Below are 115343 nucleotides of genomic sequence, written 5' to 3'. Positions count from 1 at the left end.
AAAGAGCAATAACATTATTCATATCAACTTCACAATTTAATGTTAAATGTGGAACATATTTATTACTTAATATCAACGCTTCCACAGCACTATTTCTTGCTTTTGAAAGCATTTTTCTAGTTTCTAAATGACCACTCTTTTGTTCAGCAGAATGATTAATTTCAATATTAACACCATTATCATTAGTTAAATTTTCATTCCTTAAATTATTTTCTAATGGGGTAATTAAATTTTGTTTAGCAATCTTTTCTAACTGTTCTTGAGATAATGAATTAAAAGATTGTTGCATATCAGTATGATAAAAAACCATTAATTGTGGATTAACAATTGGAACATATTTTGGTGGAATAAATACTGGTTGCTGAAAATAACTAGGTAAATATTGATGACCTGAATTTTCCAACATATTATTTATTCCTTGATTACTTTGTTGATTACTTTGTTGAGTATTTATATTTTCATCAGTTACTTCATCAATTAATTCTTTTAAATTTACTTCTGACTGAGAAACAGCAACTTTGTCTTGCTCAGTATTCTTTTCTTGATACCCTAATGGTTGATATTGACTTTTAATAGTTTCTTTAATTTCATTAGTTTCTAGTTTATCATCTACTTCTTCAGAAATTATTTTATTAATTTCTTCAATATTACTATCGTTATTAATTTTACCTTTTTGAATTAAATCAATTTTTTTATAAATAGTATTTCGAGCATTATCAACAAAAGAAGCATTTGCATCACTTGATTGCGTTTTACTTTCTTTAACTGTAGCAACTTGTTCTTGCAAATTATTCATTCGCTTCATAATTATTTCCCGAAATGATAACGGTTTTTCATTTTTCTTTATTAACTCTTCTGAAGTTGTTTTTGAACTTAAATTATTTTCAGGCAATGGAGTTTTTTCTTGAATATCACTTAATTTATTTAAAATTCTTTGACGAAATTTAGAAATACCAGATTCATTTTTTTCTTGCATATCACTAATAACACTATTAGAATTAATAATACTTTGTTTTTTTTCAATTACTTGATTTAACGATTTAGGTTTTGGCGTTGGCGTTGGCGATAATTTTTCATTAATAACTTTTTTTTCAAATTCTGCTGTAAAACCATTTTCTAAATGTGATTGATTTTCTGATAAATTAAATTTTAATTCTTGCTCTCGTTCTTCTAGTTCTTCTAGTTCTTCTCAATTAGAAAACAGCTTTTTTGATGACGATTTTATTGGTTTTACTGATTTTTCAGAGACAATTTCTTTCAACATAATCTTCATTTTAACAACAACATCACCGCGTTTAACACTATCACCCTCAGCAACAAATAATTTTTCAATATCACCATCAAATAAAGTACTAACGGGAATCTCTTGACCCTCACAGTTAACAAGCAAAATATTTTGAAAGGCTTTAACATGACTCCCTTGTTCAACTAAAATTTGCTTAATAGTACCATATTTACTTGGTAAATCATTTAACTTAATTTTAATCATTAAAGCCACCTCTTAACTTTTATCTTATTTTAACATTTATTATTATTTATTATATCAAATAATTTTATTAAAACGAATTTTTTACTACTTTTAAATAATATATTACTTTATTTTGTTTAATAAATTTCTTCTCATACTCTGTTAAAAACATACTAGATAAACTATCTTGCTCTTGAACTAATAATTTTCAATGAGAATCACTCCTCAAACTATTAATAGTAAAGTCAAATAATATCGCATTATCAGTACGAATTAAAATTTTACCAGCATCAACAAGGATATTTTTATATGCTAATAAAAATTTAGGATGCGTTAACCTTCTTTTATAATGTTTTTTCTTTGGTCATGGATCAGAAAAATTAAGATATATTTCGGTAATTTCATTAATAGCAAATATATTTAAAATATTATTAGCATCAATTTGAACAAATTTTAAGTTATTAGGAATTTTTTCTAATGCTACCACTTTCTTTACTGCTACCATTAATACTACTTCCGATTTTTCAATGGCAATAAAATTTATCATTGGATATTTATGTGCCATAGCAATAATAAAGTCTCCTTTACCACATCCAATTTCTAAATGACAAGGTTGAGTATTATTAAAAATTTTTGATGCTCAATTACCTTGATAAGTTTGGGGCTCTTGAATAACAATTTGATAATTATTTTTTAAAAATATTTTTGCTTGCGGATTATTTCGTAATCTCATATTATTCTCCTATCTATTAAGTAACAAAAAATAGTAAAGCGATAGAAAAAAAGATTGTTGTTGATACACAGTCAATAATTGTTGTTACCAAAGGAGCAGCCATAACAGCTGGATCCATTCTTAATAATTTTGCAACAATTGGTAAAATTCCTCCCGCTACTTTAGAAATAATAATAACGATTCATAAAGATAATGAAATTGTAATCATTGAAGCTCACTGATCTCAATGTAAAACACCATCATATTTAATAAGATTAATAATAATCATTCTAATAAAGTTAAAGCAAATTAAAATTAAACCAACAAAAAAAGATATTCTTAATTCTTTCCAAACAACTTGCCCATAATCTTTAACTGTAACATCACCTAATGATAATGCACGCACAATAGTCGTTGATGCTTGACTTCCAGAATTTCCTCCCGTATCAGCAATAATTGGCAATAACGGTACTAATAAAGTTAAAAACTTATTAGATAAATCACTACTATTTTTATTAGCACCAAATAAAGGTAAAAAAGCATCAATAACTAATTCCGAAAAAGTAGCTGATACTAATAAAAATAACAATCAAAATATTCGCGAACGAACAATTCTTCAAACTGGAGTTTTTAAATATAACATCTCAGTTGGTTTAATCGCAGCTAACTTTTCAATATCTTCTGTTGCTTCTTCTTCCATAACATCTAAAATATCATCAACAGTAATAATTCCAATTAACACATTTTGCTTATTAACAACAGCAACTTCATTTAAATCATATTTTTGAACAATATTAGCAACTAATTCTTGATCACTATGAGCATCAACACTAACAACATTAGTTTCCATTACACTATTAACTTCTTCTTTGCTATTAGCAAAAACTAAATTTCTTAAACTAATAACTCCTAATAACTTATTCTTACTATCAGTAACATAATACTTATCACTATTTTCTGCTCTTTCACCCAGTTGTTTCACTTTTTCCAATGCTTGACCAACTTTCTCATGTTGAAGCAACTGCACAAAATCAACTGACATAATTGAACCAGCACTATTTTCTTCATAATTTAATAAAATATTAATTTCTTTTCTTTTATCACGCGATGCATTGATAATAAGCTTTTTCACAACTTCTTCAGGTATTTGTTCCAATAATTCAACAATATCATCAGCATATAATTGATTAACAATTTGCGTTATTTCCGTATTATTTAACTCATTTAATAACATTATTTTTATTTCCGTATCAAGATTAATAAAAACTTCACTAGCTATTTTTGAATCTAACAACCGTACTAAATATAAAACTTCACTAAGATTTTCCATTTTATTAATTACATCAGCTAAATCAGCACTATGCAAATTTTTTAAAATTTTTTCTAAGCTTTTCTTATCATTAATATTAACTAATTTTTGCAAATTGCTAATATTTATTTGCAATAACGACTTATTATTAATAGACACTAGCATTTTACCTCACAACAATGTTATTTTACTATTTATGTAATATTAATTATATCTTGTTTAACAATAAGGTCGCGTTTAGTTTTCTTAGGTATTGCTTTGAAGAAGTAAAACAATCAGCTAATTATACTATTTAATTACTAAACTAACCCTACCTTTCTTGTTATTGTCATTTTTATTCATTATCATTTTATCATATTATTGAATTTTTACACAATGAAAAATTATTAATTTTATTAAATTTTCACTAATTATCTAAATTTATGTTTTCTATATTTATTCGTATATACAATACTGCCCTTATTAATTCAACTATCATCATTTTTATTATTATATTTATTTCATAATGAATTTTTATATATTTCTTTTCTGATTTCTATTTCTAAATTAATATTTTCATTAATGAAATGTAATACATTTAATTTGTTTAAATTTGCCATTCTTAAATGTAATAAGTTATTTAAATTCTTATGATTATATATTTTTGCCCCATATCCTAATTGTTGTTTTACTAAATGCGATACATCACTTTCAATGCTACAACCGATATTTCATTCTAAATTTTGGTTATGAATACCATGCTTATTGTTTTTAAAATAATTACTATTTCTCCTTAAATTTGTTTTAATATCTTTATTTAATTCATTTTTAGCAACATTACGAATGTTTTTTATCAATTCTTGATGATTTCCATTTTTATATAATTCAATTCAACTATTTAGTGTTACTTTGCGATTTTTAAAAATAATATTAAACGCAGTTTGTTTTAATTTTTTAATAGCGTGATAACCATCTAAAATATATCTAACATTACCAAAACTATTGGCAATTTCTCTAATTCAAGTATCCCCATCACCACAAACAATTATTCTGTCATAATTAATATTCACATAATATTTTTGTAATTCTCTAATTAATAAATCACGATAATCCATCGTATTTATTCTTTTACCAACTTTTAACATTAGAAAATGACCCCGTTTATTTTCTAACGCTCTACGAGCATTTTTGTAATTTTTTTCTTTATGTCCGGTATGAAAAGTAACTAAACGAATTCTTTGGTCTTGTTTAACTTTATGATCTAATGTCGCTAAAAATGTCTCATCTAGTTGTATGTATAAATCCTGATTTTTGACATCAATTCTAGTTTTAGTTTCTTTTTCTGCTAATTGAAAATATTCGGCAATATCGTATTTATTTAAAATATTTGAAATACTAGCTTTTGAAATATAACAATGATTTAGAGCATCTAAAACATCGCGATACCGTTTACCATCACCCAAAAGACTTAAAACTTTAAATTGGACATCAAAATAAATGCGTTGTTTAGGTAATAAACCAATTTCTTTATCTAACAAACATACATATTCAAATTTACCTGATTTTTGATTTCAATATTTATATCGGCGTCGTTTAAAAGTAATATCACCAAAAATTGTAATAATTGTTCTTGATGCAAAATGAACTACTTTATAACCTTGTTTAAATCGAAAATGATATTTATATAAGTATTCATCTAATTTTTCATATTCGTTAGCTAATTGTTCGCATTTGTTGGTGTACATATTTTTGTGGGTTGCAAATAAACTGAATCAATGTTTATTTTCTGGGGTTTTTAAATTATTATTAATTTTTAACATAATAAATTACCTTTCTTGATAGTAATTTTAATAAAGTTTAATTTAATTGCTTCAGCTAATACAATTTTCAGTTACTATCATAGTGTTGTAAGAAGTCTATAATAAAAGTAGAATTTTTTGTTTGACGTATATGGGCGCATAAAGTTTTGTTAGGTGGGTAAAGATTTGAATAATTTTGAAAGAAAAGCAACTAAAAATTTATTACCTTTTTACTTGAAAAATAATTAATAAAACAAAATATTTAATATTAACAAACATATTCTTAATAAAAGGTTATAAAAACTAAGTAAAATGCTTATAAAAACAACATTAAAATAATTTTTTACAACAAAAATCATACATAAGAAATATATACTTAATTTGCATATTGAAATAATTTATAGTAAATGACTATTTTTTCTTTTTTAAAAAATACCTAAGAAAACTAAACGCGACCTGTTAAGTAAACTTACTTGACATATATATCGATTAACGATATTATTAATTATGGTTTAAAAAGATAACTAAACCAATAATAGTGAGAGGAGTACTTATATTTTATGGTTAAATTAAGACTGAAAAGGATGGGAAAAACTAAACAACCTTTTTATCGTATTGTTGCTATTGATTCTCGTATTAAAAGAGACGGTGAATATATTGAATTAATTGGAACATATGATTCTTTAAATGATTCGTTAAAAATTAATAAAGAATTAGCTTTAAAGTGATTAACCGTTGGTGCTCAACCAACTGAAACAGTTCGTAGTTTATTTGCAAAAGAAAAAATTATGCAGGCATTTCATGAATTACGACAAAAAAATAAAGCAAAGAAATCAACAGCAGAGAAAAAAGTGATTAAAAAAGAAGTTTTAGCTAAGGAAGTTAAAAACAAAGTAAATGATGATAAAAGTAGTAATTCTAAATCAACAGTTAAAGTTTCAAAAGAAGCAAAGGTTATTGATGAAAAAAATTCGAGAGAATAAATGGAGTTAGCTAATGATGAATTACATTAATACTGTTAAAATATTAATTAGTCCAATTGTTAAAGATATTAATAATATTCAAATTAGAATGTTAAATGAAAATGACAATGAATTAGAAATTCTTATTATGACTAGTGATAGTGATTTGGCAAGATTAATCGGTAAAAAAGGATTAATTATTGATTCGATTCGTCGTTTAGTTAATGTTAAGGCATCAAGAGAGCAAAAAAGAATTAAAGTATCTTTAGAGGCTTTTAACGAATAATGAAGTTTGTTAAAATTGGTAAGGTTATTAATACTCATGCTTTAAAGGGCGAAGTAAAGATTAGATGTTTAATGCCTAAATATGAGCGATTCTTTGATGCTAATCATGATATATATTTTTATGATTCTAATAATTATACTTATGAAATATTAACGGTTGTTAGTTCTAGAAGTCATAAAGGTGATCTTTTAGTTAAATTTAAAAATTATGATTATATTAATGACATTTTATTTTTAAAGACTCAAGATTTATTTCAACTTAGTAATAATCCTCATTTAGTAAATGATGATGAAGTTGAAAACTATATTGGATTACAAGTTATCAATGTTGATGATAATTCACTTATTGGTGAAGTGATTGATTACTTTATTACTAAAGCGCACGGTGTTTTTGTTATTCAAACAGTTATTGGTGAACAAAAAATGTTGGCCGATGTTTCACAGTTTATTATGAATATTCTTTGAGAACAAAATACTGTTTATGTTAAGTTAATTAATAATTGATAAATTATAAAGGAGGCAAGAAATTAATGACAACAATTCAAATTATCACTTTATTTCCCGAACTCTTTGTTAGTTTTATTAATACATCAATTATTAAGAATGCTGTTAAGAAAGAAAAAGTAAAGTTTAATATCATTAATCTTCGTGATTTTGCTATTGATAATCATCAACAAGTTGATGATTATCAATATGGTGGTGGTAATGGGATGGTATTAATGGCACCGATTGTAGTTGCAGCGATAAATTATGCTCGCGAGCAAATCCCTAATAGTCAAGTGATTTTATTATCGCCACAAGGAAAAACATTTAAACAGGATATTGCTAGTGCAATGGCTAGTAGTAATAATTCATTAATTTTAGTTTGTGGTCATTACGAAGGTTTTGATGAAAGAATTAGAGATTTTGTTGATATGGAAATATCTATTGGTGATTATGTTCTTAGTGCTGGTGAAATTGCCAGTATGGTTATAAGTGATGCTGTTATTCGCTTATTACCAGGTGTTATTCAAGAAGCATCACATCAAAATGATTCATTTACTAATAAGTATTTAGATTATCCTGTATTTACTAAACCATTAGTTTTTAATAATCAGCAAGTTCCTGATGTCTTATTATCAGGTCATCATAAAAATATTGATATTTGAAGAAAAGAACAAGCGTTTTATAATACATATAAAAAGCGACCAGATTTGATTGACTTAAATCAATTAACACCACAAGAGCAAATTTGAATTGCTGAATTAGAAAAAGATAAAAAATAAATAATAACGGAAGGAGCAATTGTTATGAATATGCAATTAGATCGACAAATTACTGAACAACAACTTCGTACTGATATTCCAAAATTTAAATCTGGCGATACAGTAAGTGTTGCTGTTGAAATTAATGAAGGTAACAAAAAACGAACACAAGTTTTTACTGGTTTAGTTTTAAAGCGTCAAGGGTCAGGTATTAGTTCTAGTTTTACTGTAAGAAAACTTACTGGTAGTACTAGTGTTGAAAGAACTTTCCCTTTACATTCACCGCTAATAAATAAAATTGAAGTTTTAAAAATTGGTCGTGTTAGAAGAGCGAAGTTATACTATATGCGTGATCTTATTGGTAAAGCTGCAAGAATTAAAGAAGTAGTTAGTTCTAATAAGAGAAATAAGGGATAATAATTAATAAAGGTAAAGGTAGAATTTGCCTTTATTTTTCAATTAAGGAGACATATTAATGGAAAAGTTAAATATTAATTGATTTCCAGGTCATATGGCAAAAGCTATTCGCTTGATGAAAGAAAAATTAGCATTAGTTGATTTAGTAATTGAACTTCGCGATGCGCGAGCCATTAACTCTAGTATTAATCCAATTATTCAAGAATTATTTAAAAATAAACCACGAATTATTATTTTGAATAAAAAAGATTTAAGTGATATGAAAGTAAATCAAGAATGAATGGCATTTTTAAAAAAAGACCCGTTAGTTAAAGTAGTATTAACTAATTTATTAGTTGATCAACCCAAAAATGAAATTATTTTATTAATTAATCAATTATTGAAAGATAAAATTAATCATCAAAAATCTCGTGGCATTCCAAATTGACAAATTAAGGTGATGATTATTGGGATTCCTAATGTCGGCAAATCACGGTTAATTAATAATTTAGTTAAAAGAAAAGTAAGTAATGTTGCTAATCAACCAGGAGTTACGAGAGGGATTCAATGAGTCAAGTTAGCGCAAAATATTCATTTACTAGACACGCCGGGAATTTTATGACCTAAACTTGATGATCCACTAGTGGCAATGCATTTGTCATTAATTGGAGCTATTAAAGAGCAATTATTACCATTTATTGATATTAGTTATTATGCGTTTAATTTTTTAGCAAAGCATTATCCTCATATTTTAAAGGAACATTATGCGCTTATTATTCAGTGAAAACAAGATATGCAAACTAAAGAAATGGATTATTATTTTTTGCAAATGGCGAAAGCAAATAATGTATTAGGTTCTTCTGAACAACAAATTATTCAAATGATGACAAATTTTTATTATGCTTTTACAAAAGGAACAATTAAAAATATTTCCTGAGAAAGACCGAAATAATAATGGGGGCGTATTAAATAAATATTGATATTATAATTTTGTTTTTGGATTTTTGCAAATATGTAAGTAAGAATGGTCGCGTTTAGTTTTCTTAGGTATTTTTTAAAAAAGAAAAAATAGTCATTTACTATAAATTATTTCAATATGCAAATTAAGTATATATTTCTTATGTATGATTTTTGTTGTAAAAAATTATTTTAATGTTGTTTTTATAAGCATTTTACTTAGTTTTTATAACCTTTTATTAAGAATATGTTTGTTAATATTAAATATTTTGTTTTATTAATTATTTTTCAAGTAAAAAGGTAATAAATTTTTAGTTGCTTTTCTTTCAAAATTATTCAAATCTTTACCCACCTAACAAAACTTTATGCGCCCGTAAGAATATTAAATATATAACACAGTATTGTGCCGCTAGTATTTTTTATTTAAATTATAGAAGTAGCTATTTTTGATATTTTAATTTTTAGAGATGAAACAGAAACTAAATGAAAAGAAAAATTTAATAGCGATGTTCATTTATTAATTAAAAATATGAAAAAATTCGTTGTAAATTTGAATTAAAAACAAAATTAAATAATAAAGTAATTTTAAAAATATTAATTTTTAATTTATAGTAATGATAAAATTAAAATAGAATAAATATTTAAAATAGTCCTTTAAAGTACTATTTTTTATTTGTCAAAATAGAAATAAATAATAAAAAAGGGGTTGCATTGTTTAGAAATATTTTTATTATTCAATTGCTGGAATTTAGTGTGGAAATTATAGTAAAAAAGGAGAGATATCATATTATATATGTTAATAAAAATAAATATTTTGTTAAAGGAAATTACTTATTTAATAACAAAATATAATAACAGGAGGTTCATAATAATTATGGAAAAAGTATTATTATATTTTGCTATCAAATACGATGGTAATTGAGATAAAGTATATGAAGCATTGGATAAAAAGGAAAAAATTGCGTTGGAAGAATTACAAAATATTGAAGATAAAATTACTTGCCAATATTTAACAATTTTAAGTTCACAATATCCGGCTGGTTTAAAAACAATTTACAAACCACCGTTTGTAATTTTTTATGAAGGAAATATTGATTTATTAAAATATTCTCAAAAAATTATTGCTATTACAGGTTCACATTATCCTAATGTTTATATTAAAAAAGTTGCTAACGATATGGTTCAGCAATTAGTTAATCATCAAAAAATTTTAATGACTTCATTTAATGCTGGGGTTGAAATATTAGTTCATCAATTAATTAAAGAAAATAGTATTTCTGGAAATAGTGTGGTTATTATTAATGATAGTAATAATTATGATGCAAACCAACAAGAATTGCTTTTGTATCTTAAAAGATATCATTTAGTAATTAGTGAATATCCGCTTCATATGACAAGAGAAAATATTAGTCCAATTGATAGTAATGTTCAAAGAATCTTATTAGGATTATCAAAAGCATTATTGGTATTACCGTTTGCTGATGAAAAAATTATTCATTCATTAGTAGATAGTGCTTTTAATGAAAATAAAGATGTTTTTGCAGTTCCTAATCAAATTTATGAGAACTTTGCTACTAATAATCTTATTAAAAATAGTGCTAAATTAGTGCAAACTATTGATTATTTGGGCGCATAAAGTTTTGTTAGGTGGGTAAAGATTTGAATAATTTTGAAAGAAAAGCAACTAAAAATTTATTACCTTTTTACTTGAAAAATAATTAATAAAACAAAATATTTAATATTAACAAACATATTCTTAATAAAAGGTTATAAAAACTAAGTAAAATGCTTATAAAAACAACATTAAAATAATTTTTTACAACAAAAATCATACATAAGAAATATATACTTAATTTGCATATTGAAATAATTTATAGTAAATGACTATTTTTTCTTTTTTAAAAAATACCTAAGAAAACTAAACGCGACCTGATATTTTATAAACTTGATAAAGTCTTTAAAATGTACTAAAATATTGCCGTATTTATAAAAATGTTGAGAATCAAAAGATTCTTTTAAGGAGTAAAGTGTTATGAGTAAAAATGTTGTTATTATGGAGTCGCCAACGAAAACTAAAGCGGTACAAAAGTATCTTGGAGATGATTATACTGTTGTTTCTTCCGAGGGACATATTACCAATTTAGCGAATAAAGGTGAATATTATTTAGGGATTGACTTAGAAACATTTACTCCATATTATCGAATTGAAACTAAGAAAAAGCCACTTGTTAAGAAATTACAAGGTTTAGTAAAAGATGCCGATAAAATTTTTCTGGCAACTGATCCCGATCGTGAAGGAGAAGCAATTTCATATCATTTAAATGAAGTTTTAAAAATTCAAAGTAAATCCGTTCGGGTGAGTTTTAATGAAATTACTAAAGATATTGTTATTGAAGCATTTAAAGTACCAAGAGAGTTAGATATGAATTTAGTTCATTCACAAGAAGCAAGAAGAATGATTGATCGGATGATTGGTTTTCGGTTAAGTAAGTTATTGCAAAAGAAAATTCGTTCAAAATCAGCAGGAAGAGTTCAGTCAGTAGCTTTAAAACTTCTTGTGTTGCGAGAAAAAGAACATCAAATTTTTATTCCCGAACAATATTGAACAATTGAAGCTTATTGAAAGCAACATATTTTAAAATTAACAAAATATTTAAATAAAAATATTGAGATTAAAACTGAAGCAGATTCTCAAAATATTATTAAAAATTTAAGTAGTAAATATAAAGTTATTGATATTCAAGAAAAACCTCGAATTAGACAAGCAAATAATCCTTATACTACTTCAACAATGTTACAGGATGGGTCATCACGATTAAATTTTGCTGCTAATAAAACATCTTTATTAGCACAACAATTATATGAAGGAATTGATATTGATGGATTGCTAACAGGATTTATTACTTATCCAAGAACTGATTCAATTCGTTTAAGTGATAAATTTGTTAGTGATACTTTTGCTTTCATTACGGAATCATTAGGTAAAGATTATTTAGGACAAGTAAAAATTACTAAAAAGAAAAACAATGTTCAAGATGCGCATGAAGCAATTCGGCCAACAGATATTTTAATGACTCCTGAGAAGGCAAAAAATTATTTAGGTAAAGATCAATTACGACTTTATAAACTAATTTATAATCGGGCGATGGCATCATTAATGGCTCCAGCAAAAATTACGGGGAAAACTATTATTTTGGATAATAATGATTATGAATTTCGGTTGACAGGACAAACAATTTTATTTTTAGGATTTTTAAAATATTATCAAAGTGATGAGGAAGATAATATTAGTATTAAATTACCAGCTTGAAAAATTGGCGATGTGGTAAATATTAAAGATATTAAGGCATTGCAACATTGAACTAAACCAAAACCACGATATAGTGAAGCACGATTAATTAAAACATTGGAAGAATTAGGAGTAGGGCGGCCTAGTACTTATGCTCCGATTATGAGAACTTTGCGCGAGCGAGGATATGTTTTATTTGAGAATAAGGCTTTAAAAGCTAGTGAAAAGGGAATTTTAACTAGTGATAAACTGCAAGAGTTTTTTCAAGATATTATTAGTGAATCATATACTTCACAAGTAGAATCGCAATTAGATTTAATTAGTCACGGTGAAAAAGATTATCAAGAGCTAGTTGGTTCTTTTTGAGAAAAATTTGAACCTCGTGTTGAAGAAGCTTTTGAAAAAATGACGGAAGTTGAAATTGAAAAGACGGGTACTAAATGTCCAAGATGTGATAGTGATTTAGTTTATCGATTTGGAAAGTATGGTAAATTTATTGGTTGTTCAACATTTCCAAAATGTCGTTATATTTCATCATTAAATCCAGTTAATTTAGGATTTTGTCCACAATGTATTGAAGGCGAAAAAGTTATTAAAGTTAATCGTCGTAATCAAAAATTTATTGCTTGTAGCAATTATCCTGAATGTGATTTTGTTGAATCTTATGAACAATCCAAAGATGAAACAGAAAAAGCAACATAGAATAATTAATTTTTCTGTTTTTAAAACTAAAAACGATATAATTATATTTAGAGGTGATAAAATGGAAAAAGGTCAAGCATTAATTAATGGTAAGTTGCTTTCTTCAACAAATGTTATTGAAATTACGAGTCCAAACACATTAGAAGTAATTGGTAGTGTTCCTGCTCTTTCGTTAGAAAATATTAATGATGCGTTTTTGGCAGCTAAGGATGTCCAAAAGCAATGAGAGGGATTATTAATTAATGAAAGAATTAAGTTTATTGAACAATGAAAGCAGTTAATAATTGAAAATACTGATGCGCTTGCTAATTTGATGGTCTTAGAAATTGCTAAAGGTAAAAAAGCAGCTATTTCTGAAATTAATCGCACAATTGAATATATTGATTTTACTGTTAATGAAGCATATCGTATTTATCCTGAATCATATACAGGTGATGCTTTTAATGTGAAAAATAAGTTGGCAATTTTTTCGCGAGTTGCTAAAGGAGTTGTTTTAGCAATTTCACCTTTTAATTATCCTGTTAATTTATCGTTAGCAAAAATAATTCCAGCATTAATTATGGGGAATACAGTGGTTTTTAAACCAGCTTCACAAAGTTCTTTAACAGGATTATTTTTAGCTAAGTTAGCATTTGATGCTAATTTTCCTGCTGGTGTCATTAATGCGGTTACTGGTAAGGGCAGTGTTATTGGTGATAGTTTAGTAACCCATCCAGCAATTAATGTTATTTCTTTTACTGGTTCTGATGTTACAGGAAAACATATTACAAAGATTACTAATAAAGTGGATATTATTTTGGAATTAGGTGGTAAAGATCCAGCCATTGTTCTTAAAGACTGTAATCTCGCAATGACGGCGAAAAAAATTGTTAAAGGAGCATTTAGTTATTCAGGTCAAAGATGTACTGCTATTAAAAGAGTTTTAGTTGATAATACGATTGCTGATGAATTGGTATCTTTAATTAAAGTTGAAACAGAAAAATTAACAGTTGGAAGTCCGAATGATAATGCTGATATTACGCCAATTATTGATATGAAAACCAGCGATATTCTTCAAAAATTAGTTGATGACGCGTTAGAAAAAAAGGCATTGTTAGTTTTAGGAAATACTAGAAAAAATAATTTGTGATATCCAACAATTATTGATAATGTTACTAAAGATATGGATATTGCTTGGATTGAACCATTTGGACCGGTGTTGCCAATTATCAGAGTAACATCAATTGGTGAAGCGATTACGCTTGCAAATAGTTCTAAATATGGTTTACAAGCATCAATTTTTACTAATGATATTGATACGGCGGTTAAAATTGCTAATCAATTAGATGTTGGTTCCATTAACATTAATGATGCTCCCCAACGCGGACCAGATTATTTACCTTTTTTAGGAATTAAAGATTCAGGGATGGGCGTACAAGGGATTCGCGAAGCATTATTATCAATGACCCGACATAAAGGTATTGTTTTTAATTGAAAGGCAGACAAATAATAACAAGAAATTTAATAATGATATTGTTTTTAAAGTTAAGTATTTACTTAACTTTTTTTTGGATTTTTAAATTATAAAAATTAGATAAAACTCTTGCTTATTGATAGTAAAATATTTCATAATTTAATAACAGATAGTTATATTGTATTTTATTAACAGTTAACATCAGAAAGGATACTTTAAAAATATGAAAAATATTTATCAATTATTAAAAGTTTTTACACCACTTTTGTTTTTAACCCTACCACTTTTAGTTATTGTTGGTTGTAATTCTGAATATAATATTGCCGAAGAAAAAAATAATAAAAAAATTGCTATGACCATTATTGAAGAAGATTTAAAAACAATGGAAAGTATTAATAGCACAGCTTATTATCAGTTAATGAATCATAAAGTCTTTGAATATGAAACCAAAAAAAATCAGAAAATTGAACAATTATTAGTTATGGGAACTCAATTAAATGGTAGTAAACTTATTACTAATGAAGAAGCCTCAGAGGCGCTTAATTTTATTGTTAGTGATTTTGAGAAAAAATTTAATAATATTAATGATAAAGTCGCTGTAACATATTCCAATTACTATCCTAATCCTGAGGATAAGCCCTTAGAACTTATTAAGGAGACAATAAAGTTTTCTTTAAATGAAATTAATTTAAGTGATTTAACAAGTTTAACTAAAAAAGATCCAAAATTAAAATTTCGGGCTACAAGATTAGATGTAACTTATCGTTATAATATTAACTTTAAAAATTATGATGCATCCAAAAAAAATCATTTTGCTCGTTATATTCTTTCTGATGATCTTCAAGCAATAAATGAAATCATTAATAGTTTAGAAACTGAAATTAGTAAACTTACATATGAATCGCTGAAAACGCGTTATGAAGTTATTAATATTGATGAAAATAATCAACAATATCCGAGAATTGATAAAGCATCATTTGCACTGTGAAATATTTGGAATTATTTTAGAAGTAAAATGTTTACTGAATTTAAAGATTTAATTAATAAATCAGCATTATTTAAAGATTTTTATATGGATAATAAAATTGAATATGAGAGTATTGATAGTTTTTGAAAAGAAAATCAGTGAATGCGTTATCCATTAAGCACTCATAGTGCTGAAAACAAATATAATCAACTTTATAACGAAACTGGTACGACATCAAAGATATTGTTTGATGATTTGTTAGAAAATGATACAACTATTAAATATCAAGATACTAGTAATCCTTTACATACTTTTAGTATTGATCAAGTAGCGTTAGTTCCAATGATTATTGCTGGTTTGCCTTTAAAAGGTTTAGTAAAAAAACCTGAAAATAATGCTATTTTAACAGTTACAATGACACTACCAAAATTAATTTTTAAACAGCATTTAGAACAAATGACAAAAATTATTGCGGGATTCTTTTTTGAATATCAAATTAAATGAGAAAAAGATAATATTACAGTTTATGTTAATGATGAGACTTTTCAAAAATTATTAAAAAATATGGGGAAAAATATCCAAGGAATTTATGATATTTTAATAAATGATTTCAAAAATACAGATTTTGTCACAAATGATAGTAATTTAAAAAATAAAAAGTTTACTCTTCAAAGTGCTGAATGTGAAAAATGTGCTTCTAATGTAAATAATGATGATATTATTTATGATTCTGAGAATAATATGATTTTTTTAGCAATTGATAAAGATAACAGATGAGATTTTAATTTTATGTATCCTGACAAATCTTATTTTTATGTTAAAGGTATTTTTAAAAATAAATCTTTAAAAATTATTAAAAAGGAAAAATAAGTTTATTTAATGACAACAATAAATAATAAAAATAGTTCATATTTATCAATTTGTTTATTTGCGATTTTTAAAGTTAGAAAAATGTTAGCAGTATGATTTTTATTAAGCGTTTCATTAATAATATTTACCGTATTAATAGCGTTTGTCTTTTTTAGTGCTAATAATGTTAATGCTGTTATTATTAATTTTCAATATGGCGTTTTAATTTTTACAAACATTATTTTATTACTATTTATTTTGCTAATAATAAAGATTTTTGGTCGCGAGTTTAGTGATGGGACATATTTATTATTAATTTCGCGTCCTTATTCACGATTACAAATATTTATTTTGAAAGTATTAACAATTTGATTTTTAATTTTAGTTTTTATCATTATTAATCTGGGATTTGTTTGAATTTTAATTCAGATTATGGCATTAATTGGTAATAAAAATGATTTTAAGTTATCTTTTGAAAAATTAATATTAGAACTTTTTCTTTTTTCAATCTTTGTATCTTTTTTGGCATCTAGTGGTATTATTTTTATTGCCACATTTTTGACTGTGCAAACGGTATTATTAATTGGTTTTATTTTCTGTAGTTTATTTTTATTAGGGGGAATGCCCTATTCTTTAATTTCTACTATTGCTAATAGCATTGAAATTAAATTTAAAGATAGTCAACAACGGTATTCAATTGCTAAAATTAAGGAAACATTATTATTTAAAGAAAAATTAGCACAGCAACAAATTGATTATTATCATATAACTAAGGCAATATATGACTTTTATAGTAAAGAAAACATTCGCGATTTAAATGCAATTATTTCTGGCAATGATAATAAGGAACTTAAAAAACAACGCTTAGAATTTTATCAAAATACTTTACATTTAACTAAAATGAAAGAAGTTAAGGTCGCGTTTAGTTTTCTTAGGTATTTTTTAAAAAAGAAAAAATAGTCATTTACTATAAATTATTTCAATATGCAAATTAAGTATATATTTCGGTCGCGTTTAGTTTTCTTAGGTATTTTTTAAAAAAGAAAAAATAGTCATTTACTATAAATTATTTCAATATGCAAATTAAGTATATATTTCTTATGTATGATTTTTGTTGTAAAAAATTATTTTAATGTTGTTTTTATAAGCATTTTACTTAGTTTTTATAACCTTTTATTAAGAATATGTTTGTTAATATTAAATATTTTGTTTTATTAATTATTTTTCAAGTAAAAAGGTAATAAATTTTTAGTTGCTTTTCTTTCAAAATTATTCAAATCTTTACCCACCTAACAAAACTTTATGCGCCCATATATTTCTTATGTATGATTTTTGTTGTAAAAAATTATTTTAATGTTGTTTTTATAAGCATTTTACTTAGTTTTTATAACCTTTTATTAAGAATATGTTTGTTAATATTAAATATTTTGTTTTATTAATTATTTTTCAAGTAAAAAGGTAATAAATTTTTAGTTGCTTTTCTTTCAAAATTATTCAAATCTTTACCCACCTAACAAAACTTTATGCGCCCTCATCCACTTTAGGTAATTTTAAAAGCAATTGATCAATTATTGCGATAAAATCATTATCAAGCTCATCACCATTCAAATTTTGATAAAAATTATTGAACTCTTTTTCACCAACAACACCTTGTAAAGCCATAAATATAGAATTAAATGGTAAACTTGAATCAGATATTAATTTTATTAAAAAATCGACTTTTTTCTTATTAACTCCAAAAATATTTTTAAAAGTATTCTTGATATTTTGTAAAGTAAACGGTTGGTCTTTATTATCTAATAAACCTTGATATGGTTTTGCTTTTAAATCATTAATTATTCCTTCATTAAAACCATTTTCTAATTTTTCAGCAAAATTAATCATAAAAGTTATTAATATTGGCACATAAGTAATTATTGTTTTTATTAAAATCGCAATATCTTTAATTTCTATTGATTTATTCTGAATTTTTAAAAATTTACTAATAATATTATCTTCTATAATTTTATTATGTTTTATATCCGCAAAAATTTCACCAAATGTTTTTTTATCAGTAATGAATTTTTTATTAGTATCAATACCACTCTTAATAGCAACAACGATATCTTGATATTGTGTTGTTAGAATTGCTTTAATATCTGGAATATGAATAGCAATTTGCTCACTATTTAATAAACCTAATAACTGTTCTAATAATTTTTCCATAAAATTCTTAATTTCAAAATCATTATTTTTAATAAACTCTTGTAAAACTGCTTTTATTTTTTCTAAAATATTAAAACCAGCAACTTCTAAAGTTTTAGGTACTTGATAGTCCGGTTTTGAAAAATTATGATGTTCTTTTGTTAATACTAAATTTTTAATTGTATCATCAACAAAGTAGTCATTTAAATCTTTAAAATTATTTTGTAACGCCCTTTTTAAAATCTCATTTGGATTTCATTGTTTAGTTCGTGCCAAAATTAGCGACTTAGCAATTAATTTTGATTTATTAACATCTAAAGTACTAACATTAATCCCATTTGTGGTAATAATGTAATCATTAGCATTATTACTACAAGCTATTGCTGGTAATAATGGCCCACTAATAATTGTTATTGTCGCCATTAACTTTAATAACTTTTGCATATTCATTAATTTCATATATTTCACCTCATCGAAATGTAAATTTAGTCAATATTTTTTAATTTACATTTTTTTCAGTATAGCACATATTATTTTTATTTACTAATATTTGACTAATTTTTAAAAATAAATTTTTTAGGAATAATTGCTGATTTTCGCTTATGTTCAGTATTTTTGTGCATCATCTTAATTTTATTAACAATATTATTATCTAACAATTTCTCTTGACCGTTTAAAAAGTTATCTAACTCAGCATAAGTTATTCCCATCTCTTTTTCATCAGTTTGCCCTGCTCATAAACCTGCTGATGGAGGCTGATTAATAATTTCTTGCGGAATATTTAATAACTTAGCAGCCGTATTTATTTGACTTTTTAATAAATGAATTAATGGTAAAATATCACAAGCACTATCACCATGTTTAGTAAAATAACCTGTATATCATTCATCAAAGTTACTAGTGCCGACAACTAAATATTCATTTGCTTGTGCTAAGGCATATAAAGAAGTCATTCGGAGACGAGGTTTACAATTAACTAATGCTTTTTGTTGCAATGATGATAAACCATCGTGTCAATTAAAGTTATTTTGTAATTCATTATAAGCTGACTCTAAATTAATAATTTGTAATTTTAAATCTAATGTCGCTACTAATTTTTTTACTAAAATTTCATCATTACTTGATGAATAGCAAGGCATAAAAACAGCTAAATGGTTATCTGGCATTGCTTTTTTAATCAAAGCAACAGTAACGGCTGAATCAATACCACCAGATACACCAACAATTAATCCTTTAGCATTAGCTAATTTTACTTGTTCTTGTAATCATTGAACTAAATAATCTAAATATTTCTGTAATTCCATTAATTAATATCCTTTCACTTAAAAATTTTCGTCAAGTCATTGCAACTCATAATCAAAAATTTTAATTGTATCCCCTTTTTGAATGCCTTTTTTAACGAGAATTTTAAAAACTCCTAAATCTCGTAACTTCTGATTAAATAATAATAAATTATCATGTGTTGTTAATGGAAATTTGTGATAAATGCGATGCACACTAGCACCAATTACTTTTCAATGACCATTTCCTAAATTTTCAACAATGACTTCTTCGTTTGTTGGTGTAAAACGATAGATTGTTGGTGCCATTTCTTGCTTTAATTCTGGTATTTTTTTAATAGTTTGCAATTGCCTATGAATAATATGAACTAATGATTCAATTCCTTCTCTAGTTCAAGCAGAAATTGAGTAAACTTTTTGTTTAATTTGCTTACTAAAAAGTTCTAAATTACGAGAAGCATCAACTTGATCCATTTTACTAGCAACAACTATTTGTTGCTTATTTTCTAATTGTAAATTATAATCTTTAAGTTCTTTTTGAATCACTGAATAATTATCATAAGCATTGGGTAAACTAATATCAATAAGATGAACTAATAACCGGCATCGTTCAATATGCCGTAAAAATTCATATCCTAAACCTTTTCCTAAACTAGCACCTGCAATTAATCCTGGTAAATCAGCAACTACAAAAGAAAAGTTTTGATGTTTAACTACACCTAATTGCGGGGTTAAAGTTGTAAAAGGAAAATCACCAATTTGTGGTTTAGCGTGAGAAATAGTTCCTAATAAAGTAGACTTCCCAGCATTAGGCATACCAACAATCCCGACATCTGCTAATAATTTTAATTCACAAGTAATTTCTTTTTCATCGCCTAAATCACCACGAGTAAATATTGTCGGAGCACGATTTCTGGAATTAGCAAACCGACTATTTCCTTTACCTCCACGACCACCATCCGCAACAATAACTTCTTGTTTGTTAGTAACAATATCACCAATTTCTTCTTTATTTAAAGCATCATAAATAATAGTACCTAAGGGAACACTAATATAAGTATTTTTAGCATTTTTACCGTGCATATTTTTATGTTGCCCATTTTCACCATCAACACCTTTAATTTCTTTTTGATAGTTTAATTCTAATAATGTATTTATTCCTTCATCGCCAATAAAAATAATGTTACCACCATTACCGCCATCACCACCAGCCGGCCCACCTTTTGGAACATATAATTCACGACGAAAAGCAACAGCACCATCACCACCTTTGCCAGCTTTAACTTTAATTGTAATCTTATCAATAAATTTCATTCATATCATCCTAGTCTTTTAAAAAAAATCAAATCAATAATATTTTAACATAAAAAAATGTTTTCTTTTTAAAGGATAATATTTACTAAATATTTTAAGCAGGTTCCAATTGTCTTGTTTTTCGCTTTGTTATTGCTTTTTGCTTATTTTCTTCCTGTAGTTTTTTTAATCGTGCTTGGTTATTTAGCTGTCTTCGAATTTCTTGCTCTTGTTTTAATTTTTCTTCTTCACGAAGTTTTTGATTTTTACTTTGTGCGATCTTAGCAGTTTGTTCAGCAAGATTTTGTTGTAAATTTACACAATTACTAATTTGTGATTCTGCTATTTGTTCTTGCCTCTTTTCTAATCTACTATTTATTAATGATTGTTCATCTTCTTTCTTATTTTTTTGTTGTATAAATATCTCTTCTAGTTCTTGTAAATATTTAATATCTTTGTTCTCTTCTTCTTGATTAACATTAAAACTATCATTTTTAGTTTGAAAACTTTCTTTGCTAGAAGCTATTAATTTTCCTTCTTCTTGAAACTCTTGATAAAATTTTGCTCGGTTTTCCTTACCTTGTAAAACTTTATCGGTTTAGGGATTATATGTTGAATATGACATTGAAACAGTGTCTTCATCAATATAACTATCAGTAGATTGTTCTAATAATGAAGCAGTGTCTTCTTTAATATGACTATCTGATAGCGGTAATTTAATATTAAATTGACTAGTATTTTCTTTTGCAATAATAGATAACTTGTCTTTTAATTTAATATTAACTGCTAAGAGTTCACTAGTATTTCTACAAATAAATTTATCATTCTCGGTAATATTTCTTGATAGAAAACAACCATGCTGAGTATGTTTTCAGTTAGATTTATTTAATCTTTGTAAGTCTAAGCATTCAAGATCTTTTGAAATTGGGTAATCAATTCGAGTTTTTCTCCATTCACCATCACCAAGGCAGGCTATCGGACTTGGTTTACTGAATTGAAGAAGAGAAAATCTACAATTTTTTACCTGTTTTATCGTTTTACTTGAAAAATTTAACAAATCTAAATATTTTGATTTTTCTAAACAATGACCAGTTGTAATATAAATATTCCTTAATAAGTGGTCATACAAAAAATTAAGTTTTGTACTTCGATTGTATAAGGTCTTAGAATCAAAATATGGATTAGTATCAACTGTTGAATTATTACTAAAATGAATATCAATATTCATTGATTTTTTAAGTTTATTAATTGCTTCACCATTATCACTAACGAATTCATTAACAATGGTTTTAGCAATATCTAAACTTAAATCTTCAATATTTTTAGTTAATGTTTTTATCTCATCATTACTAATATTCCCATTCAATATTGCCTTTTGTGTAATACAAGCAATTGGTTCATAAATACTTTCATTAATAAATTGTAAATAAATTTGTGGTGGTAAATAGTAATCAGTTATTCATTTTTTTAATTCTTTTCAATACTTTTTAATATTAGAATATGATGTTGTTAATGATTCTTCTTTTATTTCTTTATTAATAACTGCTACTTCTTTGCTTACTAAATAATTTTTAACTAAACTTTTAATTTCATTATTAGAAGGAATTAAAGGACCAGAAATACTTTCAATATTACTATGTGGCGTACTATCTTTTCTGACAACATTTTTTCTAATTGCTTCATTTAAACCAGATGCTTCTAAAAAATCATTAACTTCTTTTAGAATCTTCTTATATTCATAGTCACTACTTCCTTTTATATTATAATCACTATACATTTCTTTAAAACTATCTCTACTATGTAAATATTGCAATACTTTTTTCGTTAATTCTTCATTCTTTGAATCAAAACTTGGATTACTAAATTGATTAGTTTTTTCAATAGCATTAATTTGTGAATTAGTATAAACTGGATATTTTGAGCATAGTTTAAGACCATTCATAACTAAATTGACATATTTTGATTCATTATTTGTTGCTAAAACATTATGGACATAATAATCAATAATTTTAGAAGTAGTATTATTTAATTCTTTTTTACCAATTGAAAAAAGAATTTCTGTAATTTTGTTTCTAATAAAAGATTTATCATTGGTATCATTGATTTGAAAATTTTTATTCAAAATAACTTTGGTTTTTGTTTCATATTTAGTTCTAATCTCTTTTAAAAAAACATTAAAATTAGAGCTCAAATTATTAAAAATAAATTCTATACTATTAAAGTGAACACCAGTACCATCAGTTCCTACTATTTCAGCAATTTTTAAATCAGCACTTAGAATTTCATCTTTAAATGAATTAATTAATAATTCAATTTCACTTTCTTCAACAGTATCTAATAACAATTTAGTAATATTTTCATTATTTTCTTGAATAAATTTATTTACTGCACCTTCTAATAAAAAATTGTTAATGGCATTAACTTGTTGTTCTAAAGTTAATTTAAAATTTTTATGCTTATTAAGTTCAGTATTACAAAAACCTAAAAATTTAACTTTTAAAAATTCTTTATCAATATTTTTAAAAATCTTATTATTAATGAGGTTTTTAACAACTGGATTAGTCATCATTGCATTTCATATAGTTAAATTTTCTTCTTCATTAGCATTAAATTTTAACCTATTAAAATTTTGCTCTAAAAATTGAAAAAATTTTTGCTCTGCTTGAGCTATTTCTACTTGTTTTGAATTAGTTTTCTTATTATTTTTTGTAGTAAATATTTTATAAATCTCATCATTAAAATTACTACATAAACTATTTTCCCATTGTTCTTTTAATTTCTTAATATCATCAGAAGATATTTTTTGTTCTTTTAAACTTTGTTCTTTAAGGTGCCAATAACCTTTTATATTATTTTCTTTAATACAAATAATATTTCAAATTAATTTATCTTCAGTTAAAATGAAATCTTTGTCATTAAAATCAATTGGTGTATAGTTGGAAAAATTCTTTTCATTTTTACTATATTTATGATTCATTTTTTGTTGTACCATATAAATATTATCAAGACTTAAATATTTTTTAAGAATTGGTAAAACTTCGCCATTCAACAATTTGTTTTTAAATTCCTCAATTAATTCATTATTTTTAAATTTTATTAATTCTCACTCCATTAGTTTTTTTGATTGAGTTTTTAGTAAGGTTTGATTTTCCAATATGTCTGACTTTTTAATATGCGCCATTCATAAAAAATATTCATTACTATCAATGTTAAGCTTAAAATTATTTTGTAATCAAAATGTATGTGCTATTTTCATTTTTGGTAATAAATTCTCAAAATATTCATTTGACATAAAATCTGCAATCGGTATCTCTTTAACAGGGCGCATAAAGTTTTGTTAGGTGGGTAAAGATTTGAATAATTTTGAAAGAAAAGCAACTAAAAATTTATTACCTTTTTACTTGAAAAATAATTAATAAAACAAAATATTTAATATTAACAAACATATTCTTAATAAAAGGTTATAAAAACTAAGTAAAATGCTTATAAAAACAACATTAAAATAATTTTTTACAACAAAAATCATACATAAGAAATATATACTTAATTTGCATATTGAAATAATTTATAGTAAATGACTATTTTTTCTTTTTTAAAAAATACCTAAGAAAACTAAACGCGACCTATATTTTCAAAAGATATGAAATTATTATTTAAAATGCTATTATTTAATGATGAAAAAAATTCCATTTTTTCATCATTAGTATAATTCATTGACAAAGCTTTAATCCGATAATCAATGCGATCAATATATTCTTTTATTTGGATTTTTTGACTAATAAAATTTTGAATTTTCATACTAATGCTATCAATTTTTTGATAATTAAAAAAATCAAATTTACCTTTTAAAGTTTCATTAGCAAATAAAACAGTTTCTAATTGACGATAAATATCAATTTCTTTTTGAAGTAAAATAAAATCCATCTTTAATCTTTGTAAATTGCCGATATCATATTTATAATAATTTTTAAATTGTTCAACACTTGCATTAAATTTTTTTTCAATTACTGTTGGTAACATTAATTTTTCCTTTCAAACTTAAAATAAAAATTCACTTATTAAAAAATAAGTGAATTTAAAAAATGAACTAATTCATTTTATTTTTTTATTGCAAAACGAAACAAATTGCTATAGTTAATAGGATGTTATCTATTAACTGGTAAACTTCTTTTGGTTATGGCGACCACCCACAATTTATCGTGCCTTAATACATACCAACATTATTAATTCACTTGTATTTAATTTTCAAAGAACAAACTTTTAACATCTTATAAAATAAAAAGACAATCATTGCTGATTGTCTTAATACTTATTCAAATCTTTACCTACCTAACAAAACTTTATGCGTCCAGAATAATTAAATAATTATTCTTTTAAGTTTTAATATACCCAACTTTCTGGCATTAAAATGTTGGTTGTCCAATTAATGAACCAATTACTAAAAATACTATTGATAATACCATAATAACTATTAACAAAGGTCAAAGTCCTTTTAATAATGAACCATATGAAATATGTGAGAGAGCAATAGCTCCCATAACAACACCAGAAGTTGGGGTTACTAAATTAACAATTCCTGATGCTAAACTAAAACTAGTAATTGCTCCTGATGTTAAACCGACACCTAATGCAGGAGCAATAATACTAAAAACTGCTGTTGCAAAACCACTAGCAGAAGGAATTAAAAATGATAAGGGAACAAATAAAAAATATAAAATTAAAGGAATAGCTCATTGTGGTAAATTAACAATACTATTTTTAATTCCCGCAATCATAATTTCTTGCATTCCTGTGCGTTGTAAAATTACTGTAATTCCACCAGCTAATGCAATTACTAAACAAACAGATAAAATAGCAGAGCTTCCTTGTAAAATATCATTAACTAACATTTGTTCTGATTTTCAATTAACAAAACCAATAATAATTGTCGCAATTAAAAAGAACGAAGAAACTTCTAATAAACCACCTACACCAACTCCCGGAATAAATTTGGTTATATATGGCACTTCAGTATTAATTGTTTTCCCAAATTCTTTAAAAATACTAATACCAAATTCACTTCAAGCAATTAAATAAAAAATCATTACTACAAATGCTAAAGCAAGCAGGATTAATGAAACAATTCTTCGCTTTGTTAATGGCACTTCTAAAATTGATTTTTTAAAAATTTTTTGATGTTCACTATGCATTGAAAAAACAACTGAATTACGGTTATCTTTTTTAACACGATAAGCATAAAGCATTACAAAACCAATCGCCACCGTTGTCATCACAATTCAAATTATAACTCTTCAAACTATTCCTGTAGTTACTGCTAACTTACCAACAATTCCACCATCTATTGCAGCCTGAACAGCAGTACCAATTAAAAATGGATTAATAATTGAACCTAAAACACCAATCCCAGCTCCTAACAAAATAATTAATAATCCCGTAAAAGCATCAAATCCCGCAGCTAAAATAATTGGTAAAATTAAAGCATAAAATCCTAATGTCTCTTCTGCCATCCCATATGTTGTTCCTGAAACGGAAAAGAAAATCATTAAAATAGGAATTAACCACAACTCCTTATTTTTTAAATTAGAAATTAACTTGCCAATCAAAGCATCTAAAGCTTGAGTTTTCATCATCACATTAACAAAAGCCCCTAAAATTAATACAAAGATAATAATTGATGCCCGACCTTTATTAGTAAAACTTTCCATCGGAACTCAAAAAATATCAATAATTCCTGCTGGCGTTTTAGCAACCGCCGGAATTCAAGATAAAAAAACTAAAATAATAATAATTAAAAATAAAATGGTAAATGCCGTTGGCATTTTAAATTTAAATCACTTTTTCATATCGCTAATCAACCATTGCCACTAACAAAACTCATCTAATAATATTAATTTCTAAGAATTTTCCCAGTTCAAAGCTAAATTGATATTTACTATCCTTCATAATTTGTATCCCTTTCTAATTTCACATATTTGCATATATTTTAGCACAAAAAAACAACAAGAATTAACTTGTTGCTTCTCATAATATTTAATTTAACAAAGAAAAAGACTATTTTTTATAAACTGAAACTTTCGTTCTCTTTTTACCATAGCGTTCATATTTAACAACACCGTTAATTAAAGAAAACAAAGTATCATCGCCACCACGACCAACACTATTTCCAGGATGAATCTTAGTTCCCCGTTGACGATAAATAATCATCCCCGTCTTCGCTAATTGTCCATCACTTAACTTAGTACCTAATCGTTTAGAATGTGATTCACGACCATTACGACTAGAACCAACACCTTTTTTAGAAGCAAAGAATTGAATATCTAACTTAAATCTCATCATAATAATTATATCTCCTTAATTTCTATATTTTGTGGATATTGCTCAGCAATAGTTTGTAACTGATAAACCATTGTATTCAACACAATTTGATTAACAGCTTCCACTTCTAAAACCTTAATAATAATATCATCCTTAACCGAAATACTAATACTATCTTGACACTGCCGATCTAATGCATTTAAAGTTCCAAAAACAACAGCACTAATCGCACTACAAACAATATCTTGACCCTTTGCTTTAAAACCAGAATGACCACTAACAATTACTTGATAATAATTATTTTGCTGTCTTTGAATCTGAACCCGAACCATTATTACTATCACTAATTTCTGCTGTCGGCACCGCTTTTGACTTAGTTTCAACAACTTTAGAAACCTTTTTTGCTCCATCTAATAAAATATCAATAATTTTTACTTGTGTATATGGTTGACGATGACCATACTTAGTTTTACTATTTTTTTTCGGTTTATAAGTAAAAACCACAATCTTTTTTTCTTTACCTTGTTTAATTATTTGACCAACAACCTTAGCATTTGGTACAAGCGGTCGACCAATGTTACCATCAATCATTAAAACCTTATCAAACTCAACAACATCGCCAGCATCACCAACGATTTTTTCAATTCAAATTACTTGTTCCTTTTCAACACTTAGTTGCTTGCCACCAGTTAAAATAATAGCAGACATATATACATACCCTCCAGCTTAGACTCGCCAATTTAGGTGAGATTAAACTACTTATAACCTATTTCGTGCGGTTGAAACCGTTTAAAGTTATCACAAATTAATATTGCAATACTTACAACATTAATAATTATAACCTAAAATAAATATTTTCGGTAGCAAAATATGAAATTGGGTCGCGTTTAGTTTTCTTAGGTATTTTTTAAAAAAGAAAAAATAGTCATTTACTATAAATTATTTCAATATGCAAATTAAGTATATATTTCTTATGTATGATTTTTGTTGTAAAAAATTATTTTAATGTTGTTTTTATAAGCATTTTACTTAGTTTTTATAACCTTTTATTAAGAATATGTTTGTTAATATTAAATATTTTGTTTTATTAATTATTTTTCAAGTAAAAAGGTAATAAATTTTTAGTTGCTTTTCTTTCAAAATTATTCAAATCTTTACCCACCTAACAAAACTTTATGCGCCCAACTCACTTGTATTTAATTTTCAAAGAACGAATTTTTAACATCTTATAAAATAAAAAGACAATCATTGCTGACTGCCTTAATACTTATTCAAATATTTATCTACCTAACAAAACTTTATGCGTCCATGTAAATTTTTTTATGTCCTAATCTTCATTATTACTTATGACAAGGCCTAAATCTGCTAAAGGTATTTCATCTAAAAAATATTTTACATTATTTTGATTTAAAAATTCTTTAACAAGACCATACCTTTTGTGATTAAACCACTCATTTCAAACATAAATAAACTCTATTTTAATATTGTATTTTAATAACAATTGTGAATAAAAATATTTTTTAAATGGGGCTGTTTGAATCTTTTCATCAGTTGAACCACTAACAGTTTGTGTTTTACACTCAATTATATATAATATTTGTTCAACTGTATCAAAATAAAACTTATCTGGAAATAAGCGAACATCAATATCTGCCTGTAAATCAATTTTCTCATCTAACTTTATTGATAAATAATCATCAAAGAAATCATAAAACTTGCTATTTGGCTGTTCACCCATATATCCTAATTCTTTGTCATACTTATCTACAATTTTAAAAATATTTTTAAATGTTGTAATTTTAAGAATAAAACCAACATTTTCTAAAGTTTCTTTAAATTGAAAATAATTTTCAAAACTTAAACCTGTTTTATTAGTATTTGCTCCACCCCTACCATTTCTTATCACTAACTTTCCTCCTTTTTATTCCATATTATAATTTCTTTAGCACCTGTTCTTTTTTTACCATTAGAATTAATACTACGATTCACATTTACTACTAAATAATTAAATTTAGAGTTTAAACTTAATAAATCATATATTTCAAATGTTTTTTCTGTATATGAATTGCTCAAAATTACATTAACTTTTTTATTAATTAATTTCAATGCACAATCTCGTAATCTTATTTGGTCTTCTAATGTAAACCCATTACTTGTATAACTAGTAAAACTTTTTGTATTTTCTAATGGTATATAGGGAGGGTCAAAATATACCAAATCATTTTTTTTAGCAAATTTTAAAACAAATTCAAAATCAGCATTTAAAATTTTATTTTTTGAATTATTTAAAAACTTTGAAACAATTAAAATATTATTTTCATTAACAATATTTGGATTTTTATAATTGCCAAAAGGAACATTAAAATAACCATTAGAATTTACACGATACATTCCATTAAAACAAGTTTTATTTAAATAAATAAATCTTGCACTTTGTTCAACTTTTTCTTTCAAGGAAACACTACTTCGTAATTTGTAAAATGCTTCACGATCTGATTGTCTCACATTATAATAATAATCTTGTGAATTATTTTTTTCATACATACGAAGCGAATTCAATAATTCTTGAGGATTTTCTTTAACAACTTTATATAAATTTATCAATTCAGAATTTTGATCATTAATAATAAAACTAGGCGGTGAAAGTTTAAACAACAAAGCACCACCACCAACAAAAGGTTCAATATAAGTTTCATAATTTTTAAAATTCTCATTAACAATTTTTGTTAATTCATCTAATAATTGTTTTTTACCACCAACTCACTTAACAAAAGGTTTTAACATCTGATTCAACACACCTTTCCTAATTCTTATCTATTATAAAATATTTTTTCATATCTTTTAAATTTTTAATAAAAAATTGTTGCTTCACACAACAATTTTAAATTATCTACTTACTAAATTTCTAGCATTACTCTCTTCACATATAAATCAAGGTATCGGCTGGTTCACCGCAAGGGCAAGTTCCGGCATCTGCTTTGCTTTCTTTTAACTCCACATTAGCTTTAAATAAATAGGAATATCCTGTTTGCAATGCTATTTTGGCTTTAGTACCCTTTTCAATTGCTACTAAAACAGTATATCCTTGATTAAGATATTGTTTTATTGTTTCTAATTGGCCATCTAATACTTCTTTAAGGTTGGTTAAATCTTTTGCCATATTTATTCCTCCTTGTGTATTATTATGTTGTCATTATAAACTAGTTAAAAAGGTTTTACCATATGATAATATTGCTTACCATAAATAGTTATTATTGAATGTTGTTTAAAACCTAATTTTTCATATAAAACTTTAGCCCGATGATTACCAAAATAAACATTTAAAGATAAACTTGTTAAATCATTATCGTGATGATGATTTCAAATATAATTAATAATATCGGTACCAATACCTTTTCCTTGATATGCTTGATGAACAGCAATTACTTCTAAATACAATTCTCCTGTCTGACTTAATTTTTCTAGTTTGATATTTGTAATGCCAAACTTATCTTTTCAAATCTTTAAAGTATTAGCATTCAATTGATTAATTGCATCATCTCTAACAATTAAAGCAATCGCAATTATATTATTGTTTTCTTCTTTTACAAGATAGTTTTCATAACTGTAATAATGATTATCTAATAAATATTGTTCTTGAAAGAAAAGAATATCGCTAACTTTATTTTGTGGTAAAAATAACAAGGTATCTTTACTAGCAAATACATTATAAATTAATGTTGCAATTTGCTGTAAATTTTCTAAACTCTCATTTTTCTTTGCTTTTCTAATCATTTATATCCCTCGTTCATACAATTTTATTACACAAAAATTTATTAAATAACTTTGTTATCTTGATTTTTAGTTCATAAGAACGCAAGAGCAATAATCGCAATAATCGCACAAGCATAGAAATAATAAAAGACATTGTCTCAATTACCATTACCAGCAATTCCCGCAACAACTGGTTTTGACATCACAGCATCTCCAAAATATCCAAATAATCCTGTAAGTCCTGAAGCTGTGGCCGCGGCTTTTTTATTCGTTAATTCAATTGCTGTTGCTCCAATCATTGCCTGTGGCATATAGACACCAAAACCAGCAACAATTATAGCAGTAATTAATACGGCGATATTACCTCTAGGAGCATTTTGAAAGATAACTAGACCACCGATACCAATAATTAATCCAAAAATCATTAATGGTGCTTTCCGATTTTGAAATAAATATCTAGCACCATAGGCTGCAAATATTCCACCAGCAATTCCTGACCATTCAAAAAATGACCACAATCATTTACTATCTTTTAACTTAATACCATGCATTTCATCGGCAATTTTTATTGCTCACGAAGACATTCCTTGTCGTAAAACATAAACTCAAATATTTGCAAATGCTAAAATTCAAACATATTTATTTTTTAAAATATATTTAACAAAAATTTCTTTGATTTTTAATTCTGTTTTTTCTTTAGCATGTTCAGTTATTCCTTTTCATTTTTCAACAGTTGGTAATCCTTCGGCCTCAGGTCGGTCTCGCAAACCTCAAAAAACCAAAGGTAAAAAAATTAAAGCAATAATACTAGGTACTCAGTAATATAACCCATAAATTGTACCACCTGGGTCAATTAATTCAATTAAAGGAATAATAATTAGTGGAGCAAAAGCGGCTCCTAATCCTTGTCCGGAATTTCAAATCGCAAGTCGTGGTGATCGTTCTTTATCAGTAAATCAATGTGCCATCATTCTCGCAGTAGCTGGTCAGCCCATACCTTGAAATATTCCTAATGCTGTTAAAATAATAATCATTACCACTAATGGAGCAACCGTAATTTGACCATTACCAATTTGAATAACACCACCTAAAGCAATATTTAAGATGGCTGAAACTAGTAATCCCATCGTCATCACAATTCTTCCTGAACTACGATCAGCAAAACCACCAATAATAAACTTACTACATCCATAAGTAATTGAAAAAAACATTCCCATTAATGCATAATTATATGTACTTAACCCTCCAGTTTCCATTAAATGACTACCAGTTATATCAACTGATTTTCGAGTAAAGTAATACATCATATAACCTAAAATTGATACAATAAATACTTGATTTCTTAAAAAATTAAACTTTTTATTAACAGTTTTTAAATCACTACTAAACGGCTCTTTAGCAGCCGGTGGTTTAAATATATTTTTCATTATTATCTCTTTCCATTTTCATTATTTTTTATTTCTTAGATTTTACTTTTAGAATATTATGTCTCATCTCCTCAATTTCTGCGATTTCATGAACATCATTAAAAAGATGAAATAACATATAATTTAACTCATCAGGCTTTTTAATGTTAAGACGAAAAAATTCAACAGTTTCATCAATAATACCTAATAATTCTAATCCCTGTTTATTATTAATTGTCTTGCTCAAAAATCTTTCTTTAATTATTATTGGCATATCACGCATAAAACTATAATCACTAAAAACTTTATCATCTTGTGAATGAACATAAATTTTAAATGCCATTACTCTTACCATAATCGTTTTAACAGCTGTTTTAACAGCTGTAACTTTAGCAGCCATCATATTACGAATAAATATTGCCACAATCACAGTTATGGTTCCAATAGGAATAATTATGGAAACAATAATATCAATATCAACATCAAATTGAGTTGCAAAATATGATTTAGCAATTGTATATGAGTTTTGAATAACTAATACCATTACAAAAAAACCAAAATTACCACCGCGCCATCATTTTCGTGGTAAAAAAGCAGGACTATCAACCTTAAAAATTCAGCGATTTAAAGTAGAAATCACAACATTAAAAATACCATAAATAATAGCAATTATTGTCGTAATAAAGTTAAAAAAGCAAAAAACAATTGTTAAACTAGTAATAAAATCTAAATAAATTTTAGTATTAAAAATAAAGTAGTTATTGGGATATACCGTTGATAATTGATATTTTTTTTTCAAAAAGTCTTCTACGAAGATTTTTAATATTAATTAATATATAAAAAAATAAAGCAATAAGAGCAATCGTCGCACTAATAAAAACATAAGAATAAGCAAGATTAATATTTTTGATTCGGTCATTCCAAGCCGCTTCTCAATCAACAACATCAGTTTTTGTCCCAAAAAAATCAAATTTCATTAATGAAAAATCAATAATTGGATAAACAGTTAACTTAATTAATTGCTTATAAATTTCTTGTTTCTCAACATTTGTAAGCGTTGCCTCTTTAAGTTGATTTAAAAGTTTACTAATTTCTGGTGTATTATTTACCACCCCTCTTTCTTGAATAAATAAAATTAGTACATAAATTAACATCGCTGTAAAAATCATTCAAAAAATCGTTAACAATACATATTGTTTACCTAAAAACTTAGATAAGCGCTCTTGTGATAACTGAATTTTTGGTGATAACTTTTTAACCTTGCGACTCACCATCATTCCTCCTATAAAAAATATTAATATTTTTTTAAACTATATAAATAATAGCATATTTTATTATTCCCACCAATAAAATATTAGAATGATTGATATAATAATTAGTAATTAATATAATCATTTGAAAGGAAACGATATATGACTTACACGGCTTGATAAATTATTTTAATAAAATAAGATATTTTAATAAAGAGGAGCAAAACCATATGACTTATTTACTAATAGCATTAGCAATTGCTTTAATAACTGCTTTTATTATTTTTATTATTATTGATTACAATAAACTAAAAAATGCTATTAACAATGAAATTGCTACCACACTTAAAAAGATAGGTGAAAAAAAATTCAAAAATTATGACTTTAATGATAAAGTTTATAAATCACTATATAATGAATTAAAAGAAGAAATAAGTCCCTATCGTAAAATTATGTCCACAAAATACAAAAAGCATCCTAAAACTACCTCCTATCACAAAATTGAAGAAATTATTACTAGACATTATGAACAAGATAAACAAATTAAGAAAAAGCAAAAATAAATTTATCTTAAATGAATAGCGGTGTTACTCTTATTTATATGTAACACCGTTATTTTTCTCAACTTACTTAGAATAAATAATCGCAAACAATTTAATTAATACTAAAAGGACATATTCATTTTTTGCTTGTAACGAAGCATTTTTCAAATCAAATATTGGACTAAAAAATTGCACAAATAAGTGTTCTGTTTTGCTAAATCAATTAGGTAAATTATTAGCAAAAACTAAAACTAAAGACTTTTCTTTATTAACAGCAAAATAATCATTAGCATTAAATAAACAAAAATCAATTTTATAAAATAAACGATTCAATTTTTTAATAAATGGTTTTAAATTAGTACTAATAACTTTATCAACTAACAAATAAACTTTATGTTGCTTTAATAAATAATTGGCAACTATTTCTTGGTTCAATTCACTAATTAAAAAGTTATTATGTTTAATACCCTTTCAAAAATTATTACAAGAAAAACAATTTTTTAAACTAGCATCCTCAGTCGGATTTTTCTTTTTATATGCTTGTAAAAAAGCAAATTTAAACTCTGAATAACCACTATAACCTAATTTTTTACAAAAACGAATAATTGATGCTGTTGAAGTATAAGCTTGCTTTGCCAATAATGTTAAATTAATATTAGCAAAATCATTAATGTTATTTAAAATTGTTTGAGAAATTAACTGATCAATACTTTGCTCATTCTCTTGTGAATATTGTTGAACAACCAAAATAATATTAGTCATAAGTTAATGAAGTTAGTACTAATCAGTTATATTGTATTTTCATTCTTTGTCAAAACCTCCAGCAAAAGTATTATAACAAAGTAAAAATTCATACAACCAAAATATACAAATACGATATAATTTTCACAAAATGAAAATATTTTCACTGTTCTATTTACGAGATAAAATTATTATTTGACAAATTAATTGCATTCTTTTCCTTCTTTAATTAATTTCATTTATGATTTCCTTTTTTTATGGTCAATTTTTTATTCCTGTTTAAGTGCCTCATTCAACTGTTCAAATGTTGTTATTCATTTTCAATTGTCATTTTGAACATATCGTTCAAAACAAACATAAAATTTTTTAAAATTAGTAAAATTAAAATCATAATAACCATATTGTAAATACTCGTCATTATGATTAGCGATAACTTTTTGCCCTAACGCTTTCGTGTCATTAATAAATTTTTTGCTAACTAATTTATCATAATAATTATTTCTTAAAGAATTTACTAATTTATGTCAATTAATAACAAAAGCTAATTGATTAAAACCAAAATATTCGACTTTAAATTCATTAATTCATCATTGTTCTTTTTCATCTAAACACTGACATTTTTTGACATTACAATTAGGATGTTCAACAAATTCTTCTAATAATTTAATTTTAATATCATTAATACTACCATTAATATTTCTAACAAAATCATGGAGTTTACTATAAAAATGTTTACCATCTTGTTTTCCAGACTCAATATGCTCTTCATAATCAAGAGGTGACATTTTTAATAGTTTGCTTAACTGAATTTTATGTTGCTTAAATCTCTCACCAATCCCATTTTTATTTTTTGATTGACCAATATAAACAGGAATTAGTTTATTAAGTTTAACTGTTGGCAACTGAATATATAAAGCATAAATACCTTTTTTATTTAAATCATTAGAACTGTGTGACCTTTCTACTAATCATTCATATAGTTTTATTTTTTCTAAAAAACTTTTTTGAATCATAAGTTTCCTTTCATTTATTAATCATTTAAAATATCGTCCATTGATAATGATATTTGATCATTAGCATTAGATATTTTTTTATCCTTTTTTAAAGAAGAAATTAATGATGCTGATTGTAAATTATGCTTTCTTAAATCATAATAACGGTCATCTTGAATTCATTCTACATTAACATCCTCTAAAAAATAACTAACACTTTCTAATAAACGACCATAATGAACTTTATTAATGGCAAAATTTTCAATCGTATTATTTTTAGTTAAAATGTGAACTTTACTATTATTAGGAATTACAAACGATGTAATTACATAGGGAATAATAGTTTTAGTTATTTTAAAAGAATGAACCCCTTTCGCTGGACGATGTAGTAAAGGAATATTATTAATTTTAATTTTTTTAACCCCCGCTGTAGTAAAAGAAACATAACTATCATGCTCATCATTAACAACATTTAATGATACAACTTTATCATCATCTTTTAAATTAATCGCTTTAACACCTTTAGCTTTGGCACTAATAATTGCAATATCATTTTCATCATATCTAACAACAAAACCTTTTTTAGTTGTTAAAATAACTTGTTTTTTACCATTACTTAAATCAAAACCAACAACCTCATCATTGGGTTGTAAATTAATCGCTTTTAAAGCTTTAGATATTCTTGTTGCTTTAAAATCACTAATAACAGTTCTTTTAATAAATCCTAACTTAGTTGCTAAAATAACAAATTGGTCTTGAATATCAAAATCATTAATTAATATCGCACCAAGAACTCTTTCGTCACCCGTCATTGTTGAAAAGTTATTAACATGCTGTCCGATATCCTTTCAACGACTTTCTTTTACTTTATGTAAAGGAACAATACAATAATTACCTTGACTAGTAAACAGTAATAAAGTACTTAATGAAGTAGTTGATAATGAAGCAACATTAATATCTAAAGGTTTTCGGCCATAATCTTTCATATCTTGTTTAGCAACTACTTTTTCATTAATAACTTTAATATAACCATCACGCGATATCGTAACAAAAATATTTTCTTCATTAATTATTTCTGTTTTTTCAATAATAATTTCTTCCACCATATTCTCAATAACTGTTTTTCGTGGCGAATTAAATTCTTGCGAAATAGTTTGTAATTGTTGAATAATCAAAGCTTTTTGTTTTTCTTTTTTCTTAATAATTTCTTGTCAAGTTCTAATTTCTTTTTGTAAAGATTTTTCCTCTTCTTTTAAAGCATTAACATCAGTTGATGTTAAACGATACAATCGTAACGAAACAATAGCTTCTGATTGTAATTCCGTAAAATGATAAGTTTTAATTAAATTTTTCTTAGCATTAGCCTTATCAGTTGATTTACGAATCGTAGCAATAACCTTATCCAAAATTGTTGTAACTTTAATTAAACCACTAACAATTTCTAAACGAACAATCGCTTTTTCTAAATCGTATTTAGTTCTTTTTTGAACAATATCAAATTGATGTTTTAAATAAGCATCTAATAAGTTTAATATCCCCGCACAAATTGGTTTGTTATCTTCAAGAACAACCATATTAAGATTATAAGATACTTGTAAATTACTATGTTTTAATAAATATTTCCGAATTGTCTCGGCATCAGCATCCTGTTGTAAATTAATTTCAATATGAACTCCTGACATATCACTTAAATCAATAATATCCTTAATACCACTAAGTTTTTGTTCTTCTTTAATATCCGCAATTCGCGTTACTAAATCACTTTTAACAACTTCATAAGGTAACTCCTTAATAACTCATTTTCGATGACGCGGTGTCCCTTGTAATTCCATTTTACTACGAATAATAATCTTACCACGACCAGTTTTATAAGCATTTAATATTCCATCCCGTCCTTGAATAATACCACCCGTAGGTAAATCAGGCCCTTTAATAATTTTCATAATTTCTTTTAATGAACATTCAGGATTATTAAGACGATAAACTAAGGCAACAATTAATTCCGATAAGTTGTGAGGCGGAATATTGGTTGCATAACCAGCAGCAATACCCATACAACCATTTAAAAGCAAATTAGGAAAGTACGCTGGTAATACTGTCGGTTCAGTTTCTGAATCATCAAAGTTAGGGGTTCAACCAACAGTTTTTTTATCTAAGTCTTGTAATAAATACTTAGAAATTGCATTTAAACGCGTTTCGGTATATCGCATTGCCGCTGCTGAATCACCATCAATGGAACCAAAATTACCATGACCATCAATTAGTGGTACTCTTAACTTTCAAGGTTGCGCCATTCGCACCATTGCTTCATAAATGGGAACATCACCATGCGGATGATATTTACCAATTACTTCACCAACAACCCGAACTGATTTTTTGTGAGGCCGATCAAAAAATAACCCTAAATTATTCATTGCATATAAAATTCTTCTTTGCACTGGCTTTAAGCCATCACGAACATCAGGCAATGCTCGTTCTTGAATAATATATTTCGCATATAAACCAAACCGTTCAGCAACAATTTCATCTAATTCATGAACCACACTATTTCTGTTACTTTTCATTTCATTCCTCCTTTCATTTTATGAAGCAATAACAAAATTATCTTCTAATGTAAAATTAATGTTAGCTTCAATTCATTTTTTGCGTTTATCACTATCATCACCCATTAAAGTAATAATCTTTTTTTCAGCTTTATGACGATCACCAATAGTAACTTGCACTAGTTGTCTAGTTTCTGGATTCATTGTTGTTGTTCATAATTGATCGGCATTCATTTCTCCAAGTCCTTTATAGCGTTGAATTTCACTTTTAGTATGTTTTTCTAATTGCTTATATAAATCTTTTTGATTTCAAGCATAACTAATTTCATTAGATTTTTTGTTACTAATTTTATATAACGGTGGTAATGCTAAATAAATCTTTTGCGCAGCCATTAAAGGCTTCATATAACGATAAAAAAAAGTTAATAATAAAATTTGAATGTGAGCGCCATCAACATCAGCATCGGTCATAATAATAATTTTATCATAATTAACATCATCTAAATCAAAATGCTCACCAATGCCACCACCAATAGCATTAGTAATCATATTAATTTCAGGATTTTTTAATAATGTTGCTAAATTAGATTTTTCAGCATTAATTATCTTCCCTTTTAAAGATAAAATGGCTTGAAAACTTCGCGCTCGCCCCATTTTCGCAGTACCACCAGCCGAATCACCTTCAACAAGAAATAATTCATTTTTATTACGATTCCGGTTTTGCGCTGGCGCTAACTTGCCAATTAACATTCGGTCTTTTAAACCTTTTGATTGTCGTTGTCCTCTTGCTTGTTCGCGAGCTTTTCTTGTAGCTTCTCTTACTTCTCTAGTTTTAATAATCTTTGTTAAAATTTCATAAGCAACAGTCTTATTTTCTTGTAATCAAAAAGAAAATTGTTTAGTGACAATATTATCAACAATATTTTTAATTTCATTAGTTCCTAATTTACTTTTAGTTTGTCCTTCATATTGAATCATATTTTCAGGAATCCGTACCGAAATAACTGCTGTTAATCCTTCACGAACATCACTACCTTCAAAGTTTTTTTCTTTTTCTTTTAAAAGATTTTCTGTTCTAGCATAATCATTAATAACTTTCGTTATGGCAGTACGAAAACCAACAACATGGGTTCCCCCATCAATAGTTTTAACATTATTAGCAAAACTAATAATATTTTCACTATAAGCATTACTATATTGCATCCCCACTTCTAATTGAACATTATCCATTTCACCTTTTAAAAGCATAATTGGACTAATAATTTTTTCATCAGCGATTAAATATTTAACAAATTCTTCTAAGCCATTAGTAAAACAAAATTGTTCTTCTTTTTTACTATGTTCATCAACAACAATAATTTTTAAACCACTAATTAATAATGCTGACTCGCGAGCTCGCTCACAAATCATTGAATATGAAAACTTAAAATTATTAAATATCGTACTATCAGGGCGAAAATGAACTACAGTACCAGTTTTTACTGTTTTACCAATTAATTTTAAATGTCGTGCTAAATGACCCCCATTTTTAAAACCAATTTCGTAAATTTTTTTATCACGATAAATTGTTACATAACAAAATTCACTTAACGCATTAACAACCGATGCCCCCACACCGTGTAAACCACCTGATGTTTTATAACTATTACCATCAAATTTACCACCAGAATGTAACATTGTAAAAATAACTTCTGGTGTTGATTTTCCTTTTTTATGCATTCCCGTAGGAATCCCCCGACCATTGTCTGCAATAATAATTGAATCATCTTTTTTAATAGTAATCTTAATTTCATTACAATATCCAGCTAATGCTTCATCAATCGAATTATCAAAAATCTCTCATGCGAGATGATGCCACCCTTTCCTATCTTTTGACCCAATGTACATTGACGGTCGTTTACGAACACCATCTAATCCCTCAAGAACTTGAATTGAAGATTCATCATAGGTATTTAGCATTTTAATTCACCCCTTTATTGTTGTTAATTATTATTTACTATTATACTTATTAATAAAATTTAAAATATCTTGATATACTTGTTCTTTACCAATTTCATTTAAAATTTCATGACGCATTCCTGAATATAATAAAATGCTTGTTTTTTTAAAACCATATTGACGATATTTTCTTGCAGTTTTTTCAACATCTTTACCAAAATTACCAACCGGATCACTCATTCCCCAAATAAAAAATATTGGTAAAGTTTTCCGAGTTTTAATAATATTTTTCTTTTTCATAATATACAATAAACCTGTAAACATATCTTTAAAAGCACTAGCAGTAAATATTTGTCCCGTTAAGGGATCATTTCTAAATTTTTCTTGAATATTTTTATCACGAGTTAGTCAAGCTAAATCATTATCTTTTTTAAATAATTTTCTTACTAAATTTTTTATAAGTTAAATTATTAATAAAATTACTAGGAGAATGTAATGGTTGTCGTTTTTGTAAATATTTAGCAATAAATTTACCAGTTCATAATTGCATTTTTGATTTTCAAGTTGTGGCACAAATAACTAATGATTCAATAGTATAAGAGTATAATGTTGCATAATGTCGCGCTAAAAATGAACCCATTGATTGCCCTAACATTGTAATTCCTAATTTGGGATAATTATGAACAATATAATCATTCACTACTTTTAAATCTAATACCAGCTTATCTCAACCATCCTTAACACTAAAAAATCCTAAGTGGTCTTTATCAGTAACCGTTTTTCCATGTCCCCGAAGATCATTACCAATAACGATTCAACCATTAGCATTTAAATACTTAGCAAATTCATCATAACGAAAAGCATATTCACTTGACCCATGCACTAATTGCATAACCCCTTTAGGTTTAATGACTTGATCTCATATATATAAATGAAGTTCATTATTATCAAACGATAAAATTTTTAATTCTTGCATTTTTTCCATCTTCCTTTTCTAAAATTACTACTTTAAGTACAAAACTTAATTTCTATAATGTTACTTTGAATATCTGATGACTAAAACTATTATAAGAATTATGCCATATATAATGATTATATTATAAATTAAGCAATAAATTTTAAATTAAACAATAATATAATAAAATTACCTTATATACCTTATAATAGTAATATAATATTAAATAATTAATATTAGAAAAGAGATGATTATATGAGTACTGCATCAATCATTATGACAACCTTGGGATGTGTTATTGGTTATTTAGTTGGTTCACTATCACCAGCAATTCTTATTAGTAAATATTATTTTAAAACTGATGTCCGTAACCATTATTCCAAAAATGCCGGTGCTACTAATGCTGCCAGAATTATGGGAACCAAATTTGGTTTAATTATTCTTATTTTAGATGGTTTAAAAATTGGTCTTGTTTTAGCAATTGTAAAATTACTATCACTAATTAATTCACCAAGCTTTACTCTTAGTGAAAGCTCAGTTTATATTAGTGCTGTTTTTGCTGTTTTCGGACATTGCTTGCCAATTTATCATAAATTTAAAGGTGGTAAAGGTGTTGGACCCTTTTTAGGCTTTACACTTTTTCTTAATCCAATTTATTTCATTATTGCAACTATTGTATGATGAACAATATTTCTAACTATTCGCATTGTTTCTATTGCCTCATTAATATGTGCTATATCTATTTTTTGTTGCTCTTGAATTACGCAAATAAACAATTTGCCTGTAAATATGTGAATTAATCACTCCGAGTTATTTTTTTCATACTTATTGCCTAATTATTGAACGCAATTAATTGTTGGTTTGATTGTTTTAATTGTTATTTTACGACACTATCAAAATATTTATCGAATTTTTACTGGACAAGAAAAACAATTTAGTAATAAAAAATAACACAAAAAATGCTCTGCCAATAAATTTTAGCAGAGCATTTTTTTATTTTTTAAGATTAAAACATAAAAATTTGTTAGTTTCACACTCTTTATTGAAGTTATTTTTTATCATTCTTATTCAAATGATTTAAATCCTCATTTTTGTTTTATTAATAAAGTAAAGTAAAAAGGTTTAAACTTTACAAAGTTTAAACCTTAATCATTTTTTTATTGCAGAACACATTCCCAAACTGCTATAGTTTCTAAAAATATTTAAAAACTGACTATTTTTCAATGCTAATAGGTAAGTCATCCTAAGTTATTTTATTTATTAGTTATGCATTATTCTAATAAATAAATGGTATTAACTTATTTTTTAATTATATAATAAAAAAATATAATTCTCAATGATAAATCTATAAAATTTTGGAAAAAGTAAAATAAAATCAAAATTTATGAATTTTATGATTTAATTCTTTAAACAAAATAATAATGCTAGAAACTTCTAGCATTATTATAATATATTATTATCTATAAAATTTTCTTTTTTCATTTTCTAAAACGATAATGTTTAAAAAAAACTAAATCTTCAACATTAACTTGAGAATTATTTTCTAATTGTAAATAGCATCGATAACCATAAAAATATTGATTATATAAACGATTAAATAAATAATAAGCATATGGTAACATTAAAAGACCAATTCCAAAAATCGTAGCAATGGAAATTCAATTATATACCAAGAAAATTATCGCTAAAATTAAAAACAATCCTTGAAGAAAAAGAATAAAAAATAAAATCATTTTATAAACTAATAACTTATTTTTACTAGTATATTGAGTCATTAATTCTTGTTTTAATTTTGCATCCATTAATTACTCCTTAACATGGTTGAGCTCAATAATTTACTAAAATACCTGGCAAAAAATATGACATTGTAGCACCTGTGCCACATCCATTACTAACTTCCGCCATAATACTACCTTGAATTAATAAGGTCGCAGCAATTATCGGCAATGCAGGGGCAACTGCTGCACTTCCTAATAATACTTTTACTAAGAGCAGCAACAATCGTTTGAAAACCACCATTTATTATGCCACCAATAGAAATACCTTTAACAATTGACTCATCAAGATAAAAATTAAATCCTCACCAAAAAAAATCAATTTTATTAACCCCAATATAAGAAGATTTAAATTCCTCACTAAATGAAATATTATGAACAATTTTTAATTTCTTATTATCCTCAATAATATTAATAATTCCTTGAACATACAATTTATTATAAAATTTAATAACAGCATCAATTTGCGATGAAGTTGGTAGATAATTAATTTCATCAACAATTTGTTTCTTAATAACTTCTTTGTATTTTGATAATCCTATTACTTTACATAATTTTTCTGTTATTTCATTATTAATAATTGGATATAGCATATTAATAGATGAACCCATTATAAATATGCTAGCAAATCCTAAAAAATGACCTCTCATCATTAATATTCCTTTCAATTTTATTAATATTTAAAAATATTAAGAATTAAAAAATTACTATTATTTCATTTATCACCTTCCTTTGCAAATTAGTAATAATGTCATTATAAACATTCATAAAATTTTATAAATATTTCTAACTAAAAATGAAACTAAAAATCAAAAAGTGTAATTAATTTCATAATTTCTTATATCACAGTTACCAAACAAATTTAATAAGAAGGCGACTCAAGCGGATCATATTTAGGTAAAAATTGGGTAAAAAACTTATTTAGTAATTCTCACATTACCGTTTTATATTCTTCTTCTGTTAATAATCATTGTGAAAAAGCTTCAGCAAAAAGTTCTCGCAAACTATTAGTTCGACCATAATTACTTCTAATAATAGACCACGCAAATAATCTGTTTTGCATAATTTCTTCAATACCAATTTGATGGGCAAGTCATTCTACTAAATAATCACTAGCTGTTTGAATTCTTTTTTCATCACTACGATTTTTAAAGGATTTTAAAGATGAAACAGTACTATTATTAGGACAAGCATTAGCATAATATTTTCAACACATTCCTATTGAAGGGTTTAAATTTTTATCTTCACAAGGATAATAATTACTATTAAATCTACTTCTAGTATGGAATAATGAATTTAAAAAGTTTTCAATCGCATGACCATATTCATGAACAATAACGGTTGTAATATTATTTGCTGACCAATATCCATTTTCAAATTGATCTCTAATATTTTCATAATTATTAAAATTATTAGAAAAAACCATATATTGTCATAAACGAGCAATATTTGCTCTTGTAACCGCAACAGTATTATTATTAAAATTATTAATTTTAAATAATAATAAATAATAATTTTAAAATACTATCTTTATCATAATAATGGGCAAATGTATTATAAAACTTTAGTAACTCAGCTTTCATCATTATTTTATCACTATTATTAAGATTATCCAATAATTCATTTCATCTAATATCAACATTAATAGATGATTTCAATTTTGTATTATTAAAATCATTTTGTAATGCATCAAAACTTTTAAAATTAGTTAAACTTTTATTAACTTTATTAAACTCTTCAGTACTTTTTAAAGAAGCTTTTTTAAAAAGTACTGCCTCACAATTTCGTAAAAATTTGACATCATACTTTGTTAAATTACGAATTACAAAATTAGTTTCACCTTTTGCGCCTCGTTCTTGTTGAGCAATTTTCAATTCTTGAAAAACATCAGAATTTAATAAAGAATTTTCTTTACGAATTGAATCATTAACAATTTGTTCGGAAATTTCTAATCCTTTAATATTACAACTAACATTATCAGTTTTAATGTTATAAGTCATAGGATTAAAATTAACATAACTTAATAAAAGTCCCAAAGTAACTGAAAACATAACAAAGCCAATAATAATGACTATTAATGTATTAGATACTTTGCGACTCATTAATCTCAACACCTTATTAACATTTTTTTATTAAAAATATTATTCAATAGTTAATAATAATTGTATTATATTTTTAATAAAAAAAGTGAATTAATAAATTAAAAAATCTGGCACCGTCTTATTTTCCCCGTGAAGGTATCGTCAGCGCTGGCATGCTTAACTTCTGTGTTCGGAATGGGAACAGGTGTGGCCACGCCGCTATAGGCACCAGATAGAGAGATTGCTCTCTCAAAACTAGACATAAACATTATTTTAGACTTTCAACAATAGGAATTACTTTTAAAATAAAGTAAGTCCTCGACCTATTAGTATTGGTCAGCTAAATATGTCACCATACTTACACACCCAACCTATCAACCTCATAATCTTTAAGGGGTCTTATTCCATTTCTGGATGGGAAGTCTCATCTTGAAGTTTGCTTCGTGCTTAGATGCTTTCAGCACTTATCAATTCCCTACATAGCTACCCAGCTGTGCCATTGGCATGACAACTGGAGCACCAGAGGTAGGTCCATTCCGGTCCTCTCGTACTAAGAACAGATCTCCTCAAACTTCCTACGCCCACAACAGATAGGGACCAAACTGTCTCACGACGTTCTAAACCCAGCTCACGTACCACTTTATTGGGCGAACAGCCCGACCCTTGGAACCAACTTCAGCTCCAGGATGTGATGAGCCGACATCGAGGTGCCAAACCTCCCCGTCGATGTGAACTCTTGGGGGAGATAAGCCTGTTATCCCCGAGGTAACTTTTATCCGTTGAGCGACGGCCTTTCCACTCAGGACCGCCGGATCACTAAACCCAACTTTCGTTCCTGTTCGACTTGTAAGTCTCACAGTCAAGCACCCTTCTACTTTTGCGCTCTGCGTATGATTTCCATACATACTGAGGGTACCTTTGGGCGCCTCCGTTACTCTTTAGGAGGCGACCGCCCCAGTCAAACTACCCACCTGACACTGTTCCTATTCAGGATAACTGAATAAGGTTAGATTTTCAAAATAATAAGGGTGGTATCCCAAGGTTAACTCCATAGATACTAGCGTATCTACTTCAAAGTCTCCCACCTATCCTGTACATATTAGATCAAAAATCAATATCAAGTTATAGTAAAGCTCTACGGGGTCTTTCCGTCTAGTTGCGGGTAACCTGCATCTTCACAGGTACTAAAATTTCACCGAGTCTATAGCCGAGACAGCGCCGGGATCGTTACGCCTTTCGTGCGGGTCAGAACTTACCTGACAAGGAATTTCGCTACCTTAGGACCGTTATAGTTACGGCCGCCGTTCACTGGGGCTTCAATTCTGAGCTTCATAATAAATTATTAACCCATCCTCTTAACCTTCCAGCACTGGGCAGGCGTCACCCCCTATACATCGTCTTACGACTTAGCAGAGAGCTGTGTTTTTGCTAAACAGTCGCCCCGGCCTCTTCACTGCGGCTCACATAATTACTTATATGAGCATCCCTTCTTGCTAACTTACGGGATGATTTTGCAGAGTTCCTTAGCTATAGTTATCTCGCTTGCCTTAGGATTTTCTCCTTGACCACGTGTGTTCGTTCTCGGTACGAGCACCATGATAGTTAATAGTAGAAGTTTTTCTTGGAAGCGTGGCGTCAGACTCTTCGCTACTTGCCGAAGCTTTCACTCCCCATAACGCTTCAAGGTTATGCCATAAAATTTACTAAATGACCCTCTTTGCGCTTAGCCCGGAATCCATTAACCGGGATATCCTAGCCTTCTCCGTCACTCCATTCCATACCATGGTGGTACAGGAATATCAACCTGTTGTCCATCGACTACGCCTTTCGGCCTCGCCTTAGGTCCCGACTAACCCTGGGTGGACGAACCTTGCCCAGGAAACCTTAGTCAAACGGCATGAAAGATTCTCACTTTCAATCGTTACTCATGCCGGCATTCTCACTTCTAAACAGTCCAGTAGTCCTTACGATCTACCTTCGTCCCGTTTAGAACGCTCCCCTACCACTTTAAAATAATTTAAAATCCATAGTTTCGGTACAATGCTTAGCCCCGGTACATCTTCGGCGCAAAATAACTCGACTTGTGAGCTGTTACGCACTCTTTAAAGGATGGCTGCTTCTAAGCCAACCTACAAGCTGTTTAAGTCATTCCACATCCTTTTACACTTAGCATTGATTTTGGGACCTTAACTGATGATCTGGGCTGTTTCCCTCTCGTCCATGGACCTTATCACCCACAGACTGACTGCCAAACATACAAAAACGGCATTCAGAGTTTGATTGCATTCAGTACCCCGAGGTGGGGCCATCATACATTCAGTGCTTTACCTCCGTTACGCTAATTTTGACGCTAGTCCTAAAACTATTTCGGGGAGAACCAGCTATCTCCAGGCTCGATTGGAATTTCACCACTAGCCACAAGTCATCCACGGTCTTTTCACGAACGTTGGTTCGGTCCTCCATTAAGTATTACCTTAACTTCAACCTGCTCATGGCTAGATCGCCTGGTTTCGGGTCTACGACTACATACTAAACGCCCTATTAAGGCTCGCTTTCACTACGGCTCCATGTTTTCCACTTAACCTTGCATATAATCGTAACTCGCCGGCTCATTCTACAAAAGGCACGCCGTCACTCATTAACGAGCTCCGACTTCTTGTAAGCATATAGTTTCAGATACTATTTCACTCCCCTCTCGGGGTACTTTTCACCTTTCCCTCACGGTACTGGTTCACTATCGGTGATTAGGTAGTATTTAGGATTACGCAGTGGTCTGCGCGTCTTCCGACAAGATTTCTCGTGTCTCGCCGTACTCTGGATCCCATCAAGAGACTTTTCAATTTCGTATACGAGGCTTTCACTCTCTATGGCATCGCATCCCAGCGATTTCTACTATCAAAAAATTTTCTAAAACTCTATATAGATGGTCCAAACCCCACTCCGAAGAGTGGTTTGTCCTGTTCCCTGTTCGCTCGCCGCTACTAAGGGAATCGCATTCGCTTTCTTTTCCTCTAGGTACTAAGATGTTTCATTTCCCTAGGTATCCCATCAATATGACTATGTATTCATCATATGACACTATTCGATTAAGAATAGTAGGTTGCCCCATTCAGAAATCCCTGGCTCAAAGCTTACTTCCAGCTCCCCAAGGCTTATCGCAGGTAGTCACGTCTTTCATCGGCTCCTAATCCCAAGGCATCCACTATATGCTCTTATTAACTTACTAATTTTTCTTTGTCAAAAGAAAAACCTATTGCAATTATAAAAATAAATGTTTATATCCAGTTTTCAAAGAACAATGCTCATAGAAATTACAGTGTAATTTCTCATATTGCGTTTGAGAGATAAATAATCTCTCAAAACTAAACAGAACATCCTCAACCAAAGTTATTTGTTAAAATCTAATGTAATTAGTTTATAAATATAAACTCCATAGAAAGGAGGTGATCCATCCGCACCTTCCGGTACGGATACCTTGTTACGACTTCACCCCAATCGTCAATCCTACCTTGGGTCGCTCTCTCAGTAAACTGTTAAGATACGAACTTCTGGCATTACCAACTCTCGTGGTGTGACGGGCGGTGTGTACAAGACCCGAGAACGTATTCACCGCGGCATTGCTGATCCGCGATTACTAGCGATTTCAACTTCATGGAGTCGAGTTGCAGACTTCAATCCGAACTGAGATCGGCTTTTTGAGATTAGCTTGCCCTTGCGAGTTTGCGACTCTTTGTACCGACCATTGTATCACGTGTGTAGCCCCAGACATAAGGGGCATGATGATTTGACGTCATCCCCACCTTCCTCTAGCTTGCACTAGCAGTCTCATTAGAGTCCTCAACTAAATGTTAGCAACTAATGATAAGGGTTGCGCTCGTTGCGGGACTTAACCCAACATCTCACGACACGAGCTGACGACAACCATGCACCACCTGTCTCAGTGTTAACCTCCACTATATTTCTATAGCATTGCACTGGATGTCAAGTCTGGGTAAGGTTCTTCGCGTTGCTTCGAATTAAACCACATGATCCACCGCTTGTGCGGGTCCCCGTCAATTCCTTTGAGTTTCACTCTTGCGAGCATACTACTCAGGCGGAGTACTTAATGCGTTAGCTGCAGCACCGACATTAAAGCCGACACTTAGTACTCATCGTTTACGGCAGGAACTACTAGGGTATCTAATCCTATTTGATACTCCTGCTTTCGTGCCTCAGCGTCAGTTACAGGCCAGTTAGTCGCCTTCGCCACTGGTGTTCCTCCATATATCTACGCATTTCACCGCTACACATGGAATTCCACTAACCTCTCCTGTACTCTAGTTATACAGTTTCCAAGGCGAATCGAAGTTGAGCTTCGATCTTTAACCTTAGACTTATATTACCGCCTACGCACCCTTTACGCCCAATAAATCCGGATAACGCTTGCCACCTATGTATTACCGCGGCTGCTGGCACATAGTTTGCCGTGGCTTTCTGGTAAGGTACCGTCAAATAAGAATCATTTCCTATTCTTACTATTCTTTCCTTACAACAGACCTTTACAACCCGAAGGCCTTCATCAGTCACGCGGCATTGCTCCATCAGGCTTTCGCCCATTGTGAAAAATTCCCTACTGCTGCCTCCCGTAGGAGTCTGGGCCGTGTCTCAGTCCCAGTGTGGCCGTTCACCCTCTCAGGTCGGCTATGCATCATCGTCTTGGTAAGCCATTACCTTACCAACTAACTAATGCAACGCATCCTTATCTTTTTGTAGTGCAAATGCACCTTTAATTATCATTAGATGCCTAACGATAACCTATGCGGTATTAGCCGTCGTTTCCAACGGTTATTCCCCTCAAAAAGGCAAATTAGATACGTGTTACTCACCCGTTCGCCACTAGAGTGCAAGCACTCTCGTTCGACTTGCATGTATTAGGCATGCCGCCAGCGTTAATCCTGAGCCAGGATCAAACTCTCATTAAAAAGTGAAAATAAAAAAACATTTTATAGTAATGTTTTCAATTTTTATTGTTTGTTTCATAACTCATCAGATTGACAGATTGTTCTGTTTAGTTTTCAAAGATCATTTTGTAATAGTAAGAAGTTTAACGACTTAATTACTAGTACATTTAAGATAATACTGAATTTGGAAATAAATGTCAACATAAATTTAAACTTTTTTTAAAATAATTCTAATTATCTTTTAAACCAATATTTAATCAATTAAATTCAATATATATCCTCGGAGTATTTCAAAACCGTAAATATATATTACCACAAATTTTAACTATTTAACGATATAAATTAAATATTTTTAAAAAACTAAACTACATATTTTAGGTATCATTTTAATAAAAGAAAAGCAACAACAAAAATTTTTGTTTAGCATCTTACAGAAAAAGTAAAACCTTAATAGGTTTTATTTAACTCTTAACTAATGCATTTTTTCACTTTTAACTATTCAAAAAAGTTCAAAGATATTTGATCAAATTTATCTAAACCTGATAAAATACCCATCTCCTCAAATTCCTTTAAATGAGTTTTAGTAATACTAGTTCTTTTTTGCAAATCTTCCAAAGAAGCAATCGCTCTTTCAGTTCTAGCTTCAACAATTGAATTAGCAACAGTACTACCCAAACCATCTAATGCTGATAATGGCGGAACAATCTTTTTAAAACCAGCAAACTCTTGAACAACAAAATTTGTTGCTAAAGAATATTCTAAATTAATACCAATAAATTCAATTTTGCGAGCATACATTTCTAATGCTACTTCCAACACTGGTACTAAATCCTTCTCCTTTTGAGTTAACTTATTAACAGCATTATAACCATTATCCATTCGTGATAAGATATCGGTTAATTTTGTTAAAACAGCGTTCCTTCCCTTAGCAATCGTTTTAATATCAAAAACATCACATCGTGTTGAAAAATAAGTCGCATAATATTCGTGCGGATAATTAATTTTATATCAAGCAATTCGCAAAGCCATTAGAACATAAGCTGTCGCGTGTGCCTTAGGGAACATATACTTAATTTTTTGACACGATGCAATATATCATTGGGGAACATTATGACTAATCATAATTTTTTGTTGCTCATCAGTGACACCTTTTCCTTTACGAACGGTTTCCATAATGTTAAAAGCAATATCTGACGGAATTTCACGATGAATTAAATAAGTCATAATATCATCACGACAACCAATAACATCTTTTAATTTTAAATCTTGATGGGTAATTAATGTTTGGGCATTATTTACTCACACATCAGTACCATGCGATAATCCAGAAATTTGCACTAAATCAGCAAAACTCGTCGGATTTGTTTCTTCTAACATTTTACGAACAAATTGAGTGCCAAACTCAGGTAAGCCCACCGCTCCAGTTTTTTCATTATTAATATCACTACTAGTAATCTTCATAATTTCTGGGGAACTAAATAATGAAAGCACTTCGGCATCATTACACAAAATATTTTGCGGATCATATCCAGTAAGGTCGTGTAACATTTTTAAAGCTGTGGGATCAACATGTCCCAAAATATCTAACTTTAACAAGTTATCATGAATAGCATGAAAATCAAAATGCGTTGTTTTTCACTGCGAAGTAATATCATCAGCTGGGAAATTTACTGGCGTAAAATCATTAACATCATAGTTCTTAGGAACAACAATAATTCCCCCCGGATGTTGTCCGGTTGTTCGTTTAACACCCTCACAACCTTGTGCTAATCATTCCAAATACGCCTTTTTAACAAAATGATTACCTTTCACATCTTCCAAATAACCACGAGCATAACCAAATGCTGTTTTCTGTGCCACGGTAGAAATTGTTCCCGCCCGAAACACATTATCCGCACCAAACATCTCTTTAGTAAAATTATGAGCAATCATTTGATACTCACCAGAAAAATTCAAATCAATATCTGGTACTTTATCACCATCAAAACCTAAAAAGGTTTCAAACGGAATATCATGACCATCACCAGTTAAAAGATGCCGACATTGCGGACAATTTTTTGGTGGTAGATCATAACCACTACGAATATTTTCATCACTAACAAATTCACTATATTGACATTGCGAACACACATAATGTGGCACTAATGGATTTACTTCGGTAATCTTCGCCATTGTCGCAACTAATGATGACCCTACAGAACCACGAGAACCAACCAAATAACCATCATTTAATGACCTTGTAACTAACAAATGAGCAATTCAATAAACAACCCCAAAACCATGCTTTAAAATCGCGTCTAACTCCCGCGTTAACCTTTCTTCTACCATTATTGGCAATACTGCACCATAAATTTTTTTCGCGTTATCATAACATAATCTTTTCAAATTGCTATCAACATCACCATTATCAATTACTGGGGTATACAAATCATCTTTAATCGGTCGCAACCACGAAATTTGCTCATTTAAATAATTAGGACTAATAACAACCAACTCTTTAATTAAAACTTCATCTTCTAAAAAACTAAACTCATTTAACATCTCAGCAGTCGTTCTTAAATGTTGCTCAGGATTATTTTTAACACGACCTTTACGGTCAAATAAAGGATGCATTCTTCCTCCTAAACCCTTAGTATTAATATATACATCACGAAAAATCTTATCTTGCGGATTTAAATAATGAACATCAGAAGAAGCAATAACCACTTTATTAAGTTTCTTTGCAGTATGAACAATATTTTTTACAATCCGCATTAAATGTTCAACTGTCATCTCACCACTTTCAACTAAATGATTGTAAACACTTAGCGGTTGTACTTCAATATAATCATAAAATTGCATTATTGCTTCCAATTCTTGTTGACTCCGATTACGAGCAAACTCAAAAACCTGACCATTAACACAACCAGAACCAATAAAAACATTAGCACGCATTTCTTGCAATGCCGCAATCGTAATTTTAGGACTACTATAAAAGTACTTAGTATGCGATAGCGAAACTAACGAAAATAAATCTTTCAATCCTTGCTCATTTTTAGCAATTACTGTCGTATGATTACCAAATAACTTGGCAAAAATTGGTTCATAATTAATTTTTTCAATATCTAATAATGTTTTTACTTGATAATTATCTTCTAAATCCGTTAACATCACAGCAAACACATCAGCTAATATTTCAGCATCATAATCAGCACGATGAGCAATTTCTTCATTATACTTAATATTATATTTTCTAGCAACCGTTCCTAAACGATGATAGCGTAACTGTTGCTGTAATAACCGTGATAATTGCAAGGTATCAATAATCGGATTAGTAAGTTTTCCATAACCCATTTGATTTCACAGTTCTTGAATAAAACCAACATCAAACGATGCATTATGAGCCACAAGGACAGCATCTTGTAAAACTTCTTTAATCTCAGCAGCCACAATTTCAATTGGGGGCTTATCTTGTAACATTTCGTTACTAATCCCAGTTAATGATTCACTAAAAGCACTAACATTACTTTTGGGTTTAATTAAAAAATCATATTTTTTATTGCTTAATCCTCGACCCTCAATAACTACCGCTCCAAATTCAATAATTTCATCATAACGACTAGATAATCCTGTTGTTTCAATATCAAAAATAACAAACTTACAAGCATTAATCGCATCACTAGTAGCATTAGTAATTGCTTTAACACTACTATCAATCATTTGCATTTCCACACCATAAATAACCTTAACAGTAGGATATTTCTTTTGGGCGATTTGCGCATCAGGAAATGATTGAACATTTAAATGATCAGTAATCGCAATTGCTGAATGTTTTCAAAGACTTGCTTGTTTAATATATTCACCAATACTTGTAACCCCATCCATCGCACTCATTTTTGTATGTAAATGAAATTCAATCCGCTTTTCTACCATATCATCAGTTCGTAAATGCGGATCAGCAATCTTTTGAATTTTATTTACTCACAAAACTTGTTCACGAGAAAAATTATCAAACCGCACATCACCTTTAACAACAACTCAATCCTTTTCTTGTAGTTCTTCCAAAAGCTTGTCTTTCATATCATCACTTGTAAAATATCGTAAAGCAATCGCATCACTAAAATCACTAATTAATATTGAATAAATTCATCGTTTAGTTTTTGTTAATTTACAATCTTTACGAAAAATTTGTCCTTGAATAGAAACCCCCCGCACATCTTCTTCCAATTCTGAAATTTTACACGATACTTGCGACAATAAATTGTCACTACTAGACAAATTGCCTTTAAACGCCCGTTTTTTTGCAGGCAAAGCCTTTACTTGTTGTTGTTCTCTTTGTTGGACTTTCATTCGTTCTTCATCTTCAATTTGTATCATTGCTGGATCAACAGAAACATCATATTGTTCAATTTTTATTTTTAAAGACAAGTTTTGAAAACCATACCGACGCATTCGCTCCTGATAATATTTTAAATGCCGATTAGTCAATGCCCCTTGTGATTCATTATGAACTTTAATAAGTAAATCATTATTTTCCAACACTAAATTATCACAAGAAATATTACTATTAATGTACTCTTTTTGTTTTGTCTTAGTTTGCTTAATATATTCTCAATAATCAACAATTTGTTCTATTACATAATTAGCATCAACACATAAAAAAGTTATTTTACTACGAAAATCAAGTTTCAATAAACATTGTTCAAGTTCTCTAATAATTTCAATTGGTAAAATTTTGTTAATTTGCAATGTAAAATACAGCGTATCATTCTTTTTCTTAAATTCTATTTTCAATAATTTTGCTTGTTGTAAAATGTCATTTTTTAAAGAAAACTTCATTATTTTTCACAATTGCTGTAAATTCTTTTCCATACTTTCACCCCTGACTTAAATTGTTGAAAAACTCTGGATTAACATAAAAAATCCAGTAAATATTAATACTAACGACAAACTATCAATCCGATCCAAAAATCCGCCATGACCTGGTAAAACCTTAGAAAAATCTTTTACATTATGATTCCGTTTAATAAATGAAAAAAGTAAATCACCAATATGACTTATTAATGATAAAAATAAAATTAACAAGAAATAAATTACATATTTATAATCATCTGTTTTCGTTGTAAAAAAGTTAACAAATGGCTGATACTTCGTAAATTCCGTTAATAACACAATATATCCTAAAATAAGCACCAAGGTTACTGAAATACCAATAATCGCCCCTTCTCATGTTTTACTAGGACTAATTTTTGGAGCAAGAGCATTTTTGCCAACTAATGTTCCGCCAATATAAGCAAATGTATCATTACTAATAGTAATTAATAAAACTACACTAACTGCTGGTCAACCAAACCCTGGTTGGAGCATAATATAATTCATTGCTTTAAAAGCAAATACTAAATAAAGTGTCATACAAAATATAAATAGCGCATCATTAGCACTAAATTTCTTAAAAACTTTCACCATTAGTAAAATAACTAATAAAAATATCATATAAATTAACAATACCATTCATGATTGTCATCATTCAATACGACTTGGACCATCGTACTTATTTCAATACGGTTCATACTTAATATTCTCTGCTATGGGAAACCATAATAATATAATTGCAAAAACAAAAATAATAGCTTTAATAATTAAATTAAAACTTTCTCCTTTACTTAAATTCATCACCTCAAAAATTGTAATCCCTAATAAAATACTATTAACTGTTAAAAATGCATATGGCATATATCAAACATTAAAACCTTTTCACTCTTGATATATCGCCCCAACAAATAAATATAAAATTGCAAAAGAAATTAAAAAGATACTAGTAATAATTCGCTTTTTCATTTAAGCACTCCTTCTATCAATATTAACTAATTATAACTGATAATTAAATTGAAAGAATAAAATCGCATCTAATTGTGAAAATATATTCAGACAATCAATGCTATAATAAAATTTAATAAGGAGGGGTTTTGACCAAATTAAAAAATATTTTTGCTTTTTAAAAAATAAAATAAGATCTTTTAAGAAAGAGGTAAAAATAATGAATACAAAAGTACTAGCTAGATATTTTAGTGCCTTATGCATTATCAACAACGGATTAAATTGATGAAAACGATTTAGTTATGATTGAATTGGACTATTTTCACAAGATAAACTAGATAATGGTGATGAAATTAAATTTCACTATGTTAGTGATATTGATAGAATTAGATACCACACTTGAACAGATTGCTGAGGAGGGCCTTATCCAGATTGTGCCATTCACTGAAAAGACCGCTGAACAGAACTGATTGAGAAAAACATATGACAAATCGCAACATAGTTTTTACAGTCACAACAGTGTGACTAATCCTCAACATTATTTTTTGAATAACAATGATGTTTCTTTATCCTAATAGTTTAACTGGAAGTAATCGTGCCAATGCCTATGATGAAATTAAAATTATTCTTGAAAAATGTCTTATCCCAAATAATGTTACTTTTTTCCATTTCATTATTTTATAACCTTTGTTACTTTTAGTATTATCTTTATCAGTTTACAAATTTTTTCTTATTTCAGTCAAATAAAAGCAAAAATAGCAATTGTGCTTTTTAGCATTTCATTGCTTGCCTTAATTCTCTTAACTTTAGTAGCAACAATGTCGCTTATTAGAATTGAAGATTTTGGTGGAACAATGTGATGCAGTTATCGCGAGATTGCTGTCTCTGCTCTAATTCTGATTTTCCTATTTTGTCCCGCATTATATTGAAATTTATATTACTGTAAAAAATATGCTCGTAAATAACTTTAAAAAATAAAACTCTCCTAAATAAAGGAGAGTTTTATTTCCATTAAACTGTCATTAATTCTTTTTCTTTTTCTAACGCAATAGCATCAGCCTTAGCAATATATTCATCAGTTAATTTTTGAATATCTTCTTGATAAGATTTAACATCATCTAAAGGCAATTTAGATTTTTTAATAATTTCATTAATATCTCGTCTTAAATTACGAATCCGAACTCGCATTTCTTCAGTAATCTTTTTTACTTGCCGAACAAATTCTTTGCGTTTTTCTTCAGTTAACTGCGGGACATTCATTCTAATATAATCACCTTGGTCTTGCAATGAAACTTGCAAATTAGCTTTAGTAATCGCAGCAATAACTTGCTTAATAATACTTCGATCATAAGGTTTAATAACAAGTTGTCGCCCTTCAACAACCGTAATTGCAGCAACTTGATTAACTGGCATTAAACTACCATAATAATCTACCAAAACAGAATCAAGAATTAAAGGATTAGCTCTTCCTGTACGAATCTTACTTAATTCATATCGTAAACTTTCTAAAACCTTTTCCATTTCTTCTTTTATTTGTTCAATTTCTAATTGTAATGCCTCAATTAACATTAATTATTCTCCTTACTTTTATTACTGTAATTTAATCTTATTTCTTAAAAACTTTAACTATTTATTGCTACTACTAATAATTGTAATTTTAGTATTTTCCTGTAAAGCTTTAACAATATTATCTGGTTCATTAATATCAAACACAATAATCTTTAAATTAGCTTCCATACTCATTGTAATTGCTGTTAAATCCATTACCCGTAATTGCTTTTGCGTTATATCCTCATAAGTTAAAAACTTATAATGAGTAGCAGTGTTATCTATTTTTGGGTCAGCACTATAAACACCATCAACACCATTTTTAGCCATTAATAAGACATCAGCTTTAATTTCCGCCGCTCGTAATGCTGCTGCGGTATCAGTTGTAAAATAAGGATATCCCGTTCCAGCTGCTAAAATAACAACATAACCCTTAGATAATCGTGATAGACATTTTTTAAAATAATAAGGTTCACAAATTTTATTCATTTCAATTGATGATTGAATAATTACTTTATCAAAGTTTTGATTTTTAAATTCAGCTTCTAAAGCTAAAGCATTCATTACCGTAGCTAACATCCCCATATAATCAGCATTAACCTTATCCAAACCAGCGATTTTAGCATTAACTCCTCTTCAAATGTTACCACCACCAACAACAACAGCAATTTCAATTCCTTCTTGCGATAAAGTAATAATTTGTTTAACAATATTTTTCATTCGTTGTGGATCATAAATGCTAACACCGCCTAAAGCTTCACCACTAATTTTTAATAAACATCGCTTATATTTAAATTCCATTATTCACACCTACTTCTTTTTCCCATATATATTTTATACGAGATTTTTTTAAATAAAAAGAAAAACTTTAATTAAAATTTTAAAGTTTTTCTTTTAAAATATTACTACTTTTCTTTTTTTGAACGCACCGTTTTAAGTGGCTTTTTGCTAGTCAAATTATTTGCTTCTAAATTCATTAGCTTATGAATATAATCTTGATAATTTTCCAAAATAAATTTTGTTGTTAAACTTTTTTTATTTCAACTAATTTTTCTTTTTGCTCTAGAACCTTCAATAAACCGAACTGTTAAATAATCATTTTCATTTTCATTTATTTCATAAATTTTTTCAATCCGAATCTTTCGTCCAAAAAGAAAAACAAATTGTTTTGTAAACTTAACAGCTAAATAATCAGAAACTAAAATACAATAAACAACAGTAAAAATAAGTAAAGCAAAATTTATTGTTAATAAACTAATAGCAAATTTATCATCAGAGGATAAAGTATCACTAATGGAAAAATTATATGTTTTACTAGTAATTGCTAATATTAATGTTGTTAACTGTAACGGTAAATTCATTACAATAATTGTTAATAAAATCAATGATTGTTTCTTATTTCAAAATCCTACTTTTGATGCAACTTTGTTAAACATTGTAAAACTACCAATAATTATTGCTATCAAACCAAAATAAAATGCAAATAAGAAATAAACTATTACTGATAAATACACTTAATTATGCCTCCTTTATTTTATCTTTATTTCAATGCTAATGTAACGCTAATTAATAAAAATTAATCAGTTTTAGTAATTCCTTCACCAACTTCATAACGATACATTACTAAAACTTTTGTATTATGCATTGTAAGAATTTCTTGAACTTTTTTCTTTTCATCAAACATAAAAGGTTGATCTAATAAAGAATATTCCGCTAACTGCTTATCTAAACGACCTTGCTTAATTTTTTCCAAAATTTCTGGTGGTTTATTTTCTGTTGCCATTTGACTATTAATAATATCCATTTCCTTATTAATAAAATCTTGAGGAATATCTTCACGACTAATAAAAGCAGGTTTTGAAGCCACAACATGCATCGCAAGTTTTTTAGCAATATCACTATCAACTTGACCTTGCAACTTAACTAAACTAGCAATACGATAATTACCATAATTATATCCCACTAATGTGTCTTGATCACTTTTAGTAATAATCATAAAACGACGAATACTAATCTTTTCACCTAATTTATATGTTGCTTCATTTAATAAATCATTAACAACAATATTTTCTTCATTTTTTAACAATAATCCTGCTTCTAAAGTAAGCGGTTGATGTTTCAAAAATAAAGTTAAAATATTGTCTAATAATTCAAGAAATAATTTATTTTTAGCAACAAAATCAGTTTCACAATTTAATTCTAAAATAATTGCTATATCATCAACAACTAAAACTTTTGATAATCCCTCAGTATTAATCCGCGCTTGTTTAGCTTGTGCCTTTGCAATACCATTGGTTCTTAATCATTGAATCGCTGCTTCAATATTACCATTACTTGCCTCTAATGCTTTTTTGCAATCCATAAGGCCAACCCTAGTACGGTCACGCAAATTTTTAATCATTTCCATTGTTATTGGCATTATTCTTTAGTTCCTTTCGCATCGTCATTTTTTTCAATAATTTCTGCTTCCTTTTTACTTGGAGAAATAACTGCTGGCGCTGAATCAGCACTAACATTAGTTTGTAGTTTTTCTTCTTTAACAATAGTTAAATCAGTAGCTTCAATGATAGCATCTGCAACTAATGTTGAAATTAAAGCAATTGTTTTAGCGGCATCATCATTTCCAGGAATGGGATAACTAATACCATCAGGATCACTATTAGTATCACAAATAGCAATAATAGGAATATTTAACTTCAATGCTTCTTTAATTGCATTGTGTTCAACATTAGTATCAATAACAAATATTGCTTGTGGTAACGAACGCATATGGCGAATTCCACTTAAAAACTTATCTAATTTCTCTTTATCTTTTTGAATTAAAATTTGCTCTTTTTTTGGTAAAACAGATAATTCACCAGTTTTTTCCCGTCGTTCAATATTTCATAATTTTTTAACACTTTTTTGAATTGTTCTTAAATTAGTTAAAGTTCCTCCAAGTCATCGCTTATTAACATAAAAAGAATTACTTCTTACTGCTTGTTCTTTAACAATATTTTGAGCTTGTTTCTTAGTACCAACAAAAATAATTTTTCCACCAGTTTTAGTTATTGATTTAATAAACTCTAAAGCTTCTTCCAACATAATTATTGTTTTATGTAAATCAATAATATAAACTCCACTTTTTTCAGTGAAAATATACTTTTTCATCTTGGGATTTCATCTTTTAGCTTGATGACCAAAATGAGTCCCCGCTTCTAATAACTGTTCCTTAGTAACACTTGCCATATTTATTTCCTTTCGTTTTTCTTCCATATCCTTCTAACATTAATCACTTAATTAATAAGCACTAGACTAATGAATCCACATATGTGTTGCTTTTAAAATATTAGCAAATAAATTATAACACATTTACATTAAATCAATTACACCAGTTTTATTTAAGGTCGCGTTTAGTTTTCTTAGGTATTGCTTTGAAGAAGTAAAACAATCAGCTAATTATATTATTTAATTATTAAACTAACCCTGCCTTTCTTGTTATTATCATTTTTATTCTTTTTCATTTTATCATATTATTGAATTTTTACACAACAAAAATTATTAATTTTATTAAATTTTAACTAATATTTTTACTTACTTAAATCTATTATATTTATTTGTTACAGCATTACCTTTATAGTTAATTCAACTATCATCATTTTTATTATTATATTTATTTCATAATGAATTTTTATATATTTCTTTTCTGATTTCTATTTCTGAATTAATATTTTCATTAATGTAATGTAATACATTTAATTTGTTTAAATTTGCCATTCTTAAATGTAATAAGTTATTTAAATTTTTATGATTATATATTTTCGCCCCATATCCTAATTGTTGTTTTACCAAATGTGACACATCACTTTCAATGCTACAACCAATATTTCATTCTAAATTTTGATTATGAATACCTTGCTTATTATTACTGAAATAATTACTCGCCTTTCTTAAATTTATTTTAATATCTTTATTTAATTCATTTTTAGCAACATTACGAATGTTTTTGATTAATTCTTGATGATTTCCATCCTTATATAATTTAATTCAACTATTTAGTGTTACTTTACGATTTTCAAAAATAATATTAAATGCAGTTTGTTTTAATTTTTTAATAGCATGATAACCATCTAAAATATATCTAACATTACCAAAACTATTGGCAATTTCTCTAATTCAAGTAGCACCATCACCACAAACAATTATTTTGTCATAATTAATATTAACATAATGTTTTTGCAATTCTTTAATTAATAAATCACGATAATCCATCGTATTTATTTGTTTACCAACTTTTAACATTAGAAAATGACCTCGTTTATTTTCTAACTCTCTACGAGCATTTTTGTATTTTTTTTCTTTATGTCCGGTATGAAAAGTAACTAAACGAATTCTTTGGTCTTGTTTAACTTTCTGATCTAATGTCGCTAAAAATGTTTCATCTAGTTGAATATATAAATTCTTATTTTTGATATCAATTCTAGTTTTAGTTTCTTTTTCTGCTAATTGAAAATATTCGGCAATATTGTATTTATTTAAAATATTTGAAATACTACTTTTTGAAATATAACAATGATTTAGAGCATCTAAAACATCGCGATACCGTTTACCATCGCCCAAAAGACTTAAAACTTTAAATTGGACATCAAAATAAATGCGTTGTTTGGGCAATAAACCAATTTCTTTATCTAGTAAACATACATATTCGAATTTACCTGATTTTTGATTTCAATATTTATATCGGCGTCGTTTAAAAGTAACATCACCAAAAATTGTAATAATTGTTCTTGATGCAAAATGAACTACTTTATAACCTTGTTTTAACCGATAATGATATTTATATAAATATTCATCTAATTTTCCGTATTCATTAGTTAATTGTTTGCATTTATTGGTGTACATATTTTTATGCGTTGTAAATAAGTTTAATCAATGCTTATTTTCTAAGGTTTTTACATTATTATTAATTTCTAACATAATAAGTTACCTTTCTTGATAGTAATTTTAATAAAGTTTAGTTAGCTTATTTTTCTGCTTTAATGATAAATATTTTTTTAGAACTAGTATTCAATATCCTGAAAAAATGATATAAATTCTTATTTTAATGATTTATAATTAATTTGTATTAATTAAATTTTATAAATTTAAGAAAAGGTTTACGGGATGATTACTATAAAAATTTATTAATTTAGTAAAAATTGACATAAAGGTAAAGGATTTAATAAATGAAAAAACTTTTAGGATTATTAGGAACAATTTTAATAACTGGCAACGCCTTGCCGACCGTGATTGCAGCTGCTCCTAATCGAAAACAAAGAACAAAAACTAAATTATTAAATAGTAAGCTTAATTATTCACAAACAAATAATTTAGAAAATCTCCAAAGAAGTAAAAGACAAAACAACGAAGATATTTCAAATACTCCAAAAATACAAGATGAACAACAATCTCAATTTTCATCAAATTCAGATAATCAAATTGATATTATTGAAAAAGAAGTTACTCTGGATAAAAATTATTCCGAAGGTATTAAAAAAATATTACAAGAACTGATTGATGAAAAATATATTGATCCATTAAGAAGTATCAATATGGGCGGACTTATAAGCAAAGAACTTGATAATAAAACAATTATTTCTAAATTAGAAGAATTAGATCCTAAAATGATTAATTGAATTAAAAAACAACAAAATAACAAAGAAAAAATACTAATATTAACATTAAAAAATAGTAATAATAAAAGGATAAAATTAGTAATTAATTTAAATAATCTTTATTTACTGGGATTTATTAATAATCAAAATCAATATTTTTATTTTGATGATGAACTTTTAGAAAAAATAAAACAACATAATCAAGAAGAAATCAAAAAACTTAATAATTTAAAGGAAAAATTAAATAATTTAAAAGAAAACAAACTTTTATTTAATGAAGAAAAAGTAAAAGAATATTTACAACAAAAAAATGAACTTATTCCACTTAAAGAAAAAGAAAAAAAAATTAAAAAATTAAATTATAATAATGAATTAAATTCTTTAAATAAAAAAATTAATAATTTACAAGGTGAAAATTTAAAAGATGAAGAAAAAAAAATTAAAGCTTTAAATGAATCAGTAATTAAAAAATATAATTGTCAAAATATTAATTTAAATTATACAGGAGCATATACAAGTGACGGTTTAAATGTTGTAATAAAAGAAAATGGAAAACTCGATAAAGGAAAAGATATTATTATTTCAAAAGATACTTTAAATAATGCAATTACAAATTTAACAAATTATCATAATAAACAACAAAATCAATCAATAAAAGATGATTTAGTAAGAATGATTTTTATTACAAGTGAAGCTATGAGATTTCAATGTGATGAAAAAACTTTAGAAATTTTTGCAGAAATTAAAAATACCAATGAATTAAAAAAAATCATAGCTGAGAGTCAAAATATATTAATAAATATTCAAGAAAAAATATTTATTAAAAATCAAAAAATAAATTGAAAAGATTATACATCACAATTAAGGGGTGATTGAAAAAAATATTCAGAACAATTCAATAAATTTAGAATAAAAATTTGAAATGAATTAAATGAATTTAAAAAAATTTTTAATTTTATTAATGATTCAAAATATGAAGTAAACGAATTTCTAACAAAAATATTAGATAATAATGTAGAGAAAATAAAACAAATTTTAAAAATTGCACAAGAAACTAATTTAATTCAAAAAATAAATAAATATGATTTAGATAATAAACAAGCTATTATTTTTTTGCTTAGTATAAAAAAAGATATTATTACTTGAAAAAAAAGATTAGATAAATTATTTCCATTAAAAAACTGAAAAGAAATAGAATTTGGTTGTTTTAAATTTTTACATGTAACAATTTTACAACGCAACCTTGATTTAACTAAATTACTGATTAATATTGATGCTGGTACTACTGATATTAATCCTCAATATAAAAATAGCTTAAGTCTTTTATATTATGCAATAGATACAGGCGACATTCAAATAGTAAAATTATTGATTGATAATGGTGCTGATCCTAATGCTTTAGATTGTAATAATGATTTTATTTCACCTTTACATTATGCAATTATAAAAAACAAAAAAGAAGTGGTGGAAGTGCTTTTAAAATCAAAAAACATTAAAAATAAAATTAATAATAAAAGTTATCTAAATATAGGATGTTTACATTGAATAAGTTTAAATTTAAAAAATATAAATAATTTAGAAATAGCAGAATTATTGATTGATAATGGTGCTGATGTTAATCTTCAAGATGAAAACGATGCAACTCCTTTATACTATGCAATAAGTACCAACAATAAAGAAATGGTTCAATTATTAATTAATAAAGGAGCTAATATTAAAAATATAACTAAGAATGGTTTAACCCCACTATATTACGCAATAATTTTAGACAATAAAGAAATGGTTCAATTATTAATTGAAAAAGGTGCTAATGTTAATATGCAAGATGAAAACGGTTTAACTCCTTTACATTTTGCAATAGAAGAAAATAATCAAGAAATGGTTCAATTATTAATTAATAATAATGCTGATGTTAACATTAAAATAACATCAGATGGTGCAACTATTTTACATTATGCAATTCTAAACAATAAAAAAGAAATGGTAAAGTTATTGATTAAAAAAGGTGCTAATGTTAATAAAGGTGTAAATGGTTTAATTCCTTTATACTATGCAATAAGTACCAACAATAAAGAAATGGTTCAATTATTAATTAATAAAGGAGCTAATGTTAATATGCAAGATGAAAATGATTTTTCTCCTTTATACTATGCAATAAATGAAGAGAACATTGAAATCGTTAAATTATTGCTTGCCAATGATGCGGATGTTAATCTTCAAAATAAAAATGGTTTAACTCCTTTACTTTATTCAAAATATAACAAATATATAAAAATTGAGAATCTTTTTAAAAATTTTAAAAATTTAAAAAATAAAATAGAATCATTAAATGAACAATTAAAAAAGATAAAAATTAATGAACAAAAAACAAAAATTAATAACAATTTAAAAAAATCTGAGGATAAATTAAAAAAATTATTGTATGTTACACTTGATAAAAAAATATATACGCCAATTTATACACAAAAAACAATTACAGAATATGAATATAATGCTGGTATAGGACAAAATAATTTAAATGCACCAACACATCAAAATAATCTATATGATGTTCCTGCAGATAATAGTTGTTTATTTTGGTCTGTGGCAACAGCTTATTTATTGCCGGTCCGAAATAATTATGAAGAATTTAGAGCAAGATTCATTCAATTATTTGGTGAAGAAAATTTAAAAAATATATTACATCTTCAAAAATTACTACAACAATATGATTTAATAAATAATAGAAATTTAAATCAATTATGATATAAAGATGTAATAGTAAATAATTTAGTCACAAATGTTTTTCGTAATAGTGTTGAGGATTATATTGAAAAAAATTTAGATAATCCTATTCAAAACAATTCTAATAGAAGCCAAGCACCAACTTTTAGAAATCTTATTCAAGAAAATAATGAAGTTGCTTCTAACTACTTAGAAAGAATGCGACAATCTTCATCGTGGGGTGGGGTGCCAGAAATAATAGCAATGAGTAATATTTTAAATTCTAACATTAGTGTAAATAATGACGGATCTTATCAACCCGTGCATCAAAATGCAAATAATAATAACATCGCGATATCTTATGTTGAGCTTGAAAAAGGTTCGGGTATTAACAATCATTATAATTTTGCTTTAACACCAGAAGAAGATCAAACAAATCACCCTATTGTTATTAATGACAATCAGGGAAATGCCCCGGTCGTTGATATAACCAAGAGACCAGATAATTTACTACCAATCACGCCAAAACCAGAGGCGAACGCAATTAAATTAGCAGTTGATGATCATGGTCAATACCACGCCAATTTGGCCAACAACAATAATGATGATGATGCTAATCAAGGTAATAATATTGCCAAAGCACCAGAACCAGCAACAACCCCATTGCAAAAAGATGAATATCATTTTGTAGATAAAAAAACAGAAGATGATAGTTTAAAAAATGATGAAAATTTAGAAATTAACTTAATTAAAAACAATAAAGACGAAATAAAACAAAATGCCTCGGCAGGAAATCAATCCATCAGTACAAATATTGAGAATTTACAAACAACAACTGCTGAGGCAATAAATCAATACAACGCTCTTTCAAAAGAAGAAAAATTAAAAAAATTAAATGAAATTAATCGTTATTATCAAACATTACCGGAAAACGATAAAAAAACTTTTAAAGAAAAATTAACAAATACTGGATTAGCAGCTTTAAGTGGGGGTGCATTAACAGCTTATGGAACCAAAATAACTGTTAGTGGCACCGCCGCCGCTACTGGTGTTACAAATGCAGAAGCAATGGAAATGGCCCCGCTCTTATCAACAAGCACAACAGAAAGCTTGGCCGCCGCAGAAACAATTACTGTTGCCGAAACAGCGGCGGTTGAAGGCGGAGTTATAGCCGGAGAAGCTGGTACTGCTGCCGCTCTGGCTCCGGAAACCCTAGGCCTATCCTTAGTGATTGGAGGATTGGCAATTGCCGGAACATGAATGTATTTGACTTTTCATCATCATGCAACACCTGATATTGCGTTGCCAACTTCAATTCATCATAATGTTTATGATAACATTGAAAAATGATATAAATTTCTAGCCCATGATCAATTAAAAATTAAAATTAACAAAAATACATGAAATGAAATTAAACAAAATAAAAATTCACAAGCAACCATTACTAAAATTATTAAAAATAAATTTATTATAAATGACCATTCTGGCTGAGGCGAAAGTGTCACAAATGAAGATTTCAATACTCTCGTAAAAGTAATACTGCTTCATTTTGAACAAATAAATGGTTATTTTGAAATATTAGATAATGAAAATGATGGTTTTGTCATTATAACCAACACTGAAGGTGATTGACTAGGAATAGAATAAAATTTAACATTATTAATTAAAAGAGAAAAATATTTCTTATATGTGTTATGTAGAATAACCTAACTTCAAATTTTAATTTTAATATATTTGTTAATTATTTAAATTAAGATTAAAAATATTTTTACTAAAGCAGTATTTAAATTTAAATACTGCTTTTTTATTTTGTCAAAATAGAAAAAATGAAAAAATTGTTTAAGAGCAGTATCGTCATATAAAGCTACATTTTGGGGTAGCGATTTTAACAGTTTAATTATTTTAATTAAATTCAGTTTTAAATTCTAATATTTTTCATTTGGCATATCTTTCATTTTTATCTCATTCTTGTACTTTCATTTTTATGTTTTTTAATTTTTTATTTTGATATGATAAAAAATTTTTATTTTCTCAATATCTTGGTTCACTGTTTTTTTCTCAATTTAAATCATATTCTAATGATTTTAATATCGGTATTGTAATCTTGTCATTTTTATCAACATAAAATTCTCAATCATTAAGTTTCATTCGCGGAGGCAAGTTTTTGGGCATAAATTCATTTTCTACATTAACTTTTATTTCTCATTTTTGATTTCACTTGCTGTTGTCATCTTTTGATGATTTAAGTGTTAATTTTGATTTTTTTAAGTTTAAGTCGTATGACTCATTCTTAATTTGTAATATTGGTTTATTTTCTTTTTTAGAACACCCGACTATTGGCAATGTTGTCAGCCCCAAAAGAGCTATTATATTTAAAATTTTCATAAATTTAACTCCTTCATTTTATTTTTTCAATAGACTTGGTACATAACTATAACATTTTATGTATATTAGACTATAAAATTCATTTTTATCTTTGTATTTATCTAACATTTGTGCTTCACCTAGGAAATAATATTATCAAAATAGTAGATAAAATTAAAGGTTATGTACCAAGTCTAATATATATATATATAATTATACAAAAATTCTTAATATCATTAGAAAAATGGCAAAACCGATTAAAAATTGAAAGGTATAGTAAAAAGCTGGTACCGTTTTAAAAACTGGAAAAATGGCGGTTGAAAAGTTAACTGTTGCTTTTGCAATAATTGCTAACGGTCGCAAAATCGTGATGATTTGTGAAGCTGTGAGTATTCAGTTTATCATTTTGATACCAGCATTTTGAATGGCACAACCAATATCATTAAAGGTTGGTATTCATCGTCCAGAATATTTGCAATTTGCTGGTGGAATTAAATCGTCTCATTCACTGTTATTTGAGCCATCAGGGATAAAGGCTGTTGAATTTAATACATTAAAGTCATAAATTTTAAAATTGTAGTTAGAGATATTCCCTTTGTGATAAAGTGGAAAAGTTAAGGTAAAAATGTTAATACCATAGCGAATATCAATATCGGTATTTAGATAATTAATACTGTTAGCGGTTTTGTTGGTTGGCAAGGCAATGAGTTTATTATCATAAGATTTAAGGACATTAAAATCAATTTGATAAATGCTATTGGTGTTGTTAATAGCATTGTAATTATCTTGGTGCATTTTTTTGTCAAAAGTAAAGAAATAACTTCTTAGTAATAATTCTGAGTTTCCTATAATATTTACTAAGTATTTTTTGGGATAAAAGGTAATTAATGAACGATAAAAGAAACCGATTTGAATAAAGTAATCCTTCTTATAGTTTTCTACACCCTTAAAATCAATTTCGGTATGAGTTTTTTCGTCCATATCAAAAGTCGCATAAAATAAACTAGCAAAGAAATTGCCAAGAATTTCATAGATTTCGTTAAAAACATTTTTGTAATCGCTATTGTTAATACTAGGAATGTTGTTTTTAAAATATAGGTAAATATCATTTTTTAAATCGGGGTCATAGCGTAGAAAACTAAATCTAACATTGAGGTAATTTAAGGTACCAAAAAGATATTTAATTAGGTAATAATCGTTAGAATTCGTAGTGCCATATTTTCAGATTTCATTTTCACCGTGTAGCAATTGTAAATACTTATTTCCAGCAATTAGAGTTTTGTTAAATGCCTTAATTTTCAAAACATTCTCATTTACTACATTTTTATCACTAGAAGTTTTATGATAAAAATAGCTCTCGTTTTTAAAGCCATAATTTTTAATCGTAAATTCTTTGTAATAACCTTTTTCTAGGGTGTCAATGAAATTAAATACGGGCGTTCAATAGAGATACGAGTAATTAAATTTATCAAAATCACCACGGTGAATCATTAAGTAATCAAGATTATCAACAACATCGTTATAGTTATAGTTGCCATCAAATTTGGTGGTTTTTTCTGGTAAATCAATATCAGTCGAGGGTTTAATTTCTGATTGTGCGTTAAATTCTAATATTTTTCATTTGGCATATCTTTCATTTTTATCTCATTCTTGTACTTTCATTTTTATGTTTTTTAATTTTTTATTTTGATATGATAAAAAATCTTTATTTTCTCAATATCTTGGTTCACTGTTTTTTTCTCAATTTAAATCATATTCTAATGATTTTAATATTGGCAGTGTGATCTTGTCATTTTTGTCAACATAAAATTCTCAATCATTAAGTTTCATTCGTGGAGGCAAGTTTTTGGGAATAAATTCATTTTCTACATTAACTTTTATTTCTCATTTTTGATTTCACTTGCTGTTATCATCTTTTGATGATTTAAGTGTTAATTTTGATTTTTTTAAGTTTAATTCGTATGATTCATTATTTTGCCTTTTACTTCTAATTAGTGATTGTGCTGTTGATTTGTCATTATTAATGTTTTGTGGAATGGTAAAAATGTTATTGAAACTAATAATTAACACGGTAAATATTTTCATAAACATTTTTATCGCTCCTTTTTAAAATATTTTATTTTTCATTATTCTTTTAGCTTTAATCTTTTTTAATATAAAACGAATTAAGCAGTTTGCTATTTCTGTTATGGTTACTCATACTAATGAATAACCTATAATCATTAACTTACCAATTGCTCCAAAATTTTTAATAAATTGTTGCAAATTTTCAATATCTGTATGTAATAATAAAACTATATTTAAAGATATGAATATAATGTAATTAAGTATTATTCATCAATATTTTTTTAAAGAATTAATGAGTTTGTTTGATTTCATTTTTCAAGGCTCTTTTTGCTTTAATTTTCTGAACAATCAAGCGAATTAATTTTTCAAATTTAAGTGCAAAATATATTGCTCCGCCTCATCAAAAAACAAATATTCCTGCGAGCATAATACCACTATTGAACTTGCCAAAGAATTTAACCATTTCTTCACTCATAAAATTATTAAATTCGTCACTTGTTCCAGTTATTCATTTAGCATCGCTTACTGTTAATGCACAAATTAATAAGCTTATAAAGATAAAAATGATACTTAACACTATTTTTAACCACTGCTTTTTAAAAGAATTTTTAATTCTTAATTTTAATGGCATTTTTTCTTTCATTTTTAAACTCCTTTAATTTTCTACAAACAATTTGCTTAGGCAAAACATTATGACAAATATAAGCAGTTTCACTTGGTGGATTTTTGCAAACTATACCATTATAAGTAATAAATTTTATTCTTTTATCAAAAACTAATAACTCACACTGATCTATTTTTTCTCTAATTGGTTTTAATGCAATACTTACTAATGGTATTAACATCGCAAACGGTTTGCCCAAATTAAATAAATGTTCTATTACTTGCTTTCTTTTACTAAACGGAGGGTTAGAAATAATATAATCATATCTATCCACATCACTTTTAATGTAATTAAAGAAATCAATTCCATCATCAATATGACTATTCCAAACTTTATGCCCATTTCTTTCTAAAACACATACAAATTTACTATCAATTTTATCAAAAGGGCATAAAATAGTACTATTAGGTTTTAAAAATTCTAAAATTGGTTTAACAGCATATTCCTGTGTATATCATTCATCATTAACATTAATTTTATTTAATAAATTAGAATTTAACATAATTAACTATTAATTCCTTTCTTTGTCTTTCTAATTTGTCATTCTCTATTTTTTTAATTCTTGTTTTTTAGTTCATTTCTTCATTTTTTACCTACCTTTAATCACAATAAATAAAGCAACAAGTACACAAGTGACGCCAAGAATAGTAAAAATTGGGTGTTGCGAAAATGTTCGTGCCATTGGTTTAAACAGTTCTAAAATTGTTAAATTGCTGGTAATAAATTTTTGGAAATTAGCAAGACCTTCGCTAATATAGTTCGTTAAAGTTTCAAAATGACTACCAGCTAATAACCCAAGCACAGTTATTAAGATAAAAATAATAATTAGTTTAAACATTTTTAGTTACCTTGTTTTGTTTTTATTGGTTTTATTTGTTTTTTAGCTTTTCCTCACACACTTAAACGCCCCTTATTTTTAACAGCATATTGGCGTTGTTTTTCTAAATTAACTTGTTGACTACCAAATCCAAGAATAATTGCCATAAGAAATTCTACAGCCAGTGTTAAGAATAAAGGAAATATTAGTTGAATATTTGTTCCCGGCACTTCAAGACTTCAAATTAAATCAAAAACTTTATAAAGCATTTGGGCGAGAAAGTCGGCCATTTTTGCGAGATTTTCCATTTTTTATTATTCCTTTTCTTTCATTTTTCTTAAAAATTTGCTAAATTTATCCATTTTTAAGTATTCTAAGTCTTCTAAATCAATTGCTGTGTCATTATAGTATTTGTCTTCATAGTCAGGATTTACTTTTGAATTTAAGTAATCTCTTAAAAACGCTAGGTAAAAAGAATTGTAAGTGTTAAGTATTGGTAAAGGAATTTTTAATTTAAAAAAATAAATATCAAGTTCAGGAATATCACGATATTTAATACGGCGACCTTTTTTGCTATTTTTTGCATCAATTAAGGTGTTTCGTCAGCGTTCATATTCTTCAATGCTCGTAAAGGTACCATAGATGACTTTTAAGTAGGGGCGAAAAATATTAACTGGTTTTTTACGAATTCCCACAATCACATTATTGGCAATATCACGAACTTTAACTCAAATATGTTTATCTCTTTGACCGCTAGCAAGCACAATATGACCAAAATGGCGTGCCAGAGCGAAATATTCTTGAATACCGGTTTCTTCGTTTTTGGTATTATTTTTTTCTCAATCGGTTCCTTCTAAAAATAAATTGGTTTCATCTCATAGCAGTAATGTTTTGTCTGGCAATACCGGATAATCAAAGTCTAATAATCCCATATGTCCTAAACTTAATTTTTGGGTTTTTAGTAATGGAAATGTTGAGGCGATGTGATATTTTTTCTTTTTTAGTAATTTTGATGCGTACGCTAGAAAAGCGGTTTTTCCAGTTCCTAATGAACCAATCACAATATTTAATGGTGAGTTTTTTAAGAAATTAATAACTTTGTTAATTTGTGTTAAATTACTTATTTTAAAAAGAAAAATTAAAATACAACCTGCTAAAAATAAATAGCTTACAATGTTTTTAAAATAACCGTTGTAAATATATCAAATTGCTCCCCAATGTCATAAAATTAAAAATGAGGGGTCGCGTTTAGTTTTCTTAGGTATTTTTTAAAAAAGAAAAAATAGTCATTTACTATAAATTATTTCAACATGCAAATTAAGTATATATTTCTTATGTATGATTTTTGTTGTAAAAAATTATTTTAATGTTGTTTTTATAAGCATTTTACTTAGTTTTTACAACCTTTTATTAAGAATATGTTTGTTAATATTAAATATTTTGTTTTATTAATTATTTTTCAAGTAAAAAGGTAATAAATTTTTAGTTGCTTTTCTTTCAAAATTATTCAAATCTTTACCCACCTAACAAAACTTTATGCGCCCTTATTTAACTTTTGCAGTAAAAAATCAATGGAAAAATTAGATTCACTAATCTTATAAATTGTAACTTCCATTTGTTCAGCATATTGCATAACATCTAAAAATGATAACGGATTATTTAAAACAAAATTTAATTCTTGACTAGCCTCTTCATATCAGTAAGGAATATTATATTTAATAAAAAAATCAATGATTTTTCAATCATTATCTGACATTAAAAAATAAGAAGAATCAACACCAAATGGTGCAATTGAACCAGAATAAAACTGTTTACCATTAAGTACTAATGTAAACTCATCAAGATAATATTTAACTTCATTTAATAAATGGGAAGACAAAAAAATTGTTTTCTTTTGCGATGCTAAAAATTTTAAATATTCCATAATTATCCGACGATTGGTAATATCCAATCCTGCTTCTGGTTCATCTAAAATAACAATATCTGGATCATGCAATAACCCTTGAATAATCATTACCCGTTTTTTCATTCCCGAAGAAAAAGCATTAACATTCTTATTACGATGTTCTCAAATTCCTAATTTAGTCATTAAGTCTTCAATCCGATTTTTTAATTTCTTACCTTTAACACCACTTAATTTTCCCATATATCGTAAAAATTGATATGCTTTTATATTCTCAGGAAAAGTAATAAACTCAGGAACATAACCAATACTATGTTTTACTTTAATATTTTTGTTATTTTTACCATTAATGGATATCGTGCCCTTAAAAGAATTAATTCCGCGAATTAATGATTTAATAAATACTGTTTTACCACTACCAGAAAGTCCAATAATTGCATGAATTTTTCCGGGGTTTACTTGCAAATTAAAAGGACCAACAATATTTTTTTTAAAACTTTTAATAAAGTTTTTAGCTTCAATTTTATATTTCATAACTTTTCTCCTTAAATCTTACTAGATAATTGTCTTGCGATTTAATATTAAGTAAGCTACTAATAAAAAGCAAGAACTTAAAGTAAGATAAAAAATAAATAAATTATTAGTATTAATAAAATTTTCTTGCCGAACAAAAATACCGTTTTCATCTTTAACTAATGGAAAATCATCATAACTCATTAAATAATTCCTCTGATTATTAAAATCAATAAAACCTTGTTGGAACTTTTCAAACGAATAAAGATTATATCGCACACTACTTGTTCATATTTGATTTATATGTTCAATAATATTAATTTTAGAAAAAATCCCATATAGTTGACTTGCTGATAAATAAAATTTAAAGAAAAAGTGATTATCATCAACTTGATTAGTAGTAATTATTTTAAAATCAATAACTTTTTTAATAATATTATATTCAAAATCTTTGAAAACATATAACAGTGGATTATTAAAAACTTTTTCATAACTTTCATAAAAATTACTATCTTTAACTTTATAATTACTATTAGCATTAGGATATCCCATATCGCTATTCATCTTATCATCATATAATTGTTTAAATATTAGAAACGGATCAAAGGTTTTTTCCATATAAGAATCATTATCAATTTTAAAATAAGTATTTGCTTTATCAAATAATATTAAAGAAGAAATTCGACTTAAATTAAAAAACATCAAATCTTTTATTGAAGCACTATCAAGATAATCTTTTACCATATTTGCTAATTCTTGATGTTCAATCCGACTATTTTCAAGTTCTGCACTAGTTTTAAAAAAATATGGCATTTTTAATTGCAGAAAAATTTTTGTATTTTGACCTTTTTCTTTATTTTTTGTAATCAATTCATTAACTTCATTTGTTTGATATTGTCCTCTTCACTGTTCAACATTATTACCAGTAATTTCAAAATCTATGGGTTTGGTTAAACCTAATTCTTGTTCATAAAATTTCAATCATTTTTCTTTAACATTATCTTCATAACGATCAAAAATAATATTTTGTAACCCTTGGAGACTTTCTTGATTATAAAAATCATAGATTTTTTTTGTTAAATTATAATATTTAACTTCTTTTTTGTCTAATTTTTCTTTAAATAAGAAGGTTTCCTTAATTTGAGAAATTGTATATTTTTGCGTTTCATTTTTAAATTTAATTTCAAGATTATTAGCAATTGTTGTTATTAAAGAATAAGGCATTCCCCCTAATAAAAATAAACTACAAAAAATAAAACCAATTAATAATACCGTTTGCACACTAAAAAATGTTGAAATAAAAATAATACCACTGGATGCTAAATAAGAAACAAAAACTGAAAATACAAAGAGTTTTAATATTAATTCCTGAAAAGCTGATACAAAATCATTTTTATTACTAATTATGCCCATAATATGAACTAATATTAAAGTAAATCCTAGATTAATAACAATAAAAATTAAAATTAAAAATCAAATTGTTATTAATTTTAAAATAAATATTTGTAATCGTGAATATGGACGCGAAATTAACAATAAGTATGTACCATCAGTAAATTCACGACCAAAAATTTTTATTATTATTAATAAAATAAATAATAATAAAATAATATTTGTAAAAATTAAAACACCATATTGAAAATTGCTAATAACACTGTTAAGATTATCAGATTTAAAAAAAATAAAAAGCGTTAAGGTGGCAAATATAACTAAAGAAATAAATAATAAAAATCAAACTGCCATCATTTTTCTAATTTTAAAAATTGCAAATAAACAAACTGATAAATATGAATTGTTTTTACTTCCTAATTTCATACTTTTATTTTTGCTGATCCTTATTAATAATCTTTAAAGATTTTGTTTTATATACATTATTAACTTTAAAATATTGCCCCTTATGACCAAAAACTAAATCTCAATTAATTTCTTGATTACTTGCTAAGGAAATAATATTATTATTTTTATCATAAACGATATCTTCATTATATATATTAGAAATATTACCAGCACCAACAGTAAAATCTTTATGTTTTAAAATATCATCTTTAATCATAAAATCTGATTTCTTAAAATGGTTTTCTAAAATCTTGTAAATTCCATCAAGATTATTAGGTTTACCATCTTTACTTGTTTCATTATCTAGTAGTTTTGCAAAAATATCATTATTTACAAAAAGTGTAATCTGATCCTTTGCTCATTTAATTTCATATTCTTTAAAGAAACCAAATACCATTTTAGTTATTTGTTCTAAATGAGCATTTAAAATTTTTGTTGGCAAAACCATTGTCACTGTTAATTTTTGCTGATTTTTTTGTACCTCACCAGTCATTGGTAAACCATAAATCGTCATTGGTACCAATCTTAAATTATTAGTACTAAAAGTAAATCATTCATTGTTAGAAAAATCATAATCACTTGGATATTTATTTACAAGATGGTTAAAAAGTTCCTTGTGAGTTGATAAACTCCCTTGCTCATCATAAAATTTATTATATTCATCATTATTAAAACGATTAGTTAATGGTTCGATTTTTATACTTATTGAGCCTAAGAAATCAAAATAAGAATTATACTTAATATCATTATCATCACTAGCTTTTTTAAAGCGATTAGAAGAAGCAATAAGTTCTTTAAAACGACCAAAAATTTTATTATTATAATGAGACCAAATATTATATATTGAAAAATCATTAGTAATTTTCGGATATTGATTATTATCTTCGTTAATTTCAATGCGTTCATATTCTGCTTTCAGCTGATCATATGTAGCTTCACCAATTTTAACTTCCAAATTAGTAATAATTTTCTTTGTTAATTCAAGATTATTAGTAATAATATGACTTGCAATAAAGTTTTGATTTGTAGGACTATATTCTTTAAAACTAAAACTATATTCATAAACTATATCTAGTCTAATCGCGCTATCTTTAGTTACATCTAGTCCCGCTAAATCAGCGACTTTATCTAAAGCAATTTTAAATACTGTAAACTTCGTATCATTAATAGAAAGTTTAAAAGGTGGCAATAACTTATAATAATTACTGTATTTTATTTGTAACTCACTATTGGCTTTATTGAAATTATTTTCAAACGAATTTTTAATAAAATCAAGAGATTTTTTTGCGTCAGTATGTTTAAGAACTTGCCTTGGCAGTGGTTGGTTCATTCCAAAGTCTAAAACATCACTAAGGTCTTTTTCGCTTTTAGTATCATAATCACTTCTGGCAAATTTTCTTAAATTACTGCTAAAATTTAAGCGAATATCTCGCATCGTTGCCATATCTTCTTCCAAGATTTTATTTTTAATCTTATTATCAATTTTATCATTCTTATCAAAATAGTTACATCCAACTACTGATAAAACTGATAACAAAGAAAAGCAACCGATGGTGATAATTTTTGTAAAATATTTCATTTTATTCTCCTTACTAATTAGTATTCTTAATATAACTCATTATATATGATTTTATTATTTTAGACAAATATTTTATTTTATTGGTCGCGTTTAGTTTCGGGCGCATAAAGTTTTGTTAGGTGGGTAAAGATTTGAATAATTTTGAAAGAAAAGCAACTAAAAATTTATTACCTTTTTACTTGAAAAATAATTAATAAAACAAAATATTTAATATTAACAAACATATTCTTAATAAAAGGTTATAAAAACTAAGTAAAATGCTTATAAAAACAACATTAAAATAATTTTTTACAACAAAAATCATACATAAGAAATATATACTTAATTTGCATATTGAAATAATTTATAGTAAATGACTATTTTTTCTTTTTTAAAAAATACCTAAGAAAACTAAACGCGACCTAACCTTGATTATTTAATGATTCACCGCGGTGATTTTGATAAATTTAATTACTCTTATCTTTATTGAACACCAGTATTTAATTTCATTAATACTTTAGAAAAAGGGTATTACAAAGAATTTACCATTAAAAATCACGGTTTTAAAAACGAAAGCTATTTTTATCACAAAACTTCTAGTAGTAAAGATGAAATTAATACAAATATTTTGAAAATTAAAGCTTTTAATAAAACCTTAATTGCGGGTAATAACTATTTACAATTATTACACAGTGAAAGTGAAATCTGAAAATATGACACTGCAAACGATAACGATTATTACTTAATTAAGTATCTTTTTGGTACCTTAAATTATCTTAATGTTAAATTTAGTTTTTTGAGATACGATCCTGAATTAAAAAATGACATTTACCTTTATTTTAAAAACAACATTCCTAGTATTAACAACAGCGAGTACAAAAATGTTTTTGACGAAATCTATGAAATTCTTGGCAATTTCTTTTCCAGTTTATTTTATGCGACTTTTGATATGGACGAAAAAACTCATACCGAAATTGATTTTAAAGGCGTAGATAATTATAACAAGAACTATTTTATTCAAATTGGATTTTTTTATCGCTCGTTAATTACTTTTTATCCCAAAAAATACTTAATAAATATTATAGGAGACTCAGAATTATTACTAAGAAGTTATTTTTTTACTTTTGATAAAAAAACGCACCAAGAAAATTTTAATGCTATTAAAAATAATAATAGTATCTATCAAATTGAATTTAATGTTCTTAAATCTTACGACAATAAACTGATTACCTTGCCAACCAGTAAGACTGCTAACAGCATTAATTACTTCAATACGGACATTGATATTCGCTATGGCATTAATATTTTTACCTTAACTTTTCCTTTGTACCATAAAACAAATACCTCTAATTATAATTTTAAAATTTATGACTTTAATGTCCTTAATTCCACAGCGTTTATACCTGATGGTTCAACCAACTCGGAATGAGATGACATAATCCCGCCAGCAAATTGTAAATATTCTGGACGATGAATACCTACTTTTAATGACATTGGCTGTGCCATTCAAAATGCTGGTATCAAAATGATTAATTGAATGCTAACGGCCTCACAAATCATTACCATTTTACGACCATTAGCAATCATTGCAAAAGCAACAGTTAACTTTTCAACCGCAATTTTCCCGGTTTTTAAAACAGTACCAGCTTTTTACTATACCTTTCAATTTTTAATCGGTTTTGCCATCTTTCTAATGATATTAAGAATTTTTGTATAATATATATATATATATATTGAAAAAATAAAATAAAGGAGTTAATTTTATGAAATTTTTAAATATAACCGCTGTTTTAGGATTAATAACACTACCAATAATCGGCTGTTCCAAAAAAACAAATGAACCAGTAAAACAAAAAAATAAAGATAGTAATAAAGATATTAATAAAATTTATAATTTTGAAATCAAAAACTTACAAAAGGTGAGGTTTCATTTTGGCGATCGCGAAACTTGGCCAACAACCAGACTTATAGAAGTTAACATAAAGAAAGAAGATAATATCAATCTAAATGAAAAATTATCAGAATTTAAAAACTTAAACGATTTTACTTTCAAATTTATACAATCAGAATTCTCTAATAATAAAAATAAACAAGATGAAATAAGACAATTAATAACTACATACGGAACCAAAGTAGGAAAGAAAGAATGAGTAATCAATAAAAAAATAACAATCAAAGCACAAGGCACAAATTTAAATGACTACAAACAAGATGATAATACAACAGATTATAGTTTAATATGTACAAATGATTTTGAAAATGAAAATGAAAATCTCCCTAATAACTAAATTTAAAAACCGTTAAAATCATTACCAAGAAAGGCAGTTTTCTATAGTGACAATACTCTTAAACAACTTTTTCATTTTTTTATTTTGTCAAAATAGAAAAGCAGTATTTAAATTTAAATACTGCTTTAATAAAAATATTTTTAATCTTAATTTAAATTAGATAATTAACAAATATATTAAAATTAAAAATCGGGTTATTTCTACATAACACATATAAGAAATATTCTTCTCTTTTAATTAAAAATGGAAATAAATTATTGATTTATTTCCATAAATGTTTTTCTTTTTTTTTAAATATTTAATTCGCTACTGCTGTTTCTATAAAATTACCATTAGATGCTCAACATGTAATTATTATACTATAATTACCTTTACCATTAGCAATAGAACCATTAATAAAAGTTGTTTTTATTGTTTCTCAATTATTTCAAATGCATTTAGCAAGAGCGGGTAGATAAATATCTTTATTATTTTCAACCCTATGATCTTTTCAAATGCCAGTATACATTTCCACACCAAAAAGAGCTTTAAATTCATCAAAAGTATTAGCACATTCATAATGTCTTCTTATATCATTAAATACAGCAGGACTAAAAGTTGCTATCATTTTATTTCATGTTGAACCTCAATCATATTGTATATCTAATCGACTGGGATGAACTCTTCTTTTTGTTCTATTTAATTTTGTATGTTCTTTTTTTTGATAAGGGGCTGCGGCAATGACCATCGGCATTGCTGTTCCTGTAATTGTCATAATACTTAATAAACTTAAAAGTTTTTTCATTTCGTTATTTCCTTTCAATTACAATTCATCTTTTTCACTACCATTACTAGAATTATATGATGATTCAGATGATGAACATTCTTGTAAATTTGGATTAACTCTAAAATATACATATGTTGATCCAAAATAATCATCTTCTCATTCATCTCTTATTCATATTGATGCATAAGAACTTGATTCAATCTTAATTTTTATTCTCTCAATCACAGAAAAAGGAATATTTCCATTATTGCAATGTATAGCTCTTCTAATTGTCTCTATATTTAAATCCTTAATTTCACCTAAATTAGTATAAGAAACAAGATTTCTAAAATTCCTTTTTTGATTTGCTCTTTTATTTCTACTTAAATTTTCTAAATTATTTGTTTGTACATTAATGAAAATATTAATTCAGAAATAGAAATCAGAAAAGAAATATATAAAAATTCATTATGAAATAAATATAATAATAAAAATGATGATAGTTGAATTAATTATAAAGGTAATGCTGTAACAAATAAATATAATAGATTTAAGTAAGTAAAAATATAAAATTAATATATATTGGGCGCATAAAGTTTTGTTAGGTGGGTAAAGATTTGAATAATTTTGAAAGAAAAGCAACTAAAAATTTATTACCTTTTTACTTGAAAAATAATTAATAAAACAAAATATTTAATATTAACAAACATATTCTTAATAAAAGGTTATAAAAACTAAGTAAAATGCTTATAAAAACAACATTAAAATAATTTTTTACAACAAAAATCATACATAAGAAATATATACTTAATTTGCATATTGAAATAATTTATAGTAAATGACTATTTTTTCTTTTTTAAAAAATACCTAAGAAAACTAAACGCGACCTATATATTAGTGAAAATTTAATAATATTAATAATTTTTAGTGTGTAAAAATTCAATAATATGGTAAAATAATCGTGAATAAAAATGACAATAACAAGAAAGGTGGGGTTAGTTTAGTAATTAAATAATATAATTAGCTGATTGTTTTACTTCTTCGAAGCAATACCTAAGAAAACTAAAGTTAGTAAATAGTTTTGGTAGTGGTGAATTAGCAGATATTGCTAAGTTGCTTAAAGATAATGTAACTTTGGAAGATAAACTGCATCATATTAGAACAGAAATGGCAAGATTATTAAATAAAGAGGGATTAATTGGTAAAAATGATGCTTTAAAAGTAAAAATTGTTTCTACATATTTAGAACAATTTAATGACAATAATCGTTTTGATTTAAGGGGATTAAATACTTTACATAAAAGAACTGATGCTCTTAATAAAGTAGAAGAAGCTTTAAAAGTGAAGTTTCCCAAGATTTTTAAACATATTGAAAATCTTCGTGTTTGAGACGAAAATAAATTTTTAAAAGATAAAGGTTTTGATAAATTTCAAGATGGTCAGATCGGATTAAATATTAGTTTTAAAATTGGTAATAAAGAGTCTGATTGAATACGCGTGTATTTTAAAAATATTGAAAAATCTGATGATGATTTGTTTAATGAGGTTAAAAAATATTTAGAACAATTTAATATGGAAAATCCTTTTGCTTTACAAGGTGTGGAATCAACTAGTAAATGAACTGATGTGTTGAAAAGATTAAAGAATAATTTAACTGAAAAATTTGGTGTTGATGCTAAGAGAATTGAATTAACAATTGATAAGCTTTATGATGTTGTAAGTAATGGTTTAAAAGATGGTAAAAATAATAATAATGTTAGTTTTAAAATTGGAAGCAAAGGTTTACAAAATATCCGAATTTATTTTAAAGATATTAAGAAAACTAATATGGATTTAATTAACGAAGTTAAAGAATTTTTAAAGAAATTTAATGAAAAAAATCGATTTGATTTAAAAGGTATTAAATCAACTGATTCTTGAAGTAAAGTGCTTGTTAAAGTAAAAGAAACATTAGATAACGAATTTGGTAATGAAATTCGTGGAATTAATTTCACAATTGATGATTCATCGGCAGAAATTGATGATGGGTCATTAGAAGATGGTGAAAGTGCTGCGTGGATTAGATTTAATATTGGTATTGAAAAGGGAACAGTTGAAGTGTATTTTAAAAATATTGAATAAAATAATAAAAAATTATATTAATAAAACTTGATGAAGTTTTGTTAATATTTTTTTTATTAGTTATTTTTAAAATTAATATTAAATTTTCTTAATTATATATTTAAATATTTGTTATAATTAAATTTTACACCATTCTTAAATATAAGAAAGAATGGGCGCATAAAGTTTTGTTAGGTGGGTAAAGATTTGAATAATTTTGAAAGAAAAGCAACTAAAAATTTATTACCTTTTTACTTGAAAAATAATTAATAAAACAAAATATTTAATATTAACAAACATATTCTTAATAAAAGGTTATAAAAACTAAGTAAAATGCTTATAAAAACAACATTAAAATAATTTTTTACAACAAAAATCATACATAAGAAATATATACTTAATTTGCATATTGAAATAATTTATAGTAAATGACCATTTTTTCTTTTTTAAAAAATACCTAAGAAAACTAAACGCGACCTATAAGAATGGTGTGCTTTTGCTTTTTTTAAATTTGTGATATAATTCAAAATATATTTATATTAATTTTTTACGGAAAGGACAGCGTTGTAATGTATATTTTAGTGGAACAACGAGGTTATGTAGTTTATAACCTATATGATCAAGAAGTAGCAATTTTTATGCTAATGCCAGAAGCTATTGCATTTATTAAAAGACAATATCATATGCCACAACAAATAACAATATCACATAAACAACATTATCCTGCTTTACCAATAATAAATAATTATTGTCCAAATCAAAATGCACTAATATTACAAAATCCGTATCATCAACCACCAATCGGTAGACAACATCCATATCCATATGGAACATCAATGGTAAATGGTAATATGTATCCAAATAATAGCAATTTTGTTGTTAATGACCCCCACCTACAACCACAGCAAGGACCTAATCCTAATCTAGTTGTTAGAGAAAAATTTGAACCAACAATTAATATGACTAATAGTATGTTAAATGAGCAGTTATTTAATGAACAAGAATATCGATCACAATTGAATGGTCATAGTTTACAACAATCAGAACAAAAAGTTGATGAGCGAAAACTTAAACTTGATAAGTTTCGTCAACATTTGGATGATGTCGTTAAAAAAAAGCAATCACAGAGTAATGGAACCGAAAATAAGTTGGGGGTAAATAGTAAACCAAGTAGTTTTGTATTTAATAACGCTAAGCAGTCAAAGATTAATTCATCAGGAACTATTGATTTAGAAAAAGCTGATGTTGAACAAAAATTGAAAAGTGGTTTTACTATTAGTAATATGGATGCTTTACAACAAGGTAATGAAGAAGGTTTTATAGATAATAATAAAAAGATTAAAACTTGAGTGTGGGTTGTGCTTATTATTTTGGCAGTGGTCATTGTTGGTTTTGGTATTTTAGGGGTTTTAGTCGGAATAAATGTTGGTGGTATTAGTGATAAAATTAAAGAATTATTTAGTGATTAATTAAAAATATGTTCCAAAATATTCATCCTAGTTGGAAAGATTTTCTTATTAGTCAAACTACTCAACCTTATTTTATTGAATTAGTTAGCAAAGTATCATTAGCATATAAAAATAATCAATGTTATCCACAGCCACAAGATATTTTAAGGTTATTAAAAATTGTTAGTTTTAATGATATTAAAGTAGTTATTTTAGGACAAGATCCGTATCATCAACCAAACCAAGCTAATGGTTTGGCTTTTGGTGTTAATCAAGGTGTTAAGTTGCCACCAAGTTTAAAAAATATTTTTGTAGAATTGGAAAATGATTTAGGAATTATTGTACAAAATGGTGATTTAACTAAATGAGTCCGAAGTGGTGTTTTTCTTTTAAATACTGTTTTAACAGTACAAAAAGATCAACCATTTTCACATGCTAATTTTAATTGGCAACAATTTACTGATAATCTCATAAAATATATTGACAATTATCATAATAATGTTATTTTTGTTTTATGAGGTAAAAAAGCACAAGCAAAGATTAATTTAATTAATGACCAAAAGCATCTTATTCTTATGGGAGCACATCCCTCACCGTTGGGAGCACATTATGGGTTTTTTAATCAAAAGTATTTTAGTAAGATTAATGAATACTTGATAAAGCATAATAAGAAGCCGATTGATTGGCAGTTATAGTTTTTCTTTAGAAAGGAAACTAGATTAATGATTTTCTTTAATAGTAATAAAAATGGTTTGTCGTTATTTGATATTAGAACAGCGTATATTGTTGCGGGAGCATTAGTTTTAGCAGCATTGTCTTATATTTTAATGACAGGGCTTTCAATGTTTATAAAAAAAGAACGATATCGTGGACTTCGTTTAACAACGAAAAATATTGCTTATATTGCGATGTTATCAACGGTATCGGTAGTAACAACTGTTGTTATTGCATTGTATATGCCAGCAGCGGTTTTACCGCCGATTAGAATAGCTATTGAAGGTTTGATGATTAAGATTACGGGTTATATTTTTGGTCCCGTAATTGGTATTTTGTGTGCTTTGATTACTGATATTTTAGTAATGATGTTTGTTCCGTCATATATTCATCCTGCGTATATTGTGACGGTTATTGGTTTTGGTTTTATTTCTGGTATTGCTGGTGATTTGCGGCTAATGTTTCATCAAAAGTCATGAATTTTAATTTTAATAACTAATATTTTTATTATTGGTTTTGGAACCGCTGCTTTAGTAATGACTTATTATGCTCCGCAATTTGCTGATTTTGCTGTTGATGAAGTTCCTTTTACAAAAAATGTTCCGATTAAGAAATGAATTATGATGCTAATTATTAGTATTGGGACAGTTTTAATTTTAGTTGTTGTTTGGGCAACTTGAATGTATTTTCGTTTTATAAAAAAGGATACAAAAGGTTTTAATGATTTAGTTCCGATTATTTTGTTAGCAGTTATTAATGAATATATTGTTACGGTGTTAATTGCATCTTGGGGGGATGTCAGTCTGTTAACTAATCGTACTGAGGATTATGGTTTAGCAATGATTCCACGATTGGCGATGGCCCCGATTAAAATATTTTTTAATACGGTAATTATTTATGTTACTTGAAAAACTATTAGACCATTAATTAATGAAGATCGTTAGCATTTATAAGGAGTGTTATTTAGATGAAAAGGCTAAATGTTTGGTTACAAATTACAAAGTATTATTTTCGTAAAAATTTTTATTCAATTTTAAAATATTTAAAATTGGATTTTAATAAAAATTTCAATACTCGTAGTATTGCCTTAGCAGCTGTAATGTTAGCATTAACAATAGTTATTGTTAAATTTTTAGGTTTTAGTTTAAAATTGGGTGTTGGTGGTAAAGGAACAATGGTAATTGGTTTTGGTTTTATCCCTAATGTGCTTTTTAGTTTTTTACATGGACCATTTTTTGGTTTTATTTTTGGTTTTATTTCCGATACAACATTGTTTATCTTAAAACCTACATTTTATAGTCCAATTATGGCAATTCAAGAACCCATTGTTGGGGTTCTTGCAGGAATTGCGGGAATTGTTTATAGTAAACTTCGTAATTGTCAATTTAATTTTAAGAAGTATTTGTTATTTTTTACTGTAATGCAATTTATTTTGGTTGCTTTATTAATTTTAAGTTTTTATTTAATATTTTTCTCTGATTTTGTTTACTCTTTTTCATTGAAAAATAATAAAGTTTTTAGTGTTAAATGAGATTTACTTTATATGGTAATTTCTGGGATTTTTATTTCTACTTTATTTATGGCTGTGGAATTAGTTTTAATTTTAATTTTGTGAATAACTTGAAATAATCAAAAACAAAATAGTGTTACTGAGAAATTTAATAATGCATTGATTTTCATTATTATTATTATTTTACAATTATTTTTAACATTAATTAATTCGTGAATTTTATCGCCATTACATTTTTTAGTATTTTATGATATTGATTATTTAGTTTCTTTATTACCACGATTAGTTAAAGAATTATTATTAATGCCATTACGAATTGCAATATATTTTATAATTTTTAAAACAATTTTAAAAATTTATTATGATAAATATTTTTTGCAAAAAGAACTTAATTCTCATCAAGAAAATGTAGAGTAGGGATATAATGAAGAATTTTTTTAAACGATTTTTTAGTAAAAGTAAAATATTGTTTTTTACTAGTGTTGCTAATGCCTTAGTTTTGCTAAAAGATTGAAAATTTGTTTATAAGTTAATGACATTTTTAATTTTATTTAGTTTCTTTTTAGCTGGTGTCGTTTATGGGGTATTTGTTGAATATTGATATATTAATCCTAAAACTTCACAACTTGATATGCCACGGTTATATAATTTTAATGTTTTAGTTAGTTTTTGGTCGGTGCAAACTAATATATTAGCTTGTTTATATTTCTTTTATGCTTTACTTTATCATAATAAAACGGCAACTAATAAGTTTACTAATTTGACAACCCAAACTAGTATTACAATATATATTACAGTAACAATGGTTTTATTTTGGTTGTTAGTATTTTATGGTGTGGGAACAGGGTTATCGTATGAATTTGCTTCCAATGCTGATCGGGTTATTGGCATTACAATGCATGCCATAACACCATTATTAACATTAATTTACTTATTATTATCGTTAGGGAAAACTCAGATTTTATATAAAAAATATTTTACTCGCCAAATATTTTGAATGCTAGGATATCCGATTGGTTATCTCATATTTATTAATTTAAGGGCTAAGTTATTATATGATGATGGTATTAGGATTTTTTTATTTCCTTATGAGTTTGTTGATTTTTATCATCCGATATTTCCTTTACCAGTAGTTTGAAATAATATTTTGTTAGTAGGATTGGGAATATCATTTTTAGTAGGGATAAATGTTATTTTGATTGTTATTAATAATTTAATTTATAAGAAGACAAAACATATAAGTAAAAAGTAAGTTGATTAAACAAATCATCAGATAATAATTTTAAAGATATGGCGATAACAACTTTATCAGTCCAATTTATCCCCGCTATTTTTATTTTTCAGATCAATATCAATACTTAGATTTTCACTTATATTCTGCTTACCAAAATCGATTCTACAAAACAAAATATGGTAAGAATTTCAACTATGATTTTTCAGTAAAAAATAGCTTTAAAATTAATGGTAACGAAGAATATGTATTACCAAATAAAAAAGATATATATGCTTTGAAACAGTCAAATCGGATTGAAAATAAAAAAGTTGGTTACAATATTTTTGAATTACAAGCTCAAAAAATTGATAGCAAGTATAAATATTATGATTTTAATTTTGGCATTTATAATTGACAAGAAATAACAAAAGACGGAATAAACCCAGACAAACAATGATGAGAATATAAACCAGAAAGTTGTAGCTGATATAATGTAGCTTGTCATATAAAAAATGGCGTTGTATGGATTATCAATAATATTCCAGGCGTTAAACAAACAACTGAATTAGCTAGTGGTATTGGAAAAATTCTTTATGTAACTAAAGAACTATTTACTGGTATTTTTGAAATGTGAAAATTCAGCCCAATGCTATACAATACGATAATTAATATATTTATATTAATAATATTTATGAAAGTGACTAGATTATTATAAAAAGATTCTTAAATTAAAAACCTTTATGATCTTCAATAAAATATTCATCAAATTTATAAACAAATAGCTTTTGTTCTTTATTCTTTCTAATAAAAATAGTTCAATCTCAACTACCAACTTCTAAATTTCCACAAGTTGTTGTGCCTTTTAATTCAAATCTATTTTCTATATTTCAATTTCATCTATGAGAATACGCAGGATTACATCCAGGTCTTGGGACAAGAAAATATAAATATTCATCAACAATATCCTGTAACTTACTAAAGTCACCAACTTTAACAAAAATATCTTTATTATCTATTTGTAAGTATTCTTCTGATACAGAATAACTGCTACAACTTATTAATGGTGTTGTAGTAATAAAAATTAAAAAAATAGAAATTAAAAATTTATTTATTTTTAACATATATATTTGCACTTGGGCGCATAAAGTTTTGTTAGGTGGGTAAAGATTTGAATAATTTTGAAAGAAAAGCAACTAAAAATTTATTACCTTTTTACTTGAAAAATAATTAATAAAACAAAATATTTAATATTAACAAACATATTCTTAATAAAAGGTTATAAAAACTAAGTAAAATGCTTATAAAAACAACATTAAAATAATTTTTTACAACAAAAATCATACATAAGAAATATATACTTAATTTGCATATTGAAATAATTTATAGTAAATGACTATTTTTTCTTTTTTAAAAAATACCTAAGAAAACTAAACGCGACCGTCCCGCATGGACGCATAAAGTTTTGTTAGGTAGGTAAAGATTTGAATAAGTATTAAGACAATCAGCAATGATTGTCTTTTTATTTTATAAGGTGTTAAAAATTTGTTCTTTGAAAATTAAATACAAGTGAATTAATAATGTTGGTATGTATTAAGGCACGATAAATTGTGGGTGGTCGCCATAACCAAAAGAAGTTTACCAGTTAATAGATAACATCCTATTAACTATAGCAATTAATCGCATTCTATTTGTTTAGAAGTTATAAGACATTCATTTCTACATTCTTCTTTTTTATTAAATTTACAATTGCATATTAATTGCTTATATCTTGAATCACAAGTTACCACCTTATCTTTACAAAAATTAGGTTGCTCAATAATTAAATTTTCATCTCGTAAATGATTAAAATTTTGATTATGTCTTCTATTTACTCTTGAATCACAGCATATTTTGTTAATTAAATCATTATTAACTTCCAAATTTTTATTTAAATGACATAACGATTCTTTTACTTGAAAATAATCATTTCTCTTCATCATCATTTCTTGTAAAACTTTTTTCAAACAAGCATCTTGCTTTTCAACTAAACAACTATGTCTTTCCAATTTTCTATTTAAATCGTGTCCCATTTTATCAATTAACTCCCTCAAACATTCACTATCATCGCCTATTTTATCAATTAAGCAATTATTTGTTTCAATTTTATTACTTAAACTACCTAAAATTCCTTTTAAGTTACAATTATTATAATTATCTTTAGCCATTATTTCTTCTAATAACTTAATAATGCAACGCTTACTATCAAAATTATCTTCCCGAGATTTACAAATTAATTCATTATTAATTTGAATTTCATTACCTAAATCACATAATTTATCTTTTAAATTTTCATAAAGATTACTTATTGTTTTATCTTTTCTTTTTAATAATTCAATTCTTTTCTTTTGCATCATAATTTTACTTTCGTTGCTCCGAATAGTATCTGTAAGAATAGCTATTTCGCTTTCATTTTTTTTAGGTTCACATTTTAATTCACGAATTTTTTTAAATAATTGACAATTTTCTTGTTCTAATAAAATGATATCATTTTCTAATTCTTCAATTTCTGCTATCACTTCAGGATTATCTTTACCAATTAATTCTTTTTGCAATTTATTTAAAATTTCTTGATTAATTAAAATTTCTTTTTCTAAATTTTTACAGTCAATATCATCATTGTCTTCTTCTAACTCTTTGATTTTAGCTTCTAATTCAACGATTTTATCTTTAAATTCTTGACAATCAACATCATTACCAGTTTCTAATTCTTTAATTCTCGCTTGCAATCCAAGAATTTCTTTACTTTTATCTTCTAATTGTGTTTTCAAAGCTTTTACCTCTTCCTCTAACTTTGTACAATCACCGCCCACATTACCTTCTAACTCTTTAATTCTTGCCTTCAATACAATAATCTCATCCTCAAATTTTTTACAATCAGTACCAATATTACCATCTTCTAACTCTTTAATTCTTGCTTGCAACTTCACAATTTCATCTTTAAATTCTTGACAATCAGTTCCCACATTGCCTTCTAATTCCTTAATTTTTGCTTGCAACGCAATAATTTCCTGATTTTTTTCTTCTAATTGCACCTTTAATTGTTCTAAAGTCGGTTCTTTACCTTCTAAGGCAGCAATTTTGTCATTTAAATCATTTATTTCTTGTTGTTTAGTAGCAACTTGTACTCGCAATGCAGCAATAGTAGCATCATTCTTACCACCATCATTATCAGCCTCTAAACTATTAATTTGGTTATTTAATGCCATCATTTCTTGTTGTTTTGCAAGCAAGTCGGCTTTTAACTGTTCTAAAGTTGGATTTGCAGGTTCTTCATTCATAGTAAGTACATCTGATGTAAAAATTTGTTGTAAATTATTTTGTAATCGTGTTAAAGCTTCTAATTGTTCTTTTATAAGAGCTTCTTGTCCCTTTTTATTATTATCTTTTGCCATTTACTTAATGCCTCCTAAAATTTTATTAAAACTAATTTTAAATATAAAAAATTGGGAAATAAATACACAAATTATTATATCAATCACCTCCTATATAGGATTTATCATTTATCCAATGACTATTAAATTAACAATATTACAAAAAATTATTTAATTATTTTAAATCTAAGTTAATTAAATTACTAATAAATTTTTTCTCTATTTTTTAATAAATAAGTATAGTATTTAGTAATACCTTTGATTAATTACATTGTATCAAATATTTGCCAAGAAACACTATAATTTTTTAAATTTAAAATAAAAAAAGTAGTTAGTATTTTAAATACTAACTACTTACTTACAAAACTAATTAACTTTCTCACAATAACTAAATTCAGCTTCCACAGGAACATATCTTCCCCCAAAAACTTCAATATTAATTGTTGCTACGCCTTTACTATAATCCATACCAATAACTTCACCTTCTTTATTCTCAAAAGCTCCTGATAATATTTTAACTAGGTCTCCTTCTTTAAAATCAGCAACAAATACTTGTTGAACTTTTTTACTACTAATATTACTTTTTTCTTCACTGCGTCTTAACATATCTCTAGCTTCAGTACGCGATAATGGAAACGGTTTGGATCAATTTCCACTAGACCCAATAAACCCAGTAACACCAGGAGTATTTCTAACAATAAATCAAGCATCATCATTCATAATCATATTAACAAACAAATAACCCGGATATGGATTTTTGCCAATCATTGATTTTGTTTTTTTTGACATTTCTTGCTGTTTCACAATCCGCACATCAAAAATAAAGTCTTTCATATTTAAAGTTTCAACTCGTTGTAATAAATCTTCTTTAACTTTTTCTTCATGACCACTATAGCAATTAATTGTATATCACTTACCTAATAAATCACTAGAATCCTTTTCTTGTTTAATATCTTCTTTTATCATCTTTTTCTACTCCTTATTAAATAACTAAAATTTTACTAACTTCTAAAATTAATTGTAATAATGTTTGAACAATTGCAAAAAAAATTGCAAAGAAAGTAATAAATCCAACAGTTAATCAAAATTTTTTATTTAACTGCAAACTTTTTGCTCAACGAACACGACGCATTTCTCTAGTCATTAATAATGGTAAATCCAGTAAAGATTTTTTAAATCTCTGACCACGATTTCCATTTATTTTTGAATCTAAAATACTTTTTTTAATAATCGCCTCTTTAGTTTGTGAACTAACTTTTCTTTGTCCTAAAATCGGTTTAGTTTTTTTAACTTTTAATGCCTTATGTTCCGATTTTACCTTTTTTACTTTGTGCTTTTCTTTAGCCATCAATATTTATTTCCTCTCTAAATATTATCTTGTTTCCTTATGAATTGTATGTTGATTACAGTGCTTACAAAACTTTTTTAAAGATAATCTAACAGTTTGATTAGAACTATTAGTAAAAGTATTATAGTTTCTTGACAGACATTGATCGCAAACTAAAATAATTTTTTGTTGCATTATCTTTCTCCCTTTTATCCATATACATTATATAATAACAAAAATATGCTGTCAAATAACAATTATATTAGGGTGGTGTAAAGTTATTAGCGATATATTCTTAAACAAACAACACTTATATCACACCTTCTCATGCTAACAATGCTAATTTAATTTCTACCCCATAAAGATAATTAATCCGCTTACTATTTTTATTAATAACCCGATGACACGGAATACTAATTGCTAACGGATTTCTTTTTAATGCCGACCCCACTGCTCGGACTGCTAATGGATGATTAATCATTTTAGCAATGTCACTATAAGTTCTTGTCTCACCATAAGGGATTTGCTTTGTTGCTTCTAATACCTTTTGACTAAACTTAGTTGTATTTAACATATAATCAAACGAAAATGCTTTTCTTTGTTTAATAAAATATTCAGCAATTTCTTGTAAACATTGTTTTATTTCTTTTGATAATGATGAAAACAAAGGACAAGCTAAAATAAAACTAATATTAGTAATTTTATTATTTTGACTAGTAACCATTACTAATCCCACCGGACTTTGATAATATCCTTGTTTCATATTTTTAACCTTGCCTTACATACAATCACGATTTTTTTGTAATTTAACTTTTGCTCGTTGATAAGCATTATCAACACTTTTATAACTAATATTTAATTTATGGGATATTTCTTCATTAGAATAATCTTGTGACTTTAATAAAATAACTTCATTTTCTAATTTAGTTAAAAATGACAAACCATAATTAATCCATTTAGGTTCAGCTACTAAATATGATTGTTCAACCGTTGTTCTCTCATATTGCGTATCATAACTAATGGCATAATTCATTACAGCATGCTTCTTATTAATGTATTTTCTAATATATTGTAATAAATCTCATTTTAATCTTTGTTGCATATAATTTAGAAAAACTTTTATTTGCTGTCTCCCGATAAGTTTTCATACTGTTATAAAATGAAAAATATTGTAAAGAACTAAAATCACTTAACTCTAGAGGAATTGCTGAAAATTTTCGAAAAGTTATAAAAGTAATTTTTTCAATTAAATTAAAATATTTTTTTCATAAAAATATAAACGCTGGTTGTTGATAGGCAATTTGGTATTGATATATTAATTCATTATCTTCCATTTAAACTCCTTAATTATTTTGATTATTCCGAACTTGATATAATAGCAAAGCACTAGCAACAGCAACATTTAAAGAATTAATATGACCTTGCATTGGTACTTTAACAATATAATCAGAATTATTTAAAAGTTTCTGACTAACACCTTTACCCTCATTACCAACAATTAAAGCAATCGGTTTTTTATAGTCAACATTATAATAATTAATTTCGGTATTTAAAGCACTAGCAACAATCCAAAAACCATTTTCTTTTAATGTCGTTAAAGTATTACTAAGATTAGTTACTTTCACAACCGGCACATAGTTAATCGCACCAACAGAAGTTTTTGCAACCGTAGCATTTAATTCTACTTGTCTTTGCTTCAAAATAATAACCGCATCAACATTAACTGCATCACAACTTCGCAAAATTGCTCCAAAATTTCTTGGATCTTCAATTTGATCTAAAATTAAAATTAAAGGGTATTTCTTAGTTTTTATTTTTTGTAAAACTCCTTCTAAAGAAGAATACACATATTCCTTAATTAAACAGACAATTCCTTGATGTTTTGAATGTTTAACTAATAATAATAATTGTTTTTTATTACTAATAACATAAGAAATATTCGCCTGCTTTAATTGTTCAATAATAACTTTTTCTTGTGGTAAAATAAAAACTTTTTCAATTCGTTGACGGTCATCAGCTAACAATTGTTTTAAAGGATTTTTACCATAAATATAATTTGCCATTTTTGTTACTCCTTAATAAAGAAAATTATTTTTGAACATATTTTATAAAATATTTTTCGCTTGTAATTGTTCTCTAATTTTATCTGCTAAATTATATTTTTTTTGTTTACGCGCATTTTGTCAAGATAATAATAATTGTTTCACATCATCATCAAACGAAACTAATGAAAATTGTAAACCTAAAAGAAATAAACATTGTTGCAGGGTATTAAACAATGGCAAAATTGCTCCCAATTTTCCTTTTAAAATATTATTAATTTCCTTAATAATTTGTTCAATTATTACTCAAGCATTAGCAAAGTTAAGGTCATCTTGTAAATAATTTACCACTTGCATCACAAGTTGTTCATTTTTTTCATTAGTATTAACCTCGCCATTTAAAAATGCGATTACTAAACTTTCTTTTAATATTTGATGAATTTTTGCAACTTTTTCTTTTCCTTGCATAATAAAATTTTTAGTAATATTTAATGGTTTAGAATAATGGGTTAGCGTTAATAAATATCGTAAAACATTAGCATCATAATGGTGCAAAAATTCTTTAACAACAATAGTATTTTTAAGAGATTTTGACATTTTGACATCATCATAAAATAGATGGCCATTATGAAGCCATATTTTAACAGGTTCTTGCTTATTTAATGCCAACAATTGAATTCTTTCATTTTCATGATGAGGAAATATTAAATCAATACCGCCACCGTGAATATTAATCGGGTGTTTAAAATATTTATTAATAAATAACGCACATTCAGTATGTCACCCCGGTCTGCCTTCACTTCAAGGCGAAGTTCATTTTTGTCCCTGATCGGTTTTTTTCCATAAAACAAAATCATTAACATAATTTTTATTACTATCAATTGCAACTCTAATTCCTACTTGCAAATCCTTTAAATTTTTCTTTGATAATTGTCCATAAGATTGAAAATATTTTTCTATTGCTAAATAAACATTACCATTCTTAACATAAGCAGCTTCAATTTTAACTAACCGTTCAATAAATTTAATAATATCAGCAATATTATCACTTACTTTGACAAATAAATTTGGTTCATAAACATTTAACTGTTTTAAAACCTCAAAATAACTTTTAGTATACTTTTCTGTTAATTCCTTTTCCGTTATTTTTTCTAAATGAGCTTGATGAATAATTTTATCATCAATATCAGTAATATTTTGCACATAAAAAACTTTCTGTTTAGTAACCATAAATAATCGCTGCAAGATATCAAAAATAACAATTGGTCGCATATTCCCAATATGAATATCACCATAAACTGTCGGCCCACAAACATACATTGTAACTATCAAGTCATTGATTTTAATTTTTTGTTGTTGTTTACTATCTCATATTTGCATTAAATTCACCTATATAATCTAAAAAATATTATAACATACTTAAAATATTATGGTAAGATTACCATATGAAAAAACATGTTTGAAGTATAATAACGATAGCTTTTATCGGTTTGACAGCACAAATTATGGGATTTTTATGACTATATTGACAAAAAACTAATTTTCAAAAAATAAGTAACATATATTTTTTAATTGCTATTAGCCTTTTAACAATAAAAATAATTTTCTATTTAATATTTAAAGTAAACAAATCTCGTTTACATCACAAAACACAAACGGTTAATTTAGTATTAACTGACCAAGAAATTGCTAAAGATTATCTTGGTTATCACCATAATGAAGACAAATCCGAAAAATATTTACAACAAGTAAAAAAACTATTAAATCTAACTTTCTTTATTGCGATACTAAATTTAGCATTTGCAATTAGTATTAGTATTATATTTAGTACCATTTAAAAAGTGAGGTTGAATAACCTCACTTTTTGGTGCTAACTTATTTATTAATTCACGACTGTTCTAAAACCTTAAAGTATAGTTTATTATCATTATTACGAGAATAAAATCATCATCCCGCATAAGCAATAATATCACCATTACTATTTAAAATATGTCATTCATTATTTTTAATTTCAGCATCGTGTTTTCTTTGTTCACTAACAACAAGAGGTTTTTCTTTTTGCGAATGACTATTAAAAAACGCTACCGCATAATCACCAACCCCAACAACAGCATTAGCATAATCAGCGATTAATGCATAATCAGTCATTCATAATTTACGGGACTTTTTTAAAGCAATATTTTTATTATCACTACTCGTAATTTTACTTAACAATGTTCGTGATGGCACACCATCAATATTCTGCTCATTAATTTGTTCATTATTAATATATTCATTACTCATTAGTGAATGCCGATCTTGTTCATTACACGACTCATCAGTGACAATGCAATTATAATTTTTATCCAAATCATCTTGAGTTGTAATCTTAACTAATCGTGAAGTACCATCACGATTAGTTAGTTTTAAATAATCATAATCAGCATTAGCATCCATATATCCTCAAATAATACTTCGTTCACTATATGATGACAAATGTCCCATGACAACATCTTCATCCATTCTTAAAACTTTTTGCAAAGCATTTACTAAACCAGTATCAACTTTAATATGATTACTTATTTGTTTATCTTCATCTAAGACATAAGGATTAGCACCCATCGCATTTAAAAGCGCCAATTCTTTAAAAATTAGATTATGGTTATTAAAACTAGTTTGTTGTTTTCCATGAAAAGATTGCGTAAATAAACTGTTATTAAGTGTTAACGGTAATCAATCACGAGTTAGAAACATTCGCATTTGATTAAAATAATCCAAATGAGAAAGTTTGCCTTGTAAACCAATAGTAACTTTTTTTGATGTTTCAAAATTATCATCCTCAAATTCAGAATATTTAATTGCTAACGACGCCCACAGTGGTTTTTTGACTTTTTCTTCATTATAAGTTGCAATTAACTCATCATAATTAATTTTTGAAAAATCAAAATCCGCAACTTTAAAATTTTCATCATTCGTTCACAAAATTGGAATAATAAACTTTAAAAAGTATTGTTGAATTCAACTTGTTAAATAACCATTAAAACTAATTGTTGAATCAATTAAACGATTAATTCTCCCATTAGCAACACGCATTGCCTCATTAACATCATTCCTTGTTAATTGTCCAATTGCTTTTTTCTGATTACTTTGTGGTAAAAAAATTTCAATCGTTTTAAATTGCGTAAACAAATCAGAATTTTTTAATTGAAATAGCGTTAACTCCTTCTCAACATTACTATAAGTATCAATCCCATCAAAAATTCAATTATTATTTTCATTTTTAATCGCAAATGAACTGGTAGTACTTAATTTTTTAATATCATTTGCTAACACAAATAAATCTAAATACGATAATTTTGTTTTATCTTCATTTTTATCAAGCGTTGTTTTTCCTACCAATGCTAATTGTTTTTCGTATATTTCATCCAAATAACTATAAGCAACTTCACGATTGTAAACCTTAGGAATCGTAATTTCTTTTTTATTAATGTTACCAAAACGATTAGTTAAATAATTTCAAGTAACAGTTTTATTAATTCTTTCGCGAAATCTCCGACTTTCAACTCAACCACCATAATGATAACTAGTAGATTCATCATTAGCATATCAAGCCATTTTGTAAGTAGTATAAGTAGTAAACAAATAATTTTTTAATGAATCAAGTTTATTTCTTAAAGGATTATTGCCTTTTCTCGCAAAAAAGTCAGCAATTTCATTTTCTACACCACTTAAAATAGTTTGTAATAAAACTTTAACACTCATTAAGTTTTTACCTCATAAACGACCCATTGGCATACCTCGTAAACTATAATCTGGTACCCAAGGGGGCGGACTATCACCAACAATTGAAATTTTTTCAAAAGTTAAAATTTCTATTCCTCAAGGAACATTATTATAGAATCAATTTACCAAATCTGGTAATAGTCCTCAGCCACTTCGATAAACATTAGCTAAATGCGTATTTTGTTTTAAATCACTAACTTTAATGGGAACATTTAATGAGGACCTAGCATCATTAGTAAACTTATTAGCATCATATTCTAATAATTTACGAACAAAATTATCAGTCGCCGCAATAACAACAGGACCACGACGACAACTAACCGTCCCTTTTTCGGTAATATTTTCTTCACATTTAATAGTTTCAGCATTAAATCGTGTTTGTAAGTTAAGTGTTGTTTGACCCTCATAGTTAATAGTTGTACTGCGACTTAAAGTAATAATAAAGGGAATAATTAGCGAAAAGAAAAATATTAGCGACAATAATGCTAAAATAACACGATTGCGATAAGCACCATTTCATCATTCAAGAAACCTATATTTTCAAATTGTAACATTTCACTTCATAGTATTTATCCTTTTCTCTTACTTACTTCATTTCTTAAATTCTTTAACTGTTGCTAATACTTGATGAGTATTAGTAATATTATGTCACATTGGTATTATTTTCTCATTATAGTTATGCATTAACGGATTATAACTAGTTGTACTAATGACTTCACCTACCCTATTGATTGAAGGAATTGCTGAAATTAATGACTTAGTATATGGATGTACGGGATGATAAAATATTTCATCAGCAAGACCAATTTCTAAAATTTTACCATTTTTAATAACAGCAATCCGATCACAAATATAATGCACCATTCTTAAATCATGGGCAATTAATAAAATTGAAAGTTGATATTTTTCTCGTAAATCTTTTAAAATATTAATTACTTGTGATTGAATGGAAACATCCAAAGCTGATATCGGTTCATCAGCAACTAATAATGCTGGTTTCATTACTAATGCTCTTGCAATACCAATTCTTTGTTTTTGACCTCCAGAAAACTCACCGGAAAATCTACTACCATGTTCTGGCAGTAAACCAACTGATTGTAAGGTGTCATAAGCTAATTGATGAGTTTTAGCTTTAACAGCACCACGACTATATTCATTCGCTAACTGAAAATCTAAAAAAAGTTTTTTACTTTTATACAAGTTAACACCATATAACTTGGCTTCATAAGTTGTAACTAATTCCTTTAATTGACTAACAAATGTTTTTTTATTAGCAACTATCCCTTGATATTTTTCATTAATTTTTTCATAATTATTATCACGAGAATTAATTTTATTTCGCTCCTGTAATAATATTTTTTTAATATCTTGATTTTTAAAAACATATCCTTTTTTTAAAACTCTTAACTTACTTTTATATTTCTTAATAATTTGCTGAGTTTTTTCTTTATTAATTGTTTTAGTTGGTAATTTCAAAAGATGCTGTAATTTAGTTGTCACGGTATTAATATCAGCACCAAATTTTATTTTTAAAAGTTTGAAATCATTACGCATATTTTTTAAAGCCCTTTTCCGAGCTAGTTTTCGCTGTCAAGCTTGGGTTTTTAAAACATCAATTTGCTTTTTATCAAATTCAATTTTAGCATTAAAATTAACATTAATATCTTTAACCCAATTATAATAGTTTTTAAAAATAATTTCCTGTTCTGCTTCGCTAATAAAATTTTTGCGATCAGTTTGTTTTTGCTTATTTAATTTACTCATTAATGATTGTAAATCTTGCGAAATTTTTATTAATTTAATGCGCTCTTGTTTTCTAATTTGTTTTAATTCTTGTTTTGCCTCATAAACATCATTTCTTGTATCATACAATAACTGATACTTATATCGTGTTCCTTCTTTTTGTAAAAGATTAATTTTATTTTTTTCTTCGCGATTTTGTAAATCAATTTCTAATTTAGTAACTTTTCAATCACTTTTTCAAATATTTCTTAATTTCTTAACTTCTTTAAGATTATTTTTCTTTTCCGCAATCCGAATATCTTTAGTATAAAAACTATCAATCTCTTGTTTTCTTACTTGTAATTGTTGTAAATTACTATTAATAGTTTCTTGATGAAAATTAATTAAATTAGTAATTCGCATTAAATTATTATCATTTTCATAAGTTAAGCGCTCTTGAATATCATTCAAATGAATTAAAGCTTCATTTAATTTTTCTTTATAAATTGTTTCAACTTGATAAATTTCTTTTTCAATAAGTTCCTTTTTATCTTTTAAAGGAGTAATTTTCTTATTAAAAATCTTATCTCATTTCCGATTTCATTTTTTTATTCCTGATAAATTTTGTAAATCATTTTTATAAGATAACTGTTCTTTCTTTAACACATCATTTCTGGTAGCAATTAATAAGCGGTGCTTAGTTTTAGCACCTTTTAAAGAATAACGATAAGATGAAACAATATCTTGTGATTCATAACTAATACTTTTAATCATATTCTCTTTAGTACGATACCACTGCTGATAAATATTTATTAATTGGGCAACTAATAAATCATATTGCTTAATAATTTCCTCATCACAAGAAGTTAATTTCCGATATCACATCAAAGCAATTTTGCGTTCTTTTTTAAACCATTTTGCTTCCGCAGAATATGAATTATAGTTATTAAATCCTTCCAAAACAATATCCAACACCCGCTTAGAAGGATTTAAACTCGTTGCTGGATCTTGAAAAATCATTTGCACATTTTTCGATAACCACTCATTAGTTGTTTTTTTAATATCGGCAGGATTATGTGGTAATCGTTTATCTTTTATTTTAATATGTCCTAAAGCATGCTTATTTAAACCTAATATAGTTCGTCCAATTGTTGTCTTCCCACTACCAGATTCACCAACTAAACCAAAAATTTCACCTTTATTAATGTCAAAACTTACCTTATTAACAGCAATAAAAGGTTTACCTTGTTGACTATAAATCACAGCTAACTTATCAACTTTTAAAATTGTATCCGTAGAATTTGACATTATTTTACTCCTTTAGTTTATTATCTAATGTTGTTTTTTAAACTGGTGATGGCGTTTTTTAATTATATCGGGAACATTAATTTTTATTGCCCGCGAATCATACAATCAAGATGCGACAAAATGCGTATTACTAATTTTAAAAAATGGTGGATGAGCAACAAAATCAATATCCAAAGCATACTCATTTCTAGTAACAAAAGCATCACCGATAATATTATTAAAATTAGAAGGAACACTTCCCGGAATTGAATATAACTTTTGCCCTAAATTAACATCTGGCATTGACTGAATTAACCCTCAAGTATATGGATGTTTACTGTTATATAATACTTCTTTACTTTTTCCATACTCAATAATCTTTCCAGCATACATTATAGCAATCCGGTCAGCAATTGAACCAACAACCCCTAAATCATGGGAAATAAAAATAATTGAAACATTAAAAACATCTTTAATTTCACGAATTAATTCCAAAATTTCTGCTTGAATTGTTGGATCTAACGCTGTTGTTGGTTCATCAAAAATAATAATCTTTGGTTGACATAACAGAGCTGCGGCAATACACACTCGTTGTCGCATTCCCCCCGATAATTGATGAGGATATAACTTCATTACTTGATTAGCATTAGTAATACCCACTCTTAACATTAAATTAATTGCATCTTGTTTAGCATCTTTTTTACTTGCGGAACGAAAATTTATTAATGCCCCCTCAATTAACTGTAAACCAATTTTCATTGTCGGATTTAAAGCAGTCATTGGATTTTGAAATACTTGTGAAATAACTCTGCCTCGTAATTCTGATTCTTCTCAATCTGACTCATCAAATTTAGTAACATCAATCCCATCAACAATTACCCTGCCCTCTTCAATAACAGCAGCATTTGATAATAATCCAATTAATGTTGAAGTAATAACTGACTTACCACTACCAGATTCACCAATAATTGCTAAAACTTCTTTTTCATAAAGTTCAAATCCCGTATTACGAATAACTGTATTATGAGTTTTTTTAGCTTTATTGTAAAAAGTTACCTTTAAATCTTCAATTTTAACCATAATTTTCTCTTTTTTACTCATTATTGTGACTTCCTTATAATATCTTGAATGCCATTACCAATTAATTGAATTGCAATCGTAATAACCATTAAAGTTATTACAGGAACAATAATTTGTCGCGGATATACTAATGCCGTTAATCGTGCTTTATTAATCATATTACCTAAAGTAATCGCATCCGGCACTGATAAACCAATAAAACCTAATGAAGCTTCACTAATAATTGCAATCGGAATTGTTGCGACTAAACCAGTAATAATAATTGGCAAGGCCACCGGAATAAAATTAATTAATTGTTGATATCACGGCGTTCCTAAAATTTTTGAAGCAACAAAATAATCTAACTGCTTATTTTTTAATACTTGTGCTCTTACTTGCAAACTCATATTAATTCATCCCGTTAATGTTAACCCTAATGCCATCGTTCAAAAAGCTGGTTGCAACGCTGTTGCCACAATTATTAAAATTAAAATGCTGGGAATATTTGTTAAAATTTTAATAATAAACTGCAAAATTTTATCAACTTTACGATAATAACCCATTAATAGACCTAAAGTAACCCCAACAATTAAATCAACAATAACAACAACAAATGCCAAACCTAAAGAATATCTGGTAGCATGCCATAACATCGCTCAAACATCTCTTCCTTGTCCATCAGTACCAAAAATATATCCGTTTTTAAAAAACCCATAATGTTGTTGTTCAGGTTTTAAAAGATTAGCATCAGTTCATATTAGTGGAAAAATTAAAGAAAGTAAAATTAACAAACCAAAAATAATTATTCCTGCTAAAGCAAAACGATTAGCAATAATTGCTAAATAAAACTCTCGCGAACGATTAATCGGTTTTGTTGCCAATTTTTCTGTTGTCAGAAAATTTTGACGAACTAATTTAAAGTTTTTAAAATCTTCAGAATTTGTTTTTTTCATTAATAATAACCCCTATCCAATTCTTGTCCGTGGATCTAATATCGTATATAAGATATCACGAATAAAGAAACCAATAACCGTAATAAAACTTAAAACTAAAACCACACCCATAACAACATCATAATCCTTAGCTTGAATCGCTCTAATTAGAATTTGTCCACTTCCCGGAATCGCAAACACTGTTTCAATAATAATTGAACCAATCATTGATGCTAAAACTGCTAACGGTAAAAAAGTGGCAATGGGAAAAAATGCTGGTTTTAAAACATGTCTTCAAGTTATTCGCCGATTTTTACAACCTTTAATTTTTGCAAATTGAACATACTGCGAACTAAACTCTTGTTGAATTGATGTTCGTAAATAACGCACATACCCAGCAACACTAGGAAGCGCAATTGCTAATGAAGGTAATATTAAAGTTATCGGATTTAAGGGGTCATAAATATATGGAATATGAACTTTAAAAGCAAATAATAATAGCAAAATCGCAAAAACAAACGAAGGGATTGCAAAACCGGCAGCAATAAACACTGTTGCTAAACTATCAATTAATGTCCCTGGTCTTCTACCAACAAAAATCCCTAAAGGAATACCAATACATAAAACAATAACTAAACCAAGAAAACCAACGCGAAAGGAAACCAATAACTTTTGAAATAAAAATTGTTCTACTAATTGCTGGGGATACAAAAATGTTGAAATTCCTAATTGCCCTTTAGTAACTAAATTAGCAAAATATTTCCCATATCTTACTCAAATACTAAGATCTAAACCTAACTGGTCACGAATTATTTTTTGAGCATCTTTAGATAAACTAGGATCAACAGCTGCTTCATTACCACGAATCGCATTCATTAAAAAGAAAACAATTGTTAACACGATTCAAGCAATAACAATAAATTCAACAATCAAAAACACATATTTCTTTATAGACTGTTGCAAATTATAACTTAATAACATTTTATTTTCTCCTTACTAATTTCTAGATACTTAAATCATCTTTATTAAATGCCTCACATCCTTTTAAAGGAAAGATTGAATTATTTGGTTTATTTTGACAATTATATCCTCATTGCACCTCAGGCATATTTGTCCCTGCTGCTTGTGAATAACCCAAAATTCTTTCTCCCGCCCATCCAGCACTAGAATTACTTAGCATAATAACTGGTGATTCTAATTTAATTATCGCTTCTAAAATCGCATAAATGCGAAAAGCAATATGAGGGGCAAAAGTTGCTAAACCACTAATAGCATAATCTTTATCTTGGGGCATTTTAAAACCAGTTTCTTTATCAAATAAACTCGCTAAGCCATCACCAAACTTATTTTGTAAAATAGCATTTAATTGCTGAAAATTATCAATATTATTTTCCCTATTTTTCACTAAACCATTAACAGCAAAGTTATTACCATTAGTATCATACGGTGTAAATAAAGCATTTAACCACAAAAATTCAGATGGGGTAACTTCAAAGTCTTTAAAAAATGAATTAGAATTTCTAAGTTCTGTTACAGAATTAAATTTTTTAATAAAATTTTCATAAAAATTTCATGTTCCGGTTGGATTTTGTACATATCGTAAATCACCCTGATCTCAATAAACCTTAGCAAGAATTTCTAAATAATCAAAAGCATTAATTTTTTTACCTTTCACACTACTGTATAATAAATCATATTCACCAACGCCTAATTTGCTTAAAAAGATTGACCGCGCCTGCCCTTCCAATTTAATGTTAATTTCTGGAAAATTGCGTTCAATTTTTTGTTTTAAAAGCAACATCGCATCACTAGCAGTTGTTGATGCTGATAAATCATATAATAATGTTAATGTCTCTTTACCACTACTCATTAACCGATATTTATTATAAAATTTTTGGGCAATTGCTTTATTATGTAAACGATCAGTACGATCAATATTTGCTTGCACTTTATCATAAAACACTCGTTGATCAAAACGATAATACGCTAACGGTACTCGATCTTGTTTTGCATTATCACCGACAACATCCACTTCATACTTTGGTTGTCCATTATCAGTTACTAAAGTTTCTCTAAAAGCCATATCATTACCATCATTACGACTTAATAAAGTTGTTAAAGTATCAGCCGGAATACCCCCATTATCATTTTGACTAAGCAAAAACTCATGGCGATCAATTCCATATTGAATCGCATTTCGTAAATACCGTCCTTTTTCATTATCAAATTTATTACTTGCATTATTAAAAGCTAAATATTCTGAATCTCTTGTGGACATTCCTTGAAATAAAAACCGGCGTAAGACGGGATTATTTAAAAATCGTGGTAATAATTCTTTGGGAATATCTGATTTTCCAACAACACCCGATTCAAATAAAATTGATGATGTTACGGTATCTTGGACTACTTTATACTTTCAAGCATTAGCCGAAATTCTTTCACGATCTCAATAATCTTCATTTTTCAGAAAAACCGTATCATTATCAAAATCAGTACGATAAATTTTAAAAGCACCATTACCTAAAACCGTATCTTTAGAAGTACCTCAAAGATTACCATATTTTGCAATAACATCTTTTCTTGAAGGAAGTAACGCCGGAGAAAACAACTTTTTAATAAAATCTGCCGTTAACTTTGCAACTGCTGTCGGATTAAAACCAGTTGCAAAATTAATATATAATAAGTCATTACCAATTGCTTTAATCCCCAAATTATCTTCACTAACTTTTTTGTCTAAATATGCTTTAGCATTATTAATTCCCACTTTACTAGTATCCGTTAAATCATCAACATTAGCAGAACCATTACTAGCATCCAAAACATAACGAACACTATTAACAAAATCAGATGCCAAAACATTTTTGCCATCATGTCACAATGCTGGTCGCTCCTGAAAAAACTCTTGACCATTTTCGCGATAAGGTAAATCTTTATTAGCAAATGGTGCATATCTTAGTTTGATAATAAATTCTTTAAATTTTCGTGATTCATTATTATTTACTTTATCACCATAATTAACAACAAAAATATCTTTCGCAACGCCATACCAAAATTCAGTTGTACTAGAAATTACTCTTGTACTTTCATTAGCAATAGCATTTAATTGCTGATTTAATTGACTAGGATTTGTTAAAACCTTATCTAAATCTAAATTTTCATTATTAATATCCATTTCCTTAATAACAACACCCTGATTGCCATTTACTTTTGTCATTTCTAACACTTCATTACTTGATTTTTGATCAGCCGGGGCATTATGAAATAATCCTTCAATAAAAGCAAATAAATATTGCGAATTATAACTATGTTTATCATATTTTAAATAATTCAATGATTTAATGGCATCCGCTTGAGCAATAACAAAATTAAGCGACATTGAATTACAAGCCACTAAAAATAATACTGAATTTATTATTGTTATTTTAGATAAAATTATTTTAAGTAGGTTTCTTTTCATATTTTTTCTTATAACCTCAAACTTTTTATAAAAAAGTGTGCCAATTATTTGTTTAGAAAGCACACTTTATAAAATGAATAACCAATGATGTCATTCTTTTTATATTAACAATAATATTACTAGATTTTCCTATCTATGTCAAGAATTAAATGCGGGACGGTCGCGTTTAGTTTTCTTAGGTATTTTTTAAAAAAGAAAAAATAGTCATTTACTATAAATTATTTCAATATGCAAATTAAGTATATATTTCTTATGTATGATTTTTGTTGTAAAAAATTATTTTAATGTTGTTTTTATAAGCATTTTACTTAGTTTTTATAACCTTTTATTAAGAATATGTTTGTTAATATTAAATATTTTGTTTTATTAATTATTTTTCAAGTAAAAAGGTAATAAATTTTTAGTTGCTTTTCTTTCAAAATTATTCAAATCTTTACCCACCTAACAAAACTTTATGCGCCCGCAGAGGGAACGAGTGTTCCTGTTGATGTAATTGTTAAGGCTCATGCTAAGGATAAAAATAAAATGGAAGTAACAAATGATAAATATACTGTTAAAGTTGATTTGGCGATTTTTATTGCACAAGAGGAACTTAATATTTCGTATCTTAAATTGGCTTTACAATTTTTAAATTTAAAAGCAATTACTTTAGCAGGTAATGTTGTTCGTGGTGAAGATGTTACTTTAAAAATTAAAGAAATTTTAAATGATGCGATTAAAGATGTTTATGATCCAGCGACTTCAAAAGTTATTGCTAATTTACAAATTGCTTTGAAAGATGCGACGATTGTTTTAAAAATTCCTTTGACTGGTAATAGTATGGAAATTGATGTAATTATTAGTGCTACTAATAAAAATGGTTCGGTTAATCGCGTGCCGATTGATGATAAAGTTATTGTTAATTTTACTGTTAAATAACTCAAAATTTTTATTTAACTTGTAATAAATGTCGTTAATGAATTTAATTTATAAAATATAAAATATGAATGCATCTTAAAGAGATGCATTTTTTAATTTAGGAGAATTTGATGTCGTAGTTATTTGGGTGTGTTCTTTATCAATTTTGTGATATTATATTTAATAGAAAACATTAAATTATATGAAATGATAGGTGATGTTATTATGAATAAAAAAGTATTAACTTTACGAGAAGTTGTGGAAAAATTTAATTTATCATTATTGTCTGGTGATGAACAAGTGCTGGAACGAGAAATTGAAATTGGGGGCATTAATCGTGCAGGATTAGAATTAGCAGGTTTTATTTCTGATGAAACTAGTCGTAAGCATCGGATTGTTTTATTAGGTGGTAAAGAGAATGAATACATTAATAAGTTACCAGCAACAGAACGCAAGGCTCGTTATGAGAAACTTATTAATCAAGATGTTCCAGCGATTTTTACTAGTATTCGTTTTAATGAACCGGTATTAGTAGAATATGCTAAAGAGATAAATTTTCCTGTTATTGAGGCTAATTATTCTTCTAATGATTTTTATAATATTATTGTTAGTTACATTGATAATCGTTTAGCACCAATGGAAATGGTTCATGCATCGTTAATTAATATTTATGGTTTGGGAGTTTTAATTAAAGGTGATAGTGGAATTGGAAAATCAGAAAATACTTTAGAATTAGTTAAAAAAGGACATTTGTTTGTTGGTGATGATGGGATTGTTTTGCAAAGATATGTTAATAAAGTTATTGGTCGTAGTGATGAAAAGTTAAAGCATCATATTGAAATTAGAGGCATTGGGATTTTAAATTTAACGAAGATGTATGGTTCAAGAACAACTTTGGAAGTTACTGATATTGATATTATTGTTAATTTAAAATTGGCTGATAGTGAGTATTTTGCTAATTTAAATCGTGTGCAAACAGAAATTGATAGAGAAGAAATTTTTGGTATTAAAATTCCAGCGATTACGATTCCTGTAACTTTAGGAAGAAATATTTCGGAATTAATTGAAGCAGCTGTTATTAATATTAAGTTGCATAATGAAGGTATAAATAGTTCTGAGTTATTTATTAACCGAATTGATAGTGAACTTAAAACATAAGAGAAAGGTTTAAGTGTAAAAGTAAAAATGATGAATATATATTCAAATTGAGTACCTAATGAAATTCCAGGGACTAATGGTATTTTAAGATTTTATCCGCTTTTTATTCTTTTAGGAATAATTGTTTCGATTTTAGCTTCTTGGATTAAATTAAAACGCCGCGAGATTCCAACTGAACCATTTGAATGAAGTATTTTTTTAACTGTTCCGAGTGCAATTTTTGGTTCTTCAATTATTGGGAAAATTAATAGTCCTATTATTGATCAGTATGGGTTTTGAGGTTATTTTATGATTTGAGAACCGGGATTAGCAGTTCATGGTGGTGTTATTGCTGGTGTTATTGTTGGTTATTTTTGATTTCGGCATTATTCTAAAAAATATGAAATATCGTTATGAATATTTGCTGATGCCATTATTCCAAATATTTTATTAGGGCAAGTTATTGGTCGTTGAGGTAATTTTTTTAATCATGAACTTTTAGGACAGATAACGACTTCATTAGATTGATTATCTGATTGATTATTAGAAAATTTAAGAAAAGCTAATGCGGATGGTAGTCCAGCTGAAGGAATTGGGATTGTTCGTCACCCTTTGTTTTTGTATGAATCATTAATTAATTTATTTTCTTGGGTACTAATTACTTTTGTTATTCCTAAAATTGGTATGTGAAATAGTGTTAAACCTTGAAAGAAATATCCTAAAAAATTTATTCCGCTTTGAGAAAAAGATGTGGAATTATTGGAAAGTGAAAAAAAATGGGCAACACCGTTTAAAAAAATTTATTATCGTCGTCTTTGAAAGTTAAATTGTTGAAATCAAGCTTATTTTGAACAAACTCCGAGTAAAACAAAAAAGTTAACGGTAGTAAGAAAATATCCAGAACCGCATTTAAAAGCTAATAATCCATTTTTTAGACTTATGGAACGATGATTTAAAAATCAATGAATAAGAATTAAACAATTATGAACTCAAGATGCTAAACCTTTAGAAAAAAATGCTAATCCGGATAAATATTGAATGACGCGAGTTGGTGTTCAAACTGGAAGTTATGTAGTTATGTATAGTATGGTGCGAATTATTTTGGAAATGTTTCGTGATGAAAGTGATATTTTATTTCCTTATGATTATGTGGGTACTTATATATTTTTAGGGCTAGGTGTTATTACTGGAATTATTTTGATAATTTTTGCACAAGTTATTAGCGTTCGTAAATGAAGACAAATTAGGTGATTATATGAAAAACAATATTAATACTGATTATGATTTAATTATTATTGGTGCGGGTCCGGGTGGATTTACTAGTGCGATTTATGCGTGTCGGGCGGAGTTGAAAGTACTTCTTATTAACGAAGGTCCTCCCGGAGGGAAAATGGTAAAAACTTATGATATTGAAAATTATCCGGGTTTTGATAAAATATTAGGACCTGACTTGTCATTAGCAATGGATGGGCAAGTTAGAAAATTAGGCGCTGAATATGAAGCTACTAAGGTAATGAATATTGAAATTGCAACCGACGGTAATAATAAGATTATTACTGGTGAAAATGGTAAAATATGGCTTACTAAAGCGGTTATTATTGCTACGGGAACGGTTGAAAATGAGTTATTGGTGGATGGTGCTAAGAGATTATATGGTCACGGAGTTTCTTACTGTGCGGTTTGTGATGGGGCATTTTTTCGTAATAAGGGTATTGTTGTTGTTGGTGGGGGTGATTCTGCTATTGAAGAAGCGGTATATTTAACTAAGTTTGCTAGAAAGTTATATTTAGTGCATCGCCGAAATGAATTTCGGGCTTCGAAAGGAGCATTAACAATTGCTCAAAATAATAATAAAATTGAATGACTGTTAAATTATGTTGTTAAGGAAGTTATTGGTAAAAATTCTCTTGAACAAGTTGTTATTGAACATACTGCGACAAAAGAGCAACAAGTAATTGATGCTAGTGCAATTTTTCCTTATATTGGTTCAACACCAATTTCTAATTTTGTTAAAGACTTGAAAATTTGTGATGAAAATGGTTATATTATTACTAATGAAATAATGCATACTAGTGTTTTGGGAATATTTGCGATTGGTGATGTTCGTCAGACAGTTTTAAGACAAATTGCTACTGCTGTTGGTGATGGTGCGATTGCTGCTCAAGAAGCAATAAAATATTTAGATCAATTGAAATTGTAATTGATGCTTAATTAATAGCAGTTTTATGAATGGAGTGATTAATAGTGATGTCTTTTTCTAAAATTGTTAAGCAAGAAATTATGAAAAAGGAATTTAGTCATCCAGCAAAGCAAGCTATTTTATTGGGATTAATAAAATCGTTAGCAATATTTAATAGTAAGCAATTAATTTTTGAATGTTCTAATAAAACTGTTGCTATTTTTGTTAAAAAATTAATTGCTGAAATTTATAATTATTATCCAGAAATTTTGACAATGGGAATTAAAACTATTGTATATAAGTTAGATCTTTCACATATTGTTTCTTTAATCATTAATGATAAAGATATTAGTTATGATATTAAACGAAATGAATTAGTTGTTAATTTTGAAAGATTAACGAGTGAAATATCAAAAAGAGCATTTATTGCGGGAGCATTTATTGCTACTGGTAGTGTTAATTCGCCAAGGATTAGTAATTATCATTTAGAAATTCAAGGAATTGATATTTTATTTATTCGGAAGTTACAATTACTAATAAATAGTTTTGGTTTTAAATTTAAACGCATTTATCGTCGTAAAAAACCTTTAATTTATTTAAAAAAATCAACTGAAATTGCTGATTTTTTGAAATTAATTGATGCAAGTCTTTCACTATTATCGTTTGAAAATGAACGGATTTCACGCGATATGTATAATAGTATTAATCGTTTAACAAATATTGAGATTTCTAATCAGCAAAAAACTAATAAAGCGGCTATTGAACAAATTAAGATGATTAATTTTTTAAAAGCGAATGATTATTTTTTAAAGTTATCATTAAAAACTCAACAAATTGCTAATTTACGGTTAGATAATCCTGAAGCTTCGTTGAGTGAGCTTTGCAATTTATATGAAAATATTTATCATGGTATGATTTCTAAATCAGGAATAAATCATATGATGCGCGAAATTAAAAATAGTTATTTATTGTTTAAAAGTATTTCTTCTGATGACAATTAAATATTTTATAAAATGTTTTGTATTAATATATATAAATTTGTGATATAAAGAAATTGTTATTAATTTAGTAGTAAAATTTGTTTTGCTATTAATTTTTTATATTTTAAGTGTTAATTAAGAAAATATTGTAATTGGGTGGAACTAATGAAATTAAAAATTAATTGAAAACAATATTGAGATTGAGAATTTAATAAAAAAGTTTTACGGATGATGTTACCTTTGATTTTGCAAAGTTTGATTGTTGCTTTTATTAATGTTTTAGATACAATTTTTATTTCAATTTTTAATTCTGAACAATTAACTGGTTTAGGTTTAACGAATGATATGTTCATTTTATTAATTTATAGTTTTTGAGCGATTTCGGGTGCTGGGGGTATTTATACAACACAATATTTAGGGAAAAAGAATTATGCTAAAGTTGCGGAAACCACAAGAATAAAATTAATTTTAGCACTTATTTTGGCAGTAGTTTATTTTACCTTAATATCGACATTAAGAACATCATTAATTAATATTAGGTCGCGTTTAGTTTTCTTAGGTATTTTTTAAAAAAGAAAAAATAGTCATTTACTATAAATTATTTCAATATGCAAATTAAGTATATATTTCTTATGTATGATTTTTGTTGTAAAAAATTATTTTAATGTTGTTTTTATAAGCATTTTACTTAGTTTTTATAACCTTTTATTAAGAATATGTTTGTTAATATTAAATATTTTGTTTTATTAATTATTTTTCAAGTAAAAAGGTAATAAATTTTTAGTTGCTTTTCTTTCAAAATTATTCAAATCTTTACCCACCTAACAAAACTTTATGCGCCCTTAATATTATTGTGAATTTAGATAATCATTTGCCGGAAGATAAGAAAAATTTGATTTCTCAATCTGCAAATGATTATTTGCAGATTATTAATTATACAACTTGGTTTTTAGGTATTTCGTTAATTTTTTATAATACAATGTATGAGTGTGGCGATGCTTGAACACCGTTGTATATTAACTTTTTGCCTTTAACAATTAATGCGATTTTAAATCCAATTTTTATTAAACTTTGTGGTTGAGGTGTTGTTGGTGCTGCGTGGTCAACATTTATTGCTCGGGTTTGTGAATTTATTGTTGTCATTGCTTTTATAGTTTGAAAGAAGCCAGTTTATTATCCAGGATGAAAAATTTGAAAAACAACATTAGATTTATGAAAAAAAATTATGAAAAACTTTGTGTTTATTTTTATGGCGAATGCCTTGTTTGCGCTTTCATCGTTTGTGCAAAAGATGATTATTTTAAAAGAAGGATTTTTAGATAATTCTTATCAAGCGGCAATTTTAACATTTAGCATTATTGGCGTGTTTTATTCATTTTTTAATGGTTATTATGTGGCTGTTCCATATTTTGTTGGTCGGGAGTTAGGAGCTAATCATATTGTTAAAGCAAAAGTTAATTTTTATAAAATTTTAGGTTTTGGTTTAATTTTAAATGCGACAATTGCTTTATTAATCATATTTAGTTCGCCATTTATTCTTAATTTCTTTACGGGAAGTCCAGCAGTTATTTATGTTGCTAAGTGGTACTTAGCTTTTCAAGGGATAGCGTTCTTTTTCTTATCAACATCAATTATTTTCTTTAATATTTTAAGGATCGGTGGTAAAAATTTGTTATCAAGTTTAATTGATATTCTTTGCACTTGGGTTTTTATTGTGGGGTTAACTTGATTTGCATTTACAATTTTTAAATCCAATGATTATGAAGTGTTTTCTGAGAATTGAGTAATGGTGACAATAATTGTATTTTTAATTGTTTCTTTAGCTGAAATTATTCAATTTTCAATATTAATTATTACTGTGCGAAAAGTTAATTGAGCTAATAATTTAGTAAAACAATAAAATAAAGGGATGTTTAAAAATGATTAAGGATGTTATGAATGTTAAAATTAAGTTTGGTCAACAAATTAGACGATTACGAATAAATTTGCATTTGTCACAAGAAGAATTAGCATATGAATGTGATTTAAATAAAAATTATGTTTCTGATATTGAACGCGGTGAAAGAAACATTTCTTTACAAAGTATTGCTAAACTTGCTAAGGGTTTGCAAGTATCGTTATCGGAATTATTTGATTTTGACTATCAAATTTAAATACTATGATATTTTTAAATAGGGGGTGGAATTATTTCACAGTGATTATTTGGTTGAACAAAACCGGAATATTTATGGGTATTTTTTGTTATTTTTGCGAGTATTAATTTTTTTGCTTCTAGACGGATGATTAAATATTTGTCAGCATTAAAAATGCGAACAAAAATGTCAACGGCGGTTGCGGGAGCATTATTATTATCAATTATAACTTCATTGCCAGAACTTGTATCAGCGATAACAGCCGGTGCTTTGGGGAGTCCTGAAGTTAGTATGGGTGATGTTATGGGGGCAAATTTATTTTCAGGAGCGATGTTAGCTGTTGCTGATATTATTTTTATTCGTTATTTATTTTTTAAAAAAATAAATAACTCTAATCGCTTTATTATTTATTTAATGATCAGAATTAATATAATTTTAGTATTAGCTTTAATGTCAATTAAAGCATTTGATTTTATGCGGTTAACGATTCCTTATATCAATGTTTCTTGACCATTTTTAGTTTTATTATTAGTTTATGGGGGATTTTTAATAATGATGTTTAAAGGATTTCATGATGAGGAAAAAGAACCTAAAACTAATAAAGATGTTGGTTTAAAAAAATTATCATTAAAGATGATTATAATTTTTTTTGTTATTTCGGCTATTGGTTTAGTTCTTTCTTCAATAATATTAGTTGCGGTTATTGATAACTTTGATAATGTTTATGGGATTAAAAAAGAATCGGCAGGAGCAATTTTTTTAGGAATGACAACGGCCTTACCAGAAGTAGTATCACTATTTTCTTTAGCAAGGATTGGTTATGGTAATGTTGCCATTGCTGGAATTGTTGGTAGCCATCTTTTTAATTCAATTATTTACTTTGTTGCTGATATTATTAATCATCCTGTTGGAAGTTTAGAATATTTAGCAAATGGTAATATGATGAATTTAATGCCATTATTTGTTATTGCGATTTTGCTATTGTTAACAATTATTATTTTTACTGTTAAAACAATTTCGCGTTGAAGTAGTAGTAAAATTTTTACAGTAATAACTTCTGGAGTAATTATAATATTTTATGGTTTTAATATTATTTTTCAAATTTTACAAAGTCAATATCATTTTTTCTAATTTAAGTTGTAAAATAATTGTCATAAAACATATATGATAGATTATGATATAATTTACAAGGTAATTATTAAAATTTATAAAAGTAGAGGTTTAATATATGAGTAAACAAA

104 protein-coding genes, 3 rRNA genes and 1 other annotated feature (2 of these 108 running past the window's edge) are annotated in these 115343 nt (G+C 26.9%); of the genes, 36 read left to right on the top strand and 71 right to left on the bottom strand.

The genetic code is table 4. The features are described from left to right. The 5 genes from AAHF53_RS01075 to AAHF53_RS01055 all read right to left on the bottom strand — a co-directional run. Positions 1 to 1489, bottom strand: the 5' portion of a protein-coding gene (locus tag AAHF53_RS01075; protein ID WP_342189932.1) for a 2-oxo acid dehydrogenase subunit E2. Its footprint begins 575 nt before the window's first position; 1489 of the gene's 2064 nt are visible here — the first part of the coding sequence; its start codon is at positions 1487 to 1489; its stop codon lies beyond the left edge, outside the window. Positions 1490 to 1556: 67 nt separating this feature from the next. Further along, positions 1557 to 2201, bottom strand: a complete 645-nt coding sequence (trmB, locus tag AAHF53_RS01070; RefSeq protein WP_342189931.1) for a tRNA (guanosine(46)-N7)-methyltransferase TrmB — start codon at positions 2199 to 2201, stop codon at positions 1557 to 1559. 16 nt (positions 2202 to 2217) lie between these two features. Next, on the bottom strand, positions 2218 to 3648 hold the full coding sequence (gene mgtE, locus AAHF53_RS01065) for a magnesium transporter (RefSeq protein ID WP_338966775.1): 1431 nt from the start codon (positions 3646 to 3648) through the stop codon (positions 2218 to 2220). 251 nt (positions 3649 to 3899) lie between these two features. Then, positions 3900 to 5288 carry an Mbov_0401 family ICE element transposase-like protein gene (locus AAHF53_RS01060; RefSeq protein ID WP_342189930.1) on the bottom strand — a complete coding sequence of 463 codons (1389 nt, stop codon included), beginning with the start codon at positions 5286 to 5288 and terminating at the stop codon, positions 3900 to 3902. Between the two features lie 55 nt (positions 5289 to 5343). Then, positions 5344 to 5478: a hypothetical protein gene (locus AAHF53_RS01055; protein WP_342189929.1), complete on the bottom strand. Its 135-nt coding sequence runs from the start codon at positions 5476 to 5478 to the stop codon at positions 5344 to 5346. A gap of 349 nt (positions 5479 to 5827) precedes the next feature. On the opposite strand from AAHF53_RS01055, the gene rpsP reads away from it, so the two are divergent. From rpsP to AAHF53_RS00995, 12 genes are all read left to right on the top strand, one after another. Beyond that, the gene (gene rpsP, locus AAHF53_RS01050) at positions 5828 to 6250 is read left to right on the top strand and encodes a 30S ribosomal protein S16 (RefSeq protein WP_338967267.1); all 423 of its coding nucleotides are present in this window, start codon (positions 5828 to 5830) and stop codon (positions 6248 to 6250) included. A gap of 13 nt (positions 6251 to 6263) precedes the next feature. After that, positions 6264 to 6515: a KH domain-containing protein gene (locus AAHF53_RS01045; RefSeq protein WP_342189928.1), complete on the top strand. Its 252-nt coding sequence runs from the start codon at positions 6264 to 6266 to the stop codon at positions 6513 to 6515. Next, positions 6515 to 7021, top strand: coding sequence for a ribosome maturation factor RimM (gene rimM / locus AAHF53_RS01040; RefSeq protein ID WP_342189927.1), 507 nt, complete (start codon positions 6515 to 6517; stop codon positions 7019 to 7021). Before AAHF53_RS01045 ends, rimM begins: the two co-directional genes overlap by 1 nt. A gap of 23 nt (positions 7022 to 7044) precedes the next feature. Further along, positions 7045 to 7779, top strand: coding sequence for a tRNA (guanosine(37)-N1)-methyltransferase TrmD (trmD, locus tag AAHF53_RS01035; RefSeq protein ID WP_342189926.1), 735 nt, complete (start codon positions 7045 to 7047; stop codon positions 7777 to 7779). Positions 7780 to 7803: 24 nt separating this feature from the next. Further along, a complete protein-coding gene (gene rplS, locus AAHF53_RS01030) occupies positions 7804 to 8175 on the top strand; it encodes a 50S ribosomal protein L19 (RefSeq protein WP_342189925.1) in 372 nt (123 codons plus the stop codon). A 58-nt stretch (positions 8176 to 8233) separates the two neighbouring features. Next, positions 8234 to 9106 carry a ribosome biogenesis GTPase YlqF gene (gene ylqF / locus AAHF53_RS01025; protein WP_338967258.1) on the top strand — a complete coding sequence of 291 codons (873 nt, stop codon included), beginning with the start codon at positions 8234 to 8236 and terminating at the stop codon, positions 9104 to 9106. Positions 9107 to 9426: 320 nt separating this feature from the next. Further along, positions 9427 to 9576: a hypothetical protein gene (locus AAHF53_RS01020; RefSeq protein WP_342189924.1), complete on the top strand. Its 150-nt coding sequence runs from the start codon at positions 9427 to 9429 to the stop codon at positions 9574 to 9576. Positions 9577 to 9985: 409 nt separating this feature from the next. Further along, a complete protein-coding gene (locus AAHF53_RS01015; RefSeq protein WP_342189923.1) occupies positions 9986 to 10747 on the top strand; it encodes a DNA-processing protein DprA in 762 nt (253 codons plus the stop codon). Positions 10748 to 11143: 396 nt separating this feature from the next. After that, the gene (topA, locus tag AAHF53_RS01010) at positions 11144 to 13102 is read left to right on the top strand and encodes a type I DNA topoisomerase (RefSeq protein ID WP_342189922.1); all 1959 of its coding nucleotides are present in this window, start codon (positions 11144 to 11146) and stop codon (positions 13100 to 13102) included. A 61-nt stretch (positions 13103 to 13163) separates the two neighbouring features. Further along, positions 13164 to 14591, top strand: coding sequence for an NADP-dependent glyceraldehyde-3-phosphate dehydrogenase (locus AAHF53_RS01005; protein WP_338967251.1), 1428 nt, complete (start codon positions 13164 to 13166; stop codon positions 14589 to 14591). Between the two features lie 187 nt (positions 14592 to 14778). Continuing rightward, positions 14779 to 16392 (top strand): hypothetical protein, encoded by a 1614-nt coding sequence (locus tag AAHF53_RS01000; RefSeq protein ID WP_342189921.1) that lies wholly within the window; start codon positions 14779 to 14781, stop codon positions 16390 to 16392. Between the two features lie 9 nt (positions 16393 to 16401). Continuing rightward, positions 16402 to 17331, top strand: a complete 930-nt coding sequence (locus tag AAHF53_RS00995; protein ID WP_342189920.1) for a hypothetical protein — start codon at positions 16402 to 16404, stop codon at positions 17329 to 17331. 561 nt (positions 17332 to 17892) lie between these two features. Here the strand turns inward: AAHF53_RS00995 and AAHF53_RS00990 are convergent. The 16 genes from AAHF53_RS00990 to AAHF53_RS00915 form a co-directional block, all read right to left on the bottom strand. Further along, complete coding sequence (locus AAHF53_RS00990; RefSeq protein ID WP_342189918.1) at positions 17893 to 19014, bottom strand: hypothetical protein; 1122 nt, start codon at positions 19012 to 19014, stop codon at positions 17893 to 17895. Between the two features lie 95 nt (positions 19015 to 19109). Then, complete coding sequence (gene nadE, locus AAHF53_RS00985) at positions 19110 to 19859, bottom strand: NAD(+) synthase (RefSeq protein ID WP_342189917.1); 750 nt, start codon at positions 19857 to 19859, stop codon at positions 19110 to 19112. A gap of 18 nt (positions 19860 to 19877) precedes the next feature. Next, the gene (obgE, locus tag AAHF53_RS00980; protein WP_342189916.1) at positions 19878 to 21149 is read right to left on the bottom strand and encodes a GTPase ObgE; all 1272 of its coding nucleotides are present in this window, start codon (positions 21147 to 21149) and stop codon (positions 19878 to 19880) included. Positions 21150 to 21726: 577 nt separating this feature from the next. Then, a complete protein-coding gene (locus tag AAHF53_RS00975) occupies positions 21727 to 24456 on the bottom strand; it encodes a hypothetical protein (protein ID WP_342189915.1) in 2730 nt (909 codons plus the stop codon). Positions 24457 to 24740: 284 nt separating this feature from the next. Next, entirely contained in the window at positions 24741 to 25148 is a 408-nt protein-coding gene (locus AAHF53_RS00970) for a hypothetical protein (RefSeq protein WP_342189914.1), read from the bottom strand. A gap of 383 nt (positions 25149 to 25531) precedes the next feature. Next, on the bottom strand, positions 25532 to 26971 hold the full coding sequence (locus tag AAHF53_RS00965; RefSeq protein ID WP_342189913.1) for a YfcC family protein: 1440 nt from the start codon (positions 26969 to 26971) through the stop codon (positions 25532 to 25534). Positions 26972 to 27179: 208 nt separating this feature from the next. Then, on the bottom strand, positions 27180 to 27461 hold the full coding sequence (gene rpmA, locus AAHF53_RS00960; protein WP_338968963.1) for a 50S ribosomal protein L27: 282 nt from the start codon (positions 27459 to 27461) through the stop codon (positions 27180 to 27182). Between the two features lie 8 nt (positions 27462 to 27469). Further along, complete coding sequence (locus AAHF53_RS00955) at positions 27470 to 27775, bottom strand: ribosomal-processing cysteine protease Prp (protein ID WP_338968835.1); 306 nt, start codon at positions 27773 to 27775, stop codon at positions 27470 to 27472. After that, positions 27741 to 28151, bottom strand: coding sequence for a 50S ribosomal protein L21 (rplU, locus tag AAHF53_RS00950; RefSeq protein ID WP_375315613.1), 411 nt, complete (start codon positions 28149 to 28151; stop codon positions 27741 to 27743). The genes AAHF53_RS00955 and rplU overlap by 35 nt, the downstream gene beginning before the upstream one ends. Positions 28152 to 28161: 10 nt before the next feature. Continuing rightward, positions 28162 to 28234: a sequence feature (ribosomal protein L21 leader region), on the bottom strand. A 536-nt stretch (positions 28235 to 28770) separates the two neighbouring features. After that, complete coding sequence (locus AAHF53_RS00945; protein WP_342189912.1) at positions 28771 to 29349, bottom strand: hypothetical protein; 579 nt, start codon at positions 29347 to 29349, stop codon at positions 28771 to 28773. Beyond that, a complete protein-coding gene (locus tag AAHF53_RS00940) occupies positions 29349 to 30227 on the bottom strand; it encodes a DNA adenine methylase (RefSeq protein WP_342189911.1) in 879 nt (292 codons plus the stop codon). Before AAHF53_RS00940 ends, AAHF53_RS00945 begins: the two co-directional genes overlap by 1 nt. 127 nt (positions 30228 to 30354) lie before the next feature. Next, entirely contained in the window at positions 30355 to 30603 is a 249-nt protein-coding gene (locus tag AAHF53_RS00935; RefSeq protein WP_342189910.1) for a hypothetical protein, read from the bottom strand. Positions 30604 to 30647: 44 nt separating this feature from the next. Continuing rightward, the gene (locus AAHF53_RS00930; protein WP_342189909.1) at positions 30648 to 31217 is read right to left on the bottom strand and encodes a GNAT family N-acetyltransferase; all 570 of its coding nucleotides are present in this window, start codon (positions 31215 to 31217) and stop codon (positions 30648 to 30650) included. Positions 31218 to 31258: 41 nt separating this feature from the next. After that, positions 31259 to 32623, bottom strand: coding sequence for an MFS transporter (locus tag AAHF53_RS00925; protein ID WP_342189908.1), 1365 nt, complete (start codon positions 32621 to 32623; stop codon positions 31259 to 31261). 28 nt (positions 32624 to 32651) lie between these two features. Then, entirely contained in the window at positions 32652 to 33401 is a 750-nt protein-coding gene (locus AAHF53_RS00920) for a hypothetical protein (RefSeq protein ID WP_342189907.1), read from the bottom strand. Next, positions 33361 to 33876: a hypothetical protein gene (locus tag AAHF53_RS00915; RefSeq protein WP_342189906.1), complete on the bottom strand. Its 516-nt coding sequence runs from the start codon at positions 33874 to 33876 to the stop codon at positions 33361 to 33363. The genes AAHF53_RS00920 and AAHF53_RS00915 overlap by 41 nt, the downstream gene beginning before the upstream one ends. Before the next feature lie 206 nt (positions 33877 to 34082). On the opposite strand from AAHF53_RS00915, the gene AAHF53_RS00910 reads away from it, so the two are divergent. Next, positions 34083 to 34415: a hypothetical protein gene (locus AAHF53_RS00910; RefSeq protein WP_342189905.1), complete on the top strand. Its 333-nt coding sequence runs from the start codon at positions 34083 to 34085 to the stop codon at positions 34413 to 34415. 63 nt (positions 34416 to 34478) lie between these two features. Here AAHF53_RS00910 and AAHF53_RS00905 read toward each other — a convergent pair whose 3' ends face one another. The 6 genes from AAHF53_RS00905 to AAHF53_RS00880 all read right to left on the bottom strand — a co-directional run bounded on the left by AAHF53_RS00905 (position 34479) and on the right by AAHF53_RS00880 (position 41584). Beyond that, on the bottom strand, positions 34479 to 35156 hold the full coding sequence (locus AAHF53_RS00905) for a hypothetical protein (RefSeq protein ID WP_342189904.1): 678 nt from the start codon (positions 35154 to 35156) through the stop codon (positions 34479 to 34481). A gap of 248 nt (positions 35157 to 35404) precedes the next feature. Then, positions 35405 to 36148: a hypothetical protein gene (locus AAHF53_RS00900; RefSeq protein ID WP_342189903.1), complete on the bottom strand. Its 744-nt coding sequence runs from the start codon at positions 36146 to 36148 to the stop codon at positions 35405 to 35407. A 17-nt stretch (positions 36149 to 36165) separates the two neighbouring features. Continuing rightward, positions 36166 to 38691 carry a DNA topoisomerase IV subunit A gene (parC, locus tag AAHF53_RS00895; protein WP_342189902.1) on the bottom strand — a complete coding sequence of 842 codons (2526 nt, stop codon included), beginning with the start codon at positions 38689 to 38691 and terminating at the stop codon, positions 36166 to 36168. Positions 38692 to 38709: 18 nt separating this feature from the next. Then, on the bottom strand, positions 38710 to 40629 hold the full coding sequence (gene parE, locus AAHF53_RS00890) for a DNA topoisomerase IV subunit B (protein ID WP_338968691.1): 1920 nt from the start codon (positions 40627 to 40629) through the stop codon (positions 38710 to 38712). Between the two features lie 30 nt (positions 40630 to 40659). Next, complete coding sequence (locus tag AAHF53_RS00885; protein ID WP_425289523.1) at positions 40660 to 40959, bottom strand: alpha/beta hydrolase; 300 nt, start codon at positions 40957 to 40959, stop codon at positions 40660 to 40662. Positions 40960 to 41038: 79 nt separating this feature from the next. Beyond that, positions 41039 to 41584, bottom strand: a complete 546-nt coding sequence (locus AAHF53_RS00880; protein ID WP_342189901.1) for an alpha/beta hydrolase — start codon at positions 41582 to 41584, stop codon at positions 41039 to 41041. Positions 41585 to 41818: 234 nt separating this feature from the next. On the opposite strand from AAHF53_RS00880, the gene plsY reads away from it, so the two are divergent. Then, positions 41819 to 42514, top strand: coding sequence for a glycerol-3-phosphate 1-O-acyltransferase PlsY (gene plsY, locus AAHF53_RS00875; RefSeq protein WP_342189900.1), 696 nt, complete (start codon positions 41819 to 41821; stop codon positions 42512 to 42514). A gap of 509 nt (positions 42515 to 43023) precedes the next feature. Here plsY and AAHF53_RS00870 read toward each other — a convergent pair. From AAHF53_RS00870 to AAHF53_RS00830, 9 genes are all read right to left on the bottom strand, one after another. Continuing rightward, complete coding sequence (locus tag AAHF53_RS00870; protein WP_342189899.1) at positions 43024 to 43365, bottom strand: hypothetical protein; 342 nt, start codon at positions 43363 to 43365, stop codon at positions 43024 to 43026. Positions 43366 to 43472: 107 nt separating this feature from the next. Then, entirely contained in the window at positions 43473 to 43991 is a 519-nt protein-coding gene (locus tag AAHF53_RS00865; RefSeq protein WP_342189898.1) for a hypothetical protein, read from the bottom strand. Between the two features lie 209 nt (positions 43992 to 44200). After that, the gene (locus AAHF53_RS00860) at positions 44201 to 44764 is read right to left on the bottom strand and encodes a hypothetical protein (protein ID WP_342189897.1); all 564 of its coding nucleotides are present in this window, start codon (positions 44762 to 44764) and stop codon (positions 44201 to 44203) included. Between the two features lie 67 nt (positions 44765 to 44831). After that, positions 44832 to 45440, bottom strand: a complete 609-nt coding sequence (locus AAHF53_RS00855; protein WP_342189896.1) for a hypothetical protein — start codon at positions 45438 to 45440, stop codon at positions 44832 to 44834. 105 nt (positions 45441 to 45545) lie between these two features. Continuing rightward, positions 45546 to 45652 (bottom strand): 5S ribosomal RNA (rrf, locus tag AAHF53_RS00850). 73 nt (positions 45653 to 45725) lie between these two features. Further along, a 23S ribosomal RNA gene (locus AAHF53_RS00845) occupies positions 45726 to 48645 on the bottom strand. Between the two features lie 210 nt (positions 48646 to 48855). Beyond that, a 16S ribosomal RNA gene (locus tag AAHF53_RS00840) occupies positions 48856 to 50380 on the bottom strand. Together the 16S, 23S and 5S rRNA genes form the textbook arrangement of a ribosomal RNA operon. A 474-nt stretch (positions 50381 to 50854) precedes the next feature. Next, positions 50855 to 55210, bottom strand: coding sequence for a PolC-type DNA polymerase III (locus AAHF53_RS00835; protein WP_342189895.1), 4356 nt, complete (start codon positions 55208 to 55210; stop codon positions 50855 to 50857). Between the two features lie 15 nt (positions 55211 to 55225). Next, positions 55226 to 56176 carry a phosphatidate cytidylyltransferase gene (locus AAHF53_RS00830; RefSeq protein ID WP_342189894.1) on the bottom strand — a complete coding sequence of 317 codons (951 nt, stop codon included), beginning with the start codon at positions 56174 to 56176 and terminating at the stop codon, positions 55226 to 55228. 462 nt (positions 56177 to 56638) lie between these two features. Here AAHF53_RS00830 and AAHF53_RS00825 point away from each other — a divergent pair, with 462 nt between their 5' ends. Then, entirely contained in the window at positions 56639 to 56839 is a 201-nt protein-coding gene (locus AAHF53_RS00825) for a hypothetical protein (protein ID WP_342189893.1), read from the top strand. A 327-nt stretch (positions 56840 to 57166) separates the two neighbouring features. On the opposite strand, the gene frr is transcribed toward AAHF53_RS00825, so the two are convergent. The 6 genes from frr to AAHF53_RS00795 form a co-directional block, all read right to left on the bottom strand. Beyond that, positions 57167 to 57724, bottom strand: coding sequence for a ribosome recycling factor (gene frr / locus AAHF53_RS00820; protein WP_338967223.1), 558 nt, complete (start codon positions 57722 to 57724; stop codon positions 57167 to 57169). Between the two features lie 57 nt (positions 57725 to 57781). Further along, a complete protein-coding gene (pyrH, locus tag AAHF53_RS00815) occupies positions 57782 to 58504 on the bottom strand; it encodes a UMP kinase (protein WP_342189892.1) in 723 nt (240 codons plus the stop codon). Between the two features lie 104 nt (positions 58505 to 58608). Further along, positions 58609 to 59217: a hypothetical protein gene (locus AAHF53_RS00810; RefSeq protein WP_342189891.1), complete on the bottom strand. Its 609-nt coding sequence runs from the start codon at positions 59215 to 59217 to the stop codon at positions 58609 to 58611. A gap of 62 nt (positions 59218 to 59279) precedes the next feature. Beyond that, a complete protein-coding gene (tsf, locus tag AAHF53_RS00805; RefSeq protein WP_342189890.1) occupies positions 59280 to 60122 on the bottom strand; it encodes a translation elongation factor Ts in 843 nt (280 codons plus the stop codon). After that, complete coding sequence (rpsB, locus tag AAHF53_RS00800) at positions 60122 to 60931, bottom strand: 30S ribosomal protein S2 (RefSeq protein ID WP_375315752.1); 810 nt, start codon at positions 60929 to 60931, stop codon at positions 60122 to 60124. The genes tsf and rpsB overlap by 1 nt, the downstream gene beginning before the upstream one ends. 345 nt (positions 60932 to 61276) lie before the next feature. Continuing rightward, positions 61277 to 62659, bottom strand: a complete 1383-nt coding sequence (locus tag AAHF53_RS00795; RefSeq protein ID WP_342189889.1) for an Mbov_0401 family ICE element transposase-like protein — start codon at positions 62657 to 62659, stop codon at positions 61277 to 61279. Positions 62660 to 62907: 248 nt separating this feature from the next. Here AAHF53_RS00795 and AAHF53_RS00790 point away from each other — a divergent pair, with 248 nt between their 5' ends. Continuing rightward, a complete protein-coding gene (locus AAHF53_RS00790; protein WP_342189888.1) occupies positions 62908 to 67686 on the top strand; it encodes an ankyrin repeat domain-containing protein in 4779 nt (1592 codons plus the stop codon). A gap of 255 nt (positions 67687 to 67941) precedes the next feature. Here AAHF53_RS00790 and AAHF53_RS00785 read toward each other — a convergent pair whose 3' ends face one another. The 10 genes from AAHF53_RS00785 to AAHF53_RS00740 all read right to left on the bottom strand — a co-directional run bounded on the left by AAHF53_RS00785 (position 67942) and on the right by AAHF53_RS00740 (position 77782). Next, entirely contained in the window at positions 67942 to 68424 is a 483-nt protein-coding gene (locus AAHF53_RS00785; RefSeq protein ID WP_338967666.1) for a hypothetical protein, read from the bottom strand. 192 nt (positions 68425 to 68616) lie between these two features. After that, the gene (locus tag AAHF53_RS00780; RefSeq protein WP_342189409.1) at positions 68617 to 70494 is read right to left on the bottom strand and encodes a hypothetical protein; all 1878 of its coding nucleotides are present in this window, start codon (positions 70492 to 70494) and stop codon (positions 68617 to 68619) included. A 265-nt stretch (positions 70495 to 70759) separates the two neighbouring features. Then, complete coding sequence (locus AAHF53_RS00775; RefSeq protein ID WP_338967669.1) at positions 70760 to 71113, bottom strand: hypothetical protein; 354 nt, start codon at positions 71111 to 71113, stop codon at positions 70760 to 70762. Next, positions 71079 to 71636 carry a hypothetical protein gene (locus AAHF53_RS00770; RefSeq protein ID WP_338967670.1) on the bottom strand — a complete coding sequence of 186 codons (558 nt, stop codon included), beginning with the start codon at positions 71634 to 71636 and terminating at the stop codon, positions 71079 to 71081. The genes AAHF53_RS00775 and AAHF53_RS00770 overlap by 35 nt, the downstream gene beginning before the upstream one ends. 87 nt (positions 71637 to 71723) lie before the next feature. Then, positions 71724 to 71972 (bottom strand): hypothetical protein, encoded by a 249-nt coding sequence (locus AAHF53_RS00765; RefSeq protein WP_338968622.1) that lies wholly within the window; start codon positions 71970 to 71972, stop codon positions 71724 to 71726. 2 nt (positions 71973 to 71974) lie between these two features. Beyond that, complete coding sequence (locus AAHF53_RS00760; RefSeq protein ID WP_338967674.1) at positions 71975 to 72259, bottom strand: hypothetical protein; 285 nt, start codon at positions 72257 to 72259, stop codon at positions 71975 to 71977. A 6-nt stretch (positions 72260 to 72265) separates the two neighbouring features. Beyond that, positions 72266 to 73012 (bottom strand): hypothetical protein, encoded by a 747-nt coding sequence (locus tag AAHF53_RS00755; RefSeq protein WP_342189887.1) that lies wholly within the window; start codon positions 73010 to 73012, stop codon positions 72266 to 72268. Between the two features lie 473 nt (positions 73013 to 73485). After that, positions 73486 to 74388 (bottom strand): ABC transporter ATP-binding protein, encoded by a 903-nt coding sequence (locus AAHF53_RS00750; RefSeq protein ID WP_342189886.1) that lies wholly within the window; start codon positions 74386 to 74388, stop codon positions 73486 to 73488. Positions 74389 to 74409: 21 nt separating this feature from the next. After that, positions 74410 to 76182 carry an ABC transporter permease gene (locus AAHF53_RS00745; RefSeq protein ID WP_342189885.1) on the bottom strand — a complete coding sequence of 591 codons (1773 nt, stop codon included), beginning with the start codon at positions 76180 to 76182 and terminating at the stop codon, positions 74410 to 74412. Between the two features lie 4 nt (positions 76183 to 76186). Beyond that, positions 76187 to 77782, bottom strand: coding sequence for a hypothetical protein (locus tag AAHF53_RS00740; protein WP_342189884.1), 1596 nt, complete (start codon positions 77780 to 77782; stop codon positions 76187 to 76189). A gap of 418 nt (positions 77783 to 78200) precedes the next feature. Between AAHF53_RS00740 and AAHF53_RS00735 the strand changes: the two genes are divergently transcribed. Together AAHF53_RS00735 and AAHF53_RS00730 are read left to right on the top strand one after the other, a co-directional pair. Then, positions 78201 to 79478, top strand: coding sequence for a hypothetical protein (locus AAHF53_RS00735; RefSeq protein ID WP_342189883.1), 1278 nt, complete (start codon positions 78201 to 78203; stop codon positions 79476 to 79478). A 46-nt stretch (positions 79479 to 79524) separates the two neighbouring features. Further along, positions 79525 to 80049, top strand: a complete 525-nt coding sequence (locus tag AAHF53_RS00730; RefSeq protein WP_342189882.1) for a hypothetical protein — start codon at positions 79525 to 79527, stop codon at positions 80047 to 80049. A 298-nt stretch (positions 80050 to 80347) separates the two neighbouring features. Here AAHF53_RS00730 and AAHF53_RS00725 read toward each other — a convergent pair whose 3' ends face one another. From AAHF53_RS00725 to AAHF53_RS00715, 3 genes are all read right to left on the bottom strand, one after another. Further along, positions 80348 to 80833 carry a hypothetical protein gene (locus AAHF53_RS00725; protein ID WP_342189881.1) on the bottom strand — a complete coding sequence of 162 codons (486 nt, stop codon included), beginning with the start codon at positions 80831 to 80833 and terminating at the stop codon, positions 80348 to 80350. A gap of 18 nt (positions 80834 to 80851) precedes the next feature. After that, the gene (locus tag AAHF53_RS00720; protein WP_342189880.1) at positions 80852 to 81040 is read right to left on the bottom strand and encodes a hypothetical protein; all 189 of its coding nucleotides are present in this window, start codon (positions 81038 to 81040) and stop codon (positions 80852 to 80854) included. 222 nt (positions 81041 to 81262) lie between these two features. After that, positions 81263 to 81436, bottom strand: coding sequence for a hypothetical protein (locus AAHF53_RS00715; RefSeq protein WP_342189879.1), 174 nt, complete (start codon positions 81434 to 81436; stop codon positions 81263 to 81265). Positions 81437 to 81907: 471 nt separating this feature from the next. On the opposite strand from AAHF53_RS00715, the gene AAHF53_RS00710 reads away from it, so the two are divergent. The 7 genes from AAHF53_RS00710 to AAHF53_RS00680 all read left to right on the top strand — a co-directional run bounded on the left by AAHF53_RS00710 (position 81908) and on the right by AAHF53_RS00680 (position 88494). Then, complete coding sequence (locus AAHF53_RS00710) at positions 81908 to 82915, top strand: hypothetical protein (protein ID WP_342189878.1); 1008 nt, start codon at positions 81908 to 81910, stop codon at positions 82913 to 82915. 548 nt (positions 82916 to 83463) lie between these two features. Next, positions 83464 to 84363, top strand: coding sequence for a hypothetical protein (locus AAHF53_RS00705; RefSeq protein WP_342189877.1), 900 nt, complete (start codon positions 83464 to 83466; stop codon positions 84361 to 84363). Between the two features lie 8 nt (positions 84364 to 84371). Next, positions 84372 to 85037 (top strand): uracil-DNA glycosylase, encoded by a 666-nt coding sequence (locus tag AAHF53_RS00700; RefSeq protein ID WP_342189876.1) that lies wholly within the window; start codon positions 84372 to 84374, stop codon positions 85035 to 85037. Positions 85038 to 85064: 27 nt separating this feature from the next. After that, entirely contained in the window at positions 85065 to 86000 is a 936-nt protein-coding gene (locus tag AAHF53_RS00695; RefSeq protein ID WP_342189875.1) for a hypothetical protein, read from the top strand. A gap of 23 nt (positions 86001 to 86023) precedes the next feature. Continuing rightward, a complete protein-coding gene (locus AAHF53_RS00690; RefSeq protein ID WP_342189874.1) occupies positions 86024 to 86983 on the top strand; it encodes a hypothetical protein in 960 nt (319 codons plus the stop codon). 7 nt (positions 86984 to 86990) lie between these two features. Next, a complete protein-coding gene (locus tag AAHF53_RS00685; RefSeq protein WP_342189873.1) occupies positions 86991 to 87818 on the top strand; it encodes a Pr6Pr family membrane protein in 828 nt (275 codons plus the stop codon). A gap of 55 nt (positions 87819 to 87873) precedes the next feature. Further along, positions 87874 to 88494, top strand: a complete 621-nt coding sequence (locus AAHF53_RS00680; protein ID WP_425289522.1) for a spiroplasma phage ORF1-like family protein — start codon at positions 87874 to 87876, stop codon at positions 88492 to 88494. A gap of 13 nt (positions 88495 to 88507) precedes the next feature. Here AAHF53_RS00680 and AAHF53_RS00675 read toward each other — a convergent pair whose 3' ends face one another. The 10 genes from AAHF53_RS00675 to cysS all read right to left on the bottom strand — a co-directional run bounded on the left by AAHF53_RS00675 (position 88508) and on the right by cysS (position 95938). After that, positions 88508 to 88972, bottom strand: coding sequence for a hypothetical protein (locus tag AAHF53_RS00675; RefSeq protein WP_342189871.1), 465 nt, complete (start codon positions 88970 to 88972; stop codon positions 88508 to 88510). A 480-nt stretch (positions 88973 to 89452) separates the two neighbouring features. Then, positions 89453 to 91210, bottom strand: a complete 1758-nt coding sequence (locus tag AAHF53_RS00670) for a hypothetical protein (RefSeq protein WP_342189870.1) — start codon at positions 91208 to 91210, stop codon at positions 89453 to 89455. 345 nt (positions 91211 to 91555) lie between these two features. Continuing rightward, positions 91556 to 92155 carry a transcription termination/antitermination protein NusG gene (nusG, locus tag AAHF53_RS00665; RefSeq protein ID WP_342189869.1) on the bottom strand — a complete coding sequence of 200 codons (600 nt, stop codon included), beginning with the start codon at positions 92153 to 92155 and terminating at the stop codon, positions 91556 to 91558. Positions 92156 to 92171: 16 nt separating this feature from the next. Beyond that, on the bottom strand, positions 92172 to 92540 hold the full coding sequence (locus tag AAHF53_RS00660) for a hypothetical protein (protein WP_338968200.1): 369 nt from the start codon (positions 92538 to 92540) through the stop codon (positions 92172 to 92174). A gap of 21 nt (positions 92541 to 92561) precedes the next feature. Then, positions 92562 to 92711: a 50S ribosomal protein L33 gene (gene rpmG, locus AAHF53_RS00655; protein ID WP_215826970.1), complete on the bottom strand. Its 150-nt coding sequence runs from the start codon at positions 92709 to 92711 to the stop codon at positions 92562 to 92564. A gap of 115 nt (positions 92712 to 92826) precedes the next feature. Then, positions 92827 to 93279: a methylated-DNA--[protein]-cysteine S-methyltransferase gene (locus tag AAHF53_RS00650; protein ID WP_338968204.1), complete on the bottom strand. Its 453-nt coding sequence runs from the start codon at positions 93277 to 93279 to the stop codon at positions 92827 to 92829. A 15-nt stretch (positions 93280 to 93294) separates the two neighbouring features. Then, positions 93295 to 93618 carry a sigma factor-like helix-turn-helix DNA-binding protein gene (locus tag AAHF53_RS00645; RefSeq protein WP_342189868.1) on the bottom strand — a complete coding sequence of 108 codons (324 nt, stop codon included), beginning with the start codon at positions 93616 to 93618 and terminating at the stop codon, positions 93295 to 93297. Then, positions 93578 to 93850 (bottom strand): hypothetical protein, encoded by a 273-nt coding sequence (locus AAHF53_RS00640; RefSeq protein WP_342189867.1) that lies wholly within the window; start codon positions 93848 to 93850, stop codon positions 93578 to 93580. The genes AAHF53_RS00645 and AAHF53_RS00640 overlap by 41 nt, the downstream gene beginning before the upstream one ends. Positions 93851 to 93859: 9 nt before the next feature. Then, positions 93860 to 94579: a 23S rRNA (guanosine(2251)-2'-O)-methyltransferase RlmB gene (rlmB, locus tag AAHF53_RS00635; protein WP_342189866.1), complete on the bottom strand. Its 720-nt coding sequence runs from the start codon at positions 94577 to 94579 to the stop codon at positions 93860 to 93862. 42 nt (positions 94580 to 94621) lie between these two features. Then, positions 94622 to 95938 (bottom strand): cysteine--tRNA ligase, encoded by a 1317-nt coding sequence (gene cysS / locus AAHF53_RS00630; protein ID WP_342189865.1) that lies wholly within the window; start codon positions 95936 to 95938, stop codon positions 94622 to 94624. A gap of 65 nt (positions 95939 to 96003) precedes the next feature. On the opposite strand from cysS, the gene AAHF53_RS00625 reads away from it, so the two are divergent. Beyond that, positions 96004 to 96396, top strand: coding sequence for a hypothetical protein (locus AAHF53_RS00625; protein WP_342189864.1), 393 nt, complete (start codon positions 96004 to 96006; stop codon positions 96394 to 96396). Between the two features lie 37 nt (positions 96397 to 96433). Here AAHF53_RS00625 and AAHF53_RS00620 read toward each other — a convergent pair whose 3' ends face one another. The 6 genes from AAHF53_RS00620 to AAHF53_RS00595 are packed head-to-tail and all read right to left on the bottom strand — an operon-like array spanning position 96434 to position 106777. Further along, positions 96434 to 98884: a hypothetical protein gene (locus AAHF53_RS00620; RefSeq protein WP_342189863.1), complete on the bottom strand. Its 2451-nt coding sequence runs from the start codon at positions 98882 to 98884 to the stop codon at positions 96434 to 96436. 18 nt (positions 98885 to 98902) lie between these two features. Then, positions 98903 to 101350, bottom strand: coding sequence for an ATP-binding cassette domain-containing protein (locus tag AAHF53_RS00615; RefSeq protein ID WP_342189862.1), 2448 nt, complete (start codon positions 101348 to 101350; stop codon positions 98903 to 98905). A gap of 24 nt (positions 101351 to 101374) precedes the next feature. Then, a complete protein-coding gene (locus AAHF53_RS00610) occupies positions 101375 to 102430 on the bottom strand; it encodes an ABC transporter ATP-binding protein (RefSeq protein WP_342189861.1) in 1056 nt (351 codons plus the stop codon). Beyond that, a complete protein-coding gene (locus AAHF53_RS00605; RefSeq protein WP_342189860.1) occupies positions 102430 to 103341 on the bottom strand; it encodes an ABC transporter permease in 912 nt (303 codons plus the stop codon). The genes AAHF53_RS00610 and AAHF53_RS00605 overlap by 1 nt, the downstream gene beginning before the upstream one ends. A gap of 12 nt (positions 103342 to 103353) precedes the next feature. Beyond that, positions 103354 to 104301, bottom strand: a complete 948-nt coding sequence (locus AAHF53_RS00600) for an ABC transporter permease (protein WP_342189859.1) — start codon at positions 104299 to 104301, stop codon at positions 103354 to 103356. A gap of 22 nt (positions 104302 to 104323) precedes the next feature. After that, positions 104324 to 106777, bottom strand: a complete 2454-nt coding sequence (locus AAHF53_RS00595) for an ABC transporter substrate-binding protein (RefSeq protein ID WP_342189858.1) — start codon at positions 106775 to 106777, stop codon at positions 104324 to 104326. A gap of 525 nt (positions 106778 to 107302) precedes the next feature. On the opposite strand from AAHF53_RS00595, the gene AAHF53_RS00590 reads away from it, so the two are divergent. The 10 genes from AAHF53_RS00590 to secG form a co-directional block, all read left to right on the top strand. Next, positions 107303 to 107695: a hypothetical protein gene (locus tag AAHF53_RS00590; RefSeq protein ID WP_342189857.1), complete on the top strand. Its 393-nt coding sequence runs from the start codon at positions 107303 to 107305 to the stop codon at positions 107693 to 107695. A gap of 204 nt (positions 107696 to 107899) precedes the next feature. Beyond that, on the top strand, positions 107900 to 108832 hold the full coding sequence (gene hprK / locus AAHF53_RS00585) for an HPr(Ser) kinase/phosphatase (protein ID WP_338966834.1): 933 nt from the start codon (positions 107900 to 107902) through the stop codon (positions 108830 to 108832). A gap of 30 nt (positions 108833 to 108862) precedes the next feature. Then, positions 108863 to 110083 carry a prolipoprotein diacylglyceryl transferase gene (locus AAHF53_RS00580; RefSeq protein ID WP_342189856.1) on the top strand — a complete coding sequence of 407 codons (1221 nt, stop codon included), beginning with the start codon at positions 108863 to 108865 and terminating at the stop codon, positions 110081 to 110083. Beyond that, positions 110067 to 111011, top strand: coding sequence for a thioredoxin-disulfide reductase (gene trxB / locus AAHF53_RS00575; protein WP_342189855.1), 945 nt, complete (start codon positions 110067 to 110069; stop codon positions 111009 to 111011). Before AAHF53_RS00580 ends, trxB begins: the two co-directional genes overlap by 17 nt. Positions 111012 to 111040: 29 nt before the next feature. Continuing rightward, entirely contained in the window at positions 111041 to 111991 is a 951-nt protein-coding gene (gene whiA, locus AAHF53_RS00570) for a DNA-binding protein WhiA (RefSeq protein ID WP_338966828.1), read from the top strand. Between the two features lie 144 nt (positions 111992 to 112135). Further along, positions 112136 to 112540, top strand: a complete 405-nt coding sequence (locus AAHF53_RS00565) for an MATE family efflux transporter (protein ID WP_342189854.1) — start codon at positions 112136 to 112138, stop codon at positions 112538 to 112540. Between the two features lie 214 nt (positions 112541 to 112754). After that, positions 112755 to 113870, top strand: a complete 1116-nt coding sequence (locus AAHF53_RS00560; protein ID WP_342189853.1) for an MATE family efflux transporter — start codon at positions 112755 to 112757, stop codon at positions 113868 to 113870. Between the two features lie 19 nt (positions 113871 to 113889). Further along, positions 113890 to 114123 (top strand): helix-turn-helix domain-containing protein, encoded by a 234-nt coding sequence (locus AAHF53_RS00555; RefSeq protein WP_215825781.1) that lies wholly within the window; start codon positions 113890 to 113892, stop codon positions 114121 to 114123. An 18-nt stretch (positions 114124 to 114141) separates the two neighbouring features. After that, positions 114142 to 115233: a hypothetical protein gene (locus AAHF53_RS00550; RefSeq protein ID WP_342190166.1), complete on the top strand. Its 1092-nt coding sequence runs from the start codon at positions 114142 to 114144 to the stop codon at positions 115231 to 115233. 97 nt (positions 115234 to 115330) lie between these two features. Beyond that, positions 115331 to 115343, top strand: partial view of a preprotein translocase subunit SecG gene (gene secG, locus AAHF53_RS00545; protein WP_338966779.1) — the 5' portion only. 242 nt of this gene lie beyond the right edge of the window; only the first 13 of its 255 coding nucleotides appear in the window; it begins with the start codon at positions 115331 to 115333; its stop codon lies beyond the right edge, outside the window.

The organism is Spiroplasma endosymbiont of Dilophus febrilis (genome assembly GCF_964030685.1).
GTDB lineage: Bacteria > Bacillota_I > Bacilli_A > Mycoplasmatales > Nriv7 > Nriv7.
This window is presented reverse-complemented; position numbering and strand designations above follow the sequence as displayed.